109 protein-coding genes, 2 pseudogenes and 1 riboswitch (2 of these 112 cut by a window edge) are annotated in these 114,476 nt (G+C 50.9%); of the genes and pseudogenes, 59 read left to right on the top strand and 52 right to left on the bottom strand.

Annotated features, from left to right (window positions below; genetic code table 11):
• The 4 genes in view from ACJHWK_RS07755 to ACJHWK_RS07740 are tightly spaced (at most 9 nt apart) and all read left to right on the top strand, a layout consistent with a single transcriptional unit that may run on beyond the window.
• On the top strand, positions 1-172 hold the final stretch of the coding sequence (locus ACJHWK_RS07755; protein WP_000403515.1) for a DUF2824 family protein. It extends 308 nt beyond the left edge of the window; only the last 172 of its 480 coding nucleotides appear in the window; the start codon falls outside the window, past its left edge; it ends in the stop codon at positions 170-172.
• The gene (locus ACJHWK_RS07750) at positions 147-821 is read left to right on the top strand and encodes a DNA transfer protein (RefSeq protein WP_089614335.1); all 675 of its coding nucleotides are present in this window, start codon (positions 147-149) and stop codon (positions 819-821) included. Before ACJHWK_RS07755 ends, ACJHWK_RS07750 begins: the two co-directional genes overlap by 26 nt.
• A gap of 9 nt (positions 822-830) precedes the next feature.
• Entirely contained in the window at positions 831-2,132 is a 1,302-nt protein-coding gene (locus ACJHWK_RS07745) for a phage DNA ejection protein (RefSeq protein ID WP_089564551.1), read from the top strand.
• Complete coding sequence (locus tag ACJHWK_RS07740) at positions 2,132-4,129, top strand: lytic transglycosylase domain-containing protein (protein ID WP_170886147.1); 1,998 nt, start codon at positions 2,132-2,134, stop codon at positions 4,127-4,129. Before ACJHWK_RS07745 ends, ACJHWK_RS07740 begins: the two co-directional genes overlap by 1 nt.
• 90 nt (positions 4,130-4,219) lie before the next feature.
• Here the strand turns inward: ACJHWK_RS07740 and ACJHWK_RS07735 are convergent, their stop codons facing one another.
• Both ACJHWK_RS07735 and ACJHWK_RS07730 read right to left on the bottom strand, forming a co-directional pair.
• On the bottom strand, positions 4,220-4,705 hold the full coding sequence (locus ACJHWK_RS07735; RefSeq protein WP_170886148.1) for a hypothetical protein: 486 nt from the start codon (positions 4,703-4,705) through the stop codon (positions 4,220-4,222).
• 70 nt (positions 4,706-4,775) lie between these two features.
• Positions 4,776-5,042 carry an Arc family DNA-binding protein gene (locus ACJHWK_RS07730; RefSeq protein WP_000287054.1) on the bottom strand — a complete coding sequence of 89 codons (267 nt, stop codon included), beginning with the start codon at positions 5,040-5,042 and terminating at the stop codon, positions 4,776-4,778.
• A gap of 121 nt (positions 5,043-5,163) precedes the next feature.
• Between ACJHWK_RS07730 and ACJHWK_RS07725 the strand changes: the two genes are divergently transcribed.
• Both ACJHWK_RS07725 and ACJHWK_RS07720 read left to right on the top strand, forming a co-directional pair.
• Positions 5,164-7,083, top strand: coding sequence for a phage head-binding domain-containing protein (locus ACJHWK_RS07725; RefSeq protein WP_170886149.1), 1,920 nt, complete (start codon positions 5,164-5,166; stop codon positions 7,081-7,083).
• Positions 7,083-8,207 (top strand): acyltransferase family protein, encoded by a 1,125-nt coding sequence (locus ACJHWK_RS07720; RefSeq protein WP_000783990.1) that lies wholly within the window; start codon positions 7,083-7,085, stop codon positions 8,205-8,207. Before ACJHWK_RS07725 ends, ACJHWK_RS07720 begins: the two co-directional genes overlap by 1 nt.
• A 363-nt stretch (positions 8,208-8,570) precedes the next feature.
• Here the strand turns inward: ACJHWK_RS07720 and ACJHWK_RS07715 are convergent, their stop codons facing one another.
• Positions 8,571-9,047: a kinase inhibitor gene (locus ACJHWK_RS07715; protein WP_000767391.1), complete on the bottom strand. Its 477-nt coding sequence runs from the start codon at positions 9,045-9,047 to the stop codon at positions 8,571-8,573.
• 58 nt (positions 9,048-9,105) lie between these two features.
• The gene (gene bioA / locus ACJHWK_RS07710; protein WP_001309367.1) at positions 9,106-10,395 is read right to left on the bottom strand and encodes an adenosylmethionine--8-amino-7-oxononanoate transaminase; all 1,290 of its coding nucleotides are present in this window, start codon (positions 10,393-10,395) and stop codon (positions 9,106-9,108) included.
• An 86-nt stretch (positions 10,396-10,481) separates the two neighbouring features.
• Between bioA and bioB the strand changes: the two genes are divergently transcribed.
• From bioB to uvrB, 5 genes are all read left to right on the top strand, one after another.
• Positions 10,482-11,522 (top strand): biotin synthase BioB, encoded by a 1,041-nt coding sequence (gene bioB / locus ACJHWK_RS07705; protein ID WP_000951213.1) that lies wholly within the window; start codon positions 10,482-10,484, stop codon positions 11,520-11,522.
• A complete protein-coding gene (gene bioF / locus ACJHWK_RS07700) occupies positions 11,519-12,673 on the top strand; it encodes an 8-amino-7-oxononanoate synthase (protein ID WP_021517032.1) in 1,155 nt (384 codons plus the stop codon). The genes bioB and bioF overlap by 4 nt, the downstream gene beginning before the upstream one ends.
• Positions 12,660-13,415, top strand: coding sequence for a malonyl-ACP O-methyltransferase BioC (bioC, locus tag ACJHWK_RS07695; RefSeq protein ID WP_000246795.1), 756 nt, complete (start codon positions 12,660-12,662; stop codon positions 13,413-13,415). Before bioF ends, bioC begins: the two co-directional genes overlap by 14 nt.
• Positions 13,408-14,085, top strand: a complete 678-nt coding sequence (gene bioD / locus ACJHWK_RS07690) for a dethiobiotin synthase (RefSeq protein WP_000044837.1) — start codon at positions 13,408-13,410, stop codon at positions 14,083-14,085. The genes bioC and bioD overlap by 8 nt, the downstream gene beginning before the upstream one ends.
• Positions 14,086-14,663: 578 nt before the next feature.
• Complete coding sequence (uvrB, locus tag ACJHWK_RS07685) at positions 14,664-16,685, top strand: excinuclease ABC subunit UvrB (protein ID WP_000042533.1); 2,022 nt, start codon at positions 14,664-14,666, stop codon at positions 16,683-16,685.
• A 37-nt stretch (positions 16,686-16,722) separates the two neighbouring features.
• Here uvrB and yvcK read toward each other — a convergent pair whose 3' ends face one another.
• Positions 16,723-17,631 (bottom strand): uridine diphosphate-N-acetylglucosamine-binding protein YvcK, encoded by a 909-nt coding sequence (yvcK, locus tag ACJHWK_RS07680; RefSeq protein ID WP_001522645.1) that lies wholly within the window; start codon positions 17,629-17,631, stop codon positions 16,723-16,725.
• A gap of 264 nt (positions 17,632-17,895) precedes the next feature.
• Positions 17,896-18,040: riboswitch (molybdenum cofactor riboswitch) on the top strand.
• Here yvcK and moaA point away from each other — a divergent pair.
• The 7 genes from moaA to ACJHWK_RS07645 all read left to right on the top strand — a co-directional run bounded on the left by moaA (position 18,028) and on the right by ACJHWK_RS07645 (position 22,166).
• Positions 18,028-19,017, top strand: a complete 990-nt coding sequence (gene moaA / locus ACJHWK_RS07675; protein ID WP_001295301.1) for a GTP 3',8-cyclase MoaA — start codon at positions 18,028-18,030, stop codon at positions 19,015-19,017. It overlaps the preceding riboswitch by 13 nt.
• Before the next feature lie 21 nt (positions 19,018-19,038).
• Entirely contained in the window at positions 19,039-19,551 is a 513-nt protein-coding gene (moaB, locus tag ACJHWK_RS07670; protein ID WP_000084639.1) for a molybdenum cofactor biosynthesis protein B, read from the top strand.
• A gap of 2 nt (positions 19,552-19,553) precedes the next feature.
• Complete coding sequence (moaC, locus tag ACJHWK_RS07665) at positions 19,554-20,039, top strand: cyclic pyranopterin monophosphate synthase MoaC (protein ID WP_000080885.1); 486 nt, start codon at positions 19,554-19,556, stop codon at positions 20,037-20,039.
• Positions 20,032-20,277, top strand: a complete 246-nt coding sequence (moaD, locus tag ACJHWK_RS07660) for a molybdopterin synthase sulfur carrier subunit (RefSeq protein WP_000598612.1) — start codon at positions 20,032-20,034, stop codon at positions 20,275-20,277. Before moaC ends, moaD begins: the two co-directional genes overlap by 8 nt.
• Before the next feature lies 1 nt (position 20,278).
• Complete coding sequence (gene moaE / locus ACJHWK_RS07655) at positions 20,279-20,731, top strand: molybdopterin synthase catalytic subunit MoaE (RefSeq protein ID WP_000852287.1); 453 nt, start codon at positions 20,279-20,281, stop codon at positions 20,729-20,731.
• 136 nt (positions 20,732-20,867) lie between these two features.
• On the top strand, positions 20,868-21,572 hold the full coding sequence (locus ACJHWK_RS07650; RefSeq protein WP_001522649.1) for a Bax inhibitor-1/YccA family protein: 705 nt from the start codon (positions 20,868-20,870) through the stop codon (positions 21,570-21,572).
• A 204-nt stretch (positions 21,573-21,776) separates the two neighbouring features.
• Positions 21,777-22,166 (top strand): hypothetical protein, encoded by a 390-nt coding sequence (locus tag ACJHWK_RS07645; RefSeq protein WP_001522650.1) that lies wholly within the window; start codon positions 21,777-21,779, stop codon positions 22,164-22,166.
• A 35-nt stretch (positions 22,167-22,201) separates the two neighbouring features.
• Here the strand turns inward: ACJHWK_RS07645 and ACJHWK_RS07640 are convergent, their stop codons facing one another.
• Genes ACJHWK_RS07640 through ACJHWK_RS07630 form a run of 3 tightly spaced genes read right to left on the bottom strand, consistent with a single transcriptional unit; the run spans position 22,202 to position 25,157 of the window.
• Complete coding sequence (locus ACJHWK_RS07640; protein ID WP_410234812.1) at positions 22,202-23,158, bottom strand: lysylphosphatidylglycerol synthase domain-containing protein; 957 nt, start codon at positions 23,156-23,158, stop codon at positions 22,202-22,204.
• The gene (gene clsB, locus ACJHWK_RS07635; protein WP_000650323.1) at positions 23,158-24,399 is read right to left on the bottom strand and encodes a cardiolipin synthase ClsB; all 1,242 of its coding nucleotides are present in this window, start codon (positions 24,397-24,399) and stop codon (positions 23,158-23,160) included. Before clsB ends, ACJHWK_RS07640 begins: the two co-directional genes overlap by 1 nt.
• Positions 24,396-25,157 carry an endonuclease/exonuclease/phosphatase family protein gene (locus ACJHWK_RS07630; RefSeq protein ID WP_001113348.1) on the bottom strand — a complete coding sequence of 254 codons (762 nt, stop codon included), beginning with the start codon at positions 25,155-25,157 and terminating at the stop codon, positions 24,396-24,398. The genes clsB and ACJHWK_RS07630 overlap by 4 nt, the downstream gene beginning before the upstream one ends.
• Before the next feature lie 132 nt (positions 25,158-25,289).
• Here ACJHWK_RS07630 and ACJHWK_RS07625 point away from each other — a divergent pair, with 132 nt between their 5' ends.
• Entirely contained in the window at positions 25,290-25,700 is a 411-nt protein-coding gene (locus tag ACJHWK_RS07625) for a YbhQ family protein (protein ID WP_000871982.1), read from the top strand.
• On the opposite strand, the gene ACJHWK_RS07620 is transcribed toward ACJHWK_RS07625, so the two are convergent.
• The 5 genes from ACJHWK_RS07620 to cecR are packed head-to-tail and all read right to left on the bottom strand — an operon-like array spanning position 25,662 to position 31,303.
• Complete coding sequence (locus tag ACJHWK_RS07620; RefSeq protein WP_000469031.1) at positions 25,662-26,768, bottom strand: ABC transporter permease; 1,107 nt, start codon at positions 26,766-26,768, stop codon at positions 25,662-25,664. The two genes, ACJHWK_RS07625 and ACJHWK_RS07620, sit on opposite strands and share 39 nt — an antisense overlap.
• A 10-nt stretch (positions 26,769-26,778) precedes the next feature.
• Positions 26,779-27,912: an ABC transporter permease gene (locus ACJHWK_RS07615; RefSeq protein WP_001522653.1), complete on the bottom strand. Its 1,134-nt coding sequence runs from the start codon at positions 27,910-27,912 to the stop codon at positions 26,779-26,781.
• The gene (locus ACJHWK_RS07610; RefSeq protein ID WP_001328230.1) at positions 27,905-29,641 is read right to left on the bottom strand and encodes an ATP-binding cassette domain-containing protein; all 1,737 of its coding nucleotides are present in this window, start codon (positions 29,639-29,641) and stop codon (positions 27,905-27,907) included. The genes ACJHWK_RS07615 and ACJHWK_RS07610 overlap by 8 nt, the downstream gene beginning before the upstream one ends.
• The gene (hlyD, locus tag ACJHWK_RS07605) at positions 29,634-30,629 is read right to left on the bottom strand and encodes a secretion protein HlyD (protein WP_000743444.1); all 996 of its coding nucleotides are present in this window, start codon (positions 30,627-30,629) and stop codon (positions 29,634-29,636) included. Before hlyD ends, ACJHWK_RS07610 begins: the two co-directional genes overlap by 8 nt.
• 2 nt (positions 30,630-30,631) lie before the next feature.
• Positions 30,632-31,303, bottom strand: a complete 672-nt coding sequence (cecR, locus tag ACJHWK_RS07600; RefSeq protein WP_001522655.1) for a DNA-binding transcriptional regulator CecR — start codon at positions 31,301-31,303, stop codon at positions 30,632-30,634.
• Positions 31,304-31,531: 228 nt separating this feature from the next.
• Between cecR and rhlE the strand changes: the two genes are divergently transcribed.
• The 6 genes from rhlE (at position 31,532) to hcxB (ending at position 38,311) form a co-directional block, all read left to right on the top strand.
• Positions 31,532-32,896: an ATP-dependent RNA helicase RhlE gene (rhlE, locus tag ACJHWK_RS07595; protein ID WP_001522656.1), complete on the top strand. Its 1,365-nt coding sequence runs from the start codon at positions 31,532-31,534 to the stop codon at positions 32,894-32,896.
• 156 nt (positions 32,897-33,052) lie between these two features.
• Positions 33,053-33,493, top strand: a complete 441-nt coding sequence (locus ACJHWK_RS07590) for a hypothetical protein (protein ID WP_001522657.1) — start codon at positions 33,053-33,055, stop codon at positions 33,491-33,493.
• Positions 33,493-33,774, top strand: coding sequence for a type II toxin-antitoxin system mRNA interferase toxin, RelE/StbE family (locus tag ACJHWK_RS07585; RefSeq protein WP_001522659.1), 282 nt, complete (start codon positions 33,493-33,495; stop codon positions 33,772-33,774). Before ACJHWK_RS07590 ends, ACJHWK_RS07585 begins: the two co-directional genes overlap by 1 nt.
• 170 nt (positions 33,775-33,944) lie before the next feature.
• Positions 33,945-36,095 (top strand): ATP-dependent DNA helicase DinG, encoded by a 2,151-nt coding sequence (dinG, locus tag ACJHWK_RS07580; RefSeq protein ID WP_001522662.1) that lies wholly within the window; start codon positions 33,945-33,947, stop codon positions 36,093-36,095.
• Between the two features lie 27 nt (positions 36,096-36,122).
• Positions 36,123-37,085 carry a DNA-binding protein YbiB gene (ybiB, locus tag ACJHWK_RS07575; RefSeq protein ID WP_001522664.1) on the top strand — a complete coding sequence of 321 codons (963 nt, stop codon included), beginning with the start codon at positions 36,123-36,125 and terminating at the stop codon, positions 37,083-37,085.
• Between the two features lie 140 nt (positions 37,086-37,225).
• The gene (gene hcxB, locus ACJHWK_RS07570) at positions 37,226-38,311 is read left to right on the top strand and encodes a hydroxycarboxylate dehydrogenase HcXB (protein ID WP_410234811.1); all 1,086 of its coding nucleotides are present in this window, start codon (positions 37,226-37,228) and stop codon (positions 38,309-38,311) included.
• Between the two features lie 138 nt (positions 38,312-38,449).
• On the opposite strand, the gene ybiJ is transcribed toward hcxB, so the two are convergent.
• From ybiJ to mcbA, 5 genes are all read right to left on the bottom strand, one after another.
• Positions 38,450-38,710 carry a DUF1471 family protein YbiJ gene (gene ybiJ, locus ACJHWK_RS07565; RefSeq protein WP_000849301.1) on the bottom strand — a complete coding sequence of 87 codons (261 nt, stop codon included), beginning with the start codon at positions 38,708-38,710 and terminating at the stop codon, positions 38,450-38,452.
• 264 nt (positions 38,711-38,974) lie between these two features.
• The gene (ybiI, locus tag ACJHWK_RS07560) at positions 38,975-39,241 is read right to left on the bottom strand and encodes a C4-type zinc finger protein YbiI (RefSeq protein ID WP_000146357.1); all 267 of its coding nucleotides are present in this window, start codon (positions 39,239-39,241) and stop codon (positions 38,975-38,977) included.
• Between the two features lie 73 nt (positions 39,242-39,314).
• Positions 39,315-39,992 (bottom strand): PKHD-type hydroxylase YbiX, encoded by a 678-nt coding sequence (gene ybiX / locus ACJHWK_RS07555; protein WP_020233042.1) that lies wholly within the window; start codon positions 39,990-39,992, stop codon positions 39,315-39,317.
• 41 nt (positions 39,993-40,033) lie between these two features.
• On the bottom strand, positions 40,034-42,316 hold the full coding sequence (locus ACJHWK_RS07550; protein WP_021517034.1) for a catecholate siderophore receptor Fiu: 2,283 nt from the start codon (positions 42,314-42,316) through the stop codon (positions 40,034-40,036).
• 264 nt (positions 42,317-42,580) lie between these two features.
• On the bottom strand, positions 42,581-42,841 hold the full coding sequence (mcbA, locus tag ACJHWK_RS07545) for a DUF1471 family periplasmic protein McbA (RefSeq protein WP_000710619.1): 261 nt from the start codon (positions 42,839-42,841) through the stop codon (positions 42,581-42,583).
• 275 nt (positions 42,842-43,116) lie between these two features.
• Between mcbA and rlmF the strand changes: the two genes are divergently transcribed.
• Positions 43,117-44,043, top strand: a complete 927-nt coding sequence (gene rlmF, locus ACJHWK_RS07540) for a 23S rRNA (adenine(1618)-N(6))-methyltransferase RlmF (protein ID WP_001275941.1) — start codon at positions 43,117-43,119, stop codon at positions 44,041-44,043.
• Here the strand turns inward: rlmF and ybiO are convergent.
• From ybiO to rhtA, 6 genes are all read right to left on the bottom strand, one after another.
• Positions 44,040-46,265 carry a mechanosensitive channel protein gene (gene ybiO / locus ACJHWK_RS07535; RefSeq protein WP_001522669.1) on the bottom strand — a complete coding sequence of 742 codons (2,226 nt, stop codon included), beginning with the start codon at positions 46,263-46,265 and terminating at the stop codon, positions 44,040-44,042. The two genes, rlmF and ybiO, sit on opposite strands and share 4 nt — an antisense overlap.
• 116 nt (positions 46,266-46,381) lie before the next feature.
• Entirely contained in the window at positions 46,382-47,104 is a 723-nt protein-coding gene (glnQ, locus tag ACJHWK_RS07530) for a glutamine ABC transporter ATP-binding protein GlnQ (protein WP_000569080.1), read from the bottom strand.
• A complete protein-coding gene (gene glnP / locus ACJHWK_RS07525) occupies positions 47,101-47,760 on the bottom strand; it encodes a glutamine ABC transporter permease GlnP (protein ID WP_001159065.1) in 660 nt (219 codons plus the stop codon). Before glnP ends, glnQ begins: the two co-directional genes overlap by 4 nt.
• A gap of 138 nt (positions 47,761-47,898) precedes the next feature.
• A complete protein-coding gene (glnH, locus tag ACJHWK_RS07520; RefSeq protein ID WP_170886152.1) occupies positions 47,899-48,645 on the bottom strand; it encodes a glutamine ABC transporter substrate-binding protein GlnH in 747 nt (248 codons plus the stop codon).
• Between the two features lie 403 nt (positions 48,646-49,048).
• A complete protein-coding gene (dps, locus tag ACJHWK_RS07515) occupies positions 49,049-49,552 on the bottom strand; it encodes a DNA starvation/stationary phase protection protein Dps (RefSeq protein ID WP_001522673.1) in 504 nt (167 codons plus the stop codon).
• A gap of 298 nt (positions 49,553-49,850) precedes the next feature.
• The gene (gene rhtA, locus ACJHWK_RS07510; protein ID WP_001295297.1) at positions 49,851-50,738 is read right to left on the bottom strand and encodes a threonine/homoserine exporter RhtA; all 888 of its coding nucleotides are present in this window, start codon (positions 50,736-50,738) and stop codon (positions 49,851-49,853) included.
• Positions 50,739-50,972: 234 nt separating this feature from the next.
• Between rhtA and ACJHWK_RS07505 the strand changes: the two genes are divergently transcribed.
• Entirely contained in the window at positions 50,973-51,038 is a 66-nt protein-coding gene (locus ACJHWK_RS07505) for a protein YliM (RefSeq protein ID WP_120795379.1), read from the top strand.
• Between the two features lie 52 nt (positions 51,039-51,090).
• Positions 51,091-51,606, top strand: a complete 516-nt coding sequence (ompX, locus tag ACJHWK_RS07500) for an outer membrane protein OmpX (RefSeq protein WP_001295296.1) — start codon at positions 51,091-51,093, stop codon at positions 51,604-51,606.
• A gap of 48 nt (positions 51,607-51,654) precedes the next feature.
• Here the strand turns inward: ompX and opgE are convergent, their stop codons facing one another.
• The gene (opgE, locus tag ACJHWK_RS07495) at positions 51,655-53,238 is read right to left on the bottom strand and encodes a phosphoethanolamine transferase (RefSeq protein WP_001522674.1); all 1,584 of its coding nucleotides are present in this window, start codon (positions 53,236-53,238) and stop codon (positions 51,655-51,657) included.
• 271 nt (positions 53,239-53,509) lie between these two features.
• Positions 53,510-53,638, bottom strand: coding sequence for a manganase accumulation protein MntS (gene mntS / locus ACJHWK_RS07490; RefSeq protein ID WP_001001761.1), 129 nt, complete (start codon positions 53,636-53,638; stop codon positions 53,510-53,512).
• 185 nt (positions 53,639-53,823) lie between these two features.
• Here mntS and mntR point away from each other — a divergent pair, with 185 nt between their 5' ends.
• Both mntR and ACJHWK_RS07480 read left to right on the top strand, forming a co-directional pair.
• A complete protein-coding gene (gene mntR / locus ACJHWK_RS07485; protein WP_000091016.1) occupies positions 53,824-54,291 on the top strand; it encodes a manganese-binding transcriptional regulator MntR in 468 nt (155 codons plus the stop codon).
• Positions 54,288-55,406 carry an anion transporter gene (locus ACJHWK_RS07480; protein ID WP_001522675.1) on the top strand — a complete coding sequence of 373 codons (1,119 nt, stop codon included), beginning with the start codon at positions 54,288-54,290 and terminating at the stop codon, positions 55,404-55,406. The genes mntR and ACJHWK_RS07480 overlap by 4 nt, the downstream gene beginning before the upstream one ends.
• A 57-nt stretch (positions 55,407-55,463) precedes the next feature.
• Here ACJHWK_RS07480 and ldtB read toward each other — a convergent pair whose 3' ends face one another.
• Positions 55,464-56,384 carry a L,D-transpeptidase gene (gene ldtB, locus ACJHWK_RS07475; protein WP_001056384.1) on the bottom strand — a complete coding sequence of 307 codons (921 nt, stop codon included), beginning with the start codon at positions 56,382-56,384 and terminating at the stop codon, positions 55,464-55,466.
• A 218-nt stretch (positions 56,385-56,602) separates the two neighbouring features.
• Between ldtB and ACJHWK_RS07470 the strand changes: the two genes are divergently transcribed.
• Entirely contained in the window at positions 56,603-58,198 is a 1,596-nt protein-coding gene (locus tag ACJHWK_RS07470) for an ABC-F family ATPase (protein WP_001522676.1), read from the top strand.
• A 179-nt stretch (positions 58,199-58,377) separates the two neighbouring features.
• Here the strand turns inward: ACJHWK_RS07470 and ACJHWK_RS07465 are convergent, their stop codons facing one another.
• Together ACJHWK_RS07465 and ACJHWK_RS07460 are read right to left on the bottom strand one after the other, a co-directional pair.
• The gene (locus ACJHWK_RS07465) at positions 58,378-60,741 is read right to left on the bottom strand and encodes a TIM-barrel domain-containing protein (protein WP_001522677.1); all 2,364 of its coding nucleotides are present in this window, start codon (positions 60,739-60,741) and stop codon (positions 58,378-58,380) included.
• 14 nt (positions 60,742-60,755) lie between these two features.
• The gene (locus ACJHWK_RS07460) at positions 60,756-62,057 is read right to left on the bottom strand and encodes an MFS transporter (protein WP_000077528.1); all 1,302 of its coding nucleotides are present in this window, start codon (positions 62,055-62,057) and stop codon (positions 60,756-60,758) included.
• 237 nt (positions 62,058-62,294) lie between these two features.
• On the opposite strand from ACJHWK_RS07460, the gene ACJHWK_RS07455 reads away from it, so the two are divergent.
• On the top strand, positions 62,295-63,455 hold the full coding sequence (locus tag ACJHWK_RS07455) for a LacI family DNA-binding transcriptional regulator (protein ID WP_000505359.1): 1,161 nt from the start codon (positions 62,295-62,297) through the stop codon (positions 63,453-63,455).
• Here the strand turns inward: ACJHWK_RS07455 and ACJHWK_RS07450 are convergent.
• From ACJHWK_RS07450 to ACJHWK_RS07435, 4 genes are all read right to left on the bottom strand, one after another.
• On the bottom strand, positions 63,422-64,687 hold the full coding sequence (locus ACJHWK_RS07450) for a DUF1479 domain-containing protein (protein ID WP_000168809.1): 1,266 nt from the start codon (positions 64,685-64,687) through the stop codon (positions 63,422-63,424). The two genes, ACJHWK_RS07455 and ACJHWK_RS07450, sit on opposite strands and share 34 nt — an antisense overlap.
• 151 nt (positions 64,688-64,838) lie before the next feature.
• Positions 64,839-65,654 (bottom strand): sugar-phosphatase YbiV, encoded by an 816-nt coding sequence (ybiV, locus tag ACJHWK_RS07445; protein ID WP_000114248.1) that lies wholly within the window; start codon positions 65,652-65,654, stop codon positions 64,839-64,841.
• A 145-nt stretch (positions 65,655-65,799) separates the two neighbouring features.
• Positions 65,800-68,232, bottom strand: coding sequence for a glycyl radical protein (locus ACJHWK_RS07440; RefSeq protein ID WP_001522678.1), 2,433 nt, complete (start codon positions 68,230-68,232; stop codon positions 65,800-65,802).
• A 5-nt stretch (positions 68,233-68,237) separates the two neighbouring features.
• The gene (locus tag ACJHWK_RS07435) at positions 68,238-69,137 is read right to left on the bottom strand and encodes a glycyl-radical enzyme activating protein (RefSeq protein WP_001522679.1); all 900 of its coding nucleotides are present in this window, start codon (positions 69,135-69,137) and stop codon (positions 68,238-68,240) included.
• Between the two features lie 130 nt (positions 69,138-69,267).
• Here ACJHWK_RS07435 and fsa point away from each other — a divergent pair, with 130 nt between their 5' ends.
• Positions 69,268-69,930, top strand: a complete 663-nt coding sequence (gene fsa, locus ACJHWK_RS07430; RefSeq protein WP_001522680.1) for a fructose-6-phosphate aldolase — start codon at positions 69,268-69,270, stop codon at positions 69,928-69,930.
• A gap of 75 nt (positions 69,931-70,005) precedes the next feature.
• Here the strand turns inward: fsa and moeB are convergent, their stop codons facing one another.
• Entirely contained in the window at positions 70,006-70,755 is a 750-nt protein-coding gene (moeB, locus tag ACJHWK_RS07425) for a molybdopterin-synthase adenylyltransferase MoeB (protein ID WP_000829221.1), read from the bottom strand.
• On the bottom strand, positions 70,755-71,990 hold the full coding sequence (gene moeA / locus ACJHWK_RS07420; protein WP_000397357.1) for a molybdopterin molybdotransferase MoeA: 1,236 nt from the start codon (positions 71,988-71,990) through the stop codon (positions 70,755-70,757). Before moeA ends, moeB begins: the two co-directional genes overlap by 1 nt.
• A gap of 203 nt (positions 71,991-72,193) precedes the next feature.
• Between moeA and iaaA the strand changes: the two genes are divergently transcribed.
• From iaaA to ACJHWK_RS07385, 7 genes and pseudogenes are all read left to right on the top strand, one after another.
• Positions 72,194-73,159 (top strand): beta-aspartyl-peptidase, encoded by a 966-nt coding sequence (gene iaaA, locus ACJHWK_RS07415; protein ID WP_001522681.1) that lies wholly within the window; start codon positions 72,194-72,196, stop codon positions 73,157-73,159.
• Positions 73,146-75,017, top strand: coding sequence for a glutathione ABC transporter ATP-binding protein GsiA (gene gsiA / locus ACJHWK_RS07410; RefSeq protein WP_001522682.1), 1,872 nt, complete (start codon positions 73,146-73,148; stop codon positions 75,015-75,017). The genes iaaA and gsiA overlap by 14 nt, the downstream gene beginning before the upstream one ends.
• Positions 75,018-75,036: 19 nt before the next feature.
• Positions 75,037-76,575 carry a glutathione ABC transporter substrate-binding protein GsiB gene (gene gsiB, locus ACJHWK_RS07405; RefSeq protein ID WP_001522683.1) on the top strand — a complete coding sequence of 513 codons (1,539 nt, stop codon included), beginning with the start codon at positions 75,037-75,039 and terminating at the stop codon, positions 76,573-76,575.
• Between the two features lie 17 nt (positions 76,576-76,592).
• Entirely contained in the window at positions 76,593-77,513 is a 921-nt protein-coding gene (gsiC, locus tag ACJHWK_RS07400) for a glutathione ABC transporter permease GsiC (RefSeq protein ID WP_000936043.1), read from the top strand.
• Positions 77,514-77,515: 2 nt separating this feature from the next.
• Positions 77,516-78,427, top strand: a complete 912-nt coding sequence (gsiD, locus tag ACJHWK_RS07395; protein ID WP_001236019.1) for a glutathione ABC transporter permease GsiD — start codon at positions 77,516-77,518, stop codon at positions 78,425-78,427.
• A 177-nt stretch (positions 78,428-78,604) separates the two neighbouring features.
• Complete coding sequence (locus ACJHWK_RS07390) at positions 78,605-80,953, top strand: EAL domain-containing protein (RefSeq protein ID WP_021523051.1); 2,349 nt, start codon at positions 78,605-78,607, stop codon at positions 80,951-80,953.
• A gap of 7 nt (positions 80,954-80,960) precedes the next feature.
• Positions 80,961-82,287: pseudogene (locus ACJHWK_RS07385) on the top strand (diguanylate cyclase).
• A gap of 69 nt (positions 82,288-82,356) precedes the next feature.
• On the opposite strand, the gene ACJHWK_RS07380 reads toward ACJHWK_RS07385, so the two are convergent.
• From ACJHWK_RS07380 to rimO, 3 genes are all read right to left on the bottom strand, one after another.
• Positions 82,357-82,686, bottom strand: a complete 330-nt coding sequence (locus tag ACJHWK_RS07380) for a helix-turn-helix domain-containing protein (RefSeq protein ID WP_001280945.1) — start codon at positions 82,684-82,686, stop codon at positions 82,357-82,359.
• Positions 82,676-83,062, bottom strand: coding sequence for a type II toxin-antitoxin system RelE/ParE family toxin (locus ACJHWK_RS07375; RefSeq protein WP_000539521.1), 387 nt, complete (start codon positions 83,060-83,062; stop codon positions 82,676-82,678). Before ACJHWK_RS07375 ends, ACJHWK_RS07380 begins: the two co-directional genes overlap by 11 nt.
• Positions 83,063-83,287: 225 nt before the next feature.
• A complete protein-coding gene (gene rimO, locus ACJHWK_RS07370) occupies positions 83,288-84,613 on the bottom strand; it encodes a 30S ribosomal protein S12 methylthiotransferase RimO (RefSeq protein ID WP_000049367.1) in 1,326 nt (441 codons plus the stop codon).
• 212 nt (positions 84,614-84,825) lie between these two features.
• Here rimO and bssR point away from each other — a divergent pair, with 212 nt between their 5' ends.
• Together bssR and yliI are read left to right on the top strand one after the other, a co-directional pair.
• A complete protein-coding gene (gene bssR, locus ACJHWK_RS07365) occupies positions 84,826-85,209 on the top strand; it encodes a biofilm formation regulator BssR (protein ID WP_000497137.1) in 384 nt (127 codons plus the stop codon).
• A 110-nt stretch (positions 85,210-85,319) separates the two neighbouring features.
• The gene (yliI, locus tag ACJHWK_RS07360) at positions 85,320-86,435 is read left to right on the top strand and encodes an aldose sugar dehydrogenase YliI (RefSeq protein ID WP_000555050.1); all 1,116 of its coding nucleotides are present in this window, start codon (positions 85,320-85,322) and stop codon (positions 86,433-86,435) included.
• Here the strand turns inward: yliI and gstB are convergent.
• A complete protein-coding gene (gstB, locus tag ACJHWK_RS07355; protein WP_001295292.1) occupies positions 86,432-87,058 on the bottom strand; it encodes a glutathione S-transferase GstB in 627 nt (208 codons plus the stop codon). The genes yliI and gstB overlap by 4 nt on opposite strands.
• Before the next feature lie 246 nt (positions 87,059-87,304).
• Here gstB and dacC point away from each other — a divergent pair, with 246 nt between their 5' ends.
• Entirely contained in the window at positions 87,305-88,507 is a 1,203-nt protein-coding gene (gene dacC / locus ACJHWK_RS07350) for a serine-type D-Ala-D-Ala carboxypeptidase (RefSeq protein ID WP_000195961.1), read from the top strand.
• 46 nt (positions 88,508-88,553) lie between these two features.
• Here the strand turns inward: dacC and deoR are convergent, their stop codons facing one another.
• Together deoR and ybjG are read right to left on the bottom strand one after the other, a co-directional pair.
• Positions 88,554-89,312, bottom strand: coding sequence for a DNA-binding transcriptional repressor DeoR (gene deoR, locus ACJHWK_RS07345; protein WP_000450119.1), 759 nt, complete (start codon positions 89,310-89,312; stop codon positions 88,554-88,556).
• 57 nt (positions 89,313-89,369) lie between these two features.
• Positions 89,370-89,966: an undecaprenyl-diphosphate phosphatase gene (gene ybjG / locus ACJHWK_RS07340; protein ID WP_001309379.1), complete on the bottom strand. Its 597-nt coding sequence runs from the start codon at positions 89,964-89,966 to the stop codon at positions 89,370-89,372.
• A 284-nt stretch (positions 89,967-90,250) separates the two neighbouring features.
• On the opposite strand from ybjG, the gene mdfA reads away from it, so the two are divergent.
• On the top strand, positions 90,251-91,483 hold the full coding sequence (gene mdfA, locus ACJHWK_RS07335) for a multidrug efflux MFS transporter MdfA (RefSeq protein WP_001308516.1): 1,233 nt from the start codon (positions 90,251-90,253) through the stop codon (positions 91,481-91,483).
• 40 nt (positions 91,484-91,523) lie between these two features.
• Here mdfA and ybjH read toward each other — a convergent pair whose 3' ends face one another.
• The 3 genes from ybjH to ACJHWK_RS07320 form a co-directional block, all read right to left on the bottom strand.
• Entirely contained in the window at positions 91,524-91,808 is a 285-nt protein-coding gene (ybjH, locus tag ACJHWK_RS07330; protein ID WP_000605480.1) for a protein YbjH, read from the bottom strand.
• 84 nt (positions 91,809-91,892) lie between these two features.
• On the bottom strand, positions 91,893-92,708 hold the full coding sequence (gene ybjI, locus ACJHWK_RS07325) for a 5-amino-6-(5-phospho-D-ribitylamino)uracil phosphatase (protein ID WP_001522686.1): 816 nt from the start codon (positions 92,706-92,708) through the stop codon (positions 91,893-91,895).
• The gene (locus ACJHWK_RS07320) at positions 92,708-93,916 is read right to left on the bottom strand and encodes an MFS transporter (protein WP_000217859.1); all 1,209 of its coding nucleotides are present in this window, start codon (positions 93,914-93,916) and stop codon (positions 92,708-92,710) included. The genes ybjI and ACJHWK_RS07320 overlap by 1 nt, the downstream gene beginning before the upstream one ends.
• Before the next feature lie 83 nt (positions 93,917-93,999).
• Here ACJHWK_RS07320 and rcdA point away from each other — a divergent pair, with 83 nt between their 5' ends.
• The gene (gene rcdA / locus ACJHWK_RS07315) at positions 94,000-94,536 is read left to right on the top strand and encodes a DNA-binding transcriptional regulator RcdA (RefSeq protein ID WP_001366257.1); all 537 of its coding nucleotides are present in this window, start codon (positions 94,000-94,002) and stop codon (positions 94,534-94,536) included.
• Positions 94,537-94,710: 174 nt separating this feature from the next.
• On the opposite strand, the gene ACJHWK_RS07310 is transcribed toward rcdA, so the two are convergent.
• The gene (locus ACJHWK_RS07310) at positions 94,711-96,396 is read right to left on the bottom strand and encodes an aspartate:alanine antiporter (protein ID WP_001522730.1); all 1,686 of its coding nucleotides are present in this window, start codon (positions 96,394-96,396) and stop codon (positions 94,711-94,713) included.
• Positions 96,397-96,665: 269 nt separating this feature from the next.
• On the opposite strand from ACJHWK_RS07310, the gene ACJHWK_RS07305 reads away from it, so the two are divergent.
• Positions 96,666-97,043 carry an inner membrane protein YbjM gene (locus ACJHWK_RS07305; RefSeq protein ID WP_000681108.1) on the top strand — a complete coding sequence of 126 codons (378 nt, stop codon included), beginning with the start codon at positions 96,666-96,668 and terminating at the stop codon, positions 97,041-97,043.
• 29 nt (positions 97,044-97,072) lie between these two features.
• Here the strand turns inward: ACJHWK_RS07305 and grxA are convergent, their stop codons facing one another.
• Positions 97,073-97,330, bottom strand: coding sequence for a glutaredoxin 1 (grxA, locus tag ACJHWK_RS07300; protein WP_001195231.1), 258 nt, complete (start codon positions 97,328-97,330; stop codon positions 97,073-97,075).
• 159 nt (positions 97,331-97,489) lie between these two features.
• On the opposite strand from grxA, the gene ACJHWK_RS07295 reads away from it, so the two are divergent.
• The 10 genes from ACJHWK_RS07295 (at position 97,490) to rlmC (ending at position 106,213) form a co-directional block, all read left to right on the top strand.
• A complete protein-coding gene (locus ACJHWK_RS07295; RefSeq protein ID WP_001201580.1) occupies positions 97,490-97,777 on the top strand; it encodes a DUF1418 family protein in 288 nt (95 codons plus the stop codon).
• A complete protein-coding gene (gene nfsA, locus ACJHWK_RS07290) occupies positions 97,761-98,483 on the top strand; it encodes a nitroreductase NfsA (RefSeq protein WP_000189134.1) in 723 nt (240 codons plus the stop codon). Before ACJHWK_RS07295 ends, nfsA begins: the two co-directional genes overlap by 17 nt.
• A gap of 60 nt (positions 98,484-98,543) precedes the next feature.
• Positions 98,544-99,446: a 30S ribosomal protein S6--L-glutamate ligase gene (rimK, locus tag ACJHWK_RS07285; RefSeq protein ID WP_000684321.1), complete on the top strand. Its 903-nt coding sequence runs from the start codon at positions 98,544-98,546 to the stop codon at positions 99,444-99,446.
• A gap of 87 nt (positions 99,447-99,533) precedes the next feature.
• Positions 99,534-100,010: a YbjN domain-containing protein gene (locus ACJHWK_RS07280; RefSeq protein WP_001522733.1), complete on the top strand. Its 477-nt coding sequence runs from the start codon at positions 99,534-99,536 to the stop codon at positions 100,008-100,010.
• A 350-nt stretch (positions 100,011-100,360) separates the two neighbouring features.
• Positions 100,361-101,473: a spermidine/putrescine ABC transporter substrate-binding protein PotF gene (gene potF, locus ACJHWK_RS07275; RefSeq protein WP_000126102.1), complete on the top strand. Its 1,113-nt coding sequence runs from the start codon at positions 100,361-100,363 to the stop codon at positions 101,471-101,473.
• A gap of 94 nt (positions 101,474-101,567) precedes the next feature.
• Positions 101,568-102,701 (top strand): putrescine ABC transporter ATP-binding subunit PotG, encoded by a 1,134-nt coding sequence (potG, locus tag ACJHWK_RS07270; protein ID WP_001522735.1) that lies wholly within the window; start codon positions 101,568-101,570, stop codon positions 102,699-102,701.
• A 9-nt stretch (positions 102,702-102,710) separates the two neighbouring features.
• On the top strand, positions 102,711-103,655 hold the full coding sequence (gene potH / locus ACJHWK_RS07265) for a putrescine ABC transporter permease PotH (RefSeq protein ID WP_001522736.1): 945 nt from the start codon (positions 102,711-102,713) through the stop codon (positions 103,653-103,655).
• Positions 103,652-104,497, top strand: a complete 846-nt coding sequence (potI, locus tag ACJHWK_RS07260) for a putrescine ABC transporter permease PotI (protein WP_001061665.1) — start codon at positions 103,652-103,654, stop codon at positions 104,495-104,497. Before potH ends, potI begins: the two co-directional genes overlap by 4 nt.
• Positions 104,498-104,556: 59 nt before the next feature.
• The gene (locus tag ACJHWK_RS07255) at positions 104,557-105,045 is read left to right on the top strand and encodes a YbjO family protein (protein ID WP_000389260.1); all 489 of its coding nucleotides are present in this window, start codon (positions 104,557-104,559) and stop codon (positions 105,043-105,045) included.
• Positions 105,046-105,085: 40 nt separating this feature from the next.
• On the top strand, positions 105,086-106,213 hold the full coding sequence (gene rlmC, locus ACJHWK_RS07250) for a 23S rRNA (uracil(747)-C(5))-methyltransferase RlmC (RefSeq protein ID WP_001522739.1): 1,128 nt from the start codon (positions 105,086-105,088) through the stop codon (positions 106,211-106,213).
• Between the two features lie 28 nt (positions 106,214-106,241).
• Here rlmC and artJ read toward each other — a convergent pair whose 3' ends face one another.
• The 6 genes from artJ to ACJHWK_RS07220 all read right to left on the bottom strand — a co-directional run bounded on the left by artJ (position 106,242) and on the right by ACJHWK_RS07220 (position 110,800).
• Complete coding sequence (artJ, locus tag ACJHWK_RS07245) at positions 106,242-106,973, bottom strand: arginine ABC transporter substrate-binding protein ArtJ (RefSeq protein ID WP_001522743.1); 732 nt, start codon at positions 106,971-106,973, stop codon at positions 106,242-106,244.
• Between the two features lie 225 nt (positions 106,974-107,198).
• Positions 107,199-107,867 (bottom strand): arginine ABC transporter permease ArtM, encoded by a 669-nt coding sequence (gene artM / locus ACJHWK_RS07240; protein ID WP_000464488.1) that lies wholly within the window; start codon positions 107,865-107,867, stop codon positions 107,199-107,201.
• On the bottom strand, positions 107,867-108,583 hold the full coding sequence (gene artQ / locus ACJHWK_RS07235) for an arginine ABC transporter permease ArtQ (RefSeq protein ID WP_001001688.1): 717 nt from the start codon (positions 108,581-108,583) through the stop codon (positions 107,867-107,869). The genes artM and artQ overlap by 1 nt, the downstream gene beginning before the upstream one ends.
• A gap of 6 nt (positions 108,584-108,589) precedes the next feature.
• The gene (artI, locus tag ACJHWK_RS07230) at positions 108,590-109,321 is read right to left on the bottom strand and encodes an arginine ABC transporter substrate-binding protein ArtI (protein WP_000756575.1); all 732 of its coding nucleotides are present in this window, start codon (positions 109,319-109,321) and stop codon (positions 108,590-108,592) included.
• Positions 109,322-109,338: 17 nt separating this feature from the next.
• Positions 109,339-110,067: an arginine ABC transporter ATP-binding protein ArtP gene (artP, locus tag ACJHWK_RS07225; protein WP_000027208.1), complete on the bottom strand. Its 729-nt coding sequence runs from the start codon at positions 110,065-110,067 to the stop codon at positions 109,339-109,341.
• A gap of 217 nt (positions 110,068-110,284) precedes the next feature.
• Positions 110,285-110,800 (bottom strand): lipoprotein, encoded by a 516-nt coding sequence (locus ACJHWK_RS07220; RefSeq protein WP_001270660.1) that lies wholly within the window; start codon positions 110,798-110,800, stop codon positions 110,285-110,287.
• A 647-nt stretch (positions 110,801-111,447) separates the two neighbouring features.
• On the opposite strand from ACJHWK_RS07220, the pseudogene ACJHWK_RS07215 reads away from it, so the two are divergent.
• From ACJHWK_RS07215 to amiD, 3 genes and pseudogenes are all read left to right on the top strand, one after another.
• Positions 111,448-112,653, top strand: a pseudogene (locus ACJHWK_RS07215) (pentapeptide repeat-containing protein); the annotation flags it as partial.
• A 774-nt stretch (positions 112,654-113,427) separates the two neighbouring features.
• On the top strand, positions 113,428-113,751 hold the full coding sequence (locus ACJHWK_RS07210; RefSeq protein ID WP_001160731.1) for a heavy metal-binding domain-containing protein: 324 nt from the start codon (positions 113,428-113,430) through the stop codon (positions 113,749-113,751).
• Positions 113,748-114,476: the 5' portion of an N-acetylmuramoyl-L-alanine amidase AmiD gene (amiD, locus tag ACJHWK_RS07205; RefSeq protein ID WP_001255153.1), read on the top strand. Its footprint extends 102 nt past the window's final position; the window shows 729 of its 831 coding nt (coding positions 1-729); the start codon lies at positions 113,748-113,750; its stop codon lies beyond the right edge, outside the window. Before ACJHWK_RS07210 ends, amiD begins: the two co-directional genes overlap by 4 nt.

The raw sequence follows: 114,476 nt of genomic DNA, 5'->3' as shown, positions 1-114,476 counted from the left end.
TGACACCACGAAATACGGACGGGCAATTATCCGTTTGCTTGGCGCTACCCGTGTTGGTCACCTTGATGATGCTTATACCAGCAATGGAAAGCCTGTAGGCATCACGATTTATCAGTTACCGCGCTCAAAATACGAGGAGCTAAAGAATGTTAATTTTCCAGATTGCCAATAAGCACCTCAGCAAAGTTGTTTACTGCAAAGGTGGCAGTGATGGCGGTTCAAAAGCCCAGGCACGCGCAACTGAAAAAGGTATCGAATTGCAGCGTGAAATGTGGCAAACGAACATGCAAAACCTTGCACCGTTTACGCCACTCGCTCAGCAGTATGTATCACAGTTGCAGAATCTTTCCTCACTTCAGGGGCAAGGGCAGGCACTTAACCAGTATTACAACTCCCAGCAGTACAAAGACCTTGCAGGGCAGGCTCGTTACCAGAGTCTGGCGGCAGCAGAGGCAACGGGTGGATTAGGCTCTACAGCAACAGGAAACCAGTTAGCAGCAATCGCACCTACACTCGGTCAAAACTGGCTGTCAGGTCAGATGAACAACTACAACAATCTGGCAAATATCGGCCTTGGTGCTCTTACAGGTCAGGCAAATGCCGGACAGAACTACGCTAACAACGTCAGCCAATTGTATCAACAGCAGGCGGCAGCATCTGCGGCTAATGCTAACCGACCATCAGGACTGCAATCAGCCTTGGGAGGTGCCATGAGCGGTGCGGCATCAGGGGCGATGATTGGCTCTGTGGTGCCAGGAATAGGTACGGCTGTTGGCGCTATTGGTGGCGGCATTATCGGTGGTCTTGGATCATTGTTTTAAGGTGGGAATATGGCTACTTGGCAACAAGGAATCAACTCAGGCGGTTTTCTTGCTGGTATCGGTGGACAAAACTCAAATGCGCCAAAGGCAAGTGATGTAAGTGAGGCGTTGGCCTATATTCGCCAGAACAACGAAATGGAGCGTTCAGGTCGCAATAACATCGGCCTTCAGGCGTTGCAGGGACTTGGTAGTGTCGCTCAAACATATCAAGCTGCAAAGCAACAGGAAGCGGATGCTGCATTCCAAAAAGAATATGCGGCAGCCATCCAGTCAGGTGATCGACAGCAGGTGCGAGATCTGATGACCAAATACCCTGGTCAATTAGAGAAGATTCAGTCTGGTATGAAGTGGGCAGACGAAGACCAGCGCAATTCTATCGGCACCTTAGCGGCTGGCGCACGCCTTGCGGCCTCGTCTCCAGAAGCAATGCAATCATGGCTGCAAAACAACGCCAAGGAACTGGCGCGCGTCGGTGTTGACCCTAACAGCGTTGCTCAGATGTATCAGCAGAATCCTTCAGGATTTGGTGAGTTTGTTGATCACCTTGGGATGGCTGCTCTTGGTCCGATTGATTACTTCAATGTTCAGGACAAGATGGATGGTCGTGAAATTGACCGAGGCAGGCTGGCAGAGACAATCCGTAGCAATCAGGCTGGAGAAGCACTAACAGCGCGTGGTCAGGACATCCAGATACGTGGACAGAACATCAGCGCACAGAATGCTGCTCTTTCCCGCGAAATACAAAGAGCAGAATTACAAGAAAAGGCTCTTGACAGACAGATAGCCAGAGAAAGCAATCAGTTAAAGCTTGAAGAGCTAAAGCAGAAACAGGCAGATGTTCGGCAAAAGGCTGAAATAGCTCGTGCTGACAGACAGGCCGCCGCTCAGGGCGCTGTTGATACGTTCAGCACTGCGCTTGATTCTCTCAACGAGATAGAGCAAAGCCCCGGCCTTTCAAAAGCAGTAGGCATTCGCTCAGCGTTTCCGACAGTTCCTGGATCTGATGCGGCTAACTTTGAAGCAAGACTCGACACCTTTAAAGCTCAAACTTTCCTCCCTATGGTGCAGTCCCTGAAGGGTATGGGTGCTCTTTCAGATGCTGAGGGTAAAAAATTATCCGATGCGGTTGGTGCCCTAAGCCCCAAAATGAGTGAAAAGGCTTTTCGTGACTCTATCGGAAAGATTAGAAATCAGCTTGAAAGCAAGTTGAGCACTGTTAAAAAACAGTTTGATTATCAGGAGCCGGTACAGAATATGCCAGGGCAACAATCTACTACTGGCAGTAACTTTTCTTCACTATGGGGTGATTAATGGCTAAAGCATGGAAAGATGTTATCGCCTCTCCACAGTATCAGGCGTTAGCACCAGAACAAAAAGCGCAGGCTCAGGAGCAATACTTCAATGAAGTCGTGGCCCCGCAAGCCGGAGAAAATGCAGAGCAGGCTAAGCAAGCTTTCTATGCTGCCTATCCATTGCCATCTGTGCAGCAAGTGGAGACACAGCAACCAGTAGCACAGCAACAACCACAGCAAAGTGGATTTATGTCTGATCTTGGCGAAGCAGTAAAAGAGACTGGTCGCGGACTGGTGCAGGCTGGCGTGAACGTGGCAAACATACCTGCATCAGTTGCCGATGCTGTAACAAGTGCGGCTGCATGGGCTGGCGGTAAACTCGGCATTGGCGATGGGACATATCACCCAGCGCCACGAGTAACAACGCAGGGATTAGAGCAGGACTTTGGCCTTCAGCAAGGTGCGCTGACTCCACAAACGACAGAGGGAAGGGTATTTGCTGAAGCATTGCCTTACCTCACTCCTGCTGGCGTTGAGAGAGCGGCAGCACAGGCACCAACACTTGCTGGTCGAATTGCTCAGGGGGCAACCCGCCTTATAGCAGAAAACGCAGTTGGATCACTTGCTGCAAATAGTGCGAAAGATGATGCGGAAGCACTCGCCACCGATTTAGGCGTTGGTGTACTTGCTGGCGGTGCTATTAACGCTGCCGGACGTGGATTAGGTGCTGCTTATCGTGGCGTTCGTGGTGCTATCGCGCCAGAAGCGCAGCAGGCTATCAGATTTGCAGAGCGTGAAGGAGTTCCTCTGCACACCACAGACCTGTTACAACCAACTTCCCGCGTCGGAAAAATGGCGCAGACTACAGCAGAAAATATCCCCCTGGCTGGCACAAGCGGAATGAGAGCAACGCAACAGGAAGCGAGAAGCCAGTTGGTGCAGAGATTTGCTGATAAATTCGGTGAGTATGATCCAGCGGTTATTATTGACAGCCTTAAAGCGAAAACATCAGGAATTCGTCGCGCTGCCGGTAATCGACTGGAGCAGGTTCAGAATGCTATGGCTGGAGTAAACATTCAGCCTGCGCGAGCAATTCAGCAGATTGATACAGAAATATCTAACCTGCAGAAGCTTGGTAAGGTTGCTGATAACGAGACTATTTCAAAACTTCAATCCTATCGTGATGAGCTTGTTCGCAATGCTGGTCCTGATGGTCCGGTAAATCTGGATTTGAAGCAATTAAGCGACCTGCGCAGCCAGTTCAGAATGGACGTGAAGGGTGAGCGACCAGTGTTACCAAACCGTTCCGATGCTGCCATTCAGCGAGTTTACAAGGCGATGACAGACGATATCAATGGTGCCATTGGTCAGAATCTTGGCAACGATACTCTCCGTAAATATCAGCAGGCCAATGCCGTATACGCTGACGAAGCAGCGAAACTAAAGAATACCAGGATGAAGAATGTTCTCATGAAAGGCGACCTGACGCCGGAAGTTGTCAACAACATGCTATTCAGCAAGAACAAATCGGAAATTAAGACGCTGTATAACTCAGTTGGTCGTGTTGGCAGAGCGCAAATGCGCAATGGCATCATTGGAAAGGCGATGGAGAAATCTGGCGGATCCCCTGACCAGTTCCTTCGGCAGCTTAACATCCTGCAAAACCAGACTGGCATCACATTTAAAGGTCAGGAAGCCGCTTATCTGAAAGGATTGAAAAACTACCTGCAATCCACGCAACAGGCTGCAAAAGCGGCAGTAACAACACCAACAGGGCAGCAAACCATCCCGTTCATTATCGGATATGGGACGGCAATGAACCCGGCGACAACTGGCGCAGCAGTAAGCTACGGACTTCTTACTCGCGCCTATGAGAGCGAGCCATTCAGAAATGCAATGCTCCGAATGGCAAACACCCCACGCGGATCAACAGCGTTTGAGAAAGCCATGCAGCAGGCACAAAAGGCAATTAACGCTATGACGCAGGGGGCTAAGTCTGATGCGTTGTCAGAATAGCTTTTCAAACACCAGGAACGTGCAAAAACCAAATATGTAGAACGCGAGGTTTATCGTATCCCTCTGCATAGGCGATACCTTTGCTGATTGTTATCTGATGTTACTGCTACTGTTGCATGTGACTGTATTTCCAAACCCTGGATTGCAGTTTGTGTAAGTGTCAACTCGTGTTGGATAGGGTTGAGTTATAACAGGCTGTCTCGCTTTTTGCTCGATCGCTTGCATTGTGTTTACAGCCTGATAATTCAATAAAGCCTGCTGAAATGCTTGGCTTTGTGCTATTTGTTGGGCTTGTTCTTGGCTTTGTAATTGAACATAAAGATTCTGAAGCTCAAGTCTTGCCTGTGCGTCACTTATCTTGCCTTCATCGACACCTTGCCCGAGCATCTTCGCAGCAAGGACATACAGCTTAGGTGTTGGTGCAGATGCCATGCGTGAGTCGTTCTTCACACTGGCATCAAGGCAATTAGCCATATCGCTAAGCTTTGGATAGCGTTGTTCGCAACTTGCTTGATAGTCACTTACTTTTGCGCATCCAGCCAGCAGAAGCGGGATAATTAACAATGATTTTTTCATATGGTTAACTCTCCTTAGTTTTTCACAGGATATCATGAAGGCAATGCCATTTTAGCCGGAAACTAGATTGCTATGTTTCCTTTTTATTATTGCTATACATGGTCTTAAGCGTATCAAAGACAATTTTCTTAACCATATCAGATTGTTGTTCTGCCATACGCTCTGCATCGTCAATGTAAACGGATGCAGAGCTTTGTTTAGCCAACGATTCTTCAATCGCTGCAATTATCTCTGAGTTCAGCGATCTGTTATTCATCTTCGCACGCTGCTTAATTTTCGCGTGGAGTTCATGCGGAAGTCTCAAGTGAAACTGCGCCTCGTCGTATTTGCTGTACATCCTTGATGCCTCACCAGTTGGGTGGAATGGCATCGTAACCTACTGGATAAATACTCAATAGTACCATTTCGGTATGCAATCACATCATGGTTGCATCATATCATTCGTCTGGAGCAATGAAATGTCAGATATCACCGCAAATGTTGTGGTAAGCATGCCTTCGCAACTCTTCACTATGGCGCGTTCTTTTAAAGCCGTAGCCAATGGCAAAATTTATATCGGTAAAATTGACACTGACCCGGTAAATCCTGAAAACCAGATTCAGGTTTATGTGGAGAACGAAGACGGTTCTCACGTTCCTGTTTCGCAACCAATCATCATTAACGCTGGCGGGTATCCGGTATATAACGGACAGATTGCCAAATTCGTTACCGTGCAAGGCCATTCTATGGCTGTTTATGATGCGTATGGTTCTCAGCAATTCTATTTTCCGAATGTGCTGAAGTATGACCCTGATCAGTTTAAGCAGCAGTTAGAAAGCGATGCTGATGGAATGGGTGACGCACTAGTTGCAGTTAAGCAGCCATATATCGGCTCAATAGCTTTAACTCAACATGATAAAAATACCAACTTCATTTCAGCCAAGGATTTCGGTGCAACAGCTGACGGAACTCTGCATCCACTCAGCGAGAAATTCTCCACACTATCAGCGGCGCAGGCTGTTTATCCATTCGTAACATCACTAACTCAGTCTCTTGACTATGCAGGCATACAGGCCGCAATTAATACAGGGCGGAATGTATTATTGACATCTGGAACTTACTTCGTAAATGCAACGATAGAGATGAATTCAAACTGCACAATAAATGGCGAAACAAACAGCAACATAAATAGGCCGGAAACTTTCATAGCAGTAATAGGAAATATACCTTGTTTCCATTACCACGCAGCGTTTAATACAATAAATATTGAAAATGTCTATATTTTTTACGATGGAGGACGCCCTACATCACCTACTGACAATGATGGTAAAATTGGCATTCTAATTGATGGAGGAACTACTTCACCAGGCGTTATGCACATTAAAAATGTTGAGGTTGATGGTGCATGGTGGGCCATATATGATGACTCTGGAAATTACCTAACAAAGTATACCCAGGTATGGGCGAGGAGAGTTGCGCATGGTTTCTATAAGGCGAACGGAACGACAATACAGTGGGATACATGTTATGTGCTGGATGCAGCACAGGCATGGTATGTTGTAAATTGCCTGTCTCCTCAGCTAATAAACTGTGCAGGAGACCAGATCACAGTTGACGGGTCGCAATATACATTTGATTCCTCAGGGTTATATTTTTCTGGATGTAAGTGTCTTACTATTACAGGGTATGATGGTGAGTCTAATATAATAAAAAATACAAATGGAATTACTGCGTCGTATATAAAACTTAATGATACTATTGCCCATATATCAGGATTGGCCGGGCATGGAAACTCAATGCAAACAACGGGGAGTGGGACAGCAGCATTTATCTTTGCAACAGGCACAAGCATTGTTAACATAAAATCAAGTACCGATAGCTTCCTTGATAGCGAATCAATAACCTACACTGGCTCTGGATACCCAAACACATTGCTGACAGACTCAACAGCAAAAATAATTGCTGAGGGATGCCGGTTTAAGGCTCCGACTGGTGGGACTCCTGTAATATCAACTTACAGCACAGGGAATGGAGTATTTACTGACTGCTCATTAACTGGGACGCAAACTTCAGGCTCATATGTTGAATCACGAAGCTCTGCAGGTAATCAGTTGCCAGCAGTGTACACAGCGAAAGGAACTCAGGCTGTTACAGCTAACGTAGCAACTACGTTGTTTGAACTGCCAAATAGCCAAGGGATGTACCTGATAAGCGTTTGGGCAGAAAGCAGTGGAACAAATTTCTCTTCGCTTCAGCTTGCCATGTGGGACGGAACAACACTTACTTTAACTCCGCTTAAGTCAGGAGGGTTGATATCATTTACAGTGACAGGAAGGATTGTAACCATCACAAGCCAGGGAACAACAACATTTAACTGGACATACACCAAGGCAGGGTGATGAAAATGCGCATGGATGCGCTTCTTGTTTACCTTGAAATGTGCTACATTTTCGCAGATGTTCACTCCATATCTGGGAAAGAAATGAAAGGTAAAATCAAGTCTCTTGATGGACTAAGGGCAATAGCGGTATTCCTTGTAATAATAGCCCACGCTACAGGAATATATTTTCATGAGTATGAGGTTATGCTTGGTGGAAGTTCACAGTTTGGCGTTTGGATATTCTTTGTTCTCAGCGCATTTTTGCTAACCAGTAGATTTATTTCTACCGGATTTTCCTGGCGGTCTCTTTTAAGTTATTTCCTTGGAAGAACAATGAGAATCCTTCCGGTGTTCGCAATAGCTGTTCTCGTGTATTCATATTTTGGGTATTTTGATTTGAATACGGCAATCTCAATCATAACGATGAAAGAGGCCGTGCTTCATTTCTGGACAATACCAATTGAGTATAAATTCTACTTCATACTTCCATTCTTTGCGTATGCTGGTGTCGCAATTCAAAAAGTGTACAATGGAAAAGCAGCGGCATTCCTTATTTTCGCACTGGCTGTATTGCTACAGGGATTGTACCCTGCGATGGATAGTGCGTATGGCGGAATGGTGATGTGGTATTTCCCACTGTTTGCTTGCGGAATGATTGCAGCATTTCTCTATCACGATAATTTCCTTAAAATTGGTCAAGAGTTGTCTGATATAGCCTTCCTGTTCTTTATTGTATCAATGCTTATTGCACTGCCTAAAGTTATGTGGAAGTTAACTGGTGGGTTTACTGATGGATGGGTTCTCAACAAATTTATTTTCTATGCGCCAATATTTGGACTCATTGTTCTGCTAATGAGCTATGGAGAAGGTGTATTTGCTTGGGCTCTGTCAACACCGTTAATGTCTTACATTGGTAAATGGAGCTTCTCTATATACCTATGGCACTTCCTGATTCTAGCAATGGGTGTGTGGTACGTAGGAATCAGTTTCTATATGTATATAGCAACGATGGTAGCATCAATCTTAGTTGGGGCGGTAAGTTTTTATCTAATCGAAAACCCAATGGAAAAGCTTAGGCATAAAATTATGGGTATGATTACTAAAATGCAGGATTCCAAAATCACTGAATCAAGCAGAGCATAACCATAACAATCGACCTAAAGAGATCACCAAACTGAGCATGGTTGTAAATTCAACTAACCCAGTGCGTTGACAAAAAATTAGCGCAAGAAGACAAAAAATCACCTTGCGCTAATACTCTGTTACAGGTCACTAATACCATCTAAGTAGTTGATTCATAGTGACTGGATATGTTGTGTTTTGCAGTATCATGCAGTCTATTTTTTAGACTAAATGTATTTTAACACATTGATATTATTGGCTTTTACTGTTTCACGTTCAGCTTTTTTATACTAACTTGAGCGAAACGGGAAGGTAAAAAGACAAAAAGTTGTTTTTAATACCTTTAAGTGATACCAGATGGCATAGCGCCATCTGGCAGAGTGATTAACTAAACATCGCAGTAATCGAGGCGCTTGCCAGAGAGTGGAAATGGACGTTAAACCCGACCATCGCGCCGCTGGCACCTTCATCGACATCAATACGTTCTACATCCAGCGCGTGAACGGTAAAAATGTAGCGATGGGTTTCGCCTTTCGGCGGCGCTGCACCATCGTACCCGGTTTTACCAAAGTCGGTACGCGTCTGCAAAACGCCGTCTGGCATTGCTACCAGACCAGAGCCAAACCCTTGCGGTAATACGCGGGTATCAGCGGGTAAATTAACAACGACCCAGTGCCACCAGCCGGAGCCGGTTGGCGCATCCGGGTCGTAGCAGGTGACGACAAAACTTTTCGTTCCCGCAGGAACATCATCCCACGCCAGATGCGGTGAAATATTATCGCCATCGTAACCCATGCCGTTAAAGACATGACGATGTGGCAACTTATCGCCATCGCGCAGATCATTACTGATGAGTTTCATGAACCCTCCTTTCTAGTTTGCAGAAAGTGCAGCCAGAAACCCTCACGCTGACTTCCCGTTATTGGCAAAAAAATGTTTCATCCTGCACCGCACGATTAACCGCTGCGGTCAGACGCTGCAACTGTTGCGGGAGAATAATATAGGGCGGCATCAGGTAAATCAGTTTGCCAAATGGTCGTATCCAGACACCCTGTTCGACAAAGAATTTTTGCAGCGCTGCCATATTCACCGGACGAGTGGTTTCGACCACGCCAATGGCCCCTAGCACGCGCACATCGGCAACCATTTTGGCATCACGGGCTGGTGCCAGTTGCTCGCGCAGTTGTACTTCAATAGCCACCACCTGCTGCTGCCAGTCGCCAGATTCGAGAATCGCCAGGCTGGCGTTTGCTGCCGCGCAGGCTAGCGGATTGCCCATAAAAGTTGGCCCATGCATAAAGCAACCGGCTTCGCCGTTACTGATGGTTTCCGCAACCTCGCGCGTGGTGAGTGTGGCGGAAAGGGTCATTGTACCGCCGGTTAAGGCTTTACCGAGGCACAAAATGTCCGGCGCGATATCTGCATGTTCACAGGCAAACAGTTTGCCAGTACGACCAAATCCGGTGGCGATCTCGTCGGCAATCAGCAAGATACCTTCGCGATCGCACATTTTGCGGATTCGTTTTAACCATTCCGGATGGTAGATGCGCATCCCGCCTGCGCCCTGGACAATCGGTTCAATGATCACCGCCGCGATTTCATGACGATGCGCCGCCATCAGGCGGGCAAAGCCCACCATATCGCGCTCATCCCATTCACCATCCATGCGGCTTTGCGGGGCGGGAGCAAACAAGTTTTCTGGCAGATAGCCTTTCCACAGGCTGTGCATTGAGTTGTCCGGATCGCACACCGACATCGCGCCAAAGGTATCGCCATGATAACCATTGCGGAAGGTCAGAAAACGCTGGCGCGCTTCGCCTTTGGCCTGCCAGTACTGCAACGCCATTTTCATCGCCACTTCTACCGCTACGGAGCCGGAGTCCGCGAGAAAAACGCATTCCAGCGGTTGCGGCGTCATCGCCACCAGTTTGCGGCACAGCTCAATGGCTGGCGCATGAGTGATACCGCCAAACATCACATGCGACATGGCATCAATTTGCGACTTCATCGCCGCATTAAGCTGCGGGTGATTGTAACCGTGGATCGCCGCCCACCAGGACGACATACCGTCAACCAGGCGTCTGCCGTCAGACAAAATTAGCTCGCAACCTTCGGCGCTCGCCACCGGATAAACCGGCAGCGGGGAGGTCATGGATGTGTAGGGGTGCCAGATATGGCGTTGGTCAAAGGCAAGATCGTCCGTTGTCATAATCGACTTGTAAACCAAATTGAAAAGATTTAGGTTTACGAGTCTACACCGAATTAACAACAAAAAACACGTTTTGGAGAAGCCCCATGGCTCACCGCCCACGCTGGACATTGTCGCAAGTCACAGAATTATTTGAAAAACCGTTGCTGGATCTGCTGTTTGAAGCGCAGCAGGTGCATCGTCAGCATTTCGATCCACGTCAGGTGCAGGTCAGCACTTTGCTGTCAATTAAGACCGGAGCTTGTCCGGAAGATTGCAAATATTGCCCGCAAAGCTCGCGCTATAAAACCGGGCTGGAAGCCGAGCGGTTGATGGAAGTTGAACAGGTGCTGGAGTCGGCGCGAAAAGCGAAAGCGGCGGGATCGACACGTTTCTGTATGGGCGCGGCGTGGAAGAATCCCCACGAACGCGACATGCCCTATCTGGAGCAGATGGTGCAGGGGGTAAAAGCGATGGGCCTGGAGGCGTGTATGACGCTGGGTACGTTGAGTGAATCTCAGGCGCAGCGCCTTGCGAACGCCGGGCTGGATTACTACAACCACAACCTCGACACCTCGCCGGAGTTTTACGGCAATATCATCACCACACGCACTTATCAGGAACGCCTCGATACGCTGGAAAAAGTGCGCGATGCCGGGATCAAAGTCTGCTCAGGTGGCATTGTGGGCTTAGGCGAAACGGTAAAAGATCGCGCCGGATTATTACTGCAACTGGCAAACCTGCCGACGCCGCCGGAAAGCGTGCCAATCAATATGCTGGTGAAGGTGAAAGGCACACCGCTGGCGGATAACGATGATGTCGATGCCTTTGATTTTATTCGCACCATTGCCGTAGCGCGGATCATGATGCCGACCTCATACGTGCGCCTTTCTGCCGGACGCGAGCAGATGAATGAACAGACTCAGGCGATGTGCTTTATGGCCGGGGCTAACTCAATTTTCTACGGTTGCAAACTGCTGACTACGCCGAATCCGGAAGAAGATAAAGACCTGCAACTGTTCCGCAAACTGGGGCTAAATCCGCAGCAAACTGCCGTGCTGGCAGGGGATAACGAACAACAGCAGCGTCTGGAGCAGGCACTGATGACCCCGGACACTGACGAATATTACAACGCGGCAGCACTATGAGCTGGCAGGAGAAAATCAACGCGGCGCTCGATGCGCGGCGTGCTGCCGATGCCCTGCGTCGCCGTTATCCGGTGGCGCAAGGGGCCGGACGCTGGCTGGTGGCGGACGATCGCCAGTATCTGAACTTTTCCAGTAACGATTATTTAGGTTTAAGCCATCATCCGCAAATTATCCGTGCCTGGAAGCAGAGTGCGGAGCAATTTGGCGTCGGTAGCGGCGGCTCCGGTCACGTCAGCGGTTATAGCGTGGCACATCAGGCGCTGGAAGAAGAACTGGCCGAGTGGCTGGGCTATTCGCGGGCACTGCTGTTTATCTCTGGTTTTGCCGCTAATCAGGCGGTCATTGCCGCGATGATGGCGAAAGAGGACCGTATTGTTGCCGACCGGCTTAGCCATGCCTCATTGCTGGAGGCTGCCAGTTTAAGCCCGTCGCAGCTTCGACGTTTTACCCATAACGATGTCGCTCATCTGGCGCGACTGCTTGCTTCCCCCTGTCCGGGGCAGCAACTGGTGGTGACAGAAGGCGTGTTCAGCATGGACGGCGATAGTGCGCCACTGGCGGAAATCCAGCAAGTAACGCAACAGCACAATGGCTGGTTGATGGTCGATGATGCCCACGGCACGGGCGTTATCGGGGAGCAGGGGCGTGGCAGCTGCTGGCTGCAAAAGGTAAAACCAGAATTGCTGGTGGTGACTTTTGGCAAAGGATTTGGCGTCAGCGGGGCAGCGGTGCTTTGCTCCAGTACGGTGGCGGATTATCTGCTGCAATTCGCCCGCCATCTTATCTACAGCACCAGTATGCCGCCCGCTCAGGCGCAGGCATTACGTGCATCGCTGGCGGTCATTCGCAGTGATGAGGGTGATGCACGGCGCGAAAAACTGGCGGCACTCATTACGCGTTTTCGTGCCGGAGTACAGGATTTGCCGTTTACGCTTGCTGATTCATGCAGCGCCATCCAGCCATTGATTGTTGGTGATAACAGCCGTGCGTTACAACTGGCAGAAAAACTGCGCCAGCAAGGCTGCTGGGTCACGGCGATTCGCCCGCCAACCGTACCTGCTGGTACTGCGCGACTGCGCTTAACACTAACCGCCGCGCATGAAATGCAGGATATCGACCGTCTGCTGGAGGTGCTGCATGGCAACGGTTAATAAACAAGCCATTGCAGCGGCATTTGGTCGGGCAGCCGCGCACTATGAGCAACACGCAGAGTTACAGCGCCAGAGTGCTGACGTCTTACTGGCAATGCTCCCACAGCGTAAATACACCCACGTACTGGACGCGGGTTGTGGACCTGGCTGGATGAGCCGCCATTGGAGAGAGCGTCACGCGCAGGTGACGGCGTTAGATCTCTCGCCGCCAATGCTTGTTCAGGCACGCCATAAAGATGCCGCAGACCATTATCTGGCGGGAGATATCGAATCCCTGCCGTTAGCGACTGCGACGTTCGATCTTGCATGGAGCAATCTCGCGGTGCAGTGGTGCGGTAATTTATCCACGGCACTTCGCGAGCTGTATCGGGTGGTGCGCCCCGGAGGCGTGGTCGCGTTTACCACGCTGGTGCAGGGATCGCTCCCTGAATTACATCAGGCGTGGCAGGCGGTGGACGAGCGCCCGCATGCTAATCGCTTTTTACCGCCAGATGAAATCGAACAGTCGCTGAACGGAGTGCATTATCAACATCATATTCAGCCCATCACGCTGTGGTTTGATGATGCGCTCAGTGCTATGCGTTCGCTGAAAGGCATCGGTGCCACGCATCTTCATGAAGGGCGCTACCCACGAATATTAACGCGTTCGCAGTTGCAGCGATTGCAACTGGCATGGCCGCAACAACAGGGGCGATATCCTCTGACGTATCATCTTTTTTTGGGAGTGATTGCTCGTGAGTAAACGTTATTTTGTCACCGGAACGGATACCGAAGTGGGGAAAACTGTCGCCAGTTGTGCACTTTTACAAGCCGCGAAGGCAGCAGGTTATCGGACGGCAGGTTATAAACCGGTCGCCTCTGGCAGCGAAAAGACCCCGGAAGGCTTACGTAATAGTGACGCGCTGGCGTTACAGCGCAACAGCAGCCTGCAGCTGGATTACGCAACGGTAAATCCTTACACCTTCGCAGAACCCACTTCGCCGCACATCATCAGCGCACAAGAGGGCAGGCCGATAGAATCATTGGTAATGAGCGCCGGATTACGCGCGCTTGAACAACAGGCTGACTGGGTGTTAGTGGAAGGTGCTGGCGGCTGGTTTACGCCGCTTTCTGACACTTTCACTTTTGCAGATTGGGTAACACAGGAACAACTGCCGGTGATACTGGTAGTTGGTGTGAAACTCGGCTGTATTAATCACGCGATGTTGACGGCACAGGCAATACAACACGCCGGGCTGACTCTGGCGGGTTGGGTGGCGAATGATGTCACGCCTCCGGGAAAACGTCACGCTGAATATATGACCACGCTCACCCGCATGATTCCCGCGCCGCTGCTGGGAGAGATCCCCTGGCTTGCAGAAAATCCAGAAAATGCGGCAACCGGAAAGTACATAAACCTTGCCTTGTTGTAGCCATCCTGTATTTGGTTAAATTGCGAGCGAGATCGCGTCTTCGATTGACTGCAATTTAACCAATTAAATTCTAAAATAATCACGAAAAAAATTTTACTTCCGCATCATGCGATGTATGTGGGAATTGCCCAGGCGGCGGGGGATAGGGGCTGCAGACAGTTATCCACTATTCCTGTGGATAACCATGTGTATTAGAGTTAGAAAACACGAGGCAAGCGAGAGAATACGCGGCTTGCACGCGAATTGGCGTTAAAGACGGCTCAAAGAAATATCTTTTATTTTTTAACTGGTTAGATAATTGCAATGGCAGTCACTGAAGAGGCATCTCTTGCCATAAAACTGTCATCACTCATCTTGACAAATGTTAAAAAAGCCGTTGCTTTGGGGATAACCCGGTAAGGCCGGAGTTTTATCTCGTCACAGAGTAAATTTTGCTCATGATTGACAGCGGAGTTTACGCTGTAACAGAAATATTATGGTGAGGAACTGTTTTTTTATCCAGTATAATTTGTTGGCATAATTAAGTACGACGAGTAAAATTACATACCTGCCCGCCCAACTCCTTCAGGTAGCGACTCATGAGTAAACCGTTCAAACTGAATTCCGCTTTTAAACCTTCTGGCGATCAGCCAGAGGCGATTCGACGTCTCGAAGAGGGGCTGGAAGATGGCCTGGCGCACCAGACGTTACTTGGCGTGACTGGCTCCGGGAAAACCTTCACCATTGCCAATGTCATTGCTGATCTTCAGCGCCCTACCATGGTACTTGCGCCCAACAAAACGCTGGCGGCCCAGTTGTATGGCGAAATGAAAGAGTTCTTCCCGGAAAACGCGGTGGAATATTTCGTCTCCTACTACGACTACTATCAGCCGGAAGCCTATGTACCGAGTTCCGACACCTTCATTGAGAAAGATGCCTCGGTTAACGAACATATTGAACAGATGCGTTTGTCCGCCACCAAAGCGATGCTGGAGCGGCGTGATGTGGTTGTGGTGGCGTCTGTTTCCGCGATTTATGGTCTGGGCGATCCTGATTTATATCTCAAGATGATGCTCCATCTCACGGTCGGCATGATTATCGATCAGCGCGCGATCCTGCGCCGACTGGCGGAGCTGCAATACGCTCGTAATGATCAGGCATTCCAGCGTGGTACTTTCCGCGTTCGTGGTGAGGTGATTGATATCTTCCCGGCAGAATCGGATGACATTGCACTTCGCGTGGAGCTGTTTGACGAGGAAGTGGAACGATTGTCGTTATTTGACCCGCTCACCGGGCAGATTGTTTCCACTATTCCACGTTTTACCATCTACCCGAAAACGCACTACGTCACGCCGCGCGAGCGCATCGTACAGGCGATGGAAGAGATCAAAGAAGAACTGGCCGCCAGACGCAAAGTGCTGTTGGAGAACAACAAGTTGCTTGAAGAGCAGCGGCTGACCCAGCGTACCCAGTTTGATCTGGAGATGATGAACGAGCTGGGCTACTGTTCCGGGATTGAGAACTACTCGCGCTTCCTCTCCGGTCGTGGACCGGGTGAGCCACCGCCGACGCTGTTTGATTACCTGCCTGCCGATGGGCTGCTGGTGGTCGATGAATCACACGTCACCATTCCGCAAATTGGCGGCATGTATCGCGGTGACCGGGCGCGTAAAGAGACGCTGGTGGAGTACGGCTTCCGCCTGCCATCAGCGCTGGATAACCGTCCGCTGAAATTTGAAGAGTTCGAAGCATTAGCGCCGCAAACCATCTATGTTTCGGCGACGCCGGGTAATTACGAGCTGGAAAAATCCGGCGGCGATGTGGTGGATCAGGTGGTGCGTCCAACCGGATTGCTTGACCCGATAATTGAAGTGCGGCCGGTGGCGACACAGGTTGATGATCTTCTTTCGGAGATTCGTCAGCGAGCGGCAATTAACGAACGCGTACTGGTTACAACTCTGACCAAGCGAATGGCGGAAGATCTCACGGAATATCTCGAAGAACACGGCGAGCGCGTGCGTTATCTTCACTCCGATATCGACACCGTCGAGCGTATGGAGATTATCCGCGACTTGCGTCTGGGTGAGTTCGACGTGCTGGTAGGGATCAACTTACTGCGCGAAGGTCTGGATATGCCGGAAGTGTCGCTGGTGGCGATCCTCGACGCTGACAAAGAAGGCTTCCTACGTTCCGAACGTTCGTTGATCCAGACTATTGGTCGTGCGGCGCGTAACGTTAACGGTAAAGCGATTCTCTACGGCGATAAGATCACCCCGTCAATGGCGAAAGCGATTGGCGAAACCGAACGTCGTCGCGAGAAACAGCAGAAGTACAACGAGGAACACGGTATTACGCCGCAGGGCTTGAACAAGAAAGTGGTCGATATCCTGGCGCTGGGGCAGAACATTGCTAAAACCAAAGCGAAGGGCAGAGGAAAATCGCGACCGATTGTTGAGCCGGATAATGTGCCGATGGATATGTCGCCGAAAGCGTTACAGCAGAAAATCCATGAACTGGAAGGGCTGATGATGCAACACGCGCAAAATCTGGAGTTCGAAGAAGCGGCGCAAATTCGTGACCAGTTGCATCAGCTGCGTGAGTTGTTTATTGCCGCGTCGTGACAAGATGACGAAGCCGGAATATTCTTCCGGCTTCGTGTTAACCTAAAGCCTGTAATGCCTTTTCCAGCGCGTTATGTAACAACTGGCGGTCATGACGATACGGAATATCGCTGGCCTCCAGTACCTCCTGAATCACAATCCGCTCTTTCACCGCCGAGACATCCACTTTTGGCCCGACGATGACCGCATCAATGACCTTTTTACCGACATACTGCTCCATAATTGCCAGCTTGCTTTCCAGCTTCAAATTAGCCGCAGGTAAACTCAACTCACGCCCCAGATTGCCGATATAGACCATCGGCGCTGGCGTGCGGCGTAATGCTTGTGCGATTTCATTCAGCAGCAGAATTGGCATCAGGCTGGTATAAAAACTGCCAGGCCCAATAATGATGAGATCCGCTTCACTGATAGCGTGAACAGCCTCACGCGTTGCGGGTACATTCGGCGTTAACAGTAACTCCTGAATCGGCGTAGTTAACTGGTCGATATTGACCTCGCCGTATACTTCATGCCCCTGATCGTCAATCGCCATTAGATCCACCGGATGCTCCGACATCGGAATCAAATGTGCGTCCACTTTCAGCAGATTGCGAATCAGATTGATCGCTTCAAGAGGTCGCACGCTAAGGTGATCCAGTGCCTTCAGCATCAGGTTTCCAAGGTTGTGCCCGGAAAGTTCGCCATTACCGCCGAAACGATATTCAAACATTGCGGAAGCGACGCTGGGTTCAGTTATCAGCTGGTTGAGGCAGTTACGCATATCGCCCCAGGCAATACCGCCTTCTGAGCGGCGAATACGCCCCGTCGAGCCACCATTATCCGTGGTGGTGACGATACCCGTTAAACGAGAACCCAAAGACGAAAGTGATGAGAGAACGCGTCCCAGTCCATGCCCTCCGCCGAGAGCAACGACACGATCAAGGTCAGCCAGCGTACGATTGCGCATATAGTTTCCTGGAGTCAGATTATCCGCGCTACAGTAGCGCAAATTGCGGGGAAACAGCAATTAACCTGCCAATATTGAGGATACAAACTATTTTCTTCTACCTCTAAAGGACGATGCACGCTATGCCTCTCTGATGATGTATATCAAAGTAAAACCGCCATTTTCCCTTATTCTGTAGCGAAATAGCACGATCATGACGCTATATACATGATTACATAGCGAAAGTGTGGATGGTAAAAATCTCATTTACGCGCTAGTATCGGCTTAACCACTAAACACTCTAGCCTCTGCACCTGGGTCAACTGATACGGTGCTTTGGCCGTGACAATGCTCGTAAAGATTGCCACCAGGGCGAAGGAAGAAATGACTTCGCCTCCCGTATCTGGAAAGGTGTACATGGCTTCACAACTGACTGATGCATTTGCGCGTAAGTTTTACTACTTGCGCCTGTCGATTACTGATGTGTGTAACTTTCGTTGCACCTACTGCCTGCCGGATGGCTACAAACCGAGCGGCGTCACCAATAAAGGCTTTCTTACCGTCGATGAAATTCGCCGGGTTACGCGCGCCTTTGCCAGTCTGGGCACCGAAAAAGTGCGCCTGACAGGCGGTGAGCCGTCTTTACGCCGCGACTTTACCGATATCATCGCCGCTGTGCGGGAAAACGACGCTATCCGCCAGATTGCGGTCACCACCAATGGTTACCGTCTGGAACGCGATGTGGCGAACTGGCGCGATGCGGGACTTACTGGCATCAACGTCAGCGTTGATAGCCTTGACGCTCGCCAGTTTCATGCCATTACCGGGCAGGATAAATTCAACCAGGTCATGGCAGGGATCGATGCTGCATTTGAGGCCGGTTTTGAGAAGGTCAAAGTCAATACCGTGCTGATGCGTGATGTTAATCATCATCAGCTCGACACCTTTCTGAACTGGATCCAGCATCGCCCTATCCAGCTGCGTTTCATCGAATTGATGGAAACGGGCGAGGGCAGCGAGCTCTTCCGTAAGCATCACATCTCTGGTCAGGTTCTGCGTGACGAGCTACTGCGTCGCGGCTGGATCCACCAATTACGTCAACGCAGCGACGGTCCCGCGCAAGTCTTTTGTCATCCGGATTACGCCGGAGAGATTGGCCTTATCATGCCGTATGAAAAAGACTTCTGCGCCACTTGCAACCGCCTGCGCGTTTCCTCCATTGGTAAACTCCATCTCTGCCTGTTTGGTGAAGGCGGCGTTAACCTGCGCGATCTGCTGGAAGACGATACCCAGCAACAGGCGCTGGAAGCGCGTATTTCAGCGGCGCTGCGGGAGAAGAAACAGACCCATTTCCTGCACCAAAACAACACCGGTATTACGCAAAACTTATCGTACATTGGCGGCTAAAACGTCAAAAGGAGAGATCAGATGAGTCAGGTAAGCACTGAATTTATCCCGACCCGTATTGCTATTCTTACGGTTTCTAATCGTCGTGGTGAAGAAGACGATACCTCCGGTCACTATCTGCGCGATTCGGCGCAGGAAGCGGGCCATCACGTTGTCGATAAAGCCATTGTGAAAGAAAACCGCTACGCTATTCGCGCTCAGGTATCTGCGTGGATCGCCAGCGACGATGTACAAGTGGTATTGATTACGGGGGGGACTGGCCTGACGGAAGGAGATCAGGCTCCCGAAGCGCTGCTGCCGTTGTTCGACCGTGAAGTTGAAGGTTTTGGTGAAGTGTTCCGGATGTTGTCGTTCGAAGAGATTGGCACTTCCACGTTGCAATCTCGTGCGGTAGCGGGCGTCGCTAACAAAACGCTGATTTTCGCCATGCCGGGTTCGACCAAAGCGTGCCGTACCGCATGGGAAAATATCATTGCGCCGCAGCTCGATGCCCGTACGCGTCCGTGTAATTTCCATCCACATTTGAAGAAATAAGTATGTCGCAACTGACCCATATCAACGCCGCTGGCGAAGCGCACATGGTGGATGTCTCCGCCAAAGCGGAAACCGTGCGTGAAGCGCGCGCCGAAGCCTTTGTCACCATGCGCAGCGAGACGCTGGCGATGATTATTGATGGTCGCCACCACAAAGGCGACGTATTTGCCACTGCGCGTATCGCCGGTATTCAGGCGGCAAAACGCACCTGGGATCTGATCCCGCTGTGTCACCCGCTGATGCTCAGCAAAGTTGAAGTCAATTTACAGGCCGAGCCGGAGCACAATCGGGTACGTATAGAAACCTTATGCCGCCTGACCGGGAAAACCGGTGTCGAAATGGAAGCGTTAACCGCGGCCTCCGTGGCGGCGCTGACCATTTATGACATGTGCAAAGCGGTGCAAAAAGATATGGTAATTGGTCCGGTACGTTTGCTGGCGAAGAGTGGCGGCAAGTCGGGTGACTTTAAGGTGGAAGCGGATGATTAAAGTTCTTTTTTTCGCCCAGGTGCGCGAGTTGGTGGGAACAGATGCAACCGAAGTGGCTGCAGATTTCCCAACCGTTGAAGCGTTACGCCAACATCTGGCTGCGCAGAGCGATCGCTGGGCGCTGGCGCTGGAAGATGGCAAATTGCTGGCTGCCGTCAACCAGACGCTGGTGAGTTTTGACCATCCGCTGACTGACGGCGACGAAGTGGCTTTCTTCCCGCCGGTAACCGGAGGTTAAGATGGCAGAAACCAAAATTGTTGTCGGCCCGCAGCCATTCAGCGTAGGAGAAGAGTATCCGTGGCTGGCGGAGCGTGATGAAGACGGTGCGGTAGTCACCTTTACCGGTAAGGTGCGCAACCATAACCTTGGCGACAGCGTCAAAGCATTAACCCTCGAACACTATCCGGGGATGACTGAAAAAGCACTGGCAGAAATTGTCGATGAAGCGCGTAACCGCTGGCCGCTGGGGCGCGTCACGGTGATTCACCGCATCGGGGAATTATGGCCGGGCGATGAAATCGTTTTTGTCGGTGTCACCAGTGCGCATCGCAGCAGTGCGTTTGAAGCCGGGCAGTTTATTATGGATTATCTCAAAACCCGCGCACCGTTCTGGAAGCGCGAAGCCACGCCGGAAGGCGACCGCTGGGTCGAAGCCCGGGAGAGCGATCAGCAGGCGGCAAAACGCTGGTAGTTTTTTGTTAGCCGGATAAGGCACAGCTGCGTCCGGCAATTTCACCGCTCAGTACATGTGTTTACGCTGCGTCGATGCACAGCCTCATCATTTTGCAGTATCCTTAAGATATTCCTTATATCTTCAGGAGATCGTCATGGACAGATTCCCACGTTCTGATTCAATTGTACAACTCCGGGCTGGCTTGCAAACTTATATGGCGCAAGTCTATGGCTGGATGACCGTTGGCTTGTTGCTGACCGCATTTGTTGCCTGGTATGCGGCTAATTCCGCGGCCGTGATGGAGCTGTTGTTCACTAACCGTGTCTTTTTAATCGGTCTGATCATCGCGCAATTAGCATTGGTTATTGTGTTATCAGCGATGATTCAAAAGCTGAGCGCAGGTGTAACGACGATGCTCTTTATGCTTTATTCGGCGCTGACGGGTCTTACGCTTTCCAGTATTTTCATTGTCTATACCGCTGCTTCTATCGCCAGTACTTTCGTCGTTACTGCCGGGATGTTTGGCGCAATGAGCCTGTACGGTTACACCACGAAGCGCGATCTAAGCGGCTTTGGCAATATGCTGTTTATGGCGTTAATCGGCATTGTGCTGGCATCGCTGGTCAACTTCTGGCTGAAAAGCGAAGCATTGATGTGGGCAGTCACCTACATCAGCGTGATTGTCTTTGTCGGATTGACGGCGTATGACACTCAGAAATTGAAAAATATGGGTGAGCAGATTGATACCCGCGACACGTCGAACCTGCGCAAATATTCCATTCTTGGCGCGTTAACCTTGTATCTGGACTTCATCAACCTGTTCCTGATGTTGCTGCGGATCTTCGGCAACCGCCGTTAATTCTTTTTCACCATCAATATCCCGGCCATGTGTCGGGATTTTTTTCTTACTAAAAACGACACTTAACAAGTACCAGGTATAAAATATGCCTTATGGCCGAGCGGAAGTGTTTTCCGTATCCATAAATACAAAAGTATTTTGTATGCGTGGTTTTAAATTTATTGATGGTGAATATTAATATTTTTTCTAGGGACAACTAAAAGAATGGAATCATACTCGCAAAACAGCAATAAATTAGATTTTCAGCACGAGGCCAGGATATTAAACGGTATATGGCTCATTACCGCTTTGGGTATGGTGGCAACCGCAGGGCTGGTCCTGGTGATCATCATGAATGCCGCATTAATGAGTGAACGACCCGTTTGGGTAATAAGTTGCTTAATGATAGTGTTATGGTCAGGCATTATCTCGCATGGACGAAATAAGCTCCTTGAACTGGCAGGAAAATGCCATAGCGAAGAGTTGTGGAGTCCGGTTCGTTGCGCTTTTACAGGTGCATTAACACTCTATTACTATTTTATCGGCTTCTTTGGGATACTTGCCGCTATAGCTATAACGCTTGTCTGGCAAAGGCATACGCGTTTTTTTCATTAGTCGTAAATGCACATACTAAAGAACTTAACTAAACTTCACATCGCCGCTTCATTTTTCGCTCGTAGCTTCTTCGCCTGGCTTTCCAGTAGCAGGTAACAGATCAGCGCCAGCAGCAGCGGGATAAAGTAATACAGGACGCGATAAGCGAGCAGGGCGGCGATAATGCTCCCTTTCGAGGTATGCTCCCCAGCCAGTAGCGCGATAAATACCGCTTCCAGCACACCAATCCCCGCCGGAATATGCACGATGACGCCAGCAATACTACTAACCAGTAACACGCCCAGTACAAAGAAATAGTTCACGCTTTGACCAAGTAACAGCCAGATAATCGCCCGCATTACCATCCAGTTAACGCTGGAAATCAGCATCTGGGCGAGGGCAAATTTCCATGAAGGCAGCACCAGCTTTTGTCCTTTGATGGTCATATGGCGGTGCTTCGCGAAAGCGCAAAACCACAAATAAACCGCGATAATCATCAATAAGCCAATGCCGAGAATACGCAGCGTGGTTTGATCGACATACCAGTGATCCGGCAACTCCACCACGCCTGCGGTAAAGATAATCCCTGCCAGTAAAATATAGCCCAGCCAGTTGGTGGTAATACTGAGCGAGAAAATCCGCGTAATAGTGCTGCCCGGTAACCCTAGCCGGGAGTACAAACGATAGCGCATACCAATGCCGCCGACCCAGGTACTGAGCGTCAGGTTGAAGGCGTAGCAGATAAACGACACCAGCATCACCTGGCGCTTCGCCAGTTTGTGACCGCAGTAAAAGCGGGCGAGCAGATCATAGCAGCCGTAAATCAGATAACTGACGACCACCAGCCCGACCGCACTGAGCAACGCAGCGCGATTGTAGTCGCGGATGACCTTCCAGACCTCTTCCCAGTCCACCTTTTTGGCGTAGACCACCAGCAACACTATCACCGCGATAAAAAACAGCCAGGTGAGGATCTTCTTTGCTAAGCGCCAGCGTGGGTGTGATTTACTCATCAGGGTTTTACCCCCGTGTTTTCAGTTTCTACCCGATCCTGCGTTTCCATTGTCGGCTGAGCGGGCGGGTCAACCTGCGCCAGACGTGGTGTGTGTGCCGGAAGCCAGCCGACCAGCGCCGGGAAGTGGCGTAAAAAGTGGAAGGCCAGCACGCTTTTGGTCAGATTCCACCAGGTGCGTTTCGGCAGCATGGTTTCATCCACCTGCTGGCAGTCTGCGGCGATAATGCCGTTCAGATTATCGCGCAGCGTCTGGTTAAAATGACGATCGTGGATGATGACATTTGCTTCGAGATTCAGTGACAAACTGAGCGGATCGAGATTACTGGACCCTACCGTCGCCCAGTGATCGTCCATCAACGCCACTTTGCCGTGGAGCGGGCGGCGGCGATACTCAAAAACCTGAACGCCGCCTTTAACCAGATAGTTATACAGCAAGCGCGCGCCGACTCTGACAATCGGCATATCCGGTTCGCCCTGAATGATCAGTTTGATCCGCACCCCGCGCCGTGCCGCTTTACGCAAGGCGTGTAAAAATCGATAGCCGGGGAAGAAGTAGGCGTTGGCGATAATCACTTCCCGCCGTGCCTGAGTGAGCATTTTCAGATAGTGACGTTCAATATCATCGCGATGTTCTTCGTTATCGCGCCAGACCAGCAATACCTGCGCTTCTCCCGGCTGGCGGTTCTCTTCCGCTTTGTGATGACGTCGCCACCAGCGTCGTGCCGCGCTCTGTCCTGGCAGGTTTTCCAGTTCAAATTGCAGAATATCTTCGACAATCGGCCCTTCAAGGCGCACCGCGTAATCCTGTTTAGCCTCTGGACCGTAGCTGGACATATGCTCGGCGGAGTAATTCAGCCCGCCAATAAAGGCGATATGCGCGTCGATCACCACAATTTTGCGATGCATCCGGCGAAACACATTGGTGCGCATACCAAAAAGGCGAGGGCGGGGATCGTAGTAGCGGAACACCACGCCAGCGGCCGTCAGTTCATTGACAAACTCATCGCTGAGATCCGGCGAACCGTAGCCATCAAGTAAGACTTCCGCTTTTACCCCGCGTTGCGCTGCTGCCAGTAGTGCCGCATGCAGTTGTTTGCCGACGTCATCCTCAAACCAGATAAACGTTTCAAGAATGATGCGTTCTTGTGCCTCGCCAATCGCCTTAAACACCGCGGGATAATATTGCTCGCCGTTTTCCAGCAACTGGATCTTATTGCCTTCGCGCCAGCTACATTTCATAAATGAATCTCCGCACTTAAAGGGGCATGATCAGAAAGGTGTCGCCATGTCCGCAGCGGCAACGCGGTTGGCGCGCTGGCGCTGGCATTTTTGACGTAGATCCTGTCCAGTCGTAGTAGAGGAAATTGCACCGGAAACGTGCGCGCCGGGCGTCCGTGGGCGCGGGTAAAAATCTCATCCAGTCCGGCCTGCACTTTTAACGGATGATTAGCTTTTTGCCGCCAGTCATTGAAATCACCCGCCACCAATACCGGTTCGCCGTCCGGTAGCTCATTCACCCATTCGGCGAGCATCGCAAGCTGCGCCTGACGGTGCGCCTCACGCAGGCCCAAATGTACGCACATTACATGAATCGCTTTTCCGGTCATCGGCGGCACAATGCGGCAGTAGAGCACGCCGCGCTTTTCCGCACCATCGACCGAAACATCGCGGTTTTCATAATGTTCAATGGGATAGCGCGACAGTACGGCGTTACCGTGATGCCCTTCCGGGTATACGGCATTGCGACCGTAGGCAAAATCGCTCCACATAGTGTCGGCGAGAAACTCGTAGTGCGAGGTATCGGGCCAGTTTTCCACATGCAGCGGATGAACTTCGTGCGCGCCCATCACTTCCTGCAGGCAAACAATATCGGCGCTGACGGTACGCACGGCGTCGCGAAGTTCCGGCAAAATGAAGCGTCGGTTAAACGCGGTAAAGCCTTTGTGAATGTTGATGGTGAGCACCTTGAACGAAAATTGTTGTGTTTGATCGGGCATAATTTTCCTGTCTTTGCCTCTTATCTCATTGAAATAGTGTAGTCGGCGTCACAAAAAGGTGCGGTCTTACGGAATTTTCCGTAAAGTTCGGTACTCTGAGTAAGTAGAGATAAATTCTTCAGGAGAGAAGCCATGAAGTGGCAACAACGTGTTCGTGTCGCAACGGGTCTAAGTTGCTGGCAGATTATGTTGCATTTACTGGTAGTGGCGCTGCTGGTGGTGGGCTGGATGAGTAAGACTCTGGTTCACGTCGGCGTGGGATTATGCGCACTGTATTGTGTCACGGTAGTGATGATGCTGGTGTTTCAGCGCCACCCCGAGCAACGCTGGCGTGAGGTGGCAGACGTGCTGGAAGAGCTGACTACGACCTGGTATTTTGGCGCAGCGCTGATTGTGCTGTGGCTGTTGTCCCGCGTACTGGAAAACAACTTTTTGCTGGCGATTGCAGGGCTGGCAATCCTTGCCGGCCCGGCGGTGGTGTCTTTGCTGGCGAAAGATAAGAAGTTACATCACCTTACGTCTAAACATCGCGTACGCCGCTGACCCTGTTGTGGCCGTTATCACCAGTAGCGGCCACAAACTATTCCACACAATATCCAGACTCGCATCCTTCAAATAAATCTGCTTGGTAATGTCCGTAAAGTGGCGAATAGGGTTAATCCACGTCAGGTTTTGCAGCCATACTGGCATGTTTTCCACCGGAGAAACGTAACCGGAAAGGAGAATGGCGGGCATCATAAAGACAAACACGCCGATAAACGCCTGTTGTTGTGTTGAACAGAGTGATGAAATCAACAGACCGAATCCCACCAGCGATAAACCGTAAATCACCATCGTAAAGTAGAACAGCGCCAGCGATCCGGCGAAGGGGATTTGATACGCCCAGATACCAATCGCCAGCACAATGGTGGCCTGGAAGGTGGCGACAATTAATGCCGGTACGGCTTTGCCGATGAATATCTGCCAGGTGGTGAGCGGCGAAACCAGTAACTGATCGAGCGTACCTTGTTCACGTTCGCGGGCAACAGAAAGTGAAGTGACGATCATCACGCCAATAGTGGTGATCATGGCGATCAGCGACGGCACCACAAACCATTTGTAGTCGAGATTCGGGTTATACCAGTTGCGTACCACCAGCTCGCTGTTGTTGGGTTTCGGTTTTCCTTCCAGCAGCTCCTGCTGATAATTTTTGACGATCTGTTGCAGGTAGTTGGCGGCAATTTGCGCACTGTTGGAGTTACGCCCGTCGAGGATCAACTGCAACGGCGCGGTCTGGAAGGTATCCAGTTTGCGCGAGAAGTCAGCCGGGAAACGCACAAGTAGTAACGCCTTTTGTGTGTCGATGGTCGGGCGGATCTCCTGCGGGCTTTTCAGCAGCAGCACATGGGTAAAGGCGCTGGCGCGGGCAAAACGTTGAGTAAGTTCTACCGAGTGCTCGCCGTTATCTTCATCGTAGATGGCGATGGTGGCGTTGGTCACTTCCAGCGTGGCGGCGAACGGGAACAGGATCACCTGAATCAGCACGGGTAAAATCAGAATTGCGCGGGTTTGCGGTTCGCGCAGCAGCGACTGCAACTCTTTGCGGATTAACGTCCATAAGCGATGAAACATGCTCTTCTCCCTAATCCAGCCGACGTTTGGTTTTCAGCCACGTCAGGCCGATAAACATCACCGCCGAAGCGATCAAAAACAGCACGTTCACCACCAGTACCACCGGAATATTCCCGGCGAGGAACAGGCTTTGCAGGGTGCTGACGAAATAACGTGCGGGAATAATGTACGTCACCGCGCGGATCACCTCGGGCATACTGTCGATCTGAAAAATAAAGCCGGAAAGCATAATCGACGGCAGAAAAGCCGCGTTCAGAGCGACCTGAGCGGCATTGAACTGGTTGCGGGTAATCGTGGAAATCAGTAGCCCCATCCCCAGGGTACTGAGTAAAAACAGGCTGGAGATAAAAAACAGAATCAGCAGTGACCCACGATACGGCACGCCGAGAATAAACACTGACACCAGCATACACAGCAGCATCGCCAGCATCCCGAGAAAGTAATAAGGGATCAGCTTACACAGCAGCAGTTCCGTGCGGGTAATCTCTGTAGAGAGCAGAGCCTCCATGGTGCCGCGTTCCCATTCTCGCGCTACCACCAGCGAGGTGAGAATCGCGCCGATGACCGTCATGATGATGGTCACCGCACCGGGGATAATAAAGTGCTGGCTAATCGCCGCCGGGTTAAACCAGTAGCGGGTTTGTACATCAATAAGCGGTTCAAAAGTCTGCCCGTTGTCCTCCGCTCGCTGCATTTGCCAGATCTGCCAGATCCCTTCGACATACCCCTGCACAAAGTTAGCGGTATTCGGCTCACTGCCGTCGGTGATCACCTGAATCGGTGCGGTGGCGTTGGCGCGCTCCATTTGTTCGGCGAAATCCACCGGAATAACCACCAGACCGCGAATTTTCCCCGCCTGCATTTTGGCGATCAGTTCCTGACGGTTATCGCTGATGGTGGCGTCGATGTAGGGCGAACCGGTCATAGTGTGGGTGAAATCCAGCGCCGCTTCGCTACGCTGTTCCAGCAATATCCCGACCCGCAGCTTGCTGGAGTCGAGGTTAATGCCGTAACCAAAAATAAACAGCAGTAGCAGTGGGATCACTACCGCAATCAGCCAGCTACTCGGATCGCGAACGATCTGCCGTGTCTCTTTGACGCACAGCGCCCGCACGCGACGCCAGGACAGGATCGGATTACTCATTGCCATGCTCCTTATCCCAGTCGTGGATCAACTGAATAAAGGCTTGCTCCATGGTGGGATCGGGTTGCTCATCGTTGGCCGACTGCGCTTTCAAATCGTCTGGTGTGCCGCTGGCGATTAATTTCCCACGGTACACCAGGCCGATGCGGTCGCAATATTCCGCTTCATCCATAAAGTGGGTGGTGACCATCACCGTGACGCCTTTCTCTACCATGCTATTGATGTGCAGCCAGAATTCGCGGCGGGTGAGGGGATCAACGCCGGACGTCGGTTCGTCGAGAAACAGAATGTCCGGTTCATGCATCAGCGAACAGGCCAGCGCCAGCCGCTGTTTAAAACCTAATGGCAGTTCATCGGTGGCGTGTGAGGCAATACTTTTCAGGCCAAATGCCTCGCTCATACGGGAGATTTTTTCGTTCTGCGCCCGACCGCGTAAGCCATACACACCAGAGAAAAAGCGTAAATTCTGTTCGACCGTCAGGTTGCCGTAGAGCGAAAATTTTTGCGCCATATAGCCGAGATGCTGGCGCGCTTTCCCAGAACTCTCTTTCAGATCCATCCCCAGCACCAGCGCCTGGCCGGAAGTCGGCACCAGCAAACCGCACATCATCTTAAAGGTGGTCGATTTGCCCGCGCCGTTTGGCCCCAGCAAACCAAAAATCTCCCCGCGTTTGACGGCAAAGTTGACGTGATCGGTGGCGGCAAAATCACCAAATTTCTTGGTCAGTTCTTTCGCTTCGATCACCGTCTCGCCAGGTGTACCTTCCACCGTATGCAATATTGCACCCAGCGGCGATTCTGAGGTTCCGGCACCGCCCAGCAAATCAATAAACGCATCTTCAAAACGCGGCGTAGTTTCGTTGATGTTGATTTCCGGCATCCCGTCCGCATGGCGAATATCGTCTGGTGTGGCCTCTTTTTTGAGGATCAGACGTACCGATTTCCCCTGAATCATGCCGTCGCTGACCTGTGGCAGTTTCAAGGCGCGTTGCAACAGTTTGCGGTTGCCCTCGTGTGGACTGGTCATCAGAAAGCTGCGTCCGGCCATGGTTTGTGTCAGGGCTTTTGGTTCCCCCTGATACAGCAACTCGCCTTCGTTCATTAGTAACACGTCACGGCACTGCTCGGCTTCGTCGAGATACGAGGTACTCCAGAGGATTAACATCCCTTCGCCTGCCAGCTCATGCACCATCTGCCACAGTTCGCGCCGTGAGATAGGGTCAACGCCGACGCCGGGTTCATCGAGCAGCAACACTTTCGGTTCGCCCACCAGGGTACAGGCCAGGCCGAGTTTTTGTTTCATCCCACCGGAGAGCTTGCCCGCCAGGCGTCCGGTAAACGGGCCAAGAGATGTAAACTCCAGCAGGCGAGCAAAAGTCTGCTTCCGTGCTTCACCGGTGACGCTGCGCAAATCCGCGTACAGATTGAGGTTCTCCATCACCGTCAGATCTTCATACAGGCCGAATTTCTGCGGCATATAGCCGAGCACGGCGTGCAGCGCGCCGTCGTTTTTGATCGGATCAAAGCCAATCACCGTGGCACTGCCGCTGTCGGGTTTCAGTAATCCCGCCAGCATCCGCATGAGCGTGGTTTTACCCGCACCGTCTGGCCCTACCAGCCCCGTCACATAACCGGCATGAATGGTGCAATCGAGCGGCGCGACGGCGGGCTTGTCCATGCCCGGAAAGCGTTTTTCCAGGCCGTTCAGCGTGATAACGGCATCATTCATGTCCTGCCTCGTCACCGAATTGTACCGTCACTGGCATTCCCTGGCGTAACGCATCATCGGCGTCGGTCACCACAATACGCAGGCGATAGACGAGGTCGGTACGCAGATCCGGCGTTTCGACGGTTTTCGGGGTAAATTCAGCAGTCGGTGAAACGAAACCAATCTGCCCGTGATACGGCTTGTCCGGGCGACCATCGGTATAAAGCAGTACTTTGCGCCCCGGCTGGGCCTGGTCAAGATTACGTTCGTCAACATAGGCACGCACCCACACTGGACGTGTTAGCGAGACGGTAAACACCGTGCCACCTTCATTGAGAACCGTGCCTGGCTCCACCGCGCGCGTTAACAGCGTGCCATCAGACGGGGCTATCAACGTTGAGTCCTGTAAATTCAGCTCCGCCTGCGCCAGTTGCGCCTGCGCCTGTTCGAGGCTGGCTTTTGCCTGGGCGATATCCTGTTCGCGGTTACCGGAACGGTACTGACGCAATTTATCCTGTGCCGATTTCAGCGTTGCCTGCGCCTGGTCGCGCGAGGAGCGGGCATTTTCCAGGTCATTTGCCGAAATGGTGCGGCTTTTCCACAGTCCTTGCTGGCGGTTGTAGAAGTTCTGCGCATAGTCATAGGCAGCTTGCGCCTGTTTCACCGCTGCGGCGGCCTGAGCGATTTCTTCATCGCGATACCCGGCAAGCATCAGGTCATACTGCGCCTGAGCCACCGAAACGCCCGCTTTCGCCTGCATCAGGGCAATCTCATACGGCTTGTGATCCAGTTCGCCCAGCACCTGGCCCGCTTTGATCGCATCACCTTCGTCCACTGCCAGCGACTCAACGCGCCCCCCAACACGGAAACTAAGATTCACCGTACGAATATCCACGTTGCCATACAGCGTCAGGCCGTTATCCTGGCGGCTTTGATACCACCAGTAGCCTCCGGCAACCACGGCGGCAAGTACTACTACCGCCAGTCCGATCACGACAGGTTTTTTCATCACTACAAACTCCTTTGCGATAATCCTTGCAAAATCAGGTCGATATGACAGGTCACCGTCTGGTTGATCAGTTCGGTCTTTTCTTCATCGAACGCGGTCCAGCCGGTACGTAACAGAATTGTTTCTTTGCCAAGACGAAACGCCAGAATCTCACCAATCAACGCATGGGTATGAAGGATCATGCGGGTGTCATTGGCATCGCAGCCGGTCCAGGCGGCAATCAGGCGTGTAAGGTGGCTGTGTAGCGGACTAATCACCTGTTCGTGCACCAGGTGATAGGCTGCCGTGGGAGAGAGCTGCTCACGGGAGATAAATTTGCTGAGGTTGACAGTGTCATCCTGGGTGAGCAGCTTAATCATGTTCCTGCAGGCGCGAAGGATCAGTTCACTGATGGCAGCCCGATCTGGCTGTGGTTGTGCGAACAAGCGTTCGGCCTCTTCGGCGTGCGGACGGAACTGCTCGCCAATAAAATCGGCAATCCACTGGGCGCAGGCGAGATACAAATCTTCTTTCGAACCGAAGTAGTAGGTGATGGCAGCGATATTCTGCCCGGCCTGGGCGGCTATCTCGCGGGTGGTGGCGTTCATTCCATATTCACCAAACTGCGCCAGTGCGGCAGCAATCAGCTGTTTTTTCGCCTGTTCACCCTTGATTGTCATGGCAGGATTATTCATCGCACAGTCCATTCTTAATCAAATGATTGATTAAGATTATGACTCCATATGGGAGTTGTCCAGTATGACCAGGAATTTTAGCAACGCCAGTCACAGGGATAATTTATGCGCTGCGTCACAAAAACTGCTACACTCCGCTCCCTCATGACATTGTGGTTTTTGTCATTTTCCTTTTCAGTATCTCCCTGAAAACTACACCGGTAACGGTCGGGGCGGTTCGGAGTAGTTATGTCTTTCGATTCTTTGGGTTTAAGCCCTGATATCCTGCGCGCCGTTGCCGAGCAGGGTTACCGTGAACCCACCCCTATTCAGCAGCAGGCGATCCCTGCGGTGCTGGAAGGCCGCGACCTGATGGCTAGCGCCCAGACTGGCACCGGCAAAACAGCGGGCTTTACGCTGCCGCTGTTGCAACACCTGATCACTCGCCAGCCGCACGCCAAAGGGCGTCGTCCGGTACGTGCGCTCATTCTTACCCCGACCCGTGAACTGGCGGCGCAGATTGGCGAAAACGTCCGTGATTACAGCAAATACCTGAACATTCGTTCGCTGGTGGTGTTTGGCGGTGTCAGCATTAACCCGCAGATGATGAAGTTGCGCGGCGGCGTTGATGTGCTGGTTGCAACGCCGGGACGTCTGCTGGACCTGGAACATCAGAATGCGGTGAAGCTGGATCAGGTTGAAATCCTCGTCCTCGATGAAGCTGACCGCATGCTCGACATGGGCTTTATCCACGATATCCGTCGCGTGTTAACAAAACTACCTGCGAAGCGCCAGAACCTGTTGTTCTCCGCGACCTTCTCTGACGATATTAAAGCTCTGGCGGAAAAACTGTTGCACAACCCGCTGGAAATCGAAGTGGCACGCCGCAATACCGCGTCTGATCAGGTGACCCAGCATGTTCACTTTGTTGATAAGAAACGCAAACGCGAATTGTTGTCGCACATGATTGGGAAAGGGAACTGGCAGCAGGTGCTGGTGTTTACCCGTACCAAACATGGCGCTAACCATCTGGCTGAACAGCTCAATAAAGATGGCATCCGCAGTGCGGCGATCCACGGCAATAAATCGCAAGGTGCGCGTACCCGTGCGTTGGCTGATTTTAAATCGGGCGATATTCGTGTACTAGTGGCAACTGACATCGCTGCGCGCGGTCTGGATATCGAAGAGTTGCCGCACGTGGTCAACTATGAACTGCCAAACGTACCGGAAGATTATGTTCACCGTATCGGGCGTACCGGTCGTGCGGCTGCTACCGGTGAAGCGTTGTCGCTGGTGTGTGTTGATGAACACAAACTGCTGCGTGATATCGAAAAACTGCTGAAAAAAGAGATCCCGCGCATTGCGATTCCGGGCTATGAGCCGGACCCGTCAATCAAAGCCGAACCAATCCAGAACGGTCGCCAGCAACGTGGCGGCGGCGGTCGTGGGCAAGGTGGTGGTCGCGGTCAACAGCAACCACGCCGCGCTGAAGGTGGCGCAAAATCTGCGAGCGCGAAGCCTGCAGAAAAACCATCTCGTCGTCTTGGCGATGCCAAACCGGCAGGCGAACAACAACGCCGCCGCCGTCCGCGTAAACCTGCCGCTGCGCAGTAATCTTTTATGCCGGGCGATGCCCGGCATCTTCGCAACAAGTCTCTTTCTACCGCAATTTTATCCTGGGCAATTTACGATCAAGGTGCTGCAATTTATTATTAATTGCTCTATCTTTAATTATAAATTGCATGCTGTATACAAAGAGGTTAGCGCATTATGGCACCAGAAACGATCGATCACTCAACCTTACATAAACTGGTTGAATCTGGCGTAGTGGATGCAGCACACGTTATTGGCACCCAGGGAGGCTGGTCGTTGACCGTGAAATACGGCCACACTGAACGGCCTCTTGCAGCACAACGCAGTCGGCAAATCCGCCTGTTCAAACGGCTGGAAACGGTTGTCAACTACCTGAAAGATGTTGGTATTGCCCGGTTTGAAGTCGACGCCTCTAATTACGACCCGGACGGTCAGAAGAAAACGACCCGACCAGACAGGGCTGAGGCATTAAAACGAGCTCATGAAGCTGCCGCGTATGATGCCTGGTTTCGAGAGCAGGTGCAGGCCGCCATTGACGATCCACGCCCGGCACTCTCTCATGAAGAGGCCAAAAGTCTATTTGCTGCCCGTAAAAAAGCCTTGCTGAAGGGGGATTAATGCGTCTGGAATGGAAGCCAATGTCCCTGTCTGACAGGGAGCAAATCATGGAATACATCAGTAAAGATAATCCGCTAGCGGCAATAGCCCTTGATAATCAATTTGAAGCCATTGCGGAACAGGCCTGTGAACGCCCGGAGATGTACCGGGCCGGACGAGTCGCTGGTACACATGAAGCCGTTGTCAGGCCGCATTATGTGCTTGTCTATCAAGTGGAGGGCGATACGCTCTCGGTACTGCGTGTTTTACATACCGCTCTGCAATGGCCGCCAGCGGAATAAGCTGATGTACAATGTCTTTTGCTGCACAATGATGTTTCTTCTGCCGCGAGAAAACTTCACATCCGGAAAACGTTATTGCGAGCCGCTTTCCAGAAACAGAAAAACCATTACCCCTGAAAACCGAAAAATGCCACAATATTGGCTGTTTATACAGTATTTCAGGTTTTCTCATGGCATTAACCGCCGCGCTTAAAGCGCAAATTGCCGCCTGGTATAAGGCGCTTCAGGAACAGATCCCCGACTTTATTCCCCGTGCGCCGCAGCGGCAGATGATTGCGGACGTCGCCAAAACGCTGGCCGGAGAAGAAGGGCGGCATCTGGCGATTGAAGCCCCCACCGGCGTTGGGAAAACGCTCTCCTATTTGATCCCCGGCATCGCCATTGCCCGCGAAGAGCAAAAAACGCTGGTGGTGAGTACCGCCAACGTGGCATTGCAGGATCAGATCTACAGTAAAGATTTACCGCTGCTGAAAAAGATCATTCCCGATCTTAAATTCACTGCCGCTTTTGGGCGTGGGCGCTACGTTTGCCCGCGTAATCTGACGGCGCTTGCCAGCACTGAGCCCACGCAACAGGATCTGCTGGCGTTTCTTGACGACGAGCTGACGCCGAACAATCAGGAAGAGCAAAAACGTTGTGCGAAGCTGAAGGGCGATCTCGACACTTATAAATGGGATGGTCTGCGCGATCATACTGATATCGCTATAGATGACGATCTCTGGCGTCGTTTAAGTACCGACAAAGCCAGCTGCCTCAACCGCAACTGTTACTACTATCGTGAATGCCCGTTTTTTGTTGCTCGTCGGGAGATTCAGGAAGCGGAAGTGGTGGTGGCAAACCATGCGCTGGTGATGGCGGCGATGGAAAGCGAAGCCGTATTGCCTGACCCGAAAAATTTACTGCTGGTGCTGGACGAAGGCCATCACCTGCCGGATGTGGCGCGGGATGCGCTGGAGATGAGTGCCGAAATCACCGCGCCCTGGTATCGACTACAGCTGGACTTGTTCACGAAACTGGTCGCTACCTGCATGGAGCAGTTTCGCCCGAAGACCATCCCGCCGCTGGCGATCCCTGAACGTTTGAATGCGCATTGTGAAGAGTTGTATGAGCTTATCGCCACGTTAAACAACATTCTCAATCTCTACATGCCTGCCGGGCAAGAGGCAGAGCACCGTTTTGCGATGGGCGAACTGCCAGATGAAGTGCTGGAGATCTGCCAGCGGCTGGCAAAACTCACCGAGATGCTGCGTGGCCTGGCTGAGTTATTTCTTAACGATTTAAGTGAGAAAACCGGCAGCCATGACATTGTACGTCTGCATCGGTTGATTTTGCAGATGAATCGCGCGCTGGGGATGTTCGAGGCGCAAAGCAAACTCTGGCGGCTGGCGTCTCTGGCGCAATCTTCCGGTGCGCCGGTGACTAAATGGGCGACGCGGGAAGAGCGCGAAGGGCAGCTGCATCTCTGGTTTCACTGTGTGGGTATTCGTGTCAGCGATCAGCTGGAAAGGCTGCTGTGGCGCAGTATTCCGCACATTATTGTCACCTCCGCAACCTTGCGTTCGCTGAATAGTTTTTCGCGTTTGCAGGAGATGAGTGGGCTGAAAGAGAAAGCGGGCGACCGTTTTGTGGCGCTGGATTCCCCCTTTAACCACTGCGAACAGGGCAAAATTGTTATTCCCCGGATGCGCTTTGAGCCTTCCATCGACAACGAAGAGCAGCATATTGCCGAAATGGCGGCCTTTTTCCGTGAGCAGGTGGAGAGCAAAAAACATCTCGGTATGTTGGTACTGTTTGCCAGCGGACGGGCGATGCAGCGCTTTCTTGACTATGTGACGGATTTACGCCTGATGTTGCTGGTGCAGGGCGATCAGCCACGTTATCGCTTAGTTGAACTGCACCGCAAACGCGTTGCCAACGGTGAGCGTAGCGTGCTGGTGGGCTTACAGTCCTTTGCCGAAGGTCTTGATCTGAAAGGCGATCTGCTCAGCCAGGTGCATATCCACAAAATCGCTTTTCCGCCCATCGACAGCCCGGTGGTGATCACCGAAGGGGAATGGCTGAAAAGCCTCAACCGCTATCCGTTTGAGGTGCAAAGCCTGCCGAGCGCTTCGTTTAACCTGATTCAGCAGGTTGGGCGACTGATTCGAAGCCACGGTTGCTGGGGGGAAGTGGTTATCTACGACAAACGCTTGCTGACCAAAAATTATGGCAAGCGACTACTGGATGCATTACCGGTATTTCCGATAGAGCAACCGGAAGTCCCTGAAGGTATAGTTAAAAAGAAAGAAAAAACGAAATCCCCACGCCGTCGGCGGCGTTAATGATGTGAGTCAGGTAAGGAGTCGTAAATGGACTATCGCAAAATCATTAAAGAGATCGGGCGCGGGAAAAACCACGCGCGCGATTTAGACCGGGATACTGCGCGCGGTCTGTATGCCCATATGCTCAATGGTGAAGTCCCTGACCTTGAGTTGGGCGGCGTATTGATTGCGCTGCGTATCAAAGGGGAAGGGGAAGCAGAGATGCTCGGCTTTTACGAAGCCATGCAAAATCACACCATCAAGCTGACGCCGCCTGCAGACAAGCCGATGCCGATTGTCATCCCCAGTTACAACGGCGCGCGTAAGCAGGCCAACCTGACGCCGTTGTTGGCGATTCTCCTGCACAAACTCGGTTTTCCTGTGGTGGTTCACGGGGTTAGCGAAGATCCAACCCGCGTGCTGACAGAAACCATTTTCGAACTGATGGGTATTACGCCAACGTTGCACGGCGGGCAGGCGCAGGCGAAGCTCGACGAACATCAACCTGTCTTTATGCCTGTCGGCGCGTTTTGCCCGCCGCTGGAAAAACAACTGGCGATGCGCTGGCGGATGGGCGTGCGTAACAGTGCACATACCCTGGCGAAACTGGCGACGCCATTTGCCGAAGGTGAGGCACTGCGTCTTTCCAGCGTTTCGCATCCGGAATACATTGGACGCGTCGCGAAGTTCTTTAGCGATATCGGCGGGCGGGCGCTACTAATGCATGGTACTGAAGGTGAAGTGTATGCTAATCCGCAACGCTGCCCGCAGATCAATTTGATCGACCATGAAGGGATGCGGGTGCTGTATGAAAAACAGGACCCTGCTGGTAGCGAGTTACTGCCGCAAGCAAAAGATCCGGAAACCACGGCGCAGTGGATTGAGCGTTGCCTGGCTGGCAGCGAAGCGATTCCCGAATCGCTGAAAATCCAGATGGCTTGCTGCCTGGTGGCTACGGGGGAAGCGGCAACTATCAGCGATGGCCTGGCGCGCGTTAATCAGGCATTTTAATTTTTATCTCAGCCGGATGAGCCACGTCATCCGGCTTTTACCCCACCGCAATATGAAATTCCTGCATCTTTATTGACCTTCCCGCGCCCGGCGTGCAGCATAAAAAAACAACAAACACATAACATAAACAGGAGTTAACCATGGAAAGTGGTCATCGCTTTGATGCTCAGACGTTGCACAGTTTTATTCAGGCTGTATTTCGTCAGATGGGTAGCGAGGAACAAGAAGCGAAATTAGTTGCCGATCATTTAATCGCGGCAAACCTGGCAGGGCATGATTCACATGGTATTGGCATGATCCCAAGCTATGTGTGCTCCTGGAGTCAGGGGCATCTGCAAATTAACCATCATGCCAAAATCGTTAAAGAGGCGGGGGCGGCGGTCACGCTCGATGGCGATCGCGCATTTGGTCAGGTCGCAGCACACGAAGCGATGGCACTGGGGATTGAGAAAGCGCATCAGCACGGTATTGCTGCCGTGGCGCTACATAACTCGCATCATATCGGCCGTATCGGTTACTGGGCAGAACAGTGCGCAGCGGCGGGGTTTGTCTCTATCCACTTTGTTAGCGTGGTCGGCATTCCAATGGTCGCGCCGTTCCACGGTCGCGACAGCCGCTTTGGCACCAATCCCTTCTGTGTGGTTTTCCCTCGTAAAGATAAGTTCCCGCTGTTGCTTGATTACGCCACCAGCGCCATTGCATTTGGCAAAACCCGCGTCGCCTGGCATAAAGGCGTCCCCGTGCCGCCAGGTTGCCTGATTGACGTTAACGGCGTGCCGACGACCAATCCGGCGGTAATGCAGGAGTCGCCGTTGGGTTCGCTGTTGACCTTTGCCGAACATAAAGGCTACGCCCTTGCAGCGATGTGTGAAATTCTTGGTGGGGCGCTTTCCGGCGGTAAAACGACGCATCAGGAAACGTTACAAACCAGTCCCGATGCCATTCTTAACTGCATGACCACTATCATCATCAACCCGGAACTGTTCGGCGCGCCGGATTGTAGTGCGCAGACCGAAGCCTTTGCCGAGTGGGTGAAAGCCTCGCCGCATGATGACGATAAGTCGATTTTGCTACCGGGCGAGTGGGAAGTTAACACGCGTCGCGAACGGCAGGAGCAGGGGATTCCACTGGATGCGGGAAGCTGGCAGGCCATTTGTGATGCGGCGCGGCAGATTGGTATGCCGGAAGAGACGTTGCAGGCTTTCTGCCAGCAGTTAACCAGCTAAAAAAAAGCCCGTCCAGTGGCGGACGGGCAAACAAGGGTAACATAGGATCAATGAGGGTTAGAGCATATGCGTCTGTCGGCAAACAGACAGGGAAATACTTGTGCTGGACGTAGCGGAAACGCCTTATCCGCCTACGAATTACTTATAAATTACCGCAGTACCGCTTAATTTATTGTTGTTGGTGGCAGAAGTGATGCTGTATCCACTCGCCCCAGCTGCCGCAGCTTTCTCAGCCAGTTTCGCTTCCAGGGCATCGAGGGTGGATGCGCCATCGGCAGAAACCACGCCGATTTTATTCATGTTCTGTGCCTGGGATGCCGTTACCGGTTCCGCGGCAAACACGCCAAATGACAGAGTTGAAAGAGCCATAGCAGCAACAACAGTATTGATAGTTTTCATAATTAATCTCTCGCAGGTGATTTTTGTATAAGTGACGTTGTTTCGTCGATGTGATGAGTATCACGTTTTTTTTCGAGAGATAAAATCGAAGAGAATTGACCACCTTGTTCAAATAAATTGATTGATATCTAACATACTGATAATCCATTTATTTGTTGAACTTATGGACTTGTTTTATGCAGCGTGGCAGTCACGAAAGCGTTAAAGGCACGGAATGCCACGCAAAATACAAATTATACTCGCTATACATCCCGCCAGTTGTAGTTAACGTAACTGGCTGTCTTTCGAACCTCTGCGATTATATCCTGTATAAGCTGGTTTTTGTAAATCTTTCTCCTGCTGACAATGAATGCATAAGCGCACGCCAGGAATGGCTTCCCGACGGGCCTGTGGGATAGGTGCGCCGCACTCTTCACATTCATACAGGCTTTCACCACGCGGAATTTCACCCCGAGCGCGGGCAATCGCATCTTCAATTGTACTGTTGATCTGTTCGTTGACGGCGTCATCGTTAGCCCAACCGGATGCCATATCGTCCTCCCCATATCAATACTTGTACAGTTAAGTGTAGCTAATATAGGGACGAACTCGGGCAGTTCAAGCGTCAGATCTCCGACCATTCCCGCAGCAGATTATGATAAAGATTGAGCAGCGACAGGATCTCTTCACTTTCGCCGTAGCGGCTTTTCAGCGACTGAATATTGTTGTCCAGTTCAAACAGCATGGCGCGCTTTTTATCATCACGGATCATCGACTGGATCCACATAAATGATGCCACTCGTACGCCGCGGGTTACGGGTGTCACGCAATGCAAGCTGCTGGAGGGATACAACACCAGATCGCCTGCCGGGAGTTTTATCCGATGTTGCCCGAAGGTGTCATTAACGACCAGTTCGCCGCCGTCGTAGCTTTCTGGATCGCTTAAAAACAGCGTGGCAGAAAGGTCAGTGCGCATCCAGCCGTTTTGTAGATGGCTGCGTACTGCGCCATCCACATGAAAACCATAGGTTTCATTGTTCTGATAGCGATTAAACAGCGGCGTGGAAAGGGTACGCGGCAAGGCCGCGGCAAAGAACAAAGCATGTTGGTTAACCGCGTTCAGCACCTCATTTTGCAGGGCGGCGTATAACGTGCTGCGGGTGTCTACCTGTTGATTGTTCTTAACTTGCGCACCTTGTGCGCCGGTGGTGACGCGTCCATCAACCCATTCGGCTTGTTCCAGTTGTTCGCGAAACCGGGCGACGTCCTGTGGCGATAACACGCCGGGAATGTGGTACATCATACAAGTTCTCCAAAAAGTGGGGCCTGCGCCCCACATCTGAATCAGAAATGCATATTGGCCGTGAGCAGGAAGGTTCTTGGCTCGCCCGGGTGATAACGGTAGCCGCTCTTGTTGATTGAGGCGACGTAATCGGTATCAAACAGGTTGTAGACGTTTAGCTGGAAGTCGAGATTGCGATTAACCCGATACCCCAGTTTAGCGTCGGCGACCCAATAACCTTCGGTAAACGCTGGCGTTCCCACCGCGCCGTCAGAACCTTTATGCATACTGCCGATATAGCGTGCGCCCGCACCAACGGAAATATCATCGGTTGCCTGATACTGGCTCCATAAGGTAAAGGCGTGCTCCGGGGTATACGGCAGCGATGAGGAACCATCCTGGGCAACATCTTTGCCGTTTTTGATGGTTGCTTTTTGCTGGGTATAGCCGCCAATCACCTGCCACGCGGGAGTGATATTCCCGGCCACGGATATCTCATAGCCTTCGACGCGTTTCTTACCGTATTGCGAGTAAGTTCCGTCATCATTTTGCTCAACTTCATTTTCGATATCAGTACGGAACAGCGCGGCGGTGAGCAACAGGCGTTTATCCAGAACCTGCCATTTGGTGCCAATCTCGCTGGTGTTGGCTTTTTGCGGTTTAAAATCGGTGCGGTTGGCACTGTTACCGCTGCCAGACTGCGCAAGGGCGAAGTTGTTGCCGCCCGGAGGCTGCTGGGAAACGGCATAGTTAATATAGACATTGCCGTTTTCCGTCAGGTGATAAAGCGCCCCGGCTTTCCAGTTCACCAGATTGCCCGACTTAGCGGTATCGACGGTGGTGACCGGAGAACCTTTTGCCATGCCAGCAGGGCAGGTGATGGCACCGCGTCCGCTGCCGCCGCAGGCGGTGGCACTGTCATATTCAGTATGATAATTATCCAGACGGATCCCGCCGTTCAGCTCAAAATCACGGGTGATTTGCAGCGTATCGAAGGCGTAAATTGCGAAGGTATCCGTCTGACCATTGGCGTTTGCGCCGTTGCGCGTCAGGCCGCCGGGATGAATGCTGCTGTCAGGATGATAAATATTTACCGCAGGTAACGTCACCGGATTAACGCCGTAGTTAGTCTGCGTTTCACGGGTAAATTCCACGCCGGTACTGACATCATGACCGATAGAAGCGGTATAGAACGTCGAGGTCAGGTTGGTCTGGTTGGTGAGAATTTTATTACTCACATCTTTAGCATTCGCCGTGCGTGACCAGGTCCAGCTATTCACATCGCTGGTGGGCTGGGTAATATTCGACGCCCCACCCATAATCGCCGTCATCAGGTAATCCTGCTTCACGCGCGACCAACGGGTAGTATTGCGAATGGTGGTGTTATCGTTGATGTCGTGCTCAAAACGCATGGTAGCGGTGTCGGTGGTCGAATCGTCGTAATCGGAATCCGTGCCGTAAAAGTTATGCGTATCAACTTTTCCGGAATGATTCAGGGCCGCCGTTCCCGCAGATGGGGCAGAATAGCCCGGCAAACCGATGGTCGGAATGCCGCCGTCTGGCGTGTTGTGCTGGGTGACATGCAGATAATTAAGATACAAACGATTCGCTGTACCAAGGCCAAAAGCGACAGAAGGGGCGATGCCGTAACGCTCATTTTTGACTTTGTCGCGTCCGGCATCGTGCGTTTTTTCGCCCATCACATTCAGGCGCGCCGCGGTGGTATCACCAATGACCTGATTGACGTCCAGCGTGCCGCGGCGGAACCAGGCGCTACCAATACTGGCGGAGGCGTCAATGCCGGAATCATTGCGCGGCTGCTTGCTGATCATATTGATCGAGCCTGTCGGTGCGCTGCGCCCGTAGTCGGTGCCGGACGGCCCTTTAATCACTTCGACCTGCTCGGTATTGAAGGTGTCGCGCGAGACGCTGCCGATATCGCGAATGCCATCAATATAAATACTGTTAGAGGTATCAGCACCGCGCATATAAATGGCGTCGCCAGTGGTGGAGTTACCGTTCTCACCCGCAAAAAACGCACCCACGCCGGGGACGTTTTTGAGTGCGTCGGTAAGGTTGGTTGCGCCCTGATCTTTAATCACTTGTTCAGAAATCACCGTCATCGTGCGGGTAGTATCCGCTACCGGACGCGAGAATTTCGGATCTGCAGATTGTTGTGGCGCATAAAGCGAAGGCGTTGATGCTTCGACAACCAGCGTGTCATCCGCGTTAGTTTGCCCTTCGGCGGCGAGTGCCTGAGCCACAGGCGTGATGCCAATACAAAGACCGGCAAAGAACGTGAGCGAATGAAATTGTCTGGCAGGGAAATTGCGATTGTTTTCCATTTTGCAGGTGACTTTTTCTTATATGTTGAAATTTTCACTGCCACGAGAAAGCCTCTCTGCGGATGCGATGCCACTGTTAATCTCGTGATAGCGCTCGTGCAAGTGATAATAATTTTGATAAGCATTATCACTTGGCGCGATTTTCTATCACCCATTGTGCGAAAAAGAAATACATTTATTTACATTACGTTCATATTTGATGTTTTTTGATTACAAAACAGGCGAAAACTGCATCCAGAGGCGAATGCAGTTACGTTGGTGGGGTTATTTGTAGATGGTTGCAGTACCGAACATCTGGTCATTTCCGCCTGCGGAATTAATGACATAACCTTTCGCGCCTTGCTCGCGCGCTTTTTCTGCCAGTTTATCCTCCAGATCGCTTAGGTTTGATGCGCCAGTTGCCGAAACGGTACCGGCGGGCCGTAGCTGACCGCTGTCCAGGTTACTCATCGGTTGCGCGGCATAAGCCGTGAGAGAGATTCCGCTCAGGACGGTGGCAATCAGTAGTGTGAGGCACTTTTTCATAATGACATCCTCATAAATACAACGGGTAGTGCCTGATAAGTGTAGGTCGCCTGGGCGATGAAAATGACGCAAAAAATTGACAGAGATACGCTTATTTTTTGAACGATATATTTTTACAAAATAAGACAAATCAATGACATGCATGATGCTGATTTTTATGATGAATTGCCATAAACCATAGCCATGTTAAGGTTTTTAGAAATGATAAACGCAGCCAGATATTTACCCTGTCGCGTTATGCGGGTATCTTACGCCGCTGCTTAAAGGAGAATGCTATGTCCGCCCAGAAACCGGGGTTGCATCCGCGCAACCGTCATCACAGCCGCTACGATCTCGCCACGCTTTGTCAGGTCAATCCTGAACTCAGGCAATTCCTCACGCTTACACCCGCCGGGGAGCAAAGCGTAGACTTTGCCAATCCGCTGGCGGTGAAGGCGCTCAATAAGGCGTTGCTGGCCCATTTTTACGCCGTAGCGAACTGGGATATCCCCGACGGTTTTCTCTGCCCGCCAGTACCGGGCCGGGCGGATTATATTCATCACCTTGCCGATTTACTGGCAGAAGCAAGCGGAACAATTCCAGCTAATGCCAGCATTCTGGATATCGGCGTTGGTGCGAACTGTATTTACCCGCTGATTGGTGTACATGAATATGGCTGGCGTTTTACTGGTAGTGAAACCAGCAGCCAGGCGTTAAGCAGTGCGCAGGCGATCATCAGTGCTAATCCGGGGCTTAACCGCGCCATTCGTCTGCGTCGGCAAAAAGAGAGTGGGGCGATTTTTAACGGCATCATCCATAAAAACGAGCAATACGACGCGACCTTGTGTAACCCGCCATTCCACGATTCCGCCGCTGCGGCACGGGCAGGTAGTGAACGTAAACGCCGTAACCTGGGGCTGAACAAAGACGATGCACTGAACTTTGGTGGTCAGCAACAGGAGTTGTGGTGTGAAGGCGGTGAAGTCGCTTTTATCAAAAAGATGATTGAAGAGAGCAAAGGCTTCGCGAAGCAGGTGATGTGGTTTACCTCGCTGGTATCTCGTGGCGAAAACTTGCCGCCGTTGTATCGTGCTCTGACGGACGTGGGCGCGGTGAAAGTGGTCAAAAAAGAGATGGCCCAGGGGCAAAAGCAGAGCCGCTTTATTGCCTGGACCTTTATGAACGACGAGCAGCGCCGCCGTTTTGTCAATCGCCAGCGTTAAAGCGTTGGTTCCCCCGGCGGCAGCGGTTCAGCCGGGGCCGCGCCCGGAGCAGGCAGCACCTGATAAGTCTGTACCGGCGCGCGAACACCCGCCAGGTCGAAATGTTTTTTCACCTGGCTGTCGAGGGCAAAGCGGACCGTCCACTGTTTGAGTGGCAGCGTGGTGAACGAAACACGCAGTGTAAATGCGGTATTGCTTAAGCCGACAATCCCGGCAAAATTCGGTTCACCAATAATCAGCCCGCGAATTTCTTCGTTTTCCATCAATTCCGCTACCGCATCTTTCAGTGCCTGATTGGCTTTATCAGCATCTTCATGGCGATCAACATCGTAATTTGCCACCACCGAACCAATGCCGCGGACGAAGTTAGCAAAGGTGGTTATCGAAGACCATGGAATGATGTGATACGCCCCGGTATCCTGACGCACGCCCACGGAGCGAATCGACATCCGTTCCACAGTGCCGGTCAACGGCCCGATAGTCACCAAATCTCCAGTGTTCATGCCGTTTTCAAACTGAATAAATACCCCGGTGATAATATCTTTCACCAGCGTTTGCGAACCAAAAGAGATAGCCAGCCCCAATGCACCGGCACCTGCCAGCAATGGCGCGATATTAACGCCGATTTCCGACAACACAATCATGATGGTGATGGTACTGATAATCACCGCCAGCGCGTTACGGAACAGCGTCAGCAGGGTACGCGTACGGGCGCTGGGTAGTGGGCGGCCATGAATATCCGAAGCCAGCCTGTTTTCGATCAAACTGGCGAGCACCGTCCAGCCAACCGCCGAGAAGAAAAGAATGAGTGCGATACGGATCAGGATATCTACGGTTTTCTGCCCCGCACCGTTTTGCAGCCAGTTCCAGAAATCGAACAATCCCCATGCGCTCAACAGCAACATTACCGCCACGCAGACGGTCAGAATACGCGCCGTTTTCAGCGCCGCCGAAAGCCAGCCATTCAGCCGTTTTTGCAACTCCGGATAGTTACGCTGAGTATGTGGCGAGAGGGTGATGGTTTTCGCCAGCCAGCGGGAAAACATACCGGAAACAAATGCTGCGATACCAATAATCGCCAGGCTGCGCACCGTTGCACCCATCATAAATTTCAGGCTGTTGCCCGGATCGAACAACGAAAAGAAAAACAGCACGATAAAATAGGCGCTTGCCAGCCAGTGCCACACCAGCGCAAAGGCGCGGATAAACAAGCTGAAAAAGGCCAGCGAATGCTCCGCGAAGTTGAGCAAATGCTGGGTAATCTCTTTTTTATTACGAAAGATCAGGTACAACGCCCAGACGGTCATGCACAGCATAATGATGACGTTCGCCAGCGCACCTATCTGTACATTCACCTGATTAGAGATAATCGGCACGGCGACAATCAGGCCATAGCCAATCAGGCTGCTTAACCAGCTCAGGCGACGACTCCAGTAACGGGCGGTCTCGTCATGAATCGTGAACGGGCGCAGTTCCGCCACGTTTGGGCAAAAAATCAGGCGTAGTACGGCTTTGAAAAATTCAATCAGGGCAAAGGCGCTGAGAAACAAACTTTGTTGGAAAGCGATGGTGCGACTGCCCGCATTCAGGTTGTCGCTTAAAACCTGACCGACAAATAATGTCAGTGCCAGTAACAGCAGGTCGATAATAAACGCCCCGATAATCATCGCCGGAAGCTGCAACCAGTTGCTGCGTTCGCGATTTTTTTGCCGCGCCCACTGGCCCATTTTGCGATACAGCGGCAGTGCGCACAGACGAATCAGCCAGTAAAAACCAAACACTAATACCGCTAACATTGAAAAATGGGTCAACGCATTGCTGAAGGTTTGTGGATTAAACGGCTTATGCGGGGAGCCGGTGATATTGCGATAAAGTTGTCCGAAGCGGGCGGAAAGGGCTTCACCATAATGGCGGCTGACTTCGGTGACTTTTTGCAGCACGGTTTGCTCTTCAACCAGCGTCGGCGGCACGATCTTCGGTACGGGTTCCGCAGGGGGCGTCGCGGCGACGGTGCGCAACTGGTCGATCAACTCTTTACGCGAGGTGTCATTATCCAGCACATCCGCCAGTGCGCCATAGGCCGCTTTTTTTTGTTCGATATCCGGTTCAGGGGCCGGTTCAGTCGTTGAGTCCGTTGTCGTTGTGGTTGTAACGCCGGGTATGGATACCGCGTGGGCAGGTGCGCCCAGCAGGCAGAAGAGGATGAACAGGATCCACCGCATGACTCCTCCAGTGAGAAAACAGAGCAAAAAGATAAGTATAGATGCTGGGGGAGGAGCGATTTTAAATGAGAGGAATCTGGTGTGCCTCCCTTTCGGGGGAAAGGGAGGCTGAGAAGTTAAGAGACGTGCTGCAAAAATTCCTGCAAGCGCTGGCTCGGTGGGTTCTTGATCAACACCTGCGGATCGCCATCTTCCGCAATCCGGCCTTTGTCGATAAAGATCAGGCGCGAAGCTACTTTCTCGGCAAAACCGATTTCGTGTGTCACGATCACCATCGTCATCCCTTCTTCAGCCAGATCCTGCATAACCTTCAGCACTTCATGGCGCAGTTCCGGGTCAAGAGCGGAAGTCGGTTCATCAAACAGCATCATTTTCGGCTTCACCGCCAGCGCGCGTGCGATCGCCACACGCTGCTGTTGACCACCAGAAAGTTCGGAAGGGTAGTGATGTGCACGTTCTGCCAGACCGACTTTCGCCAGCAGCTCACGCGCCAGTTTTTCCGCCTCTTCTTTGTTCGCGCCACGCACGCGTAGCGGACCAAACATGACGTTTTCCAGCGCCGTCAGATGCGGGAAGAGGTAAAACTGCTGGAACACCATACCTGCTTCCTGGCGAATCAGGCGCTCGTCAACTTTCGGATCGTTAACCTTCAGGCCATCAACAATCAGATCGCCGGAAGTGATTTCTTCCAGTTTGTTGATGCAGCGCAGCAGGGTCGATTTACCGGAACCGGACGGCCCGATAATCACCACGACTTCGCCCTGAGCAATGTTCAAATCGATATTGTGCAGCACCTGGGTTGGACCAAAATGCTTGGAGACGTTTTTAAATTCAATCACAGGATTTTCATCCTTCTTTCCAGACGACGCAGAATAAAGCTCAGCACCAGGGTAATAATCAGATAGAACACCGCCACGGCGCTCCAGATCTCAAGGGCGCGGAAGTTACCGGCAATAATTTCTTGCCCCTGACGGGTCAGTTCCGCCACGCCGATAACAATAAACAGCGAGGTGTCTTTAATGCTGATGATCCACTGGTTACCCAGCGGCGGCAGCATACGACGCAGTGCCAGCGGTAAAATGACGTAGCGAATGGTTTCCCAACGTGAAAGACCAAGCGCCAGTCCTGCTTCACGAAAACCTTTGTGGATAGACAGCACCGCACCACGCGTGATTTCCGCAATGTACGCGCCGGAGTTGATCATGATGGTGACCACCGCCGCAGTAAACGGGTCGATGCGTAAGTCGTTAAACGCCATCGGCAGGGCGAAATAGATAAACATCACCTGGACGACGATAGGTGTGCCGCGGATCACTTCAATAAAGACCAGCGCGACGTGGTTGGCTATCCAACCACCGAAGGTGCGTGCAAAACCTGCCAGCAATCCGATCACCAGACCGCCAGCCAAACCGAGGACCGAGATCCACAGGGTCATTTTGGCACCTTCAATCAGAAGCGGAATGGCAGGCCAGATGGCACTCCAGTCAAACTGCATATGTTGTTCCTGTTACCGTGGTGTAAATAATCAAATTCAGGGTAATTAATGGCCCCGGAGCGGGTTTGCGCCCCTCACCCTAATCCTCTCCCCAGAGGGGAGAGGGAACTGCCAGTGCGCCTTACAGGCGTAGCGTTATTATTTCGGTTCAGTACCGAACCATTTTTTGTAGATTTCGTTGTAAGTTCCGTTCTCGCGCAGGGTTTTCAACGCGCCGTTGACTTTGTCACGCAGCTCGTCGCTACCTTTCGGGAACGCAATACCGTATTGCTGTGCTTCCAGAGAGTCACCTACCGCTTTGAACTGACCGTTACCGGCGGTTTTGATGAAGTACAAAATATTTGGCGTATCGTGCAGAACGGCATCTGCGCGGTTGGTGCCCAGTTCCATATAGGCGTTATCAATGTTCGGGAACTGACGCAGATCTTTAGTTTTGATGTTTGCTTTCGCGTAATCAACGGAGCCAGTGCCGCTCTTCACAGCAACCACTTTCCCGTCGAGATCTTTCACGCTTTTCACATCGTTATTGTTAGCTTTCACCATCACTAACAGGCCGCTTTTGTAGTAGCCGTCAGAGAAATCGATCGCTTTTTTACGCTCGTCGGTAATGGTGATGCCCGCCAGCGCCAGATCGACGTTTTTGGTTTGCAGTGCCGGAATGATCCCACTGAAATCCATCGGCTTCAGTTCGTAATCCAGCTTCAGTTCTTTAGCGATGGCAGCCCACAGATCAACGTCAAAGCCCACGTATTTATCGCCCTGTTTAAATTCAAACGGAACGAAGGCGGTATCCGTCGCGACAACTAATTTTTTATCCGCGGCATGAGAAGAAACCGTAAAAGCCAGGGTCAGTGCAGCCAGTGAAACTTTTAATACAGACTTCATAGCATTTCCTTTTTTCTATCCACGGGACGATCCCCTGCGTGACATTCACATATATGAAAAAATCGTGCCAGTTTTGCAACTCATTGATTTATCGAGATGCGGTAAAAACGTGATGCACGATTTATAGGGCAATACCCTGAAGGTGCACCATTCTGGGGCACCAAACTGGTGCGCTAAAATTGTGCACTCAACACAGTGATTATTTAGCGTAAAACCTGATGAAAAAACAATCTTTATGTAACAATTGTGTGATGATGTGGATACAAAAAATTTACTTAATCAGCTGGAGATAGCAGATGAATGCACTAAATAAGTGCGTTGAGGTGGGCTGCAAAACAAAACGGCCTCCTGTCAGGAAGCCGCTTTTATCGGGTACTAAAGTTCTCCACCATCAGCGATGGATTTATTCGATGTTAGACTCGATAAACCACAGGAATTTATCCAGGTCGCGAGACGCGGCGGTCAGGATATCTGCGGTGTCGTCATCTTTCGCTTCGCTAATCGCTTTGCGTACGTCATTAGCGACGATTGCGTAACGGTCAGCCAGTTCTTTCAGGTGATCCTGAACGTTGTGGATGTCCAGCGGGTAACTTTTCAGCGGGGTTTTGCTGTTGATAACTTGAGTGGTCCCCAGAGCTACACCGCCCAGCTGCACTGCACGTTCTGCCATGGTATCCAGATGATCGATCAGTGCGGTGCGGAAGCCATCCAGCATTTCATGTACGGCAATGAAGTTAGCGCCGCGCATGTTCCAGTGCGCTTGTTTGGTAATCAAAGAAAGATCAATAAACTGGATAACCTGGCGATTCAGCAACTCTACTGTTGCTTTTTTCTCGCTGTCAGAGACATCGTTGCGGGTATAAAGCAGATTGGTCGCTTTTGATTTAACTAATTTAGCGGTACTCATAATTTCATATCCTCTTGATGTTATGTCCCAGTAATTAACGAGACTAAGTATAGCACCGGCTATGTGTTCCGCTATTCTGGCTGTTCCTATCACACTAATAGTGGTAACAAGCGTGAAAAACAAAACTAATAAAGATTCAATGAGTTAGATATATTGATAAGAACAATTCTTATTTATTTGCTCGCCAGGAATTTTCGGAATAAATATGCTTTTGCATAATTCGATATATAAAGACGGTGTAGAGGAAAAGTAGCGAGAAATTCTGCATGGTTATGCATAACCATGCAGAAATGTAAATTTAATTAATGTCTAATTCTTTTATTTTGCTCTCTTTGCGTACTGTCAGCGTAGACCCCATTGAAGCGGCGATGATAGCGCCGAGCGCCAGCAGCTGTATGGGTGTCAGTGTTTCTCCGAGGAAAATCATCCCGGAAACGGCAGCCAGCGCCGGTTCCATGCTCATCAGCGTACCAAATGTCCGTGTTGGCAAACGGGTGAGGGCAATCATTTCCAGCGAATAAGGCAGAGCGGTCGAGAGAATAGCGACCGCCAGACCCAATGGAATAACCGACCAGTGCCAGAGTGCTTCACCAGCCTGAAGCGCTCCAATTGGCACGAAAATTAACGCTGCAATCAACGAACCAATTGCCACCGTCGCAGGGCCATGTTCTGCTCCTGCGCGTTGCCCACTTAAAATGTAAATAGCCCAACAAGCCCCGGCCCCCAGAGCCAGCGCACAGCCGGTTAAATCGACATGGGAAACGTCTTGCCCCAGCGGTAGCAGGAACCACAGACCAAGAACCGCCAGAACAACCCAGACGAAATCTACCGGGCGACGAGAAGAGAACAGCGCCACCGCCAGTGGTCCGGTGAACTCCAGCGCCACCGCAATACCCAGCGGTACCGTCTGAATAGAAAGATAAAAAAGATAATTCATCCCCCCCAGCGAAACGCCGTAAAACAACAGCGGTAACCGTTGCTCTTTGGCAAAGCGCAGTCGCCATGGCTTAAAGAACGCGATGAGGATCAGCGTTCCTAATGCCAGACGCAGCGCAGTGACACCCGGTGCGCCCACCAGAGGAAAAAGTGACTTAGCTAACGAGGCTCCACCCTGAATAGACGCCATGGCAACGAGCAATATGACTATTGGTAACCAGACCGGCATTTTACGTAATGAACCAGGCATCCTTTCTCCCACAAATATCTAGACTTAAGTAAAGCGTGGAGTGTACTGGATATACCCAATGCTGGTTGAGCATTTGTTGAAAAAATTTTCCCCCGTTTTGACTAAAATGCGCCAGGATTGATGGAATCATTAGTCTGGTGATTAGGAATAATCTGGATGAATGACAGGGAAAACATGCGTAATACTTACGCAGTTCTCTGAAAAAGTGATTTAAATTTAGATGGATAGCGGTGTATGGAAACGTTCTGTTACATGAAATGGCCCGTTAGACATCACAAATCGCGAAGAGTTTCCCATTAATTTTTGATATATTTAAAACTTAGGACTTATTTGAATCACATTTGAGGTGGTTATGAAAAAAATTGCATGTCTTTCAGCACTGGCCGCAGTTCTGGCTTTCACCGCAGGTACTTCCGTAGCTGCGACTTCTACCGTAACTGGCGGTTACGCACAGAGCGACGCTCAGGGCCAAATGAACAAAATGGGCGGTTTCAACCTGAAATACCGCTATGAAGAAGACAACAGCCCGCTGGGTGTGATCGGTTCTTTCACTTACACCGAGAAAAGCCGTACTGCAAGCTCTGGTGACTACAACAAAAACCAGTACTACGGCATCACTGCTGGTCCGGCTTACCGCATTAACGACTGGGCAAGCATCTACGGTGTAGTGGGTGTGGGTTATGGTAAATTCCAGACCACTGAATACCCGACCTACAAACACGACACCAGCGACTACGGTTTCTCCTACGGTGCTGGTCTGCAGTTCAACCCGATGGAAAACGTTGCTCTGGACTTCTCTTACGAGCAGAGCCGTATTCGTAGCGTTGACGTAGGCACCTGGATTGCCGGTGTTGGTTACCGCTTCTAATCACTTCGTTGATATAAAAAATCCGCCTCTCGGGGCGGATTTTTGTTTTTAAGGTTTCGGGTCGAAAATATCGGTTCCGAGATGGTTGTAATCCACCTTCTGTAACTGGAAGTTGGTGATGTATATCGGCCCGGCTTTCTTCTCAGATATAAACGGGTATTTGATGTTAATTTCCTTCGCTTTAATTCCCGTCCACTGGGAGAAAAAGCCTAAGAAGTCATTGGCAGAGCGGCGGGCTTTAATCACCCGATGCGCTTTATCGTCGCTCGAAATGACCATAAAAGGCACCTGGAAATTTTGCTGATATTTATCATCATGGGCAAGGTATTGCACGTCTTTGCCGCGCTCTTTAAAAGCCAGACCGTGGTCAGAAAAGTAAACCAGCGAGAAGCTGCTGCCGCTGTTGCGTAACTGATCGTACAGCTTGCGCAGTAAATCGTCTGTTTGCGTCATGGTATAGAGATAGCACGACGTTTCTTTCGATTGCACAAAGGTTTCGTATTTGCCTTGTGTTCGGTCGCAGGCCTGCGGATGTGAGCCCATCAGATGTAAAACAATCAGCTGCGGTTGCGAGTGCTCTTGCGCCAGCACTTGAGCGGTCATATCCAGTAACGCTTCGTCTTTCGTGTTTTTATCTGCTTCAAAATTACCTTCTTTCAGGAAGTACACTTCATCTGCACGTTTGGCGATGCTGGCGATGGCGGTATCGTATTCGCCGATTTGGCCCTGGTTGGAAAACCACCAGGTCTGGAAGCCCGCGCGATTTGCCAGGGTGACAAAGTTATCCTGAAACTGTGGTTTGCCATCGACTACGCGATTGAGCGTTAAGCCAAGCGATTTCTGCGTGGAGCCACTGGCGGCAATGTAGTCAGCAAATATCAAACCGTTAACGCTGCTGGCAAACGGGGTATTGTCCCAGTGACCGCCAAAGGCACCGAGGGCATCGCGACGCGCGCTTTCACCGATCACCACCACATAGGTCTGATACTTCGGCTTAACGGCAGTGACCGTCCAGGTATCTTTCATTCCGGACAGTTTTGCCATCCGTTCTTGCTCTTCAATCACCTCGTTATTATTGACGATGACATCCTTAGCAAAACGAAATACCGGATAGCCAGTATCTTTCAGTTTAAATACGCCACCCCAGGCCAGGTTTTGCACGGGAGCAACAAAAAATGTCGCCACACTGAATACCAGACACAGGCTGTCGAAGGTATTCCAGCGCGCTTTTTCATTCTCTTTTTTTCGCCTGATTGCTATTACGCCGAGCGCAAAAATAAATAAGCCGACCAGGTAGCTGTACCACGGAAAAATCGTCAGGATTTCGGTCGACTCTTCCATATTGGTGGAGTGCAATGCCAGCAATGTATTGAAATTAGGCGCGCCGTAGGCCTGAGCAAAAGGGAAATAACAAGCCGCCACCAGCGAACTGACACCGACCAGAACTTTTTGTACGCGAGGCAATGTTCGCCATAGCAAAAGCAACATAGCCGTAAACGCAGCGGTGTAGAGCAAACTGAAGGGATAACCTAAGCCGAGGTTAATTAATAGCGACTGTAAAAAGTAGAACGCAGTCCACGGGCTAAATACCCGGCTACGGGTAACAAGCGATTCTTTGAGGGTTAAATTCATATGCCACTATCGTAACAAACGCCATGTGCTTACCCTGGCGTCAAGGGTCAATACCTGCAAGAGTGCGTGAAGAGGGGAAAGGGGTCCGCATCCGCGAGCCGCAATATACGCAGGGCTGCAAGAAGATAGAGCGAGCCGCCGTTCAGGTCAACTACTGACGAACAAATCTTTTGCGAAGGAGATTGCAAATCCGACAAAAAGTGGGGTTTTTCAGACCAAAACGCGTTGTGCCTGCATAAAAGCAGGAGTGAAGCGGCGTACCGCGACGCCGCTATTTATCGGAAGGTTTATCTTGCTGCGGTTTGTTGTTGACCATATCGCACAACATAGAGAGCAGCATTAACCGTACTTTAAAGGGAGAATGACTAAACACGCGCATACACCTCTTGAACTCATTCATAAGACCTCCTGACTTGCTAATCCCGTCGATCCTTGAGGGATGATTGCATTACATACAGATATAGCACAGGCTATATTATATAGCTATTACTAAAACGTTAATTTTTTGTACCTTCGCAACTCTGGTTTACAATGTGCGCACGAAATGAGAACGCTAGGTATGCGTCACCATAATGAGGAAGCACAATGAGTCGTCGCGCAGGTACGCCAACAGCAAAAAAAGTGACGCAGTTAGTGAACGTGGAAGAGCACGTTGAAGGGTTCCGCCAGGTCAGAGAGGCGCATAGGCGCGAGCTTATTGATGATTACGTTGAGCTGATTTCTGACTTGATCAGGGAAGTGGGGGAAGCTCGTCAGGTAGACATGGCTGCTCGTTTGGGAGTTTCGCAACCGACGGTGGCTAAAATGCTTAAGCGACTGGCAACTATGGGGCTGATTGAAATGATCCCCTGGCGTGGCGTGTTTTTAACGGCAGAAGGAGAGAAGCTGGCGCAGGAAAGCCGCGAGCGACATCAGATAGTCGAAAATTTCTTGTTGGTGTTGGGCGTCAGTCCGGAAATTGCCCGTCGCGACGCGGAAGGCATGGAGCACCATGTTAGTGAAGAGACGCTGGATGCCTTTCGTTTGTTTACCCAGAAACACGGTGCCAAATGAGCCTGCCTTTTTTACGCACGCTGCAAGGCGATCCTTTTTTTCAGTTATTAATTCTTGTTGGCGTCGGATTAAGTTTTTTTGTTCCCTTTGCACCGAAATCCTGGCCTGCTGCTATCGACTGGCACACCATCATCACCTTAAGCGGCCTGATGCTGCTGACTAAAGGTGTGGAGCTAAGCGGTTATTTTGATGTGCTGGGGCGCAAAATGGTGCGCCGCTTTGCTACGGAGCGTCGGCTGGCGATGTTTATGGTGCTGGCGGCGGCGCTGCTTTCTACCTTTCTGACCAACGATGTCGCGCTGTTTATTGTTGTTCCGCTGACTATCACGCTAAAAAGACTGTGTGAGATCCCGGTTAATCGGCTGATTATTTTTGAAGCGCTGGCAGTCAACGCTGGTTCGCTACTGACGCCAATTGGCAACCCGCAAAATATTCTTATCTGGGGACGTTCTGGTCTTTCGTTTGCCGGATTTATTGCCCAAATGGCACCACTGGCTGGCGCAATGATGCTGACGCTCCTGCTCCTGTGCTGGTGTTGTTTCCCTGGAAAGGCGCTGCAATACCATACGGGGGCGCAAACGCCGGAGTGGAAACCGCGGCTGGTGTGGAGTTGTCTGGGGCTGTATATCGTCTTTCTGACGGCGCTGGAGTTAAAACAAGAGCTGTGGGGACTGGTGATTGTGGCGGCGGGCTTTGCGCTGCTGGCACGTCGCGTGGTGTTGAGTGTGGACTGGACGCTGCTGCTGGTGTTTATGGCGATGTTTATCGACGTCCATTTACTGATCCAGCTTCCAGCGTTGCAAGGCGTGTTGGGTAACGTGAGTCATTTATCTGAACCCGGGTTATGGTTAACGGCAATCGGTTTATCGCAGGTGATCAGTAACGTGCCGAGTACCATATTGTTGCTGAACTATGTGCCGCCGTCGTTGCTGCTGGCATGGGCGGTAAACGTGGGGGGCTTTGGTTTATTACCCGGATCGCTGGCAAATTTGATTGCGTTACGGATGGCGAACGATCGCCGTATCTGGTGGCGTTTCCATCTCTATTCAATACCGATGCTGTTGTGGGCGGCGCTGGTGGGATACGTTTTGTTGGTTATGATCCCGGCCTGGTAGGGTCTGGCAAATAAAAAAGGCGGATGATGAGTCCGCCTTTGTTTTACGTTTTGACGATTAATTCAGACGAACCGGCATCCCGGAACGATTTTTGATCGCTTCATCCAGAACAACCTGATCAACATCTGGCTGACCGGTCACTGTCTGCACGCTCTTCGTCAGGGTAATTGGCACAATTTCCTGACCTTCAAACTGGGCTTCGGTGGTAGACAGCGGATTATGGACTTCAATATAACGGCTGCCGTCTGGCTCGGTGGTCGCTTTTACCGGCTCATCAATAAACTGTACGCGGGTACCGACCGGTACTTTCTCGAACAGGAATTTGATGTCTTCGTTACGCAGACGCACACAACCATGACTTACACGCAGGCCGATACCGAAGTTGGCGTTGGTGCCATGGATAGCATACAGGCGACCGATGTAGAGTGCATACAGCCCCATCGGGTTATCCGGACCAGCCGGAACGACCGCCGGAAGCGGTTCGCCCGCAGCGCGGTACTCTGCGTGCATTTTGGCGGTCGGCGTCCAGGTCGGGCCTGCTTTCTTACGCTCAACTTTGGTGGTCCAGTTGATAGGCGTGTCTTTGCCTAACTGACCAATGCCGATCGGCAGCACGATAACGGTGTTGGTCCCTTTCGGATAGTAATACAGACGCATCTCTGCACTGTTAATGACGATGCCTTCATGAACGGTATCCGGCAGGATCAGCTGCTGCGGAATGTTCAGTACAGTACCGCCTTTCGGCAGGAAGGTATCCACACCCGGGTTCGCTTCCATCATATTGGAAAGCCCCATCTGGTACTCGGCGGCAAAATACTCCAGCGGCTGAGTGTTACCTTCAGGAATGGTGATCACCTGATTCTGACCAACCAGGCGACTCCCGTCGGTTGGCAGAGGATAAGTTACCGCAGAGGCGGTACTGCAAAAGCCGACAACAGCGAAGGCCGCTGCGAATAATGTTTTCAATTTCATATTCATGTTAAGCGAGATTTTGTGCCTGGCAGGCCATTGGGTTGAGAATATTAGAGTATTGGAAGCGCATTATAAGTTCATTCCAGCTCACAGTGAAATCAGATGTGTACGAAATCACATTTTTTGCCTTTGGCTTGAGTGTAGACCTTAAGCGAGGAGCAGGATCTTCTTTCAGACTTATGGCATAATGCGCGGTTTGTCATATCTCTTTTCAGGATACGCCTGTGTTAGTTTCCAGTAACGTCACCATGCAGTTCGGCAGTAAGCCGTTGTTTGAAAACATTTCCGTCAAATTTGGCGGCGGCAACCGTTACGGCCTGATTGGCGCGAACGGTAGTGGTAAATCCACCTTTATGAAGATCCTCGGCGGCGACTTAGAGCCGACGTTGGGTAACGTTTCCCTCGATCCCAACGAGCGCATTGGTAAGCTGCGTCAGGATCAGTTTGCCTTTGAAGAGTTCACTGTGCTGGATACGGTGATCATGGGGCATAAAGAGTTGTGGGAAGTGAAGCAGGAGCGTGACCGCATCTATGCTTTGCCGGAAATGAGTGAGGAAGACGGCTATAAAGTGGCCGATCTGGAAGTGAAATACGGCGAAATGGACGGTTACTCTGCGGAAGCTCGCGCCGGTGAACTGTTGCTTGGCGTGGGAATTCCAGTGGAACAGCACTACGGCCCGATGAGTGAAGTTGCTCCTGGCTGGAAGCTGCGTGTGCTGCTGGCGCAGGCGCTGTTTGCTGATCCGGACATTCTCCTGCTCGACGAACCGACCAACAACCTCGACATCGACACCATTCGCTGGCTGGAACAGGTGCTGAACGAGCGTGACAGCACCATGATCATCATCTCGCACGACCGTCACTTTCTTAACATGGTTTGTACCCACATGGCGGATCTGGATTACGGCGAGCTGCGCGTTTATCCGGGCAACTACGATGAGTACATGACGGCGGCGACCCAGGCGCGTGAACGTCTGCTGGCTGATAACGCCAAGAAGAAGGCGCAGATTGCTGAGCTGCAATCTTTCGTTAGCCGCTTTAGTGCCAACGCCTCGAAATCTCGCCAGGCAACTTCGCGCGCGCGCCAGATTGATAAAATCAAACTGGAAGAGGTGAAAGCCTCCAGCCGTCAGAACCCGTTCATCCGTTTTGAACAGGATAAGAAACTGTTCCGTAACGCGCTGGAAGTGGAAGGTCTGACCAAAGGGTTTGATAACGGTCCGCTGTTTAAAAATCTCAACCTGCTGCTGGAGGTCGGTGAAAAACTTGCGGTACTGGGTACCAACGGCGTCGGTAAATCAACGCTGCTGAAAACGCTGGTGGGCGCTCTGCAACCGGACAGCGGCACCGTAAAATGGTCTGAAAACGCACGCATTGGTTACTACGCCCAGGACCATGAATATGAGTTCGAAAATGATCTGACCGTGTTCGAATGGATGAGCCAGTGGAAGCAGGAAGGCGATGACGAGCAGGCGGTACGCAGCATTCTCGGTCGTTTGCTGTTCAGCCAGGACGACATCAAAAAGCCAGCGAAAGTGCTTTCCGGTGGAGAAAAAGGGCGGATGCTGTTTGGTAAGTTAATGATGCAGAAGCCGAACATTCTGATCATGGACGAACCGACCAACCACCTGGATATGGAATCCATTGAGTCGCTGAACATGGCGCTGGAACTGTATCAGGGCACGCTGATCTTTGTTTCTCACGACCGTGAGTTTGTAAGCTCCCTGGCGACCCGCATTCTGGAAATCACCCCGGAACGCGTGATCGACTTTAGCGGTAATTACGAAGATTATCTGCGTAGTAAAGGGATCGACGGTTAATTCCCCGCCGTCTTTCATGCGGCAGATGCATTGGCTTCACCTGTTCACCCCGGTCACTTACTTATTTAAGCTCCCGGGGTTTACAGGTTTGCTGCCTTCCTGCAGCGTGAAATACTGAGGTAAAGGATTCGATGGCTGGACCGGGTAAGGCGCAGTCGCCTCCCGGCCCCGGTAATGATTTAACGCATCCATTCACTCCCTTCAACACCATTGACCAGCAGCGTGCGTTTTTCTTCCACTGGTAATGACACTTTCAGTGCACTCCATGCAGGTCGATAATCCCCGCGCGCGTTGACTTTCAGGTTGATGGTCGCCCCATCGCAAACCATTTCCCATTCCACCCAAAGCGCATTACCAGTTTGGTAGCCCCAGCTTTCGCCATCGTCTTCAAACAGCAGGCCGGACGTTGTGCCCACACCTTTCAGCGGGAACAGTTTCAGTTCGCGGGTATCGTCTTGTTCTGCGCTCACATAGGTGATGCGTTTGCTGAGCGGTAGACCAGCCCCGGCACGCACCATCAGCGGCAGTTTCTCCAGCGGTGCGTCGAGGGTGATCCACTGACCGCCACTGAACCATTCGCCGTTGTAGAAATCGTACCAGCCAGTTTCGTTATCTGGCAGCCATACACGGCGCTGGCGCTCGCCTTGCTCTACGACGCTGGCAACCAAAATATCGCGACCAAGCAGGAAGTCATCACACTCTTCAAAAGTCTGAACATCGTGCTCGTGGTCAAGGAAAGTCGGACGTAGCATTGGTTCATCATCGGCGTATGCCTGCCACATCAGGGTATAAAAGTAGGGCAGCAGGCGATAGCGCAACTCAATAGCGCTGCGGATCGCCGGAGTGACGCCCGGATACATCCACGGTTCGTTTACGGTATGGTCATCGTTCCACGAGTGAATCGTAAAGCGCGGATGCATCACGCCGTTTTGTACCCAGCGTACAAACAGTTCCGGGTCCGGCTTATCACCGGAGAAACCGCCGACGTCGTGACCGAGGTTATACAGCCCGGAGAGGCTCATCCCCAGACCCATGCGGGTGTTGTAGCGCAGAGTGTCCCAGCTAGTGCGGTTATCGCCGCTCCAGGTCTGCACATAGCGCTGCATTCCCGCGCAGCCGGAGCGGGAGATCAAGTACGGACGTTTTTCCGGAGCGAAACGTTGCTGGGCTTCCATCGAGGCTCGCATCATCAGCAGTGGCATCACCGGGCGAATATGTTTGATCGCGATCGTCTGACCAAAGCCGTGACAGCGTGCTTCACCGTCCCATACTTCGAATTCGTTGTTGTCGTTCCAGGTGGAGTCGATACCCATCTCCAGAAGCTGTGTGGTCACGCCTTCCTGCCACCACTGGATGGTCTGCGGATTAGTAAAGTCGAGGTTAGAACCTTCGTCATCCCAGAAGCTGGAACGTTCTGGTTCATCTGTTTCTGAATCACGGATGAACAGTCCTCTTTCTGCCACTTCGTTATAGCGTGGGTGATCCTGCAACAGGCACGGCTTGATATTGGCGGCCAAGTGCAAACCAGCATTGTGAAATGCCTGGCTCATCACTTTCGGCTGCGGCACTTTGTCGTAATTCCAGTTGAACACATAGCGCTTGCCGTTAATTGAGGTATAACCGGAAGAGAGCTGGAACGAATCGCAGGGAATCGCATGTTCTTCACACAGGCGGATAAAGTTCATCAACTGATTTTGTGCGTCCGGCGCATCGGTGTAGTGCATAGTTGAACCGCTGTAGCCCAGGCTCCATTTCGGTCCGAACAGGGTTTTGCCGGTCAGGCGTACGAAGGCTTTGGTGATATCAAGTACGCGTTCGCCGGTAAACAGGTAGTAGTCGATATCACCCGCTTCCGCCTGCCAGCGGCGATAGGCGGTGTGGTAGTTGTCGATCTCGTTGCCCAGATCCAGCCAGCAGCTGCTGAGGTTGTCATAAAACAGGCCGAAGCTAACGTCATCGCGGCGGGTGATGGTGAATGGAATGTGTTTGTACAACGGGTCAGTACTCACGGCGTTGTAGCCCATCGCGTCGAGGTTACGCATCTCGTAACGTTTACCGTTGCGTTGCAGGTCGCCGGCTTTATCTCCGAGGCCATAAAAGCGTTCATCTTTACGACGGCTCTGATAGTGCGCCACGCCGTCGCCGTGGGCATTCAGCAGATAAGCGCTGGTCGGGCGGTCATTCACCAACGGCAGCCATTCGCCTTCGTTGTTACGATAGTGCCACTCCAGCCACAGCGGCTGGTGAACGGTGGCACGCAGTGACTCGGTGGCGATAACCACGGTGTCGTCGTGCTGGATCAATGTCCACGCGGGCAGGCTAAAGCCGCTGAGATCTTCGCGGCTGCGCCCTTCCCATGGCACATCCTGCGCCGGAGCAATGCTCCAGGTGCGATCCAGCGCCAGCTCGCCTTTGCGTTTTAACAGCACGCGGAACAGATTTTCTTCCAGCACGTACAGGCACAGGATATGCTGGCCATCGACCAGCAGTTCAACGTGGTGGGCAGACTGTTTGTGCAGGGTCCAGTTTTTCAGCGTTTTCATGTTTACATCCACTCTCAGGCGCGTTTTGCGCGACGTTCAGCAATAAAGGTGACCAGGAAGAAAGCACCAATCAGGTCAAAGAAGCCCATGGCGATAAACAGGGGGTTAAAGCCGATTTTGTCAGCGGTAACCCCGATAATCAGGGAGAACAGGAAACTTGCGATCCACGCGGCAGAACCGCGCATGCCGTTAACAGTGGCCATCTGACCTTTGTCGAAGGATTCCACCACCAGTGCGCTCAGCATGCAGGAGATGATCTGGTGACCGAAGCCGCCGATGGAAATAAGGACGATGGCGATATACGGGTTATTGGTAAAGGCCATCACCGCCAGCGAAACCATCAGGAATGCGCCACTGACCGATGATGCGACAACGGAGTTCACACGACTCAGCCCAAACAGGCGGGTGTAAAGTTTGGTCAGATAGCCGCTGGCAATACTGCCAAGATCAGCGGCGAGGAACGGCAACCAGGCGAATAATGCGATCTGCTTCAGGTCCATGCCATAGGTTTTGGACAGGTATAGCGGAACCCAGAAACTCATCACCGCCCACGCCGGTTCTGCCATAAAGGCCGGGATAGCGATACCGTAAAAGCGTTTATTTTTGCCTACGGTTTTCAGTGCGGTCAGAAAGGGTAACTTGACAGGGGGCGCTTCGTTATCCTGGCGGATAAAGTCCAGCTCGGCTTTGCTGAGGTTAGGATGCTTATCCGGGTTGTGATAGAACGCCCACCACAGCACCACCCACAGCATCGCCAGGATGCCAGTGAACATAAATGCACCCTGCCAGCCGAATGAAGCGTGGGCAAAATAGATAATCGGTGGGGCCAGCATGGCACCGATGGAAAAACCGACGCCTGCCCAGCCTGCGGCGATCGGGCGTTCTGATTTTGGAAACCATTCACCGATGGTTTTGGCGTTTGCTGGGGTTGCCGCGGCTTCCGCACCGCCCATAAAGAAGCGCAACAGCGCCAGATGTACCCAGTTTCCCGCCCCCGCATGCATCAGACAGGCCAGCGCCCACAGTCCCGCGCAGATCATAAAGCCCAGTTTGAGGCCAATGACGTCAATCAGCCATCCACACAACGGTTGGAATAGGGTATAGGCGAGCTGGAAAGCACCTACAATCCAGGAATATTGTTCGGTGGTAATCCCCAGGTTGCTTTTCAGTTCGGGGGCGAGAATACCCAGCGAGTTACGCGTGATGTAGTTGACAGTAACACCGAGCAAAAAAAGGACCAGTATCCACCAACGCAGATTTTTGACGATATGGCGCGGTTTACTGGCAGTCATATCGTTATTGATACCCTGACTCATATGCACTCCACAGAATGGTATAGGGTTTGTGTGGCAACGTCAGAATGGAGTTGTCACACCACTTTTAACTTTTTGATAAATAAAGTCTTTATTGTTCGTTTTTCCATTATTTTTGTATGGAAGTTGTTCTACCAATTCACAGTAAGAGACCCTAAAAGCGAAAGAAAGCGGGTTTTGTGCACGTTTTTCCATGAGTGACTGATATACATTACTGAAATGGATTTAATGCCAGACAGAATGGGCTTTTTTGCTCATGAAAATTCTGTCATTTCCGAATTAGAGGCAGATCACAAAATGGACAAGAAGCTGAAAATCGCCGATATCGCCGCACGTACCGGGCTATCGCCGAGTACGGTTTCGCGGGTGCTGGCTGGCAAAGCGAATACCAGTGCACGCGCTCGCGAACAGGTGCTGGCCTGCGCGCGTGAGTTGGGCGTGATGGATGGCATGGCAGCAGGTCGTATGTTGCTGAACAACCTGATTATTTTCGCGCCGCAACGCGCTTTTGACCAACGATCTGATATCTTTTATTACCGTGTGATCCAGAGCATCAGCAAAGCGTTATCGCCGCATGAAGTGCGGCTGCGTTACTGCGCGCTGGAGGAGTTTGACAGCGATCCCGCGCTATTTCTCTCGCGGATGAATGAAGCAGATACGCAGGCGGCGATCCTGCTGGGGATTGACGATCCGCACATCCATGATCTGGCCGCCGATCTCGCTAAGCCTTGTGTGCTGATCAACTGCCGTGATGAACGAATGCGCCTCCCGGCGATTGCGCCGGACCATCGGTTAATTGGCGCGTTCGCCGCCCGCTATCTGTTTGAAATGGGTCACCGGGAGGTGATGAATGTGATGTGCCTGCGCCGCTACACTATGGAGCAGCGGTTTGCAGGGATTAAAGAATCATGGCGTCAGCATAATCTGGCCTTTCACCATGACCGTCATTTGCTGAATATCAGCAGTTTTAGCGCTAAAGAAGCGGAAGAAAAGGTCGGAGCGTGGCTGGATGCCGCCAATGGCAAGACGTTGCCGACGGCGTTTCTGGTCGGCGGGGATTTTATGGCGGCGGGAACGGTAAATGCGCTACATCGTCGTGGTCTGCGCGTACCACAGGATGTCTCGGTGATGAGTATCGACGGCTTTAACCTTGCGGCAATCGAGGATGTTCCCCTGACGGCTGTGCATGTGCCACGCGATGAGCTAGGCAATGAAGCGGTGCAAATGTTGCAACAGCGGCTGATTCGCCCGGATGCTCCGGTGGGCTCGCTGCTGCTGCACGGACGATTGGCGGTGCGGGAGTCAGTGCGGCGGGTTCGCCCAGGAAAAGGGAACACCGCCGTGGAACGGGAAGGGCTGTACGACACTCAGCTGTCGATTCCCAACGCTCGCTTACCGTGAATGTTGAGGTCGGCAAGCGTAAAGCGTCCTTCCCAGTTTGTTTCATAGTCCTCGCGCGGGAAGTCGCCCGGCGATGCGCCTTTTTCCAGTGCGGCCTTCACCTTGTGCGCGTAGGCAAGATTTTTCTCGCACATCGGTGCCGCAGGAATGTACATCACGTTGCCCCAGCCCTGTTGATTTTCAACGGGGGCAACGGAATGGATGACGTCGCAGTGCCACCAGACGGAGTCTCCGGCTTCGAGTTTTGGAATGCTGGTTAACGCCTCAATCAACAGTGGATGCCATTGCTCTGATACCGGCAATACTCTTCCGGGCGCTACGCCGCACAGTTCATCCTCCGGCACATCATCAAGCAGCGGACGTAACAGTACGTACGCCATGGCTTCAGGAATGGGCACGACGTGCAGCAGCCCCTGACCAGGCAGCATATCAGAGAGCGCTGTCCAGCCCTGGAATGTCCGAAACACGGAACATTTGGTGGTGTTGTCCACCGTGTACTCTTCAACTTCCGTACGATGTGCCGCATGCCAGGGATCGTATTTCGCCAGATTGCCATTAAAGACGTTGGCGAAAACGTGCTGATACGCTGGAAGCAGCCAGCGTTCCAGCGCCCCGGAGTCGGTATGCGCTCCAAGACCTTTGGAGGTCGTTCCGGGCGGACGGCGGCGGATACGGTCAGGGTAGATGACGCTCACATCCGGGTTAAACCATTGCTTTCCATCACTTTCAAATGTCCACAGACGATTGAGAAACGACTGCACATTCGCCATTTCTTCACTCTGGCGGGCCTGCATTTGCGCCTGCGACCAGTAGATGGGGTAAATCTCGGGACGTGAAGCGCTGAGCGTCCCGAAGAAATTATCGCCGGGGCCTTTGTAGACCTCGTCAAAGCGGTTGCGGTCCAGATAGTCCAGCATCGACTGATCCCAGCCTAGCGCTTGTTCGCGGGGGAAATGGCCTTTTATCACCGCACAACCGCGACGTTTAATCTGTTCGCGCTGCTCTGCAGTAACATGACCTGCTTTGATATCGGCATAAGACAGCACCGGCCAGACGGCATCGCCCTGTGCTTTGAGTGCGTTGATTTCAGCCACTCGCGTGGCAATGTCATCGCTTAGCTGATTAAAGATCTGCTGGACGTCGCCAAGCTGCGCCCGCAGCGCGTGCTTCATCTGACGGATAGCTGCTTTGTGATCGGCAGGCAATGTGTCGCTGGTAAAAGTAGAAGCCATAACCACCTCGCATTAACTTTCATTCGAAACTATAATGATTTGCATGTGACAATATAAGTTATAAATAAGTTAATGCAAGTTTAATGATTTGATGTGATGTACAGGATGTAAAAAGAAGGGAAAACCGGAGCGCATGGCTCCGGTAGAGAGGTCAGCTGTTAAAAGGGGATGTGTTATCCAGCACAGCCTGAATCACGTTCAGCGCGCCTTCATGATTATTATCATCGGTAGCGTAACGGGCGATTTGTTTAATGTTTTCCGCAGCATTGCCCATCGCAAAGGAATAACGCGCCATTTTCAGCATCTCCGCATCGTTACCGCTGTCGCCAATCGCTACCACATTTTGCGGCGACAGATCCCAGCGTTTCAGTAACCGCGAAATACCATTCGCTTTATGCAGGCCAGGAATAATCAGGTCGATAAAGCCAAAACCACTGGTGACGGGTTTCATAATGCCATCCAGCGCTATGTGCAGTTTGTCGATCACTAACGGGATTTGTTCATCCGGCAGGTTGAGCGAAAACTTGAACAGTACGTCGTCAATCTCCTGATAATCTTTTACAGGTTTCAGGCGATGGTAGTGTTTTGCCATCAGTGCGACAAATGCTTCAGGGGCATTTTCGCTGACATATGCACTTTGCAGACCGCAGGCGACAAAATTGAGTTGCTTATCTTTTAGCAACTCGCCAATCACAATCCGCGATTCATGTCGGGTCAGTTCGCCGTGGAACAACTGCTTGCCATGTTCGTAAACCAGTGCGCCGTTTTCCGCGACAAAAGAGATCTCATCCTTTAGCTCAGGAAAGAACGAAATAAGCTGGTAATACTGATTACCGCTAGCGACAACGAACTCAATGCCGCGCTTTTTCAGTTCCTGATATTGCGCCATAAAACGTGGTTGGTTGTACGTTTTGGCGTCGTTAAGAAAAGTACCGTCCATGTCTGTGACGATAACTTTTACGCTCATAGGTGTGCTCCTGGCTCGAAAATGAAACCGTAACAGTGTAATAACAATGTGACGCAGAGCACAAATTATATTTCGAATGAAAGCGAGGCTGAAATTGATGATGTGAATGATTTGGCCCGGCGACGCCGCCGCCGGGCTGAGGGGATTACAGCATATGTTCAGTACGGGCGATGATATCGTCCTGTGCGTCTGGAGAGAGCGCGGTGAAGAAGGCGGAATAGCCCGCGACGCGCACTACCAGATCGCGATACTGATCGGGATGTTTTTTCGCCTCCAGCAGCGTTTCGCGGGAAACGATGTTGTACTGAATATGCCAGCCTTTATGCACCTCGAAGAAGGTGCGCAGCAGGATCATCAGTTTCTGCTTGTCAGATTCGTTCTCCAGTGTTGCTGGATTCAGTTTCTGGTTGAGCAACACGCCGCCGAGAATCGCTGCCGTAGGCAGTTTACCCACCGAGCCAATGACCGCAGTAGGGCCAAGATGATCAGTACCGGAAGCCGGGCTTGCGCCTTCTGCCAGCGGGGTGTGGGCTTTACGCCCGTCCGGTGTTGCCATAGTCTGCGCGCCAAACGGTACGTTAGCGGAGATAGACGACGTACCCGCGTAATAGTTGCCGCCAACCGGACCACGACCGTAGCGTGGGTTATGGTACTGTTTCAGTTCGTCGATATAGGTCTGATAAGCGCGAGCCAGCAGCGTATCGACGGTATCATCGTCGTTGCCGTACTTCGGCGCACCGTTAATCAGCCGCTGACGCAGTTGCTCATGAGTCAGGCCATCGAAGTCATCCGCCAGTGCGGCAGCCAGCTGTTGCTGACCAATCGCGCCCTGTTCAAACACCAGTTTCCTCACTGCCGCCAGGCTGTTGCCGAGGTTGGCAATGCCGACCTGCAGGCCAGAAACCCAGTCATATTTCGCGCCGCCTTGCTTGATACTTTTTGCTCGCTCAATACAGTCATCCACCAGCGCCGAGCAGAGAATATCGTGCACATTCTCCTCCAGCATGGTGTCAACGACATATTCGATTTCGATTGATTTGCGGGTGTAGTAACGGATTTGCGTGTCCCACGCGTCCATTACTTCATCGAAATTGTTAAAGTTCCCTGCCGACAACGCTTTTTCTTGTGGCAGGAACACTTTGCCGCTGGTGGCATCACGACCGCCTTCCAGCGCCGCCAGCATCACACGGGCGAAGTTGATAAAGCTCATGCCGGTACAGCGATAGCCCCATTTGCCACCGACGGCGGTTTCGATACAACCAATCGCTGCATAGTCGTAAGCGTCCTGCGGTTCAATACCGAGTTTAATAAATTCCGGGATCACGATTTCGTCGTTGTTGAACGCCGGCATCCCGAAGCCGCAACGGATCACCTGTACGCAGGCGTCGAGGAAATCGTTGCTCATTCCTGCATGGTAACGCACGCTGAGGTTAGGCTGAGTGGAACGCAGGCGACCGCAGGATTCGAGGATCGCGTAAGAGAGTGGATTCACCGCGTCCATTGGTTGACCATCAACCAGATTTTGTCCGCCAATGGTGACGTTCTGATACAGCGGACTTCCCGCAGAGGCTTTCGAGTGCGAGCCGGAGCGGATTTTGTTCACTTCCAGCAGTTTCAACCAGCAGCTATGCAGCATCTCGATGGCGTGTTCACGATCCAGCGTCTGGTTGAGTTCAACGTCGCGACGATAATACGGGTACAGATACTGGTCCATACGACCAAAAGATACTGAGTGACCGTTAGATTCGATCTGCAAAATCAACTGGATGAAGTAACACAGTTGCAGCGCCTGCCAGAAAGTCTGCGGCGGCTGGTGGGCGATAAGATCGCAGTTTTCTGCCATCGCCAGCAGTTCATCGCGACGGCTTTCGCGGGTTTCGGTCGCGGCCATTTCACGCGCCAGGGCAGCGAAACGTTCAATGTGTTCACTGACTGCCACCAGCACGATATCAATCGCTTTCAGGAACTGCTCGCCATGTAAATCTTCCAGCACCGTCAGGTTGATGCGCGAGCGACGTTCCGCTACTTTCTCGCGCAGACCATCAAGACCTTTTTCCAGCAGTAGCGGGAAATTCACCGCCAGGTGCGCATCGCCGGAGGTCATATTGCCTTCCGCTTTAATGATTCCGGTCGCCAGCAGACCTTTTTGCTCATCGGTAAACATGCCGTAGCAGCGATCCTGTACCGTCTGACCGCGCCACCAAGGGCACACTTCATGCAGAACACGTTTGTTCTCTTCGCTCACCGCAAAGCCAGCACCGGGACGATCTGCCAGATCATCAATCTCTTTTTCGATCCAGGAGACGGTATATTCCGGGAAGATCGGCGCGGCGCGAACTTCGCTTGCCTGGTTGCCAATGATCAACTCATCGTGCTTGATCCAGATGGTGCGATTCGCCAGGTGATGCGCCAGCGCCAGCGCGCGACGTACCGGGATCGGCTTATCGAGATGTTGTTGATACATCTCAGTATAGTGCTGCGCGCGCTCGGTACAGACCGGCGGTTTCACAATATGCACCAGCGCATTTTTGTGCGCTTTAATGCGATCGCTGAGCGTGTCCAGTTTCAGTGTGGTCATGGTTGTTATCCTCGTAAGGTCGCGGTTAACCCTTTCTGGCAGGCATACTGCTGGGCAAAGTCGAGCAGTTCTGGCGCATCAAGCGGTTGTTCCGGGGCGTCATAGGGCAGATTAAGTAAGTGATATTTGTTGATGCCCAGCGTGTGGTAGGGCAGGAAATGAATTTCGCTAACGTGCAGCTCGTCGGCGGCAAAATCGGTAATGGCTTTTACAGAGGTTTCGTCGGCATTAAAGCCCTGAATCAGCGGCACGCGGATAATGATTTTTTTGCCCGCTGCGGCGAGTTTTTTCAGGTTATCCAGCACTCTGGCGGCGTTACCGTCGGTCCACTGTTTAAACGGCGCGTCGGCAACGTGTTTTAAATCGGCAAGAAACAGATCGATATAGGGCAGAGAAGGGGCGATATATTTCCACGGCACATGCAGACAAGTTTCTACCGCAGTATGAATGCCGGCCTCGTGGCTGGCTTGCAGCAGCGCCGTCGCCATTTCCGGCTGCATGAATGGTTCACCGCCGGAAAGCGTTAAGCCGCCGCCGCTGCGATCGTAAAACGGTTTATCCCGCAAAACGGTCGCCATGATCTCCTCAACGCTTTTCACTTCACCACACACGGTTAACGCCTGTGTCGGACAGCAGTCGGTTAACGCCGTCAGATGCTCCGGGGTTAACTTTTCCCGATGAATAAGCAAACCATTCAGCGCGCGCTCAATCACGTCCGGCGCGGTCTTAGCGCACAGCTCACAGCCTTCCAGGCACAGACGTGGGTCATACAGCAGATCCTGCGTGCGGGCGCGGCTTTCCGGGTTCTGACACCAGCGGCAGCCCAGCGAACAGCCTTTAAGAAATACGACCGTGCGGATACCGGGGCCATCATGGGTCGAGTAGCGTTGAATATTGAAAATCATAGTTGCCTCTCTGTTTCGTTCAAACATTAAAATACTTTCGAATGAAAGTTAGATTGATGTGCGTCAACTGTTCAGAGAGTTTTCCCGTGATAGTCTACATTCAGACAAAAAGTACATTTTGAGGATGGTTATGGAACTGTATCTGGATACTTCAGACGTTGTTGCGGTGAAGGCGCTGTCACGTATTTTTCCGCTGGCGGGTGTGACCACTAACCCAAGCATTATCGCAGCGGGTAAAAAACCGCTGGAGGTTGTGCTTCCGCAACTTCACGAGGCGATGGACGGTCAGGGGCGTCTGTTTGCCCAGGTAATGGCTACCACTGCTGAAGGGATGGTGAATGACGCACGTAAATTGCGTTCTATTATTGCGGATATCGTGGTGAAAGTTCCGGTGACCGCTGAGGGGCTGGCAGCGATTAAGATGTTAAAAGCGGAAGGGATTCCGACGCTGGGAACCGCGGTATATGGCGCAGCACAAGGGCTACTGTCGGCGCTGGCAGGTGCGGAATATGTTGCGCCTTACGTTAATCGTATTGATGCTCAGGGCGGTAGCGGTATTCAGACTGTGACCGACTTACACCAGTTATTGAAAATGCATGCGCCGCAGGCGAAAGTGTTAGCCGCGAGTTTTAAAACCCCGCGTCAGGCGCTGGACTGCTTACTGGCAGGGTGTGAATCAATTACTCTGCCGCTGGATGTGGCACAACAGATGATTAGCTATCCGGCGGTTGATGCCGCTGTGGCGAAGTTTGAGCAGGACTGGCAGGGAGCGTTTGGCAGAACGTCGATTTAACCGGACGTTCTGCATCCTCATAAATTGCTGATGACGTGGCGGAGTGCCGCGTCTTATCTGGCCTGGAGGTGGCAGTTACTGCCCGCACACCTCACACCCCGGATTGCGCATCAGTTTCATTTCGCGAAACTGACAGGTCATCGCATCGTACATCACGATTTTCCCGCTGGCTGGTTTGCCATAACCTGCCAGCAGTTTGATTGCTTCCATTGCCTGCAACGAACCAATTACGCCGATTAACGGTGCCATCACGCCTGCTTCTACGCAGGTTAACGCGTTCTCGCCAAACAAACGGCTGAGGCAGCGATAGCAAGGCTCGCCGTCCTGATAAGTGAAGACCGTGATTTGACCTTCCATACGAATTGCCGCGCCGGAAACCAGCGGCACCTTCGCGGCAAAACAGCCTGCGTTCAGTTGATTACGTACCGCAACGTTATCCGTACAGTCGAGCACCAGATCGTGTTTTGCAATCATCGCAGCAAGTTCAGCGTCATCAAGCAGCGCATTGACTGGCGTAATCGCGATATGTGGGTTGATCCGCGTCAGGGCGTCACGGGCGGATTCCACCTTCGGTTGCCCGACCGTGGCATCGCTGTGCAGCGTCTGGCGTTGCAGATTCGAGAGCGAAACCGTGTCGAAGTCGAGCAGCGTCAGGTTGCCGACACCGGCGCTTGCCAGATACTGCGAAGCTGCACAGCCGAGTCCACCGAGGCCGACGATCAGCACACGAGAATCTTTTAGCGCCTCCTGACCGTCAAAATCAAAACCGCGCAGAATGATTTGCCGGTTGTAGCGCAGCATCTCCTGATCGCTGAGTTCCGCCATTACAGGCCTCCGAACAACGCGTTAAACGGTTCTACTTCCACCCATTCGCCCGCTTCAACATTGCCGCGATCGCGCTCCAGCACGATAAAGCAGTTACCGAGGCTAAAGGAGCTAAATATATGTGAACCCTGATGTCCGGTGGTCGTCACTTCCAGTTCGCCATCGGCGTTGCGTTGCAGCACGCCGCGCTGGAAATCAAGGCGTCCTGGCGATTTCTTCAGAGGCGATGCCGTGCGCACACGCTGGCGCGCGGGCAGGCCGCTGGCGGTATTGCCGCTTAGTTTTGCCAGCAAAGGCTGTACCAGTTGATAGAAGGTCAGCGTCGCTGAAACCGGGTTGCCCGGCAGGCCGCAGAACCAGCTATTAGAAAGTTTTCCGAACGCGAACGGTTTACCTGGTTTAATCGCCAGCTTCCAGAAGGCGATCTCCCCCAGCTCTTCAAGAATGGTTTTGGTGTAATCCGCTTCACCCACTGAAACACCGCCGGAACTGATCACCACATCCGCCTGGCTGTCGGCTTCAATAAAAGCGGCGCGCAGGGCATGGGGATCGTCGCGGATAATCCCTAAGTTGATTACCTCGCATCCCAGCTGTTCTAACATCAGGTGTACGGCGAGACGGTTGGTATCGTAGATTTGGCCGTCGCCCAGCGGCTGGCCTGGCAACTGGAGTTCATCACCGGTAGAAAACAGCGCTACACGCACTTTACGAATCACCGGAACTTCGGCAATCCCCAGTGAAGCAATTACTGGCAGCTCTGCGGTAGTCAGGCGTGTTCCCGCCGGGAAAACAACCGCACCCGCAGAGATATCTTCACCGCGACGGCGAATATTTTGCCCGCTACGCACTTCAGCAGTAAAACGCACGCCATTGTCCGTTTGTTCAGTCTGTTCCTGCATGACCACCGCTTCGCAGCCTTCTGGCACCGGCGCACCGGTCATAATACGAATGCAGGTACCCGCAGGCCATTCACCATGGTACGGCTGACCGGCAAAGGATTTACCGGCAACGGGCAGCGGTTGCCCGGAGGCAATATCGGCTAAACGCACCGCGTAGCCGTCCATAGCGGAGTTATCAAACCCCGGGACATCAAGCGGCGAAACGACATCGCTCGCCAGAATACGACCAAAACACTGTACCAGTGGCAGCGTTTCCTGGGCGGTCAGTGGGGTGACGCGAGAAAGCATCTCATTAAGCGCGGTGTCGAGCGACATCAATCCGGTGGTAAATTCCATGAAAACACTCCTGCGGAGGCAAAATCGAATTTGCCTATTATGTCAGAAAAACGCCACAGACTGTATGCCACCTCGGGCGTAGCGCTGGCTCCTGCCTTTACATGCCATATCCATCTTTCTATATTCAAAAATTGAATGAGTAATTCATAAAAATTCTGATATTTATAGCAAAAGTGGCGAGCCACCCTTAATGGATGAATACTATGGGCAAAGCAGTCATTGCAATTCATGGCGGCGCAGGTGCAATTAGCCGCGCGCAGATGAGTCTGCAACAGGAATTACGCTACATCGAGGCGCTGTCTGCCATTGTTGAAACCGGGCAGAAAATGCTGGAAGCGGGCGAAAGTGCGCTGGATGTGGTGACGGAAGCGGTGCGTCTGCTGGAAGAGTGTCCACTGTTTAACGCCGGAATTGGCGCTGTCTTTACGCGTGATGAAACCCATGAACTGGACGCCTGTGTGATGGATGGTAACACCCTGAAAGCCGGTGCGGTGGCGGGCGTTAGTCATCTGCGTAATCCGGTTCTTGCCGCCCGGCTGGTGATGGAGCAAAGCCCGCATGTGATGATGATTGGCGAAGGGGCAGAAAATTTTGCGTTTGCTCATGGCATGGAGCGCGTCTCACCGGAGATTTTCTCCACGCCTTTGCGTTATGAACAACTAATGGCAGCGCGTGAGGAAGGGGCAACAGTCCTCGACCATAGCGGTGCGCAACTGGATGAAAAACAGAAAATGGGCACCGTGGGGGCCGTGGCGTTGGATTTAGACGGCAATCTGGCGGCAGCCACGTCCACGGGCGGAATGACCAATAAATTACCCGGACGAGTTGGCGATAGTCCCTTAGTGGGTGCCGGATGCTACGCCAATAACGCCAGTGTGGCGGTTTCTTGTACCGGCACGGGCGAAGTCTTCATCCGCGCGCTGGCGGCATATGACATCGCCGCGTTAATGGATTACGGCGGATTAAGTCTCGCGGAAGCCTGCGAGCGGGTAGTAATGGAAAAACTCCCTGCGCTTGGCGGTAGCGGTGGCTTAATCGCTATCGACCATGAAGGGAATGTCGCGCTACCGTTTAACACCGAAGGAATGTATCGCGCCTGGGGCTACGCAGGCGATACGCCAACCACCGGTATCTACCGTGAAAAAGGGGACACCGTTGCCACACAGTGATGAACTTGATGCCGGTGATGTGCTGGCGGTTGAAAATCTGAATATTGCCTTTATGCAGGACCAGCAGAAAATAGCTGTGGTCCGCAATCTCTCTTTTAGCCTGCAACGCGGTGAGACGCTGGCAATTGTTGGCGAATCCGGCTCTGGTAAGTCAGTGACTGCGCTGGCATTGATGCGCTTGTTGGAACAGGCGGGCGGTTTAGTGCAGTGCGATCAAATGCTGTTGCGGCGGCGCAGTCGTGAAGTGATTGAACTTAGCGAGCAGAGCGCTGCACAAATGCGCCATGTGCGCGGTGCGGATATGGCGATGATATTTCAGGAGCCGATGACATCGCTGAACCCGGTATTTACTGTGGGTGAACAGATTGCTGAATCTATTCGTCTGCATCAAAACGCCAGTCGTGAAGAAGCAATGGTCGAGGCGAAGCGGATGCTGGATCAGGTACGCATTCCGGAGGCACAAACCATCCTTTCACGTTATCCGCATCAACTCTCTGGCGGGATGCGCCAGCGAGTGATGATTGCGATGGCGCTGTCATGCCGCCCGGCGGTGCTGATTGCCGATGAGCCAACCACCGCGCTGGATGTCACTATTCAGGCGCAGATCCTGCAATTAATCAAAGTATTGCAAAAAGAGATGTCGATGGGCGTTATCTTTATCACTCACGATATGGGCGTGGTGGCAGAGATTGCCGATCGGGTACTGGTGATGTATCAGGGCGAGGCGGTGGAAACGGGTAGCGTCGAACAGATTTTTCATGCACCGCAACATCCTTACACCCGTGCGCTGTTAGCTGCTGTTCCGCAACTTGGTGCGATGAAAGGGTTAGATTATCCCCGACGTTTCCCATTGATATCGCTTGAACATCCAGCGAAACAGGAACCACCCATCGAGCAGAAAACGGTGGTGGATGGCGAACCTGTTTTACGGGTGCGTAATCTGGTCACCCGTTTCCCTTTGCGCAGCGGTTTGTTGAATCGCGTAACGCGGGAAGTGCATGCCGTTGAGAAAGTCAGTTTTGATCTCTGGCCTGGCGAAACGCTATCGCTGGTGGGCGAGTCTGGCAGCGGTAAATCCACTACCGGGCGGGCGTTGCTGCGCCTGGTCGAATCGCAGGGCGGCGAAATTATCTTTAACGGTCAGCGAATCGATACCTTGTCACCCGGCAAACTTCAGGCATTGCGCCGGGATATTCAGTTTATTTTTCAGGACCCTTACGCTTCGCTGGACCCACGTCAGACCATCGGTGATTCGATTATCGAACCGCTGCGCGTACACGGTTTATTGACAGGTAAAGAAGCGGCTGCACGCGTTGCGTGGTTGCTGGAGCGCGTGGGCCTGTTACCTGAACATGCCTGGCGTTACCCGCATGAGTTTTCCGGCGGTCAGCGCCAGCGCATCTGCATTGCTCGCGCGTTGGCATTGAATCCAAAAGTGATCATTGCCGACGAAGCCGTTTCGGCGCTGGATGTTTCTATTCGCGGGCAGATTATCAACTTGTTGCTCGATCTCCAGCGTGATTTCGGCATTGCGTATCTGTTTATCTCCCACGATATGGCCGTGGTAGAGCGGATTAGTCATCGTGTGGCGGTGATGTATCTCGGACAAATTGTTGAAATTGGTCCACGGCGCGCGGTCTTCGAAAACCCGCAGCATCTTTATACGCGTAAATTACTGGCGGCAGTTCCGGTCGCTGAACCGTCCCGACAACGACCGCAGCGTGTACTGCTGTCGGACGATCTTCCCAGCAATATTCATCTGCGTGGCGAAGAGGTGGCAGCCGTCTCGTTGCAATGCGTCGGGCCGGGGCATTACGTCGCACAACCACAATCAGAATACGCATTCATGCGTAGATAACATTCAGGCGGAGAATAAAATGGCAAGAGCTGTACACCGTAGTGGGTTAGTGGCGCTGGGCATTGCGACAGCGTTGATGGCATCTTGTGCATTCGCTGCCAAAGATGTGGTGGTGGCGGTAGGATCGAACTTCACCACGCTCGATCCGTATGACGCAAATGACACGTTATCTCAGGCCGTAGCGAAATCGTTTTACCAGGGGCTGTTCGGTCTCGATAAAGAGATGAAACTGAAAAACGTGCTGGCGGAGAGTTATACCGTTTCCGATGACGGCCTTACTTACACCGTGAAATTGCGGGAAGGAATTAAATTCCAGGATGGCACCGACTTCAACGCAGCGGCGGTAAAAGCGAATCTGGACCGGGCCAGCGATCCGGCGAATCATCTTAAACGCTACAACCTGTATAAGAATATTGCCAAAACGGAAGCGATCGATCCAACAACGGTAAAGATTACCCTCAAACAGCCGTTCTCAGCGTTTATTAATATTCTTGCCCATCCGGCGACCGCGATGATTTCGCCGGCAGCGCTGGAAAAATATGGCAAGGAGATTGGTTTTCATCCGGTGGGAACCGGGCCGTATGAACTGGATACCTGGAATCAGACCGATTTTGTGAAGGTGAAAAAATTCGCGGGTTACTGGCAGCCAGGATTGCCCAAACTGGACAGCATAACCTGGCGTCCGGTGGCGGATAACAATACCCGCGCGGCAATGCTGCAAACCGGTGAAGCGCAGTTTGCTTTCCCCATTCCCTACGAGCAGGCCGCACTGCTGGAGAAAAACAAAAATATCGAGTTGATGGCCAGTCCGTCAATTATGCAGCGTTATATCAGTATGAACGTGACGCAAAAGCCGTTCGATAACCCGAAGGTCCGTGAGGCGCTGAATTACGCCATTAACCGCCCGGCGCTGGTGAAAGTAGCCTTCGCGGGCTATGCAACGCCAGCTACTGGTGTGGTACCGCCGAGTATCGCCTACGCGCAAAGTTATAAACCGTGGCCTTACGATCCAGTGAAAGCGCGCGAATTACTGAAAGAGGCGGGATATCCCAACGGTTTCAGTACCACGCTGTGGTCGTCACATAACCACAGCACCGCGCAGAAAGTGCTGCAATTTACCCAGCAGCAGTTAGCGCAGGTCGGGATTAAAGCCCAGGTGACTGCGATGGATGCCGGACATCGGGCGGCAGAAGTTGAAGGTAAAGGGCAAAAAGAGAGCGGAGTGAGGATGTTCTACACTGGCTGGTCGGCTTCAACCGGCGAAGCTGACTGGGCACTATCGCCGCTGTTTGCATCGCAAAACTGGCCACCGACGCTGTTTAATACCGCGTTTTACAGCAATAAACAGGTGGATGACTTCCTGGCTCAGGCACTGAAAACTAATGATCCGGCGGAAAAGACCCGTTTATATAAGGCGGCGCAGGATATCATCTGGCAAGAGTCGCCGTGGATCCCGCTGGTGGTAGAAAAACTGGTGTCGGCACACAGTAAAAACCTGACCGGTTTTTGGATCATGCCAGACACCGGTTTCAGCTTTGAAGACGCGGATTTGCAATAAGCAACGCAGGGAGTGGAATGCTTAATTACGTTATCAAACGCTTACTGGGGTTGATTCCAACGCTGTTTATCGTCTCGGTGCTGGTGTTTTTATTTGTCCATATGCTGCCCGGCGATCCGGCGCGATTGATTGCCGGGCCCGAAGCTGATGCGCAGGTTATAGAACTGGTGCGTCAGCAGCTGGGGTTGGATCAGCCGCTGTATCACCAGTTCTGGCACTATATCAGCAATGCTGTGCAGGGGGATTTTGGCCTGTCGATGGTGTCGCGTCGTCCGGTTGCCGATGAGATTGCCAGCCGCTTTATGCCAACGCTGTGGCTGACCATAACCAGTATGGTCTGGGCGGTGATATTTGGTATGGCGGCGGGAATTATCGCCGCCGTCTGGCGTAATCGTTGGCCGGATCGATTGAGTATGACCATTGCGGTGTCGGGGATCTCGTTTCCGGCATTTGCGCTGGGGATGCTTTTAATTCAGGTATTCTCCGTTGAACTGGGCTGGCTGCCTACCGTGGGAGCAGACAGTTGGCAGCACTACATTTTACCCTCCCTGACGCTCGGCGCGGCAGTGGCAGCCGTGATGGCGCGCTTTACCCGCGCGTCGTTTGTCGATGTTTTAAGCGAAGATTATATGCGTACCGCGAGGGCGAAAGGGGTGAGCGAAACCTGGGTTGTCCTCAAACACGGGCTACGTAACGCGATGATCCCGGTAGTGACCATGATGGGCTTACAGTTTGGCTTCTTGCTCGGTGGTTCCATCGTGGTGGAGAAGGTTTTCAACTGGCCCGGACTTGGACGCTTACTCGTTGACTCCGTAGAAATGCGCGATTACCCGGTGATTCAGGCGGAAATTCTGCTTTTCTCGCTGGAATTTATTCTTATCAACTTAGTGGTGGATGTGCTTTACGCCGCCATTAACCCGGCTATCAGGTACAAGTAAGGATGCGACTATTTAACTGGCGACGTCAGGCGGCGTTAAACGCCATGCCACTGGTCAAACCTGACCAGGTACGTACACCGTGGCATGAATTCTGGCGACGATTTCGCCGTCAGCATATGGCGATGACCGCCGCATTATTCGTTATTTTATTGATTGTAGTGGCCATTTTTGCACGCTGGATCGCTCCCTATGACGCCGAAAATTATTTCGATTATGACAATCTGAATAACGGACCTTCTTTGCAGCACTGGTTTGGCGTCGATTCACTGGGGCGCGACATTTTCAGCCGTGTCCTGGTTGGTGCGCAAATCTCACTGGCGGCGGGTGTGTTTGCCGTGTTTATCGGTGCGGCGATCGGGACGTTGCTGGGCTTGCTTGCTGGATATTATGAAGGCTGGTGGGATCGGCTAATCATGCGCATTTGCGATGTGCTGTTTGCCTTCCCGGGTATTTTACTGGCGATCGCTGTTGTTGCGGTGTTGGGAAGCGGCATTGCTAACGTGATTATCGCTGTCGCCATTTTTTCCATCCCCGCGTTTGCCCGCCTGGTGCGCGGCAACACGCTGGTGTTGAAACAGCAAACCTTTATTGAGTCAGCACGCAGTATTGGTGCCAGCGATATGACCATTTTATTGCGTCATATCTTGCCTGGGACCGTCTCTTCTATCGTGGTGTTTTTCACCATGCGCATCGGCACCTCGATTATCTCTGCCGCCAGCCTGTCATTTCTCGGCCTCGGTGCGCAGCCGCCGACACCAGAGTGGGGAGCAATGCTCAATGAGGCACGAGCGGATATGGTTATCGCGCCGCATGTCGCTGTTTTTCCGGCCCTGGCTATTTTTCTGACCGTACTGGCGTTCAATTTGTTGGGCGATGGTTTACGCGATGCGCTGGATCCGAAAATTAAAGGATAGTTACGTTTGAATATTGCTTGAAAGGGTAATCACCTCACAGGAAATTATTGCCCTAAGCAAGTGTTGTAACTTTCTGCTGATTTTGTAGAATCGGGTAATTTGGTTAAAAAGCCGCAGCAAGGGACAATTTTTGCAGCGGCACAGCGTTCAGATAGTTATTTTGTTAAATGTATTAACATGCTGAGTTTATACGAAAAGATAAAGATAAGGCTGATAATTTTATTTTTATTGGCAGCACTGTCATTTATTGGTCTTTTTTTCATCATTAACTATCAACTGGTATCGGAGCGCGCGGTAAAACGTGCCGATAGCCGCTTTGAACTTATTCAGAAAAACGTTGGCTATTTCTTTAAAGATATTGAACGTTCGGCCCTGACATTAAAGGACTCACTGTATTTATTAAAAAATACAGAGGAGATTCAACGCGCCGTGATTCTTAAAATGGAAATGATGCCATTTTTAGACTCGGTGGGACTGGTACTTGATGATAATAAATATTATCTTTTTTCGCGGAGGGCGAATGATAAAATCGTTGTTTATCATCAGGAACAAGTAAATGGACCGCTTGTCGACGAGTCAGGGCGGGTAATTTTTGCCGATTTTAACCCATCGAAACGACCGTGGTCGGTGGCTTCAGATGACTCTAACAACAGCTGGAATCCGGCATACAATTGCTTTGATCGTCCGGGTAAAAAATGTATCTCTTTTACACTACACATCAACGGCAAAGATCATGATTTGTTAGCGGTGGATAAAATTCATGTCGATTTAAACTGGCGATATCTGAACGAGTATCTTGATCAAATCAGCGCTAATGATGAAGTTCTATTTTTAAAACAAGGCCATGAGATCATTGCCAAGAATCAACTCGCTCGTGAAAAACTAATTATTTATAATAGCGAAGGTAATTATAATATTATTGATTCTGTCGATACTGAATATATCGAAAAAACTTCAGCGGTGCCAAACAACGCATTATTCGAAATCTATTTTTATTATCCTGGTGGTAATTTATTGAACGCATCAGATAAACTTTTTTATCTGCCGTTTGCTTTCATTATTATCGTATTGCTGGTGGTTTATTTAATGACCACTCGTGTGTTCCGTCGGCAATTTTCTGAAATGACAGAGCTGGTTAATACGCTGGCGTTTTTGCCTGACTCAACGGATCAAATCGAGGCTCTGAAAATTCGCGAAGGCGATGCGAAAGAGATTATCAGCATCAAAAATTCGATCGCGGAAATGAAAGATGCCGAAATTGAACGGTCAAATAAATTGCTCTCACTGATCTCTTACGATCAGGAAAGCGGTTTTATTAAAAATATGGCGATTATTGAGTCCAACAATAATCAGTATCTGGCTGTGGGGATCATCAAACTGTGTGGTCTGGAAGCCGTGGAAGCGGTGTTTGGTGTTGATGAACGCAATAAAATCGTCAGGAAATTGTGTCAGCGAATTGCCGAGAAATATGCGCAATGCTGCGATATCGTGACATTCAATGCCGATCTCTATTTACTTCTGTGCCGGGAAAATGTACAGACATTTACCCGTAAAATAGCGATGATAAACGATTTTGACAGCAGCTTTGGCTACCGCAATCTGCGCATCCATAAGTCTGCCATTTGTGAACCTTTGCAGGGAGAAAACGCCTGGAGTTACGCAGAAAAACTGAAACTGGCGATTTCCAGTATCCGTGACCATATGTTCTCAGAGTTTATTTTCTGTGATGACGCGAAACTCAACGAAATAGAAGAGAATATCTGGATTGCGCGTAATATTCGCCATGCAATGGAAATTGGCGAACTATTCCTCGTCTATCAACCGATCGTTGATATTAACACCCGCGCCATTCTGGGCGCGGAGGCGTTGTGCCGTTGGGTGTCTGCGGAGCGGGGGATCATTTCACCGCTAAAGTTCATTACCATTGCTGAAGATATCGGGTTTATCAATGAGCTGGGTTATCAGATTATTAAAACGGCAATGGGTGAATTCAGACATTTTAGTCAGCGTGCGTCGCTGAAGGATGATTTCTTACTGCATATTAATGTTTCGCCCTGGCAGTTAAACGAACCACACTTTCATGAGCGTTTTACCACCATCATGAAAGAAAATGGCCTGAAGGAGAACAGCCTCTGTGTTGAGATCACTGAAACCGTGATCGAGCGAATTAATGAACATTTTTATCTCAATATTGAACAACTGCGTAAACAAGGGGTACAGATATCGATTGATGACTTTGGCACCGGTTTGTCAAACCTGAAACGTTTTTATGAAATTAATCCAGATAGCATAAAAGTGGACTCACAATTTACCGGCGATATTTTCGGTACTGCGGGAAAAATTGTGCGCATTATTTTCGATCTGGCACGCTATAACCGGATCCCGGTGATTGCGGAAGGCGTAGAGAGCGAAGACGTTGCGCGCGAATTAATCAAATTAGGATGTGTTCAGGCTCAGGGGTATCTGTACCAGAAACCCATGCCATTCTCCGCCTGGGATAAAAGTGGAAAATTAGTAAAAGAGTAGTTTACGTATGTCCAGAATCAATAAGTTCGTACTTACAGTCAGTCTGCTGATTTTTATCATGATTTCAGCAGTTGCCTGCGGGATCTACACTCAAATGGTAAAGGAACGGGTGTATGGCCTGAAACAGTCCGTTATTGATACTGCTTTTGCGGTGGCAAATATTGCTGAATATCGGCGTAGCGTGGCAATTGATCTCATCAACACGCTAAACCCCACGGAGGAACAGCTGTTGGTTGGTTTGCGCACAGCTTACGCCGACTCGGTTTCACCCTCTTATTTGTACGATGTCGGTCCTTATCTGATTTCCTGACGAATGTATTCAGGTAAAGGAGTTCGAGAAAAATTATTGTGCAGATATTATGCAGATTGTGAAGTATCGACATGTCAAAAATACAGGGTTTATCTCTTTTGACGGTAAAACCTTCGTCTATTACCTCTATCCGGTAACTCATAATCGTAGTCTGATATTTTTGCTTGGTCTGGAGCGTTTTTCTTTACTGTCAAAATCGCTGGCGATGGATAGCGAGAACCTGATGTTCTCTCTGTTTAAGAACGGTAAACCGGTGACCGGTGATGAATTTAATGCTAAAAACGCCATCTTCACCGTTTCGGAAGCGATGGAGCACTTCGCCTATTTGCCGACCGGATTGTACGTATTTGCGTATAAAAAAGATGTTTATTTGCGGGTCTGTACATTGATTATTTTCTTTGCCGCATTGGTGGCAGTGATTTCGGGTGTCAGTTGCCTCTATCTGGTACGCAGAGTGATTAATCGTGGTATTGTGGAGAAAGAAGCCATCATTAATAACCATTTTGAACGCGTACTGGATGGCGGGCTTTTCTTTTCGGCTGCCGATGTCAAAAAACTCTACAGTCTGTATAACTCGGCGTTCCTGGATGACCTGACCAAAGCAATGGGCAGAAAATCCTTTGACGAAGATTTAAAAGCGCTGCCGGAAAAAGGCGGTTATTTGTGCCTGTTTGACGTCGATAAATTCAAAAACATCAACGACACTTTCGGTCATTTGCTGGGCGATGAAGTGTTGATGAAAGTGGTGAAAATCCTTAAATCACAGATCCCCGTAGATAAAGGTAAAGTCTACCGCTTCGGCGGTGACGAATTTGCGGTGATTTATACGGGTGGAACGCTGGAAGAGTTGCTATCGATTCTAAAAGAAATTGTTCATTTCCAGGTGGGAAGCATTAATTTAAGCACCAGTATCGGTGTAGCGCATTCAAATGAATGTACTACCGTCGAACGCTTGAAAATGCTGGCGGATGAGCGGCTGTATAAGAGTAAGAAAAACGGCAGGGCGCAGATTAGCTGGCAGTAGAATTAGAATAGTGTTAGTACCCCTTAATCAAGGGGTACTAATGAATGTGGTAAATCATTTGCAAACATTTTACTTTGCAAAAACTTCCGGCCCTTTTATTGCCAATGTATTCAAAATACGTAATGCCGGGCCGCTCGGTTTTATTTCATTACGTTCCCATTTCGAGACACTTTCTTTTGACATTCCCATTGTATGTGCCAGCACGGATTGTGACATGCCGTATCGGGTGCGGATGGCTTTGATCTCTTCACCCGTCATTGATTTGACTTTGGCTATACGGGCGCTGACTTCACGAGCTTTGACCATGACGGCAATGGCATCAACTTCACTATCAGACATCAGGCCCAGTGCATTCAGTTCCTTTGCATCTTCCAGCATCATTTGTAATTTATCGCTCATTTTTCACCTCAATCAAAAAGCCAGTTTCGATCAAATCCTCTATTTGCTTATTGCTAAAGGCCAGAAATGCATTTGCCATTTTTTTGTAGGCCGCCAGTTCATCATCTTCGATTTCTTTGGTTCCTTTACTGCTTAGACCACTCTTGGACCAACCATCATAAAAAAACACATGATTTGCTGATTTAAAAAAGATAATTGTTCTGGCTCCACCACTCTTTCCTTGTTGGAGGGGTAAACGTTTTTTGATGACACCGCTACCTAAATCAGCCTCCCATATGCCCTGCATCACTTCTTCAGCGGCAGCCATGAGAACTTTATCGTGAATACCAAGTTTTTTCGTGCTTTGGCTGAATCGTCTTGCCTTATACACACCCATACATCCATCCTTGTGGTAATGTTTACTATAGTAACCATTACGCTTATTTCAAGTAATTGCGATCAAAACTTTAATTTGGTGTGAAAAAGTGAGAGTTGCCTCGAGTACGATTCATTTTTCTCGATTTATGCGTCAGGGGATTTTGTGCGTAAGGGTAGGACATCGGGAAGGGTAGCAGAGGCAGATCGAAGAACAATATCCTTGTTAGATCTGCCTTAAGATTAATTAAACCCGGCTACCCCACAAATCGTACTCATCGGCGTGCTCGACTTTCACACGCAGGATATCACCCGGCTTAACGTTGGTTTCACCATTGAGATAAACCGCTCCGTCGATTTCCGGTGCATCTGCCATGCTGCGACCAATCGCGCCTTCTTCGTCCACTTCGTCGATAATCACCAGAATTTCACGGCCCACTTTCTCTTGCAGGCGCTCGGCGGAAATCTGCTGCTGCAGCTGCATGAAACGGTTCCAGCGTTCTTCTTTCACTTCTTCCGGAACCTGGTCAGGCAGGGCATTGGCGTCTGCACCTTCAACCGGGCTGTATTTAAAGCAGCCAACGCGATCCAGACGCGCTTCTTTCAGGAAGTCGAGTAGCATCTGGAAATCTTCTTCTGTCTCGCCAGGGAAGCCGACAATAAAGGTTGAGCGTAGGGTCAGTTCCGGGCAGATTTCGCGCCACTGTTTGATGCGCGCGAGTTGGCGATCTACAGAACCCGGACGCTTCATCAGTTTGAGAATGCGCGGGCTGGCGTGCTGCAACGGAATGTCCAGATACGGCAGGATTTTGCCTTCTGCCATCAGTGGGATGACGTCGTCCACATGCGGATAAGGGTAAACGTAGTGCAGACGTGTCCAGATCCCCAGTTTCGATAACTGTTCGCACAGGCTGACCATGCTGGTTTTTACCGGCTCGCCGTTGTGGAAGCCAGTACGATGTTTAACATCGACGCCATAGGCGGAAGTATCCTGCGAGATCACCAGAATCTCTTTAACGCCCGCATCAACCAGACGTTTCGCTTCACTTAACACTTCGCCAATCGGACGGCTCACCAGGTCGCCGCGCATAGACGGAATAATGCAGAAGGTGCAGCGGTGATTACAGCCTTCAGAAATTTTCAGATAGGCATAATGACGCGGCGTCAGTTTCACGCCTTGTTCTGGCACCAGGCTCAGGAATGGGTTGTGTTTCGGTTTTGGCACGTAGTGATGAACGTGCTCCAGAACCTGCTCATAGCTATGAGGCCCGGTGATTTCCAGCACTTTCGGGTGGACTTCGCGGATCTGATCTTCTTTTGCCCCCAGACAACCGGTCACAATTACCTTGCCGTTTTCATTCAACGCTTCACCAATGGCTTCCAGTGATTCTTGTACCGCGCTGTCAATAAAGCCGCAGGTGTTGACGATCACCATGTCCGCATCGTCATAGCTCGGTACCACGTCATAACCTTCAGTGCGTAGTTCGGTGAGAATACGCTCTGAATCGACAAGGTTTTTCGGACAGCCAAGGGAAACAAAGCCGATTTTCGGCTGGGGAGTTACTTTGCTCATAGCTTAAAAAATATTCAGTTACAGGAAAGGTCAGGGCAGGGATTCTACAGAGTTCTGGATAAAATTTGTATCGCAATCTCATTCGCTGGCGGAGGAGAAGGAAATGTAAATTTTGTTAATTCGGCGTGAAGAATTGATCCTGGACAGCATTTTGCTCAAAAAATAGCCATACTATTTAATTGCAATAAGGCTGGAAAGAGGAGGATCGAAGTATGTTCGTTGACAGACAGCGAATCGATCTGCTGAACCGGTTGATCGACGCACGCGTTGACCTCGCCGCATACGTGCAACTGAGGAAGGCAAAAGGATACATGTCCGTCAGCGAAAGCAATCATCTACGAGATAACTTTTTTAAACTGAATCGCGAACTGCACGATAAATCGCTGCGGTTGAATCTTCATCTGGATCAGGAAGAGTGGAGTGCTCTTCATCATGCTGAAGAAGCATTAGCGACAGCCGCAGTATGTTTGATGAGTGGGCACCATGATTGCCCGACTGTTATTACCGTCAACGCCGATAAGCTTGAAAATTGTCTGATGAGCTTAACGCTGAGTATCCAGAGCCTGCAGAAGCACGCCATGCTTGAGAAGGCCTGAAAACTAAGGGGGAGAAAGCGTCTCCCCCTTCATGTTTAAGTTTTTGTAAAAATGAATTTGTTATCTCCTCCACTGACTACGCTTTAAGCCAGAGTCAATCCGGAGGCGTTATGCATCGACAATCCTTTTTCCTTGTGCCCCTTATTTGTCTTTCTTCCGCTCTCTGGGCGGCTCCTGCAACGGTAAATGTCGAAGTACTGCAGGACAAACTCGACCATCCCTGGGCGCTGGCCTTTTTACCCGACAATCACGGTATGTTAATCACTCTGCGCGGCGGCGAGTTGCGTCACTGGCAAGCAGGAAAAGGATTATCTGCGCCGCTTTCCGGAGTGCCGGAAGTTTGGGCGCACGGGCAGGGTGGCCTGCTGGATGTGGTTTTAGCGCCTGATTTTGCTCAGTCTCGCCGCATCTGGTTAAGTTATTCCGAAGTTGGCGATGATGGCAAAGCCGGAACTGCTGTGGGTTATGGCCGCTTAAGTGATGATCTCTCAAAGGTGACCGACTTCCGCACCGTCTTTCGCCAGATGCCAAAACTGTCTACCGGCAACCATTTTGGCGGGCGGCTGGTATTCGACGGTAAAGGTTATCTTTTTATTGCTCTGGGCGAAAACAATCAGCGCCCGACGGCGCAGGATCTGGATAAATTACAGGGCAAACTGGTGCGTCTGACCGACCAGGGCGAAATCCCGGATGATAATCCTTTTATAAAGGAATCCGGTGCGCGCGCCGAGATCTGGTCTTATGGCATTCGTAATCCGCAAGGAATGGCGATGAATCCGTGGAGTAATGCACTATGGCTGAATGAACATGGCCCGCGCGGTGGCGATGAAATTAATATCCCGCAAAAAGGCAAAAACTACGGCTGGCCGCTGGCAACCTGGGGAATCAACTATTCAGGCTTTAAGATACCGGAAGCGAAAGGGGAGATCGTCGCCGGGACCGAGCAACCTGTTTTTTACTGGAAAGATTCGCCCGCCGTGAGCGGCATGGCCTTCTATAACAGCGATAAATTCCCCCAGTGGCAGCAAAAATTATTTATTGGCGCGCTGAAAGATAAAGATGTCATTGTGATGAGCGTCAACGGCGACAAAGTGACAGAAGATGGCCGTATTTTAACGGACAGAGGGCAGCGAATTCGTGATGTTCGCACTGGACCCGACGGTTATTTATACGTTCTCACCGACGAGTCCAGTGGGGAATTACTTAAAGTTAGCCCACGCAATTAGCTAACGGGAATCATCACCACTTTGCGCACTGCGGGGCGTTCAGTGAGTTGCTGATACCAGCGTTGCAGATTTGGACGCGGTGTCCAGGTCAGGCCAACGTTAAACAAATTGTAGATGAACGGAGCGATAGCGATATCGCCCACACCAAACTCGTCGCCAGAGAACCATTTTACTTTTGCCAGTTCCGCATCGAGCAGGGCAAACAGGGCGTCGCACTCTTTACAACTGGCATCAATGGCGGCCTGATCGCGCTCTTCCGGTGGTGTTCTGACTAATCCCATCAGGATCCCGCGATGAGCATTACTGAGCGTCTGGTTTGCCCAGTCCATCCATTTTTCTGCTTCCGCACGACGTGCCGGTGAGTCGATCCACAGGCGTTTTTGCCCGTACTGTGCCGCCAGATAGCGGACAATGGCGTTTGATTCCCAAAGAATGAGATCACTTTCGTCGTCACGCAACAACGGCACCAGCCCGTTAGGGTTCATCGCCAGAAAATCAGCATCGTGATTTATCCCAAACTCACGGCCCGCGAGAATTTGCTCATAAGGTAGTTCCAGTTCTTCGAGCGTCAGCAATACTTTTTTTACGTTGGTTGAATTATTCCGACCCCACAGCGTAATCATACTCACCCCTTTTCCGACAGGCAGCCACAGGCTGAACAGGACTCCGATGGTGAAGTAAAGTTAACTTTTAAGCAACAGCTGGCAAAAAAATGACACCAGAAGCAGCGAAGCGGCAGGATATTGCATAAACTTTAAAAACTTTACCAACTTACGGTTTCTTTAAGTTTGTGTGTGCGTTATTAATCACCGAACTTATCATACGGCGATATAACGTATTTTTTTTGAATGGATACTCGGGTGGCATTTATGACGCAATACTCCTCTCTCCTTCGTGGTCTTGCAGCGGGTTCTGCATTTTTATTCCTTTTTGCCCCAACGGCATTCGCGGCGGAACAAACCGTTGAAGCGCCGAGCGTGGATGCGCGTGCATGGATTTTAATGGATTACGCCAGCGGTAAAGTGCTGGCAGAAGGCAATGCGGATGAAAAACTGGACCCCGCGAGCCTGACTAAAATCATGACCAGCTATGTGGTTGGGCAGGCGCTTAAGGCCGATAAGATTAAACTCACCGATATGGTGACGGTCGGTAAAGATGCCTGGGCGACGGGAAATCCGGCACTGCGTGGTTCATCGGTAATGTTCCTTAAACCGGGCGATCAGGTTTCGGTGGCAGACCTGAACAAAGGTGTAATTATCCAGTCCGGTAATGACGCCTGTATTGCGCTGGCCGATTACGTTGCCGGGAGCCAGGAGTCATTTATTGGTCTGATGAATGGTTATGCCAAAAAACTGGGTCTGACCAACACTACCTTCCAGACGGTGCACGGTCTGGATGCGCCGGGGCAGTTCAGTACCGCGCGCGATATGGCATTGCTGGGTAAAGCATTGATCCACGATGTGCCGGAAGAGTATGCCATTCATAAAGAGAAAGAGTTCACCTTCAACAAAATTCGACAGCCTAACCGTAACCGTCTGCTATGGAGCAGCAATCTGAATGTTGATGGCATGAAGACAGGAACCACGGCAGGCGCGGGATATAATCTGGTTGCTTCGGCTACCCAGGGCGATATGCGTTTGATCTCCGTAGTACTGGGTGCGAAAACTGACCGTATCCGTTTTAATGAGTCTGAGAAATTATTGACCTGGGGTTTCCGCTTCTTTGAAACCGTGACGCCAATTAAACCTGATGCCACCTTTGTGACTCAGCGCGTCTGGTTTGGTGATAAGAGCGAAGTGAATCTCGGGGCAGGCGAAGCGGGCTCAGTGACCATACCGCGTGGGCAGCTGAAAAACCTGAAAGCGAGCTACACGTTAACGGAACCGCAGCTTACCGCACCGCTGAAAAAAGGTCAGGTTGTCGGCACCATTGATTTCCAGCTTAACGGTAAATCCATTGAGCAGCGTCCGCTGATCGTGATGGAAAATGTGGAAGAGGGGGGATTCTTTGGTCGGATGTGGGATTTCGTGATGATGAAATTCCATCAGTGGTTCGGCAGCTGGTTCTCTTAATCTTCTGATAACCGGATGGCGCGAAACGTCATCCGGTTATACGTCATTAATACATCAACTTAATACGCTGCGTCTGCGCGTACTTCACATATTCATCTTCCGGGCAACAATCGCTCACCATAATATCAAAGCGTTTCAGGTCACCCATGCGCGCCGGACGCACCTTGCCAAATTTACTGTGGTCGACAACCAGCACATGCTTTTGCGCCATCGACATGGCCCAGTGTTTTACCGGCAACTCTTCAAGATTAAAACAGGTAGCGCCCTTACTGACATGCACCCCCGCCGCGGAATAAAAAGCGATATCCGGGCAAAAATTATTCAGCGTTTGCTGAAAATCGATGGGTTTGAAAATGGCGTTGCTGGCGTGAAATTCACCACCGCAAAGAAACGCGCGGCAATGAGGTTTCTCTTTCAGTGCCAGAAAGGTATTTAGCGAATAACAAACGGCGGTGAAAGGGATTTCATTATCAATCGCTTCAATAATCCACGGTGTGGTGGTGCCACAGTCAAAAAAGAGGGTCTGATCGGGTTCTACCAGCGTCGCAGCCAGTTTTGCCGCCCGGCGTTTTTCTTCCACCAGGCGGGATTTTTGATCGCTTAACAGATAATGGCTGGCACTGCGCGGTTCCAGAACAATATAGCCGCCGAGCAAAACGACGGGCGCACTGTGGTTGTTCAGATCGCGACGAATCGTCATCTCCGAAACCCCAAGCAGGGCGGCGGCGTCTTTAAGATGTAACTTATCGCTGCGTTTTAATTCTTGCAGCAGCTGCCCGATACGCTCTTCGCGACGTGTTTCCATAATCCCTCTGAATAGTTATTGAAGCGAGCCGCTCAATACTACACTTTTTAGCAGAGATCAGTCACGCACCCAGCCTTTGCGGATCGGTAATGCAAAACAGAAGCGATACCACGATTGCAGACGTTGATAGAGTTTATGCCCCATCGCTTGCCAGATAATCTGGGCGCTAAGGCAGCCAATCATACCTGCCAGCAATCCACCGAGCATATCCAGCGGCCAGTGGACGCCAAGATAAACGCGCGACCAGGCAATGACGACGGCCAGCACCATTAAAAGTGAGCCGGACCACAGGCGATGCCAGCATAAAAATGCCAGTGCAAAGGTGAAAATCACCGTACCGTGATCGCTCGGGAATGAGTCATCCGCCGCATGATGCAGGAAGTTATAGCCGATATTTTCGACAAAGGGGCGGTCGTGCGGAAAAAGATGCCCCATCGTCCAGGACACAAACAGGCTGACCGCCAGCGCAATAGCGATTTTTATCACCAGTTGCCGTTGTGCTGTAAGCCCCCACAACCAAAGTATCGCGGCCAGCAACGGCACCACGGTAATCAAATCTTTAGCAATAAAAATCGCCAACGAGATCATCCACGGAGCCGAGTCTGGCGTCGCGTTAATAAGAGAGAATAGAGAGAGATTCAAATTTTCCAGCATAACTTCCCGACGCAAAGTGATTAAAAGGGAGCCAATACAGGCAAGTCGTTGAGAATAAAGTGCAGGTTAAACTGGGTAAAGCGGCATCGTCTTATTTCCCTCAAGCGGCCTGTTTACGGTGGGTGATTGTAACGGGCATAGGTTAAATAAAACTTAAAGAAAGCGTAGCTATACTCGCAATAATGTAAGAATGTGCTTAACCGTGGTTTCAGCTACAAAATTCGCTTTCTCGTTAGCTGCGCTTTTATTAAACTTTGCGCGATTATTATTGGCGAAGAAATTGCATGCAAAATAAATTAGCTTCCGGTGCCAGGCTTGGACGTCAGGCGTTACTTTTCCCTCTCTGTCTGGTGCTGTACGAATTTTCAACCTATATCGGCAACGATATGATTCAACCCGGTATGTTGGCCGTGGTGGAACAATATCAGGCGGGCATTGATTGGGTTCCTACTTCGATGACCGCATATCTGGCGGGCGGGATGTTTTTACAATGGCTCCTGGGGCCGCTGTCGGATCGTATTGGTCGCCGTCCGGTGATGCTGGCGGGAGTGGTGTGGTTTATCATCACCTGTCTGGCAATATTACTGGCGCAAAACATTGAACAATTCACTTTGTTGCGCTTCTTGCAGGGCATAAGCCTCTGTTTCATTGGCGCTGTGGGATACGCCGCAATTCAGGAATCCTTCGAAGAGGCGGTTTGTATCAAGATCACCGCGCTGATGGCGAACGTGGCGCTGATTGCTCCGCTACTTGGTCCGCTGGTGGGCGCGGCGTGGATCCATGTGCTGCCCTGGGAGGGGATGTTTGTCTTGTTTGCCGCATTGGCAGCGATCTCCTTTTTCGGTCTGCAACGAGCCATGCCTGAAACCGCCACGCGTATAGGCGAGAAACTGTCGCTGAAAGAACTCGGTCGTGACTATAAGCTGGTGCTGAAGAACGGTCGCTTTGTTGCGGGGGCGCTGGCGCTGGGATTCGTTAGCCTGCCGTTGCTGGCGTGGATCGCTCAGTCGCCGATTATCATCATTACCGGTGAGCAGTTGAGCAGCTATGAATATGGCTTGCTGCAAGTGCCTATTTTCGGGGCGTTAATAGCGGGTAACTTGCTGTTAGCGCGTCTGACCTCGCGTCGCACCGTACGTTCGCTGATTATTATGGGCGGCTGGCCGATTATGATTGGTCTGTTGGTCGCTGCTGCGGCAACGGTTATCTCATCGCACGCGTATTTATGGATGACCGCCGGGTTAAGTATTTATGCTTTCGGTATTGGTCTGGCGAATGCGGGACTGGTGCGATTAACTCTGTTTGCCAGCGATATGAGTAAAGGTACGGTTTCTGCGGCGATGGGGATGCTGCAAATGCTGATCTTTACCGTCGGTATTGAAATCAGCAAACATGCCTGGCTGAACGGGGGCAACGGACTGTTTAATCTCTTCAACCTTGTCAACGGAATTTTGTGGCTGTTGCTGATGGTTATCTTTTTAAAAGATAAACAGATGGGAAATTCGCACGAAGGGTAAAAAAATGCCTGATTGCTTTGTGCGATCAGGCATTCTCGAATTAATGGTGATGGTCGTCAATCTGGTGTTCGATAACCATCCCTTCACCTACGCTGGCAAGATGGCGAACATAAGGATGCGGGCGGTAAGCCGGAGCTGGCGCAGGAGCCACATAGACGGTTTGCGGCACAGTCGCGACGCTGACCGCTTGTGGAACGCTGACTGAATCAGGAACCACAACCACTTTGTATCCACTCGGCACATCGACGGTGACACTTTGCGCCATCGCCACACCAGTAAAGCCCATTAAAAGCGCGCCCAACAGTAGACAATTTTTCATAATCATTTCGCCTGAAATAATGCAGCGGGTTAATTTCCGCGAATTATGCAGCCTTCATTCAGGTATTGTGTTGCCGGGCGTGCTGCCGTTTTATTGGTTAAATGGCGCTTCGTGTTTAAGCACTTTATCGATCACATCCAGTACGCCTTCACGGTTATTGGAGCCTGCCCGGTATTTTGCCGCTGCGACGACCGCGCTGCCGGCATTTTCCATTGCAAAACTAAAGCCTGCTTGACGCAGCATCTCAATATCGTTACCGCCATCGCCAAAGACCACCACTTCGCTGTCGTCTATTCTCCATAATTTCTGCAGTTGGCGAAGGCCATTGGCTTTATGTACGCCGGGGATAATCAGATCGATGCTGCCGTTGCCGGTGTGGACCGGCACCATAATATCGCCGATGGCCTCATGTAATGCTTTTTGTACTTGTGGAATCAGTTCATCGGAAAGATTCAGACCAAACTTAAAGAAGATATCTTCTAAGTTGTCAAAGTTATCGACGTATTCCAGACGGTGATAATACATTTCCGCCACCGTTTTCATGGCATCGTCATATTTTTTGAGGGTATAGGCACTATTTTTTCCGCAGGCAATAATTTCCACTTCCGGGCGCGTCAGCAAATGTTCCACGACAGTAGCAAACGCATCCTTCGACAGCTCGCCATTAAAAACATCTTTGCCTTCGCTCACTACCCAGCCGCCGTTTTCAGCCACGAAGGCTATTTCATTAGCAATTTCAGGAAAGAAAGAGATCAACTGATAATATTGATTCCCGCTGGCGACCACAAAGCGAATGCCTTGTGCTTTCATTTGCTGATACTGAGCCATAAACCGCTCACGGTTATAGGTTTTTTGATCGCTTAAGAAAGTACCATCCATATCTACCGCAATTAATTTAATGCTCATCAACTATTCTCCATCGCCGTCTGCGTTTTGGTATCGGGTTTGGCGACGGCTTTCGCGACAATAGCCGCGAGAATAACCAGCGCCAGTACAACCAGCATTGCACTACGTAATCCATAATGTTCGCCGAGATAGCCCAGCAGCGGCGGGCCGACGAGGAAGGCCAGATAACCGGTCGTTGCTACCACGCTGACGCGGGTCGGTGCATCGGGGCCGGTATCGCTGGCGGCAGAAATGGTCAGTGGGAAGCCCAGCGAGGCACCCAGTCCCCAAAGTACAACAGACACCCCAGCGACCCAGGCGCTATCGACAAAAATAATCAGCCCAATACCCAACGCTCCCATTAGTGCACTGGCCCGAACCACGGCAACGCGACTGTAACGGTCGATGAACCAACCGCCGGTAAAGCGTCCAACAGTCATCCCCAGGGTAAAACCGGCATAAATCAGCGAGCCGGAAGTAGGGCTAAAACCGTGACCGTCAACCATTAATAAGGGTAACCAGTCGTTGGCAGAACCTTCGGCAAAGGCCATCGCCAGCACCACAACACCAATCAGCAGCAACTGGATATCCCGATAAAAAGGTACGCCTTTTTCACCATGCTGGGTGCCATCGGCAGCATTTTTGCCCGTACCGTCAGGGATTGCCTGAATGGCGATATAAATAGGCGCGATGCCTACCAGCGCCGCCAATAAAATGTGCACTGTTGCCGGAACGCCAAAGGCCGTCAGTGCCATCCCGACACCAGCGCCTGCCAGCGTGCCCAGGCTATAAAAACCGTGCATCATCGGCAAAACCGTCTTATTCATTTCTCGCTCAACGGCAGCACCTTCAACGTTTATCGCCACTTCCGCAGAACCAAAACTTGCCCCAAAGACGCCGAGACCAACGGCAAAGAGCAGGGGCGATGTCAGCCAGAGTGCCAGACTTAATATCATCATCCCGATCAATGCGCAGGACATCGTGACCAGGATGACATTACGTGTCCCAAAGCGTTTCACTAACCACGCCGAGCAGAGAATACCGCTCATCGAACCGATCGACAGACCAAAGAGAACACCGCCCATTTCAGCGATCGAAACAGAAAGAATATCGCGGATAGCAGGCGTACGGGTTGCCCAGGACGCCATTAACAGGCCCGGCAAAAAGAAGAACATAAACAGCGCCCAGGTTCGGCGTTTCAATGCATTACGTGAAGAATTTACGGTCATAGATCACGTCAAAATAAGAAGAGGGAAGACAACATTAGCAAGGTTGTGTACATTTGTACACAATTGCAGAGAGAGGAAATGACATGCGTCGCGCTAACGATCCGCAACGGCGAGAAAAAATTATCCAGGCCACGCTGGAGGCGGTGAAACTTTATGGAATACATGCTGTTACGCACCGCAAAATTGCTACCCTTGCCGGGGTACCGTTGGGGTCGATGACCTACTATTTTTCAGGAATTGATGAGTTGTTGCTTGAGGCGTTCAGCAGTTTTACTGAGATCATGTCCCGGCAATATCAGGCATTTTTTAGCGATGTTAGTGATGCTACGGGCGCATGCCAGGCTATCACCGATATGATCTACAGCTCACAGGTTGCAACGCCGGATAACATGGAGCTGATGTACCAGCTCTACGCGCTGGCTAGCCGAAAACCGCTATTAAAAACGGTAATGCAAAACTGGATGCAGCGCAGTCAGCAAACGCTCGAACAATGGTTTGAACCCGGAACCGCCCGCGCGCTTGATGCGTTTATTGAGGGGATGACGCTGCATTTTGTCACCGACCGTAAGCCGCTATCGCGCGAGGAGATTTTGAGGATGGTTGAGAGGGTTGCAGGGTAGTAGATAAGTTTTAGATAACAAAAAACCCACCAACCTTGAACCGAAATGGCGGGGTTGATGGGCTCCACAAAATGGGGACATCAAAGAAAAGCAGTGGCACTAATTAAGACTGATGCCCTGCGGAAAAGTTCTGCGGTTGTGCAAAAAAATTTCATTTTCAGGGCAACTTCAGTTTTATCCTAATCCTGGCCATACCATGACGATGATTGTCCCTGCCAGCGTCAGCAGGACGTTGGCGATTGCGTAGGTGCCCGCATAGCCCAGCGCCGGGATATTACTGCGAGCTGTATCACTGATGATCTCCATTGCCGGCGCGCAGGTGCGTGCGCCCATCATTGCGCCGAACAACAGTGCGCGGTTCATTCGCAATACATAAGCACCGAACAAGAAGCAGATAACCACTGGCACCAGACTGACAATCAATCCGGCAATCAACATTTGACCGCCAATCGCGCCCAGGCCGTTATTAATACCGCTACCGGCGCTCAGACCAACGCCTGCCATAAACACCATCAAGCCGAACTCTTTCACCATGCTTAATGCACCTTGCGGAATGTAACCGAAGGTCGGGTGGTTAGCACGCATAAAGCCCAGCATAATTCCGGCGAATAACAACCCGGCAGCGTTCCCCATGCCGAAACTGAATGTGCTGAACTGGAAGGTGATCATCCCGATCATCAGCCCAATCACAAAGAAGGCGCAGAATGCCAGCAAGTCAGTGACCTGGCTGTGAATCGAGATAAAGCCGATGCGATCGGCGATGGTTTTTACCCGGCGGGCATCGCCGCTGACTTGTAAAACGTCACCTTTGTTAAGCACGACGTTGTCATCAATCGGCATCTCAATCTGGCTACGTATGACGCGGTTAAGGAAGCAACCGTGATCGGTCAACTTCAGTTGTGCCAGGCGTTTGCCAACAGCGTTATGGTTTTTAACGACCACTTCTTCAGTGACGATACGCATGTCGAGAAGGTCACGATCGAAAACTTCTTTGCCATTACGGAAACTGGGATCGAGTCGGGCGTGGGCGTCAGGATAGCCTACCAACGCTATTTCATCGCCCATTTGTAGTACGGCATCACCGTCTGGATTTGCCAGAATCCCGTTACGCCGAATACGTTCAATGTAACAGCCAGTTTGTCGATAAATACCCAGTTCACGCAGATTTTTGCCGTCGGTCCAGGCTACCAGCTCCGGGCCGACGCGGTAGGCGCGGATCACCGGTAAATAAACCTTACGGTTGGCATCAGTGTCCAGGCCACGTTCGCGGGCGATTTGCTGGGCGCTGGTCTGTAAGTCCTGATGCTGCAATTTCGGCAAGTAACGCGCACCAACAATCAAACTCACCAGACCGATTAAATAGGTTAAGGCATACCCGAGGCTCAGATTATCCAGTGCCAGTGAGAGCTGCCTGTTTTCCATGCCGGAATGACGCAGTGTATCGCCAGCACCGACCAGAACCGGTGTCGACGTCATAGAGCCTGCTAACATACCGGCCGTCAGGCCAATATCCCAGCCAAACAGCTTACCTAACCCTAAGGCGATCACCAGCGCACTGCCAACCATCACCAGTGCTAACATTAGGTAATTTTTCCCATCGCGAAAAAAAATGGAAAAAAAGTTCGGTCCGGCTTCGACCCCGACGCAGAAAATAAACAGCATAAAGCCAAGATTAAGCGCGTCGGTGTTAATGCTGAAATGTTGTTGGCCTAATAACAGCGATACGACTAAAACGCCAATGGAATTACCCAGTTGGATCGAACCAAGTCGTAATTTCCCGAGACATAGCCCAAGCGCGAGGACCACAAATAATAACAGAATGTAATTCCCATTTAACAATTCGGCGACGTTTATATTCACGGAGGCTAACTTCTTGTTTACTAGTAAGCTGTTGAAAGAAATGGTAATTTACGATAATGTTTTTTACCAGAATTCAGGGCGCAGATTCATTCAGCGCACCTAAACGATAGTAAAGTAACAATATATTTTACTAGTGTAATCACATTAGGTATCAACGGCTATATGAATTGCGTTGGCCTATATTAGCATGGAATGCGAAGCGGCTTTATCTTACTGAACGCCACACTGGCGAAAAATGTGTTCGATAGACGCAGTGTCAGGAGGAACGAGTGAAACATAAACAACGTTGGGCGGGGGCAATCTGCTGTTTTGTCCTCTTCATTGTGGTGTGCCTTTTTCTGGCGACGCACATGAAAGGCGCTTTTCGGGCTGCCGGGCATCCTGAAATCGGCTTGCTGTTTTTCATTCTTCCTGGAGCAGTTGCCAGCTTCTTTTCACAGCGTAGAGAAGTCCTGAAACCTCTGTTTGGCGCAATGCTGGCGGCACCCTGTTCCATGCTTATTATGCGGCTGTTTTTTTCACCGACGCGCTCATTCTGGCAAGAGCTGGCATGGTTATTAAGTGCGGTGTTCTGGTGTGCGCTGGGGGCATTGTGTTTCTTATTTATCAGTAGTTTGTTTAAACCACAGCACAGAAAAAATCAATAAAGCCCTCAACGCGAGGGCTTGTCAGACGATCAGGCGTCCAGATTCTCTTTCACCCATGCAGCAAAATCGGTATAGCCGCCGATATGTTGCTGATCGACAAAAATCTGCGGCACGGTTTCTACGGGTTTACCTGCCTTTTGTTGTAGATCTTCTTTAGTGATCCCTTCCGCACGAATATCTACATACTGATACTGAAAATCATCGCGTTCATTGCTCAATTTCTCAGCCAGATCTTTTGCACGCACACAGTAAGGGCAACCCGGACGACCAAAAATAACGGTTTGCATTATTTCTCTCCTCATAGATTTATGCCTGTAATGATCACGCTAAAATGTATTCGCTGAAAGTAGGTTTAACCTGTTGCATTAATTGCTAAAAGCTATAACTGTTAAACACAATACAGTGAAAAGTTTTAGACTGAAGGCTCACTTTGCAGAGGGAAGCGTATGCGCGCGATCGGTAAATTGCCTAAAAGCGTGTTGATACTGGAATTTATCGGAATGATGTTGCTGGCGGTGGCGCTGCTGTCGGTAAGCGGCTCCCTGTCGCTGCCTGAGCCATTTTCTCGGCCAGAAGTGCAGATTCTGATGATTTTTCTCGGTGTTTTGCTCATGCTTCCCGCTGCGGTGGTGGTTATTCTTCAGGTGGCAAAACGTCTTGCCCCACAGCTGATGAACCGTCCACCGCAATATTCACGTTCAGAAAGAGAAAAAGATAATGACGCCAACCATTGAACTTATTTGTGGCCATCGCTCCATTCGCCATTTCACTGATGAACCCATTTCCGAAGCGCAGCGTGAGGCGATTATTAACAGCGCCCGTGCGACGTCTAGTTCCAGTTTTTTGCAGTGCAGTAGCATTATTCGCATTACCGACAAAGCGTTACGTGATGAATTAGTGACGCTGACCGGCGGGCAAAAACACGTAGCGAAAGCGGCGGAGTTTTGGGTGTTCTGTGCCGACTTTAATCGCCATTTACAGATCTGTCCGGATGCACAACTTGGCCTGGCGGAACAACTGTTGCTCGGTGTCGTTGATACGGCAATGATGGCGCAGAATGCATTAACCGCAGCGGAATCGCTGGGATTGGGTGGGGTATATATCGGCGGCCTGCGCAATAATATTGAAGCGGTGACGGAACTTCTGAAATTACCGCAGCATGTTCTGCCGCTGTTTGGGCTGTGCCTTGGCTGGCCTGCGGATAATCCAGATCTTAAGCCGCGTTTACCGGCCTCCATTTTGGTGCATGAAAACAGCTATCAACCGCTGGATAAAGACGAACTGGCGCAGTATGACGAGCAACTGGCGGAATATTACCTCACACGTGGCAGCAATAATCGCCGGGATACCTGGAGCGATCATATCCGCCGAACAATCATTAAAGAAAGCCGCCCATTTATTCTGGATTATTTGCACAAACAGGGTTGGGCAACGCGCTAAAACCGCCACGCCGATGTATGATACGCGGGCTTTTGACCAGGTCTGACAGAGAGGTGCAGGGTGAAAATTGCCATATTGTCCCGGGATGGAACGCTCTATTCGTGTAAGCGGCTGCGTGAAGCCGCTATACAGCGCGGTCACCTGGTTGAAATTCTTGACCCGCTTTCTTGCTACATGAACATAAATCCTGCGGCGTCTTCTATTCACTACAAAGGCCGCAAGTTACCCCATTTTGACGCAGTGATCCCGCGTATTGGCACCGCCATTACCTTTTATGGGACGGCGGCACTGCGCCAGTTCGAGATGCTGGGGAGCTATCCGCTCAATGAGTCGGTCGCCATTGCCCGGGCGCGTGACAAATTGCGTTCCATGCAACTGCTGGCGCGTCAGGGCATCGACCTGCCTGTCACGGGCATTGCGCATTCGCCGGATGATACCAGCGATTTAATCGACATGGTCGGTGGTGCGCCGCTGGTGGTCAAGTTGGTTGAAGGCACGCAGGGAATTGGTGTCGTGCTGGCGGAGACGCGTCAGGCGGCCGAAAGCGTGATTGACGCTTTCCGCGGTCTGAACGCGCATATTCTGGTGCAGGAATATATCAAAGAGGCGCAAGGGTGCGATATCCGCTGTCTGGTTGTTGGCGATGAAGTGGTCGCTGCGATTGAACGGCGGGCGAAAGAGGGCGATTTTCGTTCCAATTTGCATCGTGGCGGCGCGGCAAGCGTCGCCAGTATCACACCACAGGAGCGTGAAATCGCGATAAAAGCCGCGCGAACGATGGCGCTGGATGTTGCTGGTGTAGATATTTTGCGTGCTAATCGCGGGCCGTTGGTGATGGAAGTGAATGCGTCGCCGGGGCTGGAAGGAATAGAAAAAACCACCGGTATCGACATCGCGGGTAAAATGATCCGCTGGATCGAACGCCACGCTACGACGGAATATTGCCTGAAAACGGGTGGTTAGTCGCAATCACATTACTGATCATGGTTTTGCCTGCGCTTTTTGCGTAAGCTGTGCCGGTCTTTTTATCGAAAGAGGTTGTACAAAATTATGACATCGCTGGTCGTTCCTGGTCTGGATACGCTGCGTCAATGGCTCGATGACCTGGGGATGAGTTTTTTTGAATGTGATAACTGTCAGGCTCTGCATCTGCCCCATATGCAGAATTTCGACGGTGTCTTTGATGCCAAAATCGATCTGATCGATAACACGATCCTGTTTTCTGCCATGGCGGAAGTCCGACCTTCAGCCGTATTGCCCCTGGCGGCAGATTTATCTGCCATCAATGCCAGTTCGCTGACCGTGAAAGCATTTCTTGATATGCAGGATGATAATCTGCCAAAGCTGGTGGTTTGCCAGTCTTTATCCGTTATGCAGGGCGTAACCTATGAGCAGTTTGCATGGTTCATGCGTCAGAGCGAAGAGCAGATTTCGATGGTCATTCTTGAAGCTAATGCCCATCAACTGCTGTTACCGACTGACGATGAAGGGCAAAACAACGTTACCGAAAACTATTTCCTCCACTGATAACTCCTTTCGAGTACGCAGTCGCTGCCGCAGTGACTGCGTGCTGAAAAATTATCTGCTGTTTTTAACCTTTTCTTAAAGATTATTTCACTTCTCTTGTGCCGATTTGGCTTTATCACATAGAGCAAATACGCATAAAAATTTGTTAAATACCGTTTTTTAATCCGAGCTATAGTCTCAAACCCTGGCTAAAGTTATTCTTGCGATGCTTTTATATAGCGAGCAGTGCTGGCCGGGAGAGAGTTCTCTTTTCTTACACCGCGCCGATAAAAAATATGCACGTTTATTGCATATCTTTCAGTGTGACAACTTTTGTTCGTTTGTTAACGAACTTTCAGAAGGAAAGAGATATGACCGCCTTAAATAAAAAATGGCTATCGGGTCTGGTTACGGGTGCTCTGATGGCCGTCTCTGTCGGCACGCTCGCGGCTGAACAAAAAACACTTCACATTTATAACTGGTCTGATTATATCGCCCCGGACACGGTGGCCAATTTTGAAAAAGAAACCGGTATTAAAGTCGTCTACGATGTTTTCGACTCTAACGAAGTACTGGAAGGCAAATTAATGGCGGGTAGCACCGGCTTTGACCTGGTGGTGCCGTCAGCAAGCTTTCTTGAACGCCAGTTGACTGCGGGAGTTTTCCAGCCGCTGGATAAAAGCAAATTGCCGGAGTGGAAGAATCTCGATCCGGAGCTGCTGAAGTTGGTTGCCAAACACGATCCCGACAATAAATTTGCTATGCCCTATATGTGGGCGACGACCGGGATTGGCTATAACGTTGATAAAGTTAAAGCGGTGCTGGGCGAAAACGCGCCCGTCGATAGCTGGGACTTGATCCTCAAGCCTGAAAATCTGGAAAAACTGAAAAGCTGCGGCGTCTCTTTCCTTGATGCACCGGAAGAAGTGTTTGCTACCGTGCTGAATTATCTCGGTAAAGATCCCAACAGCACTAAAGCAGATGATTACACCGGACCGGCAACCGATCTGCTGTTAAAGCTGCGCCCGAACATTCGTTATTTCCATTCATCTCAATACATTAACGACCTGGCAAACGGCGATATCTGCGTCGCTATCGGCTGGGCAGGCGATGTCTGGCAGGCGTCAAACCGCGCGAAGGAAGCGAAGAATGGTGTGAATGTCTCGTTCTCGATTCCAAAAGAAGGGGCGATGGCGTTCTTTGATGTCTTCGCCATGCCTGCGGATGCCAAAAATAAAGACGAAGCCTATCAGTTCCTGAATTACCTGCTGCGCCCGGATGTGGTGGCACATATCTCTGACCATGTGTTCTATGCCAACGCCAATAAAGCAGCTACGCCGCTGGTGAGTGCGGAAGTGCGTGATAATCCAGGGATTTATCCTCCGGCGGACGTTCGTGCGAAGTTGTTCACTCTGAAAGTGCAGGATCCAAAAATAGACCGTGTGCGCACCCGCGCGTGGACCAAAGTGAAGAGCGGAAAATAATCCGCAGTCGTAGATGCCGGACGGGCGCACCACACCCGCCGGCAATTCGCACCATTATGGTGCGCTTGCACACATTCAATGCCGGAGAGCAGCCGTGAATGACGCTATCCCTCGCCCGCAGGCGAAAACCCGTAAGGCGCTGACGCCGCTATTAGAAATCCGTAATCTGACTAAATCTTACGATGGTCAGCATGCGGTCGATGATGTCAGCCTGACCATCTATAAAGGCGAAATCTTCGCGCTGCTGGGCGCATCCGGCTGTGGCAAGTCCACGCTGCTGCGTATGCTGGCAGGTTTCGAACAACCTTCTGCCGGGCAGATTATGCTCGATGGCGTCGATTTGTCACAGGTTCCGCCTTACCTGCGCCCCATCAATATGATGTTTCAGTCTTACGCGCTGTTTCCGCATATGACCGTGGAACAGAACATCGCTTTTGGCCTGAAACAGGACAAATTGCCGAAAGCGGAAATTGCCAGCCGGGTCAATGAGATGCTCGGCCTGGTGCATATGCAGGAGTTCGCCAAACGCAAACCGCATCAGCTTTCCGGTGGTCAGCGACAGCGTGTGGCCCTGGCCCGAAGCCTTGCCAAGCGCCCGAAACTATTACTGCTCGATGAGCCGATGGGCGCGCTGGATAAAAAGCTGCGTGACCGGATGCAGCTTGAAGTGGTGGATATTCTGGAGCGTGTCGGTGTGACTTGTGTGATGGTCACCCACGATCAGGAAGAGGCGATGACCATGGCGGGGCGCATCGCCATTATGAATCGTGGGAAATTTGTCCAGATTGGCGAACCGGAAGAGATCTATGAGCATCCGACCACCCGCTACAGCGCCGAATTTATTGGCTCGGTTAATGTCTTTGAATGTGTACTCAAAGAGCGCCAGGAAGATGGTCTGGTGCTTTATTCGCCGGGGCTGGTGCATCCACTGAAAGTCGATGTAGATGCTTCGGTGGTCGATAACGTGCCGGTACACGTAGCACTGCGTCCGGAAAAAATCATGCTTTGCGAAGAGCCGCCCGCCAATGGTTGTAACTTCGCGGTGGGGGAGGTGCTACACATTGCCTATCTCGGCGATCTTTCGGTGTATCACGTTCGTCTGAAAAGTGGGCAGATGATCAGCGCCCAGCTACAAAACGCCCATCGTCATCGTAAAGGGTTACCGACCTGGGGCGATGAAGTGCGTTTGTGCTGGGAAGTGGACAGCTGTGTGGTGCTGACGGTTTAAGGAGCAAAGATGAGTACACTTGAACCTGCTGCCCAGCCAAAACCCTTTAAGCTGTGGCTGTCGCAGCTGCAAATGAAGCATGGGCGCAAACTGATGATTGCGCTGCCGTATATCTGGCTAATCCTGCTGTTTCTGCTGCCATTTCTGATTGTCTTTAAAATAAGCCTGGCGGAGATGGCGCGCGCTATTCCACCTTATACCGAACTGATGGAGTGGGCTGACGGGCAACTTTCCATCACTCTTAATCTCGGTAATTTCCTGCAACTGACCGACGATCCGCTCTATTTCGATGCTTATCTCCAGTCGCTACAGGTGGCAGCGATTTCGACTATTTGCTGTTTACTGATCGGCTATCCGCTGGCGTGGGCGGTGGCGCACAGTAAGCCTTCGACCCGTAATATCTTATTGCTACTGGTGATCCTGCCGTCGTGGACCTCGTTTCTGATTCGCGTTTATGCCTGGATGGGAATATTAAAAAATAACGGCGTACTGAATAATTTTCTGCTGTGGCTGGGGGTTATCGACCAGCCGCTGACCATTCTGCATACCAATCTGGCCGTTTATATCGGCATTGTTTATGCCTACGTGCCGTTTATGGTTCTGCCGATCTACACCGCCTTGATTCGTATTGATTATTCGCTGGTGGAAGCGGCACTGGATCTCGGTGCACGACCGCTGAAAACGTTCTTTACTGTGATCGTGCCGCTGACCAAAGGCGGGATTATTGCCGGATCGATGCTGGTGTTTATCCCGGCTGTGGGCGAGTTTGTGATCCCTGAACTGCTCGGTGGCCCGGACAGCATCATGATCGGGCGCGTGCTGTGGCAGGAGTTCTTTAACAACCGCGACTGGCCGGTGGCCTCAGCGGTAGCGATCATCATGTTGCTGCTGCTAATTGTGCCGATAATGTGGTTCCACAAGCATCAGCAAAAAAGCGTGGGAGAACACGGATGAATAATTTACCGGTAGTTCGTTCGCCCTGGCGGATTGTGATTTTGCTGCTGGGCTTCACCTTTCTCTACGCGCCAATGCTGATGCTGGTGATCTATTCATTCAACAGCTCGAAGCTGGTGACGGTGTGGGCCGGCTGGTCAACACGCTGGTATGGTGAGTTATTGCGCGATGACGCAATGATGAGTGCGGTTGGTTTAAGCCTGACAATTGCGGCCTGTGCGGCGACGGCGGCGGCGATCCTCGGGACGATTGCGGCGGTCGTGCTGGTGCGCTTTGGCAGGTTTCGCGGATCAAATGGCTTTGCCTTTATGATCACCGCGCCGCTGGTGATGCCAGATGTCATCACGGGCTTGTCGCTATTGTTGTTATTCGTCGCGCTTGCTCATGCCATTGGCTGGCCTGCGGACCGCGGTATGCTCACCATCTGGCTGGCGCATGTCACTTTCTGTACGGCTTATGTGGCAGTCGTTATTTCGTCGCGTCTGCGGGAACTGGATAGCTCGATAGAAGAAGCAGCGATGGATCTCGGTGCGACGCCGCTGAAAGTGTTTTTCGTCATTACGCTACCGATGATCATGCCCGCGATCATTTCTGGTTGGTTACTGGCTTTTACTTTGTCGCTTGATGATCTGGTGATCGCCAGCTTTGTTTCCGGGCCGGGAGCCACCACGTTACCGATGCTGGTCTTTTCCAGCGTGCGGATGGGGGTGAATCCGGAAATCAACGCCCTGGCAACATTGATCCTCGGTGCGGTCGGAATTGTCGGATTTATCGCCTGGTATCTGATGGCGCGCGCAGAAAAACAGCGGATACGCGACATCCAGCGTGCAAGACGTGGCTGAAGACACTAAAATTTGCCAACCTGGCTACATAATGCCGCGCATGTCGCGGCATTGTTTTCATGGAAGACGAAACGTTGGGATTTTTTAAGAAAACATCTTCATCTCATGCTCGCCTGAATGTGCCTGCGCTGGTGCAGGTGGCGGCGCTCGCCATTATTATGATCCGTGGCCTCGACGTGCTGATGATTTTCAATACGCTGGGCGTGCGCGGTATTGGCGAGTTCATTCATCGCAGCGTACAAACCTGGAGTTTAACGCTGGTCTTTTTAAGCAGTCTGGTGCTGGTTTTTATTGAGATTTGGTGTGCGTTTTCACTGGTGAAAGGGCGTCGCTGGGCGCGCTGGCTGTATCTGTTGACTCAAATCACGGCCGCAAGTTACTTGTGGGCAGCTTCGCTGGGGTATGGTTATCCGGAGCTGTTCAGCATTCCCGGTGAATCAAAACGTGAAATCTTCCATAGCCTGATGCTGCAGAAGCTGCCGGATATGCTCATCCTGATGCTGCTGTTCGTTCCCTCGACCAGTCGGCGGTTCTTCCAGTTGCAATAATGTGTATAATCGTCGCCCCTGATGATGTGAAGGTCAATGTATGCAGTGCGCACTTTACGACGCGGGTCGCTGTCGTTCCTGTCAGTGGATAACGCAGCCGATTCCAGAGCAACTCTCCGCTAAAACCGCCGATCTTAAAAATCTGCTCGCCGACTTTCCGGTTGAGGAATGGTGCGCACCGGTGTCAGGCCCGGAACAAGGGTTTCGTAATAAAGCCAAAATGGTGGTGAGTGGTAGCGTTGAAAAACCACTGCTCGGTATGCTGCATCGAGACGGCACACCGGAAGACCTTTGTGACTGCCCGCTTTATCCTGCCTCATTTGCGCCCGTTTTTGCGGTGCTAAAACCGTTTATCGCTCGTGCGGGGCTGACACCCTACAACGTAGCGCGTAAGCGTGGCGAACTGAAATACATTCTGCTGACCGAAAGCCAGAGCGATGGCGGTATGATGCTGCGCTTTGTACTGCGTTCTGAAACCAAACTGGCGCAACTGCGTAAGGCGCTGCCGTGGTTACAGGAACAACTGCCGCAGCTAAAAGTTATTACCGTCAATATTCAGCCGGTACATATGGCGATCATGGAAGGGGAGACGGAGATCTACCTGACCGAACAACAGGCGCTGGCAGAGCGTTTTAACGACGTACCGCTGTGGATCCGTCCGCAAAGTTTCTTCCAGACCAATCCGGCGGTCGCCAGCCAGCTTTACGCTACCGCGCGCGACTGGGTGCGGCAACTACCGGTAAACCATATGTGGGATCTCTTCTGCGGCGTGGGGGGCTTTGGTTTACACTGCGCGACGCCTGACATGCAGTTAACCGGGATCGAAATTGCACCAGAGGCCATTGCCTGTGCGAATCAGTCAGCTGCTGAACTGGGCTTAACGCGTTTGCAATTTCAGGCGCTGGACTCCACTCAGTTTGCCACCGCCCAGGGGGAAGTGCCTGAGCTGGTGCTGGTTAACCCGCCGCGACGTGGCATTGGTAAACCGCTATGTGATTATCTCTCAACGATGGCACCGCGTTTTATCATCTACTCCAGCTGTAACGCCCAAACCATGGCGAAAGATATCCGCGAACTGCCAGGTTACCGTATTGAACGGGTACAGCTTTTTGATATGTTCCCGCACACTGCGCATTACGAAGTGCTGACACTGCTGGTTCAGCAATAAAAAAGCCGCAGGTGCGGCTTTCTGAATCTTACTGCGGGAACCACTGGTCATTGATTTTCTGATATGTACCGTCAGCTTTAATTGCTGCCAGCGCATTATTCAGTTTTTCCAGCAGAGCTTTGTTATCCGGACGTACAGCGATACCCAGGCCGGTGCCGAAGTAGTGCGGATCGGTCACTTTTTCAGTCGCAACGCCCAGTTGCGGGTTGGTTTTCAGCCATTCATTAACCACCGCGGTGTCACCAAATACCCCATCAATACGGCCATTTTTCAGATCGATAAAGGCATTCTGATAACTGTCATAGGAGACAGTTTTCACTTCCGGGTGCTGATCCTGAATATATTTCTGGTGCGTGGTGCCGTTTTCCATCCCAATACGTTTGCCTTTCAGATCGGCAAACGTTTTGTAGGTATCTTTTTTGGCAATCACGACGGCTGAGTTTTCATAGTAGGGCGTGGTAAACGATACCTGTTTGCTACGCTCCGGGGTGATATCCATACCGGAGATTACGGCGTCATATTTTCTGAATTTCAGTGACGGGATCAGGCTGTCGAAAGCGTGATTCGTAAAAGTACATTCTGCCTGCATTTGTTTGCACAAGGCTTTTGCCAGGTCGATATCAAAGCCGACAATCTCATTATTAGCACCTATAGATTCAAAGGGTGGATAGGTGGCTGAAACGCCAAAATTGATTTTCTCTGCGGCAGAAGCACCGAAAGTAAAGGAAGCAAGTAAAGCGGCAAGAACTAACTTTTTCATGATGGAACTCCCGTCTGTCAATCTTATGATTTTTGGCCGTGTCTGCGGCATGGGATAACAATGCCATCAAGTGAATTTATATGCAATAAATATGATTAAATAATTTATATAAAATAAAAAAAGACGGACAACTTAGTGGGTTGACCGTCTTCATTATAAGAATTTATGCACTATGCAGGTCGGGTAAGACGTCCACGACGCATCCGGCATCAGCACGCAGCTACATTAATTCCGCCGTTCGAATGCCAGTGCTTTGCGCTCGATCAGACGCATCATCAGCGTCAGCAGGCCGTTGACGGCCAGGTAAATAATCCCTGCCGCACCGAACACCATGACATCGTAGGTGCGTCCGTACAACAACTGGCTATATCCCATCACTTCCATCAGCGTAATGGTGTAAGCCAGAGAGGTACTTTTGAACACCAGCACCACTTCGTTGGAATAAGAAGAGAGCGAGCGTTTAAAGGCATACGGCAGCAGGATCGCCAGCGTATCTTTTTTGCTCATTCCCAGAGCGCTACAGGACTGCCACTGACCTTCCGGGATCGCACGAATGGCACCGTAAAACAGCTGCGTGGTATACGCTGCACTGTTCAGCGACAACGCAATCAGCGCACACAGCCACGGTTCTGACAGCAAATGCCACAGTGCCGGATACTCCTGCAACGTCGGGAACTGGCCCGGCCCGTAATAAATCAGGAAGATCTGCACCAGCAGCGGCGTACCGGTAAACAGCGTGATATAACCCCGCACCAGCCACACCAGAACCGGCGTTTTCAGCGTCAGGATGATGGTAAAAATCAATGCCAGAATCAGTGCCACAATCAGCGAGGCAACGGTTAGCGTCAGGCTGGTGTGCAGCCCTTTCATCAGTTCGGGTAAATACTCAAACATTAGCTGGGCCTCCGCTCAAAACGTGTCGCGCGCAGGTCAATGCGTTTGAGAATGTACTGACTGAGCAGGGTGATCACCAGGTAAATCGCCGCCGCCACAATGTACCAGGTAAACGGTTCCTGGGTACGAGTAGCAATGCTTTTGGTTTGTAGCATTAAATCATTCACACTAATCAAACTGACCAGCGCGGTATCTTTCAGCAGCACCAGCCACTGGTTACCGAGGCCAGGCAGCGCATGACGCCACATCTGCGGCATCACCAGACGGAAAAAGATAGCCGATTTCGACAGCCCCAGCGCCTGGCCGGATTCCCACTGACCCATCGGCACCGCTTTCAACGCGCCGCGCAGCGTTTGCGAGGCATAGGCGGCATACAGCAGCGACAGAGCGATGACACCACAAAGGAACGGGCTAACGTCGAAGTTCTCAATGTCCATCTGCACCGGGATCTGCACGAACCCAAGATTGATAGTGAAGCCATCCGAAAGCGTCAGCAGCAGCTGCGAGGAGCCAAAATAGATAAACAGCACCACCAGAATTTCTGGCAGGCCACGCAGAATGGTTACCAGCGCTGAACCTGCCCACGCGACAGGACGCCATTTTGCAGACTCCCATACCGCAAAGAACATCGCCAGCGCCAGCCCGACAATCAATGCACAAACGGCAAGGCCGACGGTCATCCCGGCGGCGCTTGCTAAAGGAAAAAATTCATTCATCAGGAATTACTTCTGGAACCATTTGTTATAGATGGTTTCGTAAGTGCCATCTTTCTTCACTTTTTCCAGCGCAGTGTTGAGTTTCTGCTGCAGTTCAGTGTTGCCCTGACGTACCGCGATGCCGAGGCCAGTACCGAAATAATCTTTATCGGTCACTTTATCGCCCACTGCCGCCAGTTTCGGGTTGTCTTTCAGCCACTCGGTGACCACTGCAGTGTCACCGAATACGCTGTCGATACGACCGTTTTGCAGATCCAGTTTTGCGTTCTGGTAGCTGTCATACGGAACGGTGGTGATTTCCGGGTGCTTATCCATAATGAACTTCTGGTGTGTCGTCCCGTTCTGAACGCCGACTTTTTTGCCTTTCAGCTGATCAACACTGGTGTATTTGCCTTGCTGACCCACAAACAGGGCAGAGTTGTCATAGTACGGCGTGGTAAACAGCACCTGCTTTTCACGCTCCGGAGTGATATCCATGCCCGCCATCACTGCTTCTACGCGACGGAATTTCAGGCTTGGGATCAGACTGTCAAACGCCTGGTTAGAGAAAGTACAGGTTGCATCAATCTCTTTACACAGTGCCTGTGCCAGGTCGACGTCAAAACCAACGATCTGGTTGTTTGCATCAATCGATTCAAACGGAGGATAGGAGGCTTCGGTAGCAAAACGAATAGTTTCGGCAGCTGTGGCGGAAAGACTAAAACCTGCAATTAACGCGGCAATCAGAACTTTTTTCATTGTTGTTATCCCGAATATTAGTGAGAGAGATAGTTTTTAAATGCTTCGGTTTGCGGCTCGGTAAAGCAGCTCGCGTCGCCTTGTTCTACTATATGACCGTTTTCCATATACACTACTCGGCTGGCGGTTTTACGCGCCACTTCAACTTCGTGGGTGACGATCACCTGGGTAATATTCGTTTCTGCCAACTCACGAATGATGCTGACGATTTGTGCCGTAATTTCCGGGTCCAGTGCGGCGGTCGGTTCATCGAACAGCAGTACCTGCGGTTCCATCATCAACGCACGGGCAATAGCAACACGCTGCTGCTGACCACCAGAAAGATGCAGCGGGTAACGATCGCTATAAGGTTTGAGACGCAGACGTTCCAGCAGTTTTTCTGCACGGGTCAGCGCCTGATCTTTGCTCAACCCCAGTACACGGCAGGGCGCTTCAATCAGGTTTTGCTGCACGGTCAGATGCGGCCACAGGTTGTATTGCTGAAACACCATGCCAACGTTACGACGCAAATCGCGAATCGCTTTGTCAGAGGGTGTTTTGGTGAAATCGAAATGGTTGCCTGCAATGTTGAGCGTACCGGAGCGCGGCATCTCAAGCAGATTGAGTACACGCAGCAGCGAGCTTTTACCCGCGCCGCTGGGGCCAAGTAACACCAGCGTTTCGCCCTGTGGGCAATCCAGCGTGATATCGAACAGCGCCTGATGCGCGCCGTAGAAGCAATTAATGCCGTTTAATTGAATACTCATTGACACTCGTATACTGGCAGTCTGATAGCTATTGAGGTCGAAGATAGTACCTTTGACAGAATAATTATGCAATATTTCTGCTTTAAAAGTTAAAAGCAAAGCGCATTATTCAATAAACATAGCACAAAATAACGGGGGCGGTGGTCGGCGAGCATAAATGTCGGCATTCCTCACGAAATGCCGGACAATTTACGGGGTTTATTGGTTGATCAAGGCGTTAGCGATTCTCGATGGACTGACGGAGCGTACCCGCTGTGGCATGAACGCTACCGCCTAAGTAGCGCACATCGTCGATGACCCAACACTGGCCTTCCTGAATCATTAACACTTCATCCTGCCAGCCCTGGTCACCCTGTTTGAGATCCACGCGCAATGGAATGTTACGGGCATCACGATTAGGGATAGTCGATGCACTGGCAACGTGGGCGCTGTCTGGCAAGGTGGTTCGACTGGAGAACGGATCGCTGCTTAACAATTCACGATGACTGTTATTGCGGCTGGCATCGCTAAGTAGGGTTGCCAGTTTGTCACTCAAATAGGGGCGCAGGGCGGTAATGTCATTGCTGCGATGTTGAATGCGGTAGTCATAGAATTGTTGAGCCACGCTGTCAGGGCCACCCTGAACACAGGAACCGGTGCGGGGGCCGTTATCTTTATAAGCTGGCGTGACGGTGGTACAGGCACTCAGCAGCAGTGCACATGGAATAAGTAGAGATAGTGAACGGTAGCGCATAATCATTTCCTTATTAGCTTGCTGTCTGCGTCACACTACGACCAAACGTTATCAGATTATTTAATACATTGTTTTTAATACAATTCTGAAACAATCTGAACACCTGATTGGGTTTGAGTCCATTGCTGGCTACCCACTCAAGGTTGCTCGTAGCTGACTTACTTAAATTACCCAAACAATAGACAGTGTAAACCATTTGTGAGGTTGAGCGTGTTATATGGCTGAAATGATCATTTAAGGTAAATATGATAGTTCTGAAATGGCGGGATAAATCCTCCTGTAGAGGTTAAGAGCATCTGCAAGAAGCCAGTTTCACATTTATAACGCGTGATAAATGAACGCGGTTATTGTCTAATCATTACAGAATTTTTCACATGCAATAAGAGATCCTGCGATTAAGATGATTGCTAAAATTACATTGTATTTTTGAAAATGAGCGAAATTTGATAGTCCCAGCTTTGACTTTTGATAATATTATATATGCTACAGTTGTGGGTAAAGAATTTAAGCTAATGAGTTTGAGCGAAGAATAAATCAAACTGTATCAGTGTTTCGTTAATTAATATGAGTATAAATGCGTTGTGCTTTTATAATAATAAAGCACGAGGAGTTCAGAGGAATATCTTTTCCCTTGGGTGATTTTTAATATGATAAACAATATATCTGATCAAGCATCATCATTTCCAGGCACACAACTGAATCAAAGTGATAATTTCCTCGATTCACTGAGGGAATTTTTCGCGATATTAAATTCCAGTCGTAAGGGTGAGTTGTCTACATGGGACACCATCTACTTGCATCTGATATTAGCAATAAATGCTGATAGTGATCTCATAAAAAATGATGAGTTGCTAGCGGAAAATATTCCATCAGCGAATTATCAATTTAATATATTTTTTAGTAATGCTTTCGAGATTGATGTTAAAAAATATCTTGGCAAATCAGAAGATAACGAAGTTGAAATAAAAGTGGGTAATGAAAGAATTACCATTGGAATACGTAATATATCGAATGGGAAACTTGAAAGACAAAAATTTCTTTTCCCACTGGACTATGAGAATAAATTACAACATCAATTAGACAAGTATTTTACGATTGAATCGCACCCATTATTATACAGGCATACTATGGGTAGTAAGATTGCGAATGTGATTTTTGAAAAATTATACAGTCGTATTGACTTTAACAAAGAGCAATATATATCCTTTATAAAGGATGCGTTTATTCATTTTTATGATTATAGCAGGCGATATGCAATTAGTGAGAATATCGCAAAAGACGCTGTAACAAACAATATCGCATTGATGAGCACTTTTTATGACAGTGATAATACGTCAGGTGAGGTTTTAAATAATGATTTTACAGAAGAAGAGTCATTTGAAACTGCGTTAGATGTAGAGCATGCAATAGTGCTTGGATTTGCTGATGATAATTTTGAAACAAAACCTGTTCATTATCAGGATTTATTAACACGATTTAGTGCCTTTCAAGATACCGTGTTTAATTTGTTTCCTGAAATGCACTCTTCGCATTACAACGATATTTGTAGCGTAAGTGTGGATATGACAAAGGGAACGCAATGCATGATCCACTTGATGGTGAATGAAGAAGTTTTCATGTCGTTGCCTGTTCCAGTTGCCACGATGGTACGTGAAGATGCAACTAATTTAGTTAATCTTAAAACACTACTCAATGATGGTTGCTTTATTAAATATAGTCATTTTAATGACGTGGCATTAATAAAGCAAAACATAAGTAATCTCTATTTATCACACACTGTTGTGAATGAAAGCATATTGAAAAAATGTTGTTTTGAAAACGGCAGTTTAGGTGATGTTAAAATAACAAATAGCAATATAGTAAACAATGTATTCAAAAACGTTTCGTTTAGAACTGTTAAAATTAACAATGTGAATACTCATTCTTTAAAATTTATTAACTGCCATTTTTTCAATGTTGATATGATAAGAGTTAATTTCAGTAAATGTCTTTTTCATGACTGTAGTATGCATGGTGTCAAGATAAAACCATGGTTGCCAGTAAAATGGACAAAAGAATTAATAAATGATTATTTGTATGGCTGTTTACTATCTCTGTACTCTATCTGTGCAAGAGATATATATAATATGATCGCCGGTAATAACGTGAAGGTTGCTGCGGATGCTTTCCTTGAAATACTTTATTCTCTTAAAAATAAATATTGTATTAAACTATTAAGCGCTCAGGATCGGGCGTTTATATACGAATTTGCAAGAATGATCTTCGCTTATATTAATGACAAAAGCATTGAGATCTTATTACTTTCTTGTTTTGCGGCGGCTGACCAAAAAGCAATCCAAAGATATATACCTCAGGCGCAAGATGGGGAAGACTTTAGGAATCATTTACAATATAAGTTGACTCTTCCCACTCATTAATGTTGCTGGTACTACATAATACGACAGGTAAGCGGTGCTCCATAATAAAACCAATATCCGGTTACGAAACAGATAATTGTACAGGCTTATGTACCTGTTTTTGACACAATGAGATGATTTCCTAAACTGATCAAAACCTTCTTCCCAACATGGCATATCAGTCCGATAATGCTTTAGAGATCGAAGGCTTAACAAACAAGGAGATCGATCATGCAATTTTCTACAACCCCAACTCTGGAAGGCCAGACCATCGTCGAATATTGCGGTGTGGTGACCGGCGAAGCGATTTTAGGTGCCAATATTTTCCGTGATTTCTTTGCCGGTATCCGCGATATCGTTGGCGGACGCTCCGGGGCTTATGAAAAAGAATTGCGTAAAGCGCGGGAGATCGCCTTTGAGGAGCTCGGCGATCAGGCGCGGGCACTGGGGGCCGATGCCGTAGTCGGTATTGATATCGACTACGAAACGGTCGGGCAAAACGGCAGTATGCTGATGGTTAGCGTCAGCGGTACGGCGGTGAAAACGCGTCGATGAGAAGAGTCTTCTGGCTGATCGCTGTCGCTCTGTTACTGGCAGGGTGTGCAGGCGAAAAAGGCATTGTCGAGAAAGAGGGATATCAGCTTGATACCCGACGCCAGGCGCAGGCGGCGTATCCGCGCATTAAAGTGCTGGTGATCCACTACACCGCAGATGATTTTGATAGCTCGCTGGCGACACTGACCGATAAGCAGGTCAGTTCGCATTATCTGGTGCCTGCTGTGCCACCGCGATACAACGGTAAACCGCGCATCTGGCAACTGGTGCCGGAACAGGAGCTGGCCTGGCATGCGGGGATTAGCGCCTGGCGCGGGGCAACGCGCCTTAACGACACCTCTATTGGCATTGAGCTGGAAAACCGTGGCTGGCAGAAATCAGCCGGAGTGAAATATTTTGCCCCGTTTGAACAGGCACAGATTCAGGCGCTTATTCCGCTGGCGAAAGATATTATTGCCCGTTATCACATCAAGCCGGAAAACGTAGTGGCACATGCGGATATTGCGCCGCAGCGCAAAGACGATCCGGGGCCGTTATTCCCCTGGCAACAACTGGCGCAGCAGGGGATTGGTGCCTGGCCGGATGCGCAACGGGTGAACTTTTACCTTGCCGGGCGCGCGCCGCACACACCGGTAGATACCGCATCATTGCTGGAGCTTTTGGCGCGCTACGGTTATGACGTTAAACCTGATATGACACCGCGCGAGCAGCGGCGCGTGATTATG

The sequence above is a fragment of the Escherichia sp. WS547 genome, assembly GCF_046486065.1.
Lineage (GTDB): Bacteria > Pseudomonadota > Gammaproteobacteria > Enterobacterales > Enterobacteriaceae > Escherichia > Escherichia coli.
Note: the sequence above shows the minus strand (reverse complement) of the source record. Positions and strands in the feature narration are given on the sequence as shown.

Excerpts from the sequence above, each read along its gene's own strand:
- ACJHWK_RS07750 (WP_089614335.1), top strand. The coding sequence starts at position 147 with ATGTTAATTTTCCAGATTGCCAATAAGCACCTCAGCAAAGTTGTTTAC.
- ACJHWK_RS07745 (WP_089564551.1), top strand. The coding sequence starts at position 831 with ATGGCTACTTGGCAACAAGGAATCAACTCAGGCGGTTTTCTTGCTGGT.
- ACJHWK_RS07740 (WP_170886147.1), top strand. The coding sequence starts at position 2,132 with ATGGCTAAAGCATGGAAAGATGTTATCGCCTCTCCACAGTATCAGGCG.
- ACJHWK_RS07735 (WP_170886148.1), bottom strand. The coding sequence starts at position 4,705 with ATGAAAAAATCATTGTTAATTATCCCGCTTCTGCTGGCTGGATGCGCA.
- ACJHWK_RS07730 (WP_000287054.1), bottom strand. The coding sequence starts at position 5,042 with ATGTACAGCAAATACGACGAGGCGCAGTTTCACTTGAGACTTCCGCAT.
- ACJHWK_RS07725 (WP_170886149.1), top strand. The coding sequence starts at position 5,164 with ATGTCAGATATCACCGCAAATGTTGTGGTAAGCATGCCTTCGCAACTC.
- ACJHWK_RS07720 (WP_000783990.1), top strand. The coding sequence starts at position 7,083 with ATGAAAATGCGCATGGATGCGCTTCTTGTTTACCTTGAAATGTGCTAC.
- ACJHWK_RS07715 (WP_000767391.1), bottom strand. The coding sequence starts at position 9,047 with ATGAAACTCATCAGTAATGATCTGCGCGATGGCGATAAGTTGCCACAT.
- bioA (WP_001309367.1), bottom strand. The coding sequence starts at position 10,395 with ATGACAACGGACGATCTTGCCTTTGACCAACGCCATATCTGGCACCCC.
- bioB (WP_000951213.1), top strand. The coding sequence starts at position 10,482 with ATGGCTCACCGCCCACGCTGGACATTGTCGCAAGTCACAGAATTATTT.
- bioF (WP_021517032.1), top strand. The coding sequence starts at position 11,519 with ATGAGCTGGCAGGAGAAAATCAACGCGGCGCTCGATGCGCGGCGTGCT.
- bioC (WP_000246795.1), top strand. The coding sequence starts at position 12,660 with ATGGCAACGGTTAATAAACAAGCCATTGCAGCGGCATTTGGTCGGGCA.
- uvrB (WP_000042533.1), top strand. The coding sequence starts at position 14,664 with ATGAGTAAACCGTTCAAACTGAATTCCGCTTTTAAACCTTCTGGCGAT.
- yvcK (WP_001522645.1), bottom strand. The coding sequence starts at position 17,631 with ATGCGCAATCGTACGCTGGCTGACCTTGATCGTGTCGTTGCTCTCGGC.
- moaA (WP_001295301.1), top strand. The coding sequence starts at position 18,028 with ATGGCTTCACAACTGACTGATGCATTTGCGCGTAAGTTTTACTACTTG.
- moaB (WP_000084639.1), top strand. The coding sequence starts at position 19,039 with ATGAGTCAGGTAAGCACTGAATTTATCCCGACCCGTATTGCTATTCTT.
- moaC (WP_000080885.1), top strand. The coding sequence starts at position 19,554 with ATGTCGCAACTGACCCATATCAACGCCGCTGGCGAAGCGCACATGGTG.
- moaD (WP_000598612.1), top strand. The coding sequence starts at position 20,032 with ATGATTAAAGTTCTTTTTTTCGCCCAGGTGCGCGAGTTGGTGGGAACA.
- moaE (WP_000852287.1), top strand. The coding sequence starts at position 20,279 with ATGGCAGAAACCAAAATTGTTGTCGGCCCGCAGCCATTCAGCGTAGGA.
- ACJHWK_RS07650 (WP_001522649.1), top strand. The coding sequence starts at position 20,868 with ATGGACAGATTCCCACGTTCTGATTCAATTGTACAACTCCGGGCTGGC.
- ACJHWK_RS07645 (WP_001522650.1), top strand. The coding sequence starts at position 21,777 with ATGGAATCATACTCGCAAAACAGCAATAAATTAGATTTTCAGCACGAG.
- ACJHWK_RS07640 (WP_410234812.1), bottom strand. The coding sequence starts at position 23,158 with ATGAGTAAATCACACCCACGCTGGCGCTTAGCAAAGAAGATCCTCACC.
- clsB (WP_000650323.1), bottom strand. The coding sequence starts at position 24,399 with ATGAAATGTAGCTGGCGCGAAGGCAATAAGATCCAGTTGCTGGAAAAC.
- ACJHWK_RS07630 (WP_001113348.1), bottom strand. The coding sequence starts at position 25,157 with ATGCCCGATCAAACACAACAATTTTCGTTCAAGGTGCTCACCATCAAC.
- ACJHWK_RS07625 (WP_000871982.1), top strand. The coding sequence starts at position 25,290 with ATGAAGTGGCAACAACGTGTTCGTGTCGCAACGGGTCTAAGTTGCTGG.
- ACJHWK_RS07620 (WP_000469031.1), bottom strand. The coding sequence starts at position 26,768 with ATGTTTCATCGCTTATGGACGTTAATCCGCAAAGAGTTGCAGTCGCTG.
- ACJHWK_RS07615 (WP_001522653.1), bottom strand. The coding sequence starts at position 27,912 with ATGAGTAATCCGATCCTGTCCTGGCGTCGCGTGCGGGCGCTGTGCGTC.
- ACJHWK_RS07610 (WP_001328230.1), bottom strand. The coding sequence starts at position 29,641 with ATGAATGATGCCGTTATCACGCTGAACGGCCTGGAAAAACGCTTTCCG.
- hlyD (WP_000743444.1), bottom strand. The coding sequence starts at position 30,629 with ATGAAAAAACCTGTCGTGATCGGACTGGCGGTAGTAGTACTTGCCGCC.
- cecR (WP_001522655.1), bottom strand. The coding sequence starts at position 31,303 with ATGAATAATCCTGCCATGACAATCAAGGGTGAACAGGCGAAAAAACAG.
- rhlE (WP_001522656.1), top strand. The coding sequence starts at position 31,532 with ATGTCTTTCGATTCTTTGGGTTTAAGCCCTGATATCCTGCGCGCCGTT.
- ACJHWK_RS07590 (WP_001522657.1), top strand. The coding sequence starts at position 33,053 with ATGGCACCAGAAACGATCGATCACTCAACCTTACATAAACTGGTTGAA.
- ACJHWK_RS07585 (WP_001522659.1), top strand. The coding sequence starts at position 33,493 with ATGCGTCTGGAATGGAAGCCAATGTCCCTGTCTGACAGGGAGCAAATC.
- dinG (WP_001522662.1), top strand. The coding sequence starts at position 33,945 with ATGGCATTAACCGCCGCGCTTAAAGCGCAAATTGCCGCCTGGTATAAG.
- ybiB (WP_001522664.1), top strand. The coding sequence starts at position 36,123 with ATGGACTATCGCAAAATCATTAAAGAGATCGGGCGCGGGAAAAACCAC.
- hcxB (WP_410234811.1), top strand. The coding sequence starts at position 37,226 with ATGGAAAGTGGTCATCGCTTTGATGCTCAGACGTTGCACAGTTTTATT.
- ybiJ (WP_000849301.1), bottom strand. The coding sequence starts at position 38,710 with ATGAAAACTATCAATACTGTTGTTGCTGCTATGGCTCTTTCAACTCTG.
- ybiI (WP_000146357.1), bottom strand. The coding sequence starts at position 39,241 with ATGGCATCCGGTTGGGCTAACGATGACGCCGTCAACGAACAGATCAAC.
- ybiX (WP_020233042.1), bottom strand. The coding sequence starts at position 39,992 with ATGATGTACCACATTCCCGGCGTGTTATCGCCACAGGACGTCGCCCGG.
- ACJHWK_RS07550 (WP_021517034.1), bottom strand. The coding sequence starts at position 42,316 with ATGGAAAACAATCGCAATTTCCCTGCCAGACAATTTCATTCGCTCACG.
- mcbA (WP_000710619.1), bottom strand. The coding sequence starts at position 42,841 with ATGAAAAAGTGCCTCACACTACTGATTGCCACCGTCCTGAGCGGAATC.
- rlmF (WP_001275941.1), top strand. The coding sequence starts at position 43,117 with ATGTCCGCCCAGAAACCGGGGTTGCATCCGCGCAACCGTCATCACAGC.
- ybiO (WP_001522669.1), bottom strand. The coding sequence starts at position 46,265 with ATGCGGTGGATCCTGTTCATCCTCTTCTGCCTGCTGGGCGCACCTGCC.
- glnP (WP_001159065.1), bottom strand. The coding sequence starts at position 47,760 with ATGCAGTTTGACTGGAGTGCCATCTGGCCTGCCATTCCGCTTCTGATT.
- glnH (WP_170886152.1), bottom strand. The coding sequence starts at position 48,645 with ATGAAGTCTGTATTAAAAGTTTCACTGGCTGCACTGACCCTGGCTTTT.
- dps (WP_001522673.1), bottom strand. The coding sequence starts at position 49,552 with ATGAGTACCGCTAAATTAGTTAAATCAAAAGCGACCAATCTGCTTTAT.
- rhtA (WP_001295297.1), bottom strand. The coding sequence starts at position 50,738 with ATGCCTGGTTCATTACGTAAAATGCCGGTCTGGTTACCAATAGTCATA.
- ompX (WP_001295296.1), top strand. The coding sequence starts at position 51,091 with ATGAAAAAAATTGCATGTCTTTCAGCACTGGCCGCAGTTCTGGCTTTC.
- opgE (WP_001522674.1), bottom strand. The coding sequence starts at position 53,238 with ATGAATTTAACCCTCAAAGAATCGCTTGTTACCCGTAGCCGGGTATTT.
- mntS (WP_001001761.1), bottom strand. The coding sequence starts at position 53,638 with ATGAATGAGTTCAAGAGGTGTATGCGCGTGTTTAGTCATTCTCCCTTT.
- mntR (WP_000091016.1), top strand. The coding sequence starts at position 53,824 with ATGAGTCGTCGCGCAGGTACGCCAACAGCAAAAAAAGTGACGCAGTTA.
- ACJHWK_RS07480 (WP_001522675.1), top strand. The coding sequence starts at position 54,288 with ATGAGCCTGCCTTTTTTACGCACGCTGCAAGGCGATCCTTTTTTTCAG.
- ldtB (WP_001056384.1), bottom strand. The coding sequence starts at position 56,384 with ATGAATATGAAATTGAAAACATTATTCGCAGCGGCCTTCGCTGTTGTC.
- ACJHWK_RS07465 (WP_001522677.1), bottom strand. The coding sequence starts at position 60,741 with ATGAAAACGCTGAAAAACTGGACCCTGCACAAACAGTCTGCCCACCAC.
- ACJHWK_RS07460 (WP_000077528.1), bottom strand. The coding sequence starts at position 62,057 with ATGAGTCAGGGTATCAATAACGATATGACTGCCAGTAAACCGCGCCAT.
- ACJHWK_RS07455 (WP_000505359.1), top strand. The coding sequence starts at position 62,295 with ATGGGCTTTTTTGCTCATGAAAATTCTGTCATTTCCGAATTAGAGGCA.
- ACJHWK_RS07450 (WP_000168809.1), bottom strand. The coding sequence starts at position 64,687 with ATGGCTTCTACTTTTACCAGCGACACATTGCCTGCCGATCACAAAGCA.
- ybiV (WP_000114248.1), bottom strand. The coding sequence starts at position 65,654 with ATGAGCGTAAAAGTTATCGTCACAGACATGGACGGTACTTTTCTTAAC.
- ACJHWK_RS07440 (WP_001522678.1), bottom strand. The coding sequence starts at position 68,232 with ATGACCACACTGAAACTGGACACGCTCAGCGATCGCATTAAAGCGCAC.
- ACJHWK_RS07435 (WP_001522679.1), bottom strand. The coding sequence starts at position 69,137 with ATGATTTTCAATATTCAACGCTACTCGACCCATGATGGCCCCGGTATC.
- fsa (WP_001522680.1), top strand. The coding sequence starts at position 69,268 with ATGGAACTGTATCTGGATACTTCAGACGTTGTTGCGGTGAAGGCGCTG.
- moeB (WP_000829221.1), bottom strand. The coding sequence starts at position 70,755 with ATGGCGGAACTCAGCGATCAGGAGATGCTGCGCTACAACCGGCAAATC.
- moeA (WP_000397357.1), bottom strand. The coding sequence starts at position 71,990 with ATGGAATTTACCACCGGATTGATGTCGCTCGACACCGCGCTTAATGAG.
- iaaA (WP_001522681.1), top strand. The coding sequence starts at position 72,194 with ATGGGCAAAGCAGTCATTGCAATTCATGGCGGCGCAGGTGCAATTAGC.
- gsiB (WP_001522683.1), top strand. The coding sequence starts at position 75,037 with ATGGCAAGAGCTGTACACCGTAGTGGGTTAGTGGCGCTGGGCATTGCG.
- gsiC (WP_000936043.1), top strand. The coding sequence starts at position 76,593 with ATGCTTAATTACGTTATCAAACGCTTACTGGGGTTGATTCCAACGCTG.
- gsiD (WP_001236019.1), top strand. The coding sequence starts at position 77,516 with ATGCGACTATTTAACTGGCGACGTCAGGCGGCGTTAAACGCCATGCCA.
- ACJHWK_RS07390 (WP_021523051.1), top strand. The coding sequence starts at position 78,605 with ATGCTGAGTTTATACGAAAAGATAAAGATAAGGCTGATAATTTTATTT.
- ACJHWK_RS07380 (WP_001280945.1), bottom strand. The coding sequence starts at position 82,686 with ATGAGCGATAAATTACAAATGATGCTGGAAGATGCAAAGGAACTGAAT.
- ACJHWK_RS07375 (WP_000539521.1), bottom strand. The coding sequence starts at position 83,062 with ATGGGTGTGTATAAGGCAAGACGATTCAGCCAAAGCACGAAAAAACTT.
- rimO (WP_000049367.1), bottom strand. The coding sequence starts at position 84,613 with ATGAGCAAAGTAACTCCCCAGCCGAAAATCGGCTTTGTTTCCCTTGGC.
- bssR (WP_000497137.1), top strand. The coding sequence starts at position 84,826 with ATGTTCGTTGACAGACAGCGAATCGATCTGCTGAACCGGTTGATCGAC.
- yliI (WP_000555050.1), top strand. The coding sequence starts at position 85,320 with ATGCATCGACAATCCTTTTTCCTTGTGCCCCTTATTTGTCTTTCTTCC.
- gstB (WP_001295292.1), bottom strand. The coding sequence starts at position 87,058 with ATGATTACGCTGTGGGGTCGGAATAATTCAACCAACGTAAAAAAAGTA.
- dacC (WP_000195961.1), top strand. The coding sequence starts at position 87,305 with ATGACGCAATACTCCTCTCTCCTTCGTGGTCTTGCAGCGGGTTCTGCA.
- deoR (WP_000450119.1), bottom strand. The coding sequence starts at position 89,312 with ATGGAAACACGTCGCGAAGAGCGTATCGGGCAGCTGCTGCAAGAATTA.
- ybjG (WP_001309379.1), bottom strand. The coding sequence starts at position 89,966 with ATGCTGGAAAATTTGAATCTCTCTCTATTCTCTCTTATTAACGCGACG.
- mdfA (WP_001308516.1), top strand. The coding sequence starts at position 90,251 with ATGCAAAATAAATTAGCTTCCGGTGCCAGGCTTGGACGTCAGGCGTTA.
- ybjH (WP_000605480.1), bottom strand. The coding sequence starts at position 91,808 with ATGATTATGAAAAATTGTCTACTGTTGGGCGCGCTTTTAATGGGCTTT.
- ybjI (WP_001522686.1), bottom strand. The coding sequence starts at position 92,708 with ATGAGCATTAAATTAATTGCGGTAGATATGGATGGTACTTTCTTAAGC.
- ACJHWK_RS07320 (WP_000217859.1), bottom strand. The coding sequence starts at position 93,916 with ATGACCGTAAATTCTTCACGTAATGCATTGAAACGCCGAACCTGGGCG.
- rcdA (WP_001366257.1), top strand. The coding sequence starts at position 94,000 with ATGCGTCGCGCTAACGATCCGCAACGGCGAGAAAAAATTATCCAGGCC.
- grxA (WP_001195231.1), bottom strand. The coding sequence starts at position 97,330 with ATGCAAACCGTTATTTTTGGTCGTCCGGGTTGCCCTTACTGTGTGCGT.
- ACJHWK_RS07295 (WP_001201580.1), top strand. The coding sequence starts at position 97,490 with ATGCGCGCGATCGGTAAATTGCCTAAAAGCGTGTTGATACTGGAATTT.
- nfsA (WP_000189134.1), top strand. The coding sequence starts at position 97,761 with ATGACGCCAACCATTGAACTTATTTGTGGCCATCGCTCCATTCGCCAT.
- ACJHWK_RS07280 (WP_001522733.1), top strand. The coding sequence starts at position 99,534 with ATGACATCGCTGGTCGTTCCTGGTCTGGATACGCTGCGTCAATGGCTC.
- potF (WP_000126102.1), top strand. The coding sequence starts at position 100,361 with ATGACCGCCTTAAATAAAAAATGGCTATCGGGTCTGGTTACGGGTGCT.
- potH (WP_001522736.1), top strand. The coding sequence starts at position 102,711 with ATGAGTACACTTGAACCTGCTGCCCAGCCAAAACCCTTTAAGCTGTGG.
- potI (WP_001061665.1), top strand. The coding sequence starts at position 103,652 with ATGAATAATTTACCGGTAGTTCGTTCGCCCTGGCGGATTGTGATTTTG.
- ACJHWK_RS07255 (WP_000389260.1), top strand. The coding sequence starts at position 104,557 with ATGGAAGACGAAACGTTGGGATTTTTTAAGAAAACATCTTCATCTCAT.
- rlmC (WP_001522739.1), top strand. The coding sequence starts at position 105,086 with ATGCAGTGCGCACTTTACGACGCGGGTCGCTGTCGTTCCTGTCAGTGG.
- artJ (WP_001522743.1), bottom strand. The coding sequence starts at position 106,973 with ATGAAAAAGTTAGTTCTTGCCGCTTTACTTGCTTCCTTTACTTTCGGT.
- artM (WP_000464488.1), bottom strand. The coding sequence starts at position 107,867 with ATGTTTGAGTATTTACCCGAACTGATGAAAGGGCTGCACACCAGCCTG.
- artQ (WP_001001688.1), bottom strand. The coding sequence starts at position 108,583 with ATGAATGAATTTTTTCCTTTAGCAAGCGCCGCCGGGATGACCGTCGGC.
- artI (WP_000756575.1), bottom strand. The coding sequence starts at position 109,321 with ATGAAAAAAGTTCTGATTGCCGCGTTAATTGCAGGTTTTAGTCTTTCC.
- artP (WP_000027208.1), bottom strand. The coding sequence starts at position 110,067 with ATGAGTATTCAATTAAACGGCATTAATTGCTTCTACGGCGCGCATCAG.
- ACJHWK_RS07220 (WP_001270660.1), bottom strand. The coding sequence starts at position 110,800 with ATGCGCTACCGTTCACTATCTCTACTTATTCCATGTGCACTGCTGCTG.
- ACJHWK_RS07210 (WP_001160731.1), top strand. The coding sequence starts at position 113,428 with ATGCAATTTTCTACAACCCCAACTCTGGAAGGCCAGACCATCGTCGAA.